Origin of the sequence: Kitasatospora sp. NPDC001261, from assembly GCF_042896795.1 — a bacterium.
GTDB lineage: Bacteria > Actinomycetota > Actinomycetes > Streptomycetales > Streptomycetaceae > Kitasatospora.
Genome location: NZ_JBIAXP010000027.1, coordinates 1 through 115343, shown reverse-complemented (window position 1 = coordinate 115343; position 115343 = coordinate 1). Strand labels below are relative to the sequence as shown.

Genomic DNA, 115343 nt, shown 5'->3' with positions numbered 1-115343 from the left:
CCCGCCCCCGGGCCGGACGCGCCCCGGACACTGCCCGAGGCGCTGCTGCGCGCCGCCGAACTGCACCCCGACCGCGGACTGCACCTGATCCGGGCGGGCGGCGAGGCCACCAGGATCACGTACCGTCAACTCCTCGGCCGCTCCCGCGAGATCCTCGCCGTGCTGGCCGCCGCCGGGCTGCGGGCCGGGGACCGGGTGATCCTCCAGGTCCCGGAGCCCGAGTACTACTTCCCCACCCTGTGGGCCTGCTTCCTGGGCGGGATGCAGCCGGTGACGGTCGCCCGCCCGCCGGACTACCACGAGCGCAACCCCGTGCTGGAGAAGCTCTGGCACGCCTGGCAGACCCTGGAGGAGCCGCCGGTGCTCGTCTGCGGGCCCGCGGTGGCGGGCCTGGAGCGGCTCGGGGAGCTGTACCCGGCGCCGGGCCTGCGGGTGATCGCGGTCGACCGGCCCGCCGAGGGCGGGCTGCCGGACGGCCCCGCCCCCGAGCACGCCCCCGTCCCCGCCGACGTCGCGATGCTCCAGCTCTCCTCCGGCAGCACCGGACGCTCCAAGGCGGTGCAGATCACCCACCGCGGCATCCTGGAGTACGTGGCGGGGGCCGTCGCCCAGGGCACCGAGCCGGGCGACGGCACGGTCAACTGGCTGCCCCTGGACCACGTCGCCGGACTGCTGATGTTCCATCTGCGCGACGTGGTACTGGCCGCCGACCAGGTGCAGATCCCCACCGAACTCGTGCTCGCCGACCCGCTGGTCTGGCTGGACGCGCTGGAGCGCTACCGGGCGGCGCACTCCTGGTCGCCCAACTTCGGCTTCCGGCTGGTCGCCGAGGCCGTCCGGGCCGCCGGGCCGGACCGCCGCTGGGACCTGTCCTCGGTCAAGTCGCTGATCAACGCCGGGGAGCAGTGCACCGAGGCGGTGATCGACGAGTTCCTGGCCGCCACCGCCCCGTTCGGCATCCGCCCCGGCCACGTGCTGCTGGCCTGGGGCATGGCCGAGACCTGCACGGCGATCACCTACAAGCGCTACGACGAGGACGGCGCCCGCCGCCTGGTGCGCACCGACTCGCTGACCGGCCGGCTGGAGCCCGCGGACCCGGCCTCGGCGGAGCGCGGCACCGCCTTCCTCAGCATGGGCCGGCCCGCACCCGGCACCCGGATGCGGGTGGCCGACGACGCCGGACGGGCGCTGCCCGAGCTCCGCGTCGGCCGGCTCCAGGTCCACTCCGGCCGGGTGACGCCGGGGTACCTGAACAACCCGCCGGCCAACCAGGAGGCCTTCGTCGGCGACGACTGGTTCGACACCGGGGACCTGGCCTTCCTGGTCGACGGCGAGGTGGTGCTCACCGGCCGTCGCAAGGAGATCATCATCGTCAACGGCGTGCACTACTTCTGCCACGAGCTGGAGGACGTGGTGGCCTCCGTGGCGGGGGTGCGCTCCGGGCACGTCGCGGCCTTCGGGGTGCCGGACGAACGCACCGGCACCGAGCAACTGGTGATCGCCTACGTCCAGAGCGACCCGGACGCGCCCTCGGCGCCGGTCGCCGCCGAGGTGCGGCAGCTGCTGGCGGCCCGCCGGCAGCCGGCCCCCGCCCTGGTGCTGCCCGTCCCGGCGGCCGACTTCCCGCGCACCACCAGCGGCAAGATCCAGCGCACCGCGCTGCGCGGGAGGCTGCTGGACGGCGAACTCGACGACCACATCGTCGCGTTGGACCTGGCGGAGGCCAACTCCCGGACGCTGCCGGACTGCGTGCGGCGGCTCGGCTGGGAGGCCCGCCCGGTGGCGGCGGCCCCGGCCTCTTCGCCGGCCTCGTTGGCCGAGGAAACGATCCTGCTGCTCGGCCCGTCCGGCCCCGGCACCCTCACCGAGGCCCTGGCCGCCGCCCTGCCGAACGCCCTGGTGGTGGACCGCCCGCCGACCGCCGACCCCGAGGACTGGCTGCGGGCCCTCGGCGACCGGCCGGCCGACCGGCTGGTCTACCTGTGGAGCGCGACGGCCGACACCTCCGACCAGGCGCCGGACGAGGCGCTGCTCGCCCTGCTGCGGGCGCTGCCGACGCGGGCCCCGGTCCGCGAGCTGGTCTCCGTCAGCGCCGGGCTGCACGCCGTGCTCCCCGGTGAACTCCCCAGCCCCCGGGCGGCGTTGACCGCCGCACTGACCGCCGGCGCACGGGCCGAGCAGCTGGTGCCCGCCGCCCGGCACCTCGACCTTCCGGGCGAGGCGCCGGTCGCGGAGCAGGCCGCCGCGCTGCTCGCCCTGCTCGCCGACCCCCGCCCCGAGCCCGAGTCCGCCTGGCGCGCCGGCCGCCCCTGGGTCCCCCGGCTGGCACCGGCCGAGGCCGCCCCCGAACCGGCCGGGGAAGGCTGCTCACTGCTCACCCCCGGCGCCCGCTACCTCGTCACCGGCGGCCTCGGCGGGATCGCCGCCGAGCTGCTGCCCGGACTGCTGCGCGAGTACGGCTCCCGGCTGCTGATCGTCGGCCGCAGTGACCTGGACGCCCCGACCGCCGAAGCGGCCGAGCGCCGGGCCGCGCTGCGCCGACTGGCCGCCCAGGGTGGTCAGGTCACCTACCGCCAGGCTGATGTGACGAACCATCAGCAGCTGGCGGAGGTACTCGCCGAGGCCGAGCGGGAGTGGCAGGCACCGCTGGACGGCGTGCTCCACCTGGCCGGCGGCTACCGGCTCACGCTCCTCGCCGACACCGGTACCGAGGACTGGCTCGAAGCCGTCCGGACCAAGGCCGAGGGCACCGACCACCTCATCGAGCTGGTCCGGCAGCGCCCCGGCGCCCAGTTCGTCGCCTTCTCCTCGATGATCGGCCTCCAGGAGGCGGTCGGCTCCACCGGGTACGCCGCCGCCAACCGCTACCTGGAGAGCACCGTCGAGCGGCTGCGCCGGGAGACCGGCACCCCGGCCTGGACGATCTCCTGGGGCCTGTGGAGCGGGGTCGGCATGAACCGCGACACCGAGAACGAGCAGGCCGCCGCCGGCCGGGGCATCGCCGTGCTGAGCGCCGCGCACGGCCGCCGGCTGGCCGCCCTGCTGCTGGCGGGCGCCCCGGGCCACCGGTACGCCGGTCCGGACCCGAGCTCCCCCGCCGCCCGGCGCCGCCTGCTCGCCACCGCGCCCCGCCCGGTGGCCGCCGCAGCGCCGACGCCGGCCACCGCCGAGCCGGCCGCCCGGCCCGCCGCGGCACCCGGCCCCGGGCACACCGCCCCGTCCGGGCTGCGCCGGCTGGTCCTGGACGCCTTCGAGTCCGTCCTCGACACCCCACTGGACCCGGGCCGCCCGCTCGCCGAACTCGGCATCGGCTCCCTCCAGTTGATGCGGGTGCACGGCGCGCTCAGCGCCGCGCTGCCCACGCCGCCGGCGCCCACCGAGCTGTTCCGGCACCCCACCGTGGACGCCCTGATCGCCCACCTGGCCGCCGAGCCGGCCGCGCCCACCGCCGCGGCCGCCGCCCCCGTCGCCGGGCCGGGCGACGACCGCCGGGTGGCGATCGTCGGCCTGGCGCTGCGCCTGCCGGGCGCCGACACCCCCGAGCAGTACTGGCGGAACATCGTCGAGGGCGTCCGGAGCACCACCCGCTTCACCGAGGAGGAGCTGGCCGCGGCCGGACTGCGCCCGGAGGAGTACCGCCACCCCGACTTCGTCCCGGTCACCGGGGCACTCACCGGCACCGACGAGTTCGACGCCGAGGCCTTCGGCATCAGCGGCGCCGAGGCGGCCCTGATGGACCCGCAGCAGCGCCTGCTGCTGGAGATCTGCCGGCAGGCCCTGGAGGACGGCGGCTACGACGCGCCGGACCCGGAGCGCCGGGTCGGGGTCTTCGCCGGCACCGGGATGACCCTCTACGCGCTGCGCACCTACTACCAGCACACCCTGGCCACCACCGCCGACCCGTCCGAGCCGGTCGCCGCCCTGCAGACCGCGATCGGCAACCAGGCCGACTTCGCCGCCACCCGGGTCGCCTACCGGCTGGGCCTCACCGGCCCGGCGATCGGCGTGCAGACGGCCTGCTCCACCTCGCTGGTCGCGGTGCACCTGGCCGTCCAGTCGCTGCTCGCGGGCGACTGCGAACTGGCCCTGGCCGGGGCCGCCGCCCTGCACATCCCGCAGGCCGCAGGCTACCGCTACGAGGAGGGGTCGATCCTCTCCCCCGACGGCGCCTGCCGGGCCTTCGACGCCGACGCGGGCGGCACCGTCGGCGGCAACGGCGTCGCCGCCGTGCTGCTCAAGCGCCTCGACCGGGCGCTGGCCGACGGCGACACCGTGCACGGGGTGATCCTCGGCTCCGCCGTCAACAACGACGGCGGCCGGAAGGTCGGCTACACCGCGCCCAGCGTCGACGGGCAGGCGGCCGTGGTCGGCCGGGCCCTGGACCTGGCGGGCGTGCCGGCCGACAGCATCGGCTACATCGAGGCCCACGGCACCGGCACCCCGCTCGGCGACCCGATCGAGTTCCGGGCACTGGCCCAGGCGTTCCGCGCCCGCACCGAGGCCGCCGGATTCTGCTCGCTCGGCTCGGTCAAACCCAACATCGGCCACCTGGACACCTGCGCCGGGATGGCGGGCCTGATCAAGGCGCTGCTGGTGCTGCGGCACGGCACCATCCCCCCGCTGGTGAACTTCACCAGCCCCAACCCCGCGCTGGAACTGGCCGACAGCCCGTTCCGGCTCGCCGCCGAGCGCCGGGACTGGCCGGACGGCCCCACCCCGCGCCGGGCCGGGGTCAGCGCGCTGGGCGTCGGCGGCACCAACGCCCACCTGGTGCTGGAGCAGGCGCCCGCGGCCCCGGCCGTCGAACCGCGACCGGCGCCGACCGTCCTGCCGCTGTCCGCCCGCACCGCCCAGGGGCTGACCGAACTGGCCGGCCTGCTCCGCGACCGGCTGGACGCCGAACCCGCCCTCGCGCCCGGCGACCTGCCGCTCACCCTCGGCGCCGGCCGCCGCGCGCTGCGCCACCGGCTGGCCGTCACCGGCCCCGACCCGGCCGCCCTGCGCAAGGGCCTGGACGCCTTCCTGGCGGGCCGGACCACCACCGGCGCGGCCCACCGCGAGGTGGGGCGCGGCGAGGTCCTGCCGGTGCTGCTCTTCACCGGCCAGGGCGCCCAGTACCGGGGCATGGCCGCCGAGCTGTACCGGGCCTTCCCTGCCTTCCGCGCCGTCCTGGACGAGTGCGACCGGCTGCACCGCGAGAACTGGGGCGAGCCGCTGCTGCCGCTGCTGCTCGACCCCGCGCCGCAGGGCACCGAGGACGGCTGGACCACCGAGGCGGCGCAGCCCGCGCTGTTCGCCCTCCAGGCGGCCTACCTGCGGCTCTGGCAGGAGCTCGGGCTCCGTCCCGCCGCCGTCGCCGGGCACAGCGCCGGGGAGTACGCGGCCTTCCACGCGGCCGGCGCGCTCGACCTGGCCGACGGGATGTTCCTGACCGCGCTGCGCGGCCGGCTGATGCACCGGCTGACCGAACCGGGCGCCATGACGGTGGTCTCGGCCGGCCTGGACCGGCTGGCCGGGCTCGGCGACTGGCTGCCCGGCGTGGACCTGGCCGTGGTCAACGGCCGGGGCCAGTGCGTGCTGGCCGGACCGCCCCGCGAGATCGCCGCCGCCGAGGCCGTGCTGGCCGCCGACGGGGTGACCACCGAACGGCTGGCCAGCGACCGGGCGTTCCACTCCCGCCTGCTCGACCCGATGCTCGACCCCTTCCGCGACCAGCTGGCCCGGCTGCGGCTGCGGCCGCTGGCCGTCCCGCTGGTCAGCAACCTCGGCGGCGAGGTGCTGGCCCCCGGGACCGTCCCGACGCCCGAGTACTTCCTCCGGCAGACCCGGGAGACCGCCCGGTTCGACCAGGTCCTCGCCGCACTGGACGGGCAGGGCCACGAGCTCTTCCTGGAGATCGGCCCGCACCCGACGCTGACCGGCATGGGCCGCCGGGAGCTGCCGGAGCGCCACTTCGTCGCCGGCGGCCGGCGCGGCGCCTCCCCGGAGCAGCAGTTCGACGCCGCCGCGGCCGCGCTCTGGTCGTACGGCGTCCCGCTCGACTGGGCCGGCTTCGCCGCCGCCCGGGACTGGCCGGACGGACCGGCCCGCCGCGTCCCGCTGCCGACCACCGTCTTCCAACGCCGCCGCCACTGGTTCACCGCCCCCGACCGGCCGACCACCGAGGACCCCGCCATGCGCCAGGACCCACCCCAGCAGACCGCTCCGGCCGCTGAACCGGCCGCCGCACCGACCCTGAGCCCCGAGGAGCTGGCCGGGCAGGCCGTGCTGCGGGAGGTCGTCGAGCAGACGGCCCGCCAGCTCGGCTACGACGAGGCCTCGGTCGGCACGGACGAGCCCTTCTTCGACCTGGGCGCCGACTCGCTGTCGATGATCAACATGATCCGGGACCTGGAGCGCGCGTTCCGGGTCCGGGTGTCGATGCGCGAGCTGTTCGAGGACGCCGACACCCCGGCCCGGCTGGCCGGGCTGATCGCCTCCCGGCTGGAGCCGGCCGTGCTGGCCACGCTGCTGCCGGCCGCCGAGCCGGAGCCCGTGGCGGTGCCCGAGCCGGTGGCAGCGCCGGTGGCGGCTCCGGCCCCGGTCGTCCAGGCCCCGGTTGTACAAGCACCGGCCGCCCAGGCGCCGCTCGTCCAGGCCCCGGCTCCGCAGCCCGTACCCGCCGCGCCCGCACCCATGCCCGCCGCCCCGCAGGCCCCCGCCGCGCTGCCCCCGGTCACCGACGGCACCGGCCTGATCGAGCGCCAGCTCGCGCTGCTCGGCCAGTTCTCCGACCTGATGCGCGACCAGCTCGGCCTGCTGGCCGGCGGCGCACCCGCGCTCCCCCCGGCGCCCGTGCCCGCGGCCCTGCCCCCGGCCGCCGTACCGGCCGCCGTGCCGCTCCCGACGCCCGCCGCCGCACCCACTGCCGTCGCTCCCGCCGCCGAGGCACCCGCCACCGAGAGCCCGGCCCCGGCCGCCCCGCAGGTGCACGGCCCCCGGGTGACGGTCTCCCGCGAGTCCGGCATGGCCGCCGGCGGCCTGACCGACCAGCAGCGCGCCCACGTGGACGACCTGGTCGCCCGCTTCACCGCCCGCACCACCGCCTCCAAGGCGATCACCCGCCGCCACCGCCGCACCCTGGCGGACAGCCGCGCCGTGGTCGGCTTCCGCTCCGGCACCAAGGAGATGCTCTACCCGCTGGCCGCCCGCCGGGCCCGGGGCTCCCGGCTGGAGGACGTCGACGGCAACCCGTACGTCGACATCACCATGGGCTTCGGCGTCCTGCTCTTCGGCCACGACCCGGAGTTCGTCTCCGAGGCCGTCCGCGAGCACCTGTCCTCGGGCCTGCGGCTGGGCCCGCGCGGCCCGGAGACCGGCGAGGCCGCCGAGCTGCTGGCCGAGCTGACCGGCACCGAGCGGGTCGCCTTCGCCAACTCCGGGACCGAGGCGAACGCCGGGGCGATCCGGCTGGCCCGCGCGCACACCGGCCGGGACAAGATCGTCATGTTCGAGGGCTCCTACCACGGCCACTCCGACCAGACCCTGGGCCGGACGCTGGGCCGCGGCGCCGACCGGGAGACCGTCCCGGTGTCCATCGGCATCCCGGGCAGCGCGGTCGCCGACCTGCTGGTGCTGCGGTACGGCGACCCGGAGAGCCTCAAGGTCATCGAGGAGCACGGCGACCGGATCGCCGCCGTCCTGGTCGAGCCGGTGCAGAGCCGCCACCCCGGCCGCCAGCCCGTCGACTTCGTCCGCTCGCTGCGCGAACTGACCACCCGGCTCGGCATCGTGCTGGTCTTCGACCAGATGCTCACCGGCTTCCGCCCGCACCTGCGCGGCGCCGAGGGCTTCTGGGGCGTCACCCCGGACATGTCCACCTACGGCAAGGTGCTGGGCGGCGGCTACCCGATCGGCGCGATCGCCGGACGGGCCGACATCATGGACGGGATCGACGGCGGCCACTGGGACTACGGGGACGACAGCTACCCGCCCAAGGACACCACCTTCTTCGGCGGCACCTACATCCAGCACCCGCTGGCGATGACCGCCGCGGGCGCGGTGCTGCGCCACCTCAAGGCGGCCGGCCCCGGCCTCCAGGAGCGGCTGAACGCCCGCACCGACGAGCTGGCCACCACCCTGAACACCTTCTTCGAGGAGGAGGAGTTCCCGCTGCGGCTGGCCCACTTCGGCTCGCTCTTCCGGTTCGAGCCCCGGGCCGACATGGAGCTGCTCTTCCCGCACCTGCTGACCCGCGGGGTCTACGTGTGGGAGTGGCGCAACTTCTTCCTCTCCACCGCCCACACCGACGGCGACCTGGAGTTCGTGGCCGACGCGGTCCGCGAGTCGCTGCGCGACCTGCGGCGCGGCGGCTTCTTCCCGGCCTCGCCCGGCGTCCGCCTGCCGGCCCCGCGGCCGGCCCCGCGGCCGGCCGCCGAACTCCCGGCGCCCGCCGCGACCGTACCCGCCGAGACGGTGGGCGGCGCCCCCGCCCCGGCCCTCCCGTACGAGCCGGTCAGCGACCCGCAGCGGCCGGTGGACTTCAGCCTCTACTTCTTCGGCGACTACCCGCTGGACTCCCCGGACGACGAGAAGTACCGCATCGTCCTGGAGAGCGCCCGCTTCGCCGACCGGCACGACTTCCACTCCGTCTGGCTGCCGGAGCGCCACTTCCACTCCTTCGGCGGCATCTTCCCCAACCCCTCGGTGCTGGCCGCCGCGCTGGCCCGGGAGACCAGCCGGATCCGGCTGAACGCGGGCTGCGCCGTGCTGCCGCTGCACCACCCGGTGCGGGTGGCCGAGGAGTGGTCGGTGGTCGACAACCTGTCCGGCGGCCGGGTCGGCCTGGGGTGCGCGAGCGGCTGGCACCCCAACGACTTCCTGTTCTTCCCCGAGCGCTACGGCAGCCACAAGGAGCTGATGCACCGGCAGATCGACACCGTCCGGTCGCTGTGGCGCGGCGAGCCGTACCAGGGCCGCAACGGCAACGGTGAGCCGATCGAGGTGACCCTCCACCCGCGCCCGCTGCAGGACCTGCCGCCGATGTTCACCGCGATCGTCGGCAACCCGGACAGCTTCCGCGAGGCGGCCCGGCACGACCTCGGCGTCATCACCAACCTGATGACCCAGGACGTCGCCCAGCTGGCCGAGAACATCGCCGTCTACCGGCGCACCCGCGCCGAGCACGGCCTCGACCCCGAGGCCGGCCGGGTGGTCGTGCTGGTGCACACCTACCTGGGCACCGACCTGGCCACCGCCCGCGAGCAGGCCTACCGGCCGTTCTGCCACTACCTGCGCTCCTCGCTCTCGCTGTTCGGGCAGATGGCCAACAGCCTGGGCCTGACCCTGGACTTCGCGAACGCCCGCGAGGAGGACCTGGAGTACGTGCTGGAGCGCGCGTACGAGCGGTACTGCGCCTCCCGCGCGCTGATCGGCACGCCGGAGAGCGTCCAGGGGGTGCTGTCCGAGCTGCGGGCGGCCGGCGCCGACGAGATCGCCGCCTTCGTGGACTTCGGCCTCTCCCCCGAACTGGTGGCGACCGGGCTGCCGCAGCTCGACGTCCTGCGCCGGGACACCCTGCGCGGCGCCCGACTGTCGTACGCCCAGCAGCGGATGTGGTTCCTGCACCGGATGCTGCCCGACGGCGGCCAGTACAACGAGGTCAAGGCGATCGCCCTGGACGGCCCGCTCGACCCCCAGGCGCTGGACACCGCGCTGCGCCGGCTGGTCGAACGCCACGTGGCGCTGCGCACCGTCTTCCGGGAGCAGGACGGCGAACCGTTCCAGCAGGTGCTGGCGCCGCCCGCCGGCCCGGTCCTTCAGCGGATCACGGCCGACCCGGCCGCCGAGGACGCCGTCGCCGACCTGGTCGCCGCCGAGGGCGCGCACCGCTTCGACCTGGCCGAGGGCCCGCTGTTCCGGGCCCTGCTGCTGGAGCAGGCGGCCGAGCGGCACGTGCTGGTCCTGTCGATGCACCACATCGTGATCGACACCCTGTCCACCGTGGTGATCACCCGCGAGCTGGGCGAGCTGTACCTGGCCGCCCAGGAGGGCCGGGCCGCCCACCTGCCGGTGCTGACCACCGGCCCGGCGGCCGAGGCCGCCCGGGAGCGGGCCCGGGTCGCCGAGGGCGAGTACGACGAGAGCCTGGCCCACTGGCGCAAGGTGTTCGGCGGCGGCGACCTGCCGGTGCTGGCCCTGCCCACCGACCGGCCGCGCCCCGCGGTGCCGGACGGCCGCGGCCGCTCCTTCGTCCACCACCTGCCCGCCGAACTCTCCGACGGCCTGAGGGAGTTGGCCCGGTCCAAGCGCTCGACCCTGTTCATGGTGCTGCTGACCGGCTTCGCCGGCGTCCTGCAGCGCTACGCCGGCCAGGACGAGATCGTGCTGGGCACCCCGGTGGCCAACCGGGCCGAGGGCACCGAGGACCTGGTCGGGTTCTTCGTCAACACGCTGGCGCTGCGCCTGGACCTGTCCGGCGAGCCGGCCTTCGCCGAGGCGCTGGGCCGGGTCCGGTCCACCGCGCTGGACGCCTACGAGCACCAGCAGCTGCCCTTCGAGGTGCTGGTGCAGGAGCTGAACCCGCAGCGCGACACCAGCCGCAACCCGCTGTTCCAGGTCATGGTCGAGTTCGAGAACCACATGGTCTTCGAGCTGGACCTGCCCGGGGTGACGGCCCGACCGCTGGACCACGTCGCCGACCGCGCCGCCTTCGACCTGACGCTCTTCCTGACCAGCCTGCCCGACGGCATCCGCTGCCACGTGGAGTACGCCGACACCCTGTTCGACCGGGCCACCGTCGACCGGCTGCTCGGCGCCTTCGAGCGGCTGCTCACGGCCGCGGTAGCCGACCCGGAGCGGCCGCTCGCCGAACTGGCCGTGGCGCCCGCCGACACCGCCCTGGAGTGCGGACCGGCCGCCGCCCAGGACCCCGAGCACCCGCTGGCCACCATCGCCGCGACCGCGGCCGAGCGGCCCGAACAGACCGCGGTGGTCGCCGCCGACGGCAGCGAGACGGACTACCGGACGCTGCTGGCCCGCTCCGAGGACCTGGCCGGCCGGCTGCTCGCGGCCGGCGTCCGCGAGGGCAGTCGGGTGGGCGTGCTACTCCCCCGCTCGCTGGACCTGGTGGCCGGGCTGCTCGCCATCCTGCGCCTCGGCGCCGTCCACGTCCCGGTCGACGTCCTCCAGGGCCCCGAGCGCTGCCGGCTGATCGTCCAGGACAGCGCGCCGGTCGTGCTGCTCACCACCACGGACGACGCCCCGAAGGAGCTCGGCCTGACCGTGCCGACGGTGCTCACCGGCACCGCCCCGGCCGACGCCGACCCCGCCGCGCTGCCCCCGCTGCCGGCCCCCTCGGCACAGGCGCCCGCGTACCTGCTGTACACCTCCGGGTCCACCGGCCGCCCCAAGGGCGTGCTGATGCACTCGCTGGCCCTGGCCCACTTCGTGGCCTGGAACGTCGCCGACCACCCCGCGGCCCGCACCCTCCAGTACGCCTCCTGCGGGTTCGACGTCAGCGTCCAGGAGATCCTCACCACGCTGGCCGGCGGCGGCACCCTGCTGCTGATCGAGGAGGAGACCCGCTACGACGTGACGGCGCTGGCCGCCGTCGTCCGGGCCACCCGGGCCGAACGGGTCCACCTGCCGTACACCCCGCTGGCCGCACTGGCCGACGCGCTCGGCGAGGAGCCGGTGCCGCACCTGCGGGAGCTGATCTCGGGCGGCGAGCAGGTGCTGCTCACCCCCGGGCTGCGGGCCTTCCTGGGCCGCAACCCCGGCTGCCGGCTGGTCAACCACTACGGCCCGACCGAGACCCACGCGCTGACGGCCGGTGAGATCGAACCGGACGGCCCGGAGTACGCGTCGATCGGCCGCCCGACCCCGGGCAGCCGGATCGTGCTGCTCGACGCCTCCGGACGCCGGGTGCCGCCCGGCGCGGTCGGCGAGATCCACGCCCTCGGCGTCCAGGTCGGCATCGGCTACATCGGCCGCGACGAGGAGAGCGCCGCCGTCTTCACCGACACCCCCGACGGCCGAAGCTACCGCACCGGCGACCTCGGCCGCTGGCGCCCGGACGGCCGGCTGGAGTACCTCGGCCGGGCCGACCGCCAGGTCAAGGTGCGCGGCTACCGGGTCGAGCCGGGCGAGATCGAGACCGTGCTGCTGGGCCTGCCCGGCGTGCACGCCGCCGCCGTGACGGCGCGCCGCACCCCGGCGGGCACCGTTCTCGCCGGGTACGTCGGATGCGCGGCCGCCGACCTGCCCGGGATCGCCGACCGCCTGGCCGACCTGCTGCCCGACTACATGGTCCCGAGCCTCTGGGCCACCGTCGACACTCTGCCGTTCACCCCGCACGGCAAGCTGGACACCGCCGCCCTGCCCGAGCCGCGCCCGCTCGGCGCGGACGAGCCGCAGGCCGCCCCGGCCACCGGGCTGGAGCGCACCCTGCAACAGCTCTGGGAGGAGGAGCTCGGCCGCCCCGCCGGGGTGGAGACCTCCTTCTTCGACCTCGGCGGGCACTCCCTGGCCGCCACCCGGCTGCTGAACCGGGTCCGCGAGGAGACCGGCGTACGGATCGGCGTGCTGGACTTCTTCCGCCGCCCGACCATCCGCGCGATGGCCGCCCACCAGCCGGCCGCCGAGCAGGCCCCGGCCCCGGCCTTCGAGGAGGGCACCCTGTGAGCACGGCGGAGGAGAACGAGGAGGGGTGGGCGCGGCTCCTCAAGCTGCTCGACGAGCGCGAGATCGTGCTGCGCACCACCGGTGAGAAGCTCGGCTACCTGGCCCCCGCGGGGGCGATGGACGAGGAGGTCACCGGCCTCGTCCGGGCCCACCGCGACCGGCTGCTGACCACCCTCACCGGCGACGGGGCGGCGCTGTCCGCCGCCCCCGCCGGGGTGACCCAGTGGCGGCTGCGCAAGGCCCACCGCGCGGCGGCCGATCCGGCGGTGTGGAACATCACCCACCGGATCACCCTGCGCGGGCCGCTGGAGCCCGAGCGGCTGGCCGCCGCGCTGACGGCGGTGACCGAGCGGCACGAGAGCCTGCGGACCCGGTTCCTGGAGACCGAGCTCGGGGGGCTCCAGCAGGTGCTCCCGAACACCCCGCTGGACGTCCCGGTCGACGACCTGCGCGGGCTCGCGCCCGCCGAACGGGACGCGGCCCTCGCCGCGGCCCTGGAGGCCGAGGTCGCCCGCCCGTTCGACCTGACCGCACCCCCGCTGCTGCGTGCCCGGCTGCTGCGCCCGGCGGCGGAGGAGTGGGTGCTGCTGCTGACCATCCACCACATCGCGGTGGACGGCTGGTCGCTGGCCACCGTGCTGGCCGACCTGAGCGCGCTCTACCGTACGGGCGGGCCGCTGCCCGGCGAGGCCGGCCGGATGACCGACCACGCCTGCTGGGAGCGGACGGTGGTCAACCGGGCCTCCATGGCGGCGGCCGCCGACCACTGGGCCGAGGTCCTCGGCGGCGCCTCGCTCGCGGCGGACCTGCCCACCGACCGGCCGCGTCCCGAGCAGCGCTCCGGGCTCGGCGAGACGGCCGAGTTCCGGGTCCCGGCGGCGGTGGCCGAGGCGGTCGGGCGCTACGCCGCCGCCCGGTCCACCACCGCCTCGGCCGTCGTCGTCGCCGCGTTCGCCCGGCTGCTCGGCTCGCTCAGCGGCGCGTCGGAGACGCTGATCCTGCTCTCCAACGCCAACCGCAGGCGGCCGGCCGACGAACGGGTGGTCGGCCTGCTCACCAGCAGCATGCCGATCCTGGTGCCCACCCGGAGCGAGAGCGGCTTCGGGGCCCTGGTGGACCACGCCGCCGAGGCGATCGCCTCCGCCCTCGACCACTCCCTGATGCCGTTCGGCCTGCTGGTCGAACCGCTGCGGGAGCGCGGCGTCCCCATGCCCGTCGGCTACCCGCAGGTCGTACTCGCCGTCCAGAGCACCCCGCCGATCGGCCTCGACCTCCCCGGCCTGACCGCCGAGATCGAGGACATCCCCGGCCACTCCGCCCGCGCCGACTGCGCGTTCTCGCTCACCCCGGACGCCGACGGCTACCTCGGGCAGGTCGAGTACGACGCCGACCTGTTCGACCCGGGCACCGTCCGGGGCTGGCTGGACGCCCTGGTCGAGGACCTGGCCCGGCAGTTGGAGGTCCCGCTCGGGTGACCGGACAAACCCGGAGGCCCCGGTGGGCGGTACGCCGCCCACCGGGGCCTCCGGGCATTCGGGGGACGCCAGTCAGCACCCCGGGTTCAGCGGCCAGTACGGTCCGTCGGGCCGGTCGAGCCACACCCGCTGCCCGCTGCTGGTGATGCTGAACCCGTAACGCTCGCGGGTCGGGCGGCCGTTCGCGGCGTACAGGCGGTGGGCTGCTTCGAGCTCGGACCATAGGAGGCGCGGCCCGGCCTCGGCCACGGAGCCGTCGGGCCGCAGCTCTGCGATCGATCCCGCGCCGTCCCACAGGCAGGCGCCGACCGGCCGCCCGTCGTCCAGGTCGTAGTTCCATCCGAGCGGGCCGAGGGCGATGCTCACCAGGAACCGGAAGTGCTCGTCCACGACGACGTCGGGGCCGAGTTCCGACGGGCGTGCGCCGACAGTGGGCAGGGCCGGGCGGCGGATGACGCCGCGGCCCCCGACCGTGCGCAACGGAATGAAGTAGGCGCCGGTCGGCAGGAACCGGCCGCCGGCCTCGGTGGCACCGGTCTTCTCCGCGCGGACGACGCCCGCGCCGAGCGGAGCGACGATCACACCGCCCCCCGCGAGCGCCTGCAGCCACGTCGTCGGAATGTGGTCGAGCCCGCAGGTGGCGATGATCGCGCCGAACGGGCCACCCGCATCGGTGAGGGTGGCCCCGTCGGCGGTGACCACGGTCGGCCGATAGGGCGTCGAGTCGAGCCGGCGCCGGGCCTCGGCCGTCACGTCCGGGTCGACGTCGACTGTCACGACCCGATCGGAGCCGTAGCGGTGGGCGAGCAGTGCGGCGTTGTAACCGGTGCCGGTACCGATCTCCTTCACCGGGCCGTCGACATCGTCGCCGAGCGCCTGCAGCATCGCGGCCATCAGCGACGGTTGTGTGGACGACGACGCGGCGTTCCCGCCGATCAGGTGGGTGACGAGGGGCCGGTTCGCGTAGACGGCCCGCAGCCACCCGGCGGCGTGGTCGGGGTCGTCGCCGGCAATCCGCTGCTGCCGGCCGTCAGGGCCCTGCCGGTAGAAGTACGGCACGAACAAGTGGCGGGGGACGTCGCGGAACGCGCGCTGCCACGCGGGGTCGGCCAGGGAGCCGTCGGCGGTGAGCGCGTCGACCAGTGCGGCACGCAGGGCGTCGGCAGTCGGCTCGGCGGTGGTGGTCACAAGGTGCCCTTCTGGAGCAGGTCGGCCAAGGCGGTGGTGATGGCATCGCGGGTGCAGTCGATCCACGCCCACTGCCCACCCGGATTCACGTCGACCAGCCAGTGCGTTCCGACCTGGTCCACGATCAGGTCGACGGCGGCATAGACGAGTCCGAGGCGCCACAGCATGTCCAGGATGCCCGTCCGGATGGGCGCGGGGAGGCAGATCGGGGAGTATGCGAGGCGCTTGGAGTCGGTGCGCCAGTCGAGCCGCCCGGGGCCGTCCGGGGCGTCGATCCTGACGGGGAACAGTCGGCCGGCCACGCAGGTCACGCGGACTTCGTAGGCCTTGTCGGTGATCTCCTGCTGGTACAGGTGCGCGGTGAGGGCCACCCGCGGGTCGTCCCACCGGTCGGCGGGAACGCGGGTGGTGTAGATCTGCCCGCGCTGCCCGTTCTCGGTGTGGACGATCCCGCCGAGCACCTTCGTGACGATCCTGCCCCGGCACCGGTCCGCGAAGTCCCGCACCGCGGCGGGGTCGTTGGTCACCAAGGTCGCCGGGACCTGCAGGCCGGACTCCGCGGCGGCGGTGAGCTGTGCGGGCTTCGTACAGTCGGCGTTGCGCTCGGGACGGTTGACCCACAACACCTGCGGCAGGGAGCCGAGGACGCCGGCGAACCCGCGCTTCGCCTGCCCTGCGGCGAACCGCTGTTCCGGGCCGGACATGCTGTCGGGAAATCGGAACGTGGTGGGCTTGCGCCACCACACGGAGGTGAGCTCGGACAGGTCGATCCCTCGCAGGGGCCCGACGACGGTGCCGCCCCACGCACCGTCGGGCCCCAGCTCGGCACGCATGGTGATGCGCTGCGGGAAGTCCGCCACATCGGTGCGCCAGAACGGAACGCCTCGGGCGTTGAGCTCACGCAGGACGTAGTCGGCGGTGGGGTCGAGATCCTGGGTGATGACGAGCACGCGGGGCGGGACGCCCCGCGTACTCCCGGTGCCGTGGGTCATCAGTCGTCGTTCTGGTCGAAGTCGACGCTGATCACGGTCTGGCCGTCGCTCTCGGTCTGGCACCCCGACCCTTCCATGGTCGGCATGTCCAGGGCCACGCGGCCGTCGATCAGGGACAGCTGCGTGTGCGGGTCGACGGTGACGGGGGGCAGCGGCATGACGGTCACGGGGTTGGTGACGGCGTCGAGCCCGAACGGTCGGGTGGCGAGCGGGCCGGACGGCTCGGTGTCGATGCCCATGCTCAGGGTGGGCAGTCGGTCGGTCAGGACGGACATGGTGGCGCTCCCTCGTTCTCGTTCGGACCGGTCCTCCCAGGGGGCGAGGATCGGTGGTGGTGCCGACGGCCGCACACGGGACGCCAGTCCGTGGACCGGGCTCCCCTCCCTGCGGACAACACCCGCACCACTCTGAGTGACGCAACGAAATCGTACGGTGACGACTCCTGGGTGAGGGGGACACCCTGTCCCCCTCACCCACCGTGTACCGGCGTTCACCCGCAGCGGAGCCTGGTGCCCCAACTGCCCGCCGCCCTACCGTGGAACGGCTGTCGCCACCGGCTGTTCGTCCGGTTGAGGCACTTTCCCGGTGGCGGCGCCCAGCCGAGGAGATGCACATGTCCGATCTGCCCGAGGAACTCACCCCCGGTGAGCGCATCCGCATCATGCGCGAGCGTCGCGGGATGACGCGCCCCGTGCTCGCCGGCCTGGTCGGCCGCAGCACTGATTGGCTCAAGAAGATCGAGAGCGGAGAACGCGCGATCAGCAGTCACGCGATACTGCTCAAACTTGCGTTCGCACTCGACGTGACCGATCTGTCAGTGCTGACCGGACCGGCCGGAGCCGCGCAGCCGGTCAGCACCGGCCGACTGTTCCACCCCGCGTCGACAGCCATCTGGTCGACCCTCCTCGAACGCGGAACCCGGCCGCCGGCACCGGTCCCGGCGGGGATGACCTCCGCGACCTACGCCGCCGATGTCGACGCCGGGTGGCGCCTGTGGCACCAGGCGGCGAACAACCGGACCGCCGTCGGGAACATCGCCCCGGACCTGATCCGGCACGGGGAGTCGCTGGCCCGCTCGGCCGGCGGCGACGACCGCCGCACCGCACTGGTGGGGCTCGCCTCGGCGTACCGGCTCGCGCAGCAGGTGATTGCGTACATCGGCCCGGCAGAGGCCGTGTGGATGCTCGGCGATCGTGCCATGGCAGCCGCCGCCGACGCCGACGACCCGGCCGCCATGGGCGCCGCCGCATGGAACCTCGCGAACACCATGCGCGCCGTCGGTGAGCACGAAGGCGCCATGCTGATGGTGACCACGGCAGCCGACCGGCTGCGCCCGCACCTCGCCGACGGACCGCAGCACTGGCGGGGCCTGTACGGGGCGCTGCACCTGCACGCGGCGATCACCGAGGCGCGGGACGGCCGGGACGGGATGGCGTGGAACCATTGGGACACGGCCGACAAGGTCGCGAAGTCACTGCCGGCCGGGTACACCGAGCTGTCGACGGTGTTCGGGCGGGCGAACGTCGACCTTCACGCGGTCAGCATCTCCACCGAGCTGCGGAGCTCAGGCAAGGCACTGTCGCTGGCGGACGAGATCGACCCTGACTCGATCCCGTCGACGGAGCGCCGAACCAGGCTGTGGGTGGATGCGGCCCGGTCGCACATGCATCGGGGCGACCGGACCGCCGCGCTGCACGTGATGGGGATCGCGCTGCGGATCAGCCCGGAGACGGTCCGGTTCACACCCCAGGCTCGTTCGGTCGCGGCCGAGTTGTGGCGGAAGTCGCCGCGCGCGATGCGAGCGGAGACCTTGGAGCTCGCCGAGGCGGTGGGGATCACGACCGGCGTGTGACCCGAGGCGCAGCCCCAACCCCGGAAGGTGACAACCGACCCCATCGCGCAGGGAGATCAGATAGCCAACTGGAAGAGATCTGGAACTTCCGGTTCGACGAGCAGACTTGAGCAAGGAGATCCAGTCGCGATGATCGAGGCGAACACGCGACGAGGCCACAGGCGTCGGACCCGCGGCGAGCCGGTCGCGCGCACCGGGGCGCCGGAGGAGGCCGTCGCCCTTTCGGAGGGCCTCGGCCCGACGATCTGAGGCGACGGACGCGGAGGACCGCTATCAGCACAACGGGCTTCCGCTGCATGGGAAGTCGGACCGGCCGACTTCCCATGCAGCGGGTGGGCTCCGTGGGCCACCCCGGCCTCAGGAGCGTCGGCGGCCGTTCCGGCGGGCGAGACGGAACACGGCGACACCGACGCCCACGCAGAGCAGGGCGCTCATCAGCAGGGCCGGTGTGCTGCTCCCGGTCTCGGGGAGTTGGCCCCCACCGTGGCCGGGCGCCGGACCGGGCGAGTGGTGGTGGCTCGGGCCGCCCGTGGGCGACGGGCCGTGGGACGCCGTGTGGCTCGGACCGGTCGTCGGGGACGCCGAGTGGGTGGGAGAGGTAGTCGGGGACGGCGAGTGGGTGGGAGAGGTAGTCGGGGACGGCGAGTGGGTGGGAGAGGTAGTCGGGGACGGCGAGGAGGACGGGGACGGCGAGGGGGAGGGCGAGGAGGACGGGGACGGGGACGGCGAGGGGGAGGCGCAGGCGACCTCCTCGATCACGACCTCCCCGTTGCCGCTGCGCGCTCCGGTGGTGAAGGTCGCGGCGGCCGGGCCGAGGCTGGAGCCGCCGCCTCCCCCGCCGCCGTCGAGCGTGGTCGCCGTGGAGGAGCCGCCGGCGCCGCCCCCGTGGGCCCCGCCGCCGCCTCCGCCGCCGGTGCCCATGTGGGGGTCGCCGATGTTGACGGCCGCGTCGCCGCCCTTGGTGCCGGTGGCGCTGCCGCCCGCGAAGCCGTCGTGGTCGAACTCGGTGGTGGCGGTTCCACCCGCGCCACCCGCTCCCCCGTTGCCGCCGGACTTGCCGCCCTTGCCCGCCGCGCTCTGCCCGGTGTCGGCCCCGTCGGTTCCGGCCTGCCCGCCGGCGCCGCCGGACGCGGTTCCGTCGTTGGTGAAACTGCCGGCACCTCCGCCGCCGCCACCCGCGATGATCAGCGCGCTGCCACCCGTCGTCACGGTGGTGGCGCCGCCGCCGCCGGCACCGATGGCGCCGTTGCCGGGCCGGTGCTCCGTGTTGAAGGAGCCGCCCTGGCCGCCACCGCCGTACCCGCCGTAGGCCAGGCTGCCGGGGACGGAGAGGTCGCCTCCGCTGCCCGCCTGCCCCACGTCGACGGTCAGCACCTGACCGCTCGTGACCTGGACCGTGGCCCGGACCTGACCGCCCTTCCCGCCGGGCGACCCGTAGACGGCGTTCCCTCCCGCACCGCCGGAGGCTTGCACCACCAGCTCGCAGATCCCTTCGGGGACCACGTACTGCTCGGGCGCGCCCTTGTAGTCGAACGTGTGGATTCCGGGGGCCGCAGACGCCTGGTGCGGGGCGCAGACGAGAAGGGCCGCCAGGGCGGCCGAGGCGGCGATTCCACCGGTTCCGTAGTGGATGTTTCTCATACAAACCTTGTAATCGAGCCGCGTTCCTCTCGAGGGGCAACACACGGCGCCGTCCGGGTGAACCGTGCGGGGCGGGAGCACGCCACCGTCGAGTGGGAATCATCAACCCTCCCCGAGAGCACGGGAGTTGGTGGCCTCCGTCGCTCGGGCCACCTGACCGGCCGTCGGCCCGGCATCGCGATCCCGGAGGGGGCTTCCGGCCCCGGAAAGCCGGTCGGCACCGGAAAACCCGTTGGATGCGACAGTCCCGCCGATGGTAAACATGTGACATGTTACAAGGCACCCTCATCACCCTCCGGGCCCGTCACGACGCCGACCTCCCGGTCCTCCTGGCCGAGTTGTACGACGACGTGGCGACCCGCGCCCGGGCCGACACCCGGCCCTGGCGTCCCATCCCGCCCGGCTCGGCGGACTCCCCGTACGTCGTTCCCGGGCCGTCCGACGAGGCCGCCTGCTTCTCCGTGGTCGAGACGGCCTCCGGGCAGCTGGCCGGCGAGGCCCTGCTGTGGGGCATCGACGCCCACAACCGCAGCGCCCACCTGGGCCTCGCCCTCCTGCCGGGTCACCGGGGGCGCGGGCTCGCCCCGGACGTCCTGCGGGTGCTCTGCCACTACGCCTTCCCGGTGCTCGGCCTGCGCCGCCTCCAACTGGAGACCCTGGCGGACAACACCCCGATGCTCCGGGCCGCCGCCACGGCCGGCTTCACCGTCGAGGGGCGGCTGCGCCAAGCCGCCTGGGCGTACGGGGAGTTCGTGGACCAGCTGGTACTCGGGCTGCTGGCCGAGGAGTGGCAGGGGTGAGCGACGGCCCGTCCGGGCTGCGGCCCCTCCCCCACGGCTACACCAACCGCACCGCGGGCGACGGCACAGTCGTCGTGAAACGGTACGAGGGGCCGGACGCCGAGGAGCGGCGCCGGCGCGAGCACCGGCTGCTGTCCCTGCTGCACGGGCTGCTGCCGGTTCCCCCGGTGCTCGGCACCGAGCCGGGCGCCATCACGCTCGGCCACCTGCCCGGAGTGCCCGCGCAGGACCTGCTGGACGCCGGGCACGGCGCGCAGGTCCTGGCCGCCTGCGGGCGGGTGCTGCGACGGCTCCAGGCTGTCGACCCCGGCGTGGCCGGCGACGGTCCGGCGCCCCCGGGTTCGGTGCTGGCGCACGGGGACTTCGGGCCCAACAACCTGCTGCTGGACCCGGCGACCTTCGCCGTCACCGGCCTGCTGGACTGGGAGTTCGCCCATCTCGGCGAGCCGGTGGAGGACCTGGCCTGGTGCGAGTGGATCGTCCGCATGCACCACCCGGCCCGGGCGGGCGCCCTGCACCACCTCTTCGACGCGTACGGGCAGCCGGTGCCGCCCTGGCCGCGGCGCCGGACCGCCATGCTCGCCCGGTGCGCCCGGCTGGAGGAGTTCTGCCGCCGGGGCGACCTGGGCGGGCCGGGGGTACGGCAGTGGCAGGAGCGCGGGCGCCTGACGGCGGGCTGGCCGGAGCAGCCGGGGCCGCCCTCCTGACCCAGGCGGGGCGGGCGCTCCGGGCGCTCGCACAGCGGGTCGTGACGATCTGTGAGACGGATCTGGCGCACGCCTCGACCAGTCCGATACGGTCTGGACCAATCAGCGGGCGATCTTCCTGTGGCATCGTTCCGCCACGCTCCGAACGCCTCCGGGAGTCGTCATCAGCGCCCGACCCGCCTCCGTTCCGCTCACCCTCCCGGCGCTCCTGGACCACCGGGCGGCGCTCCATCCCGAACGCACCGCGCTGCTGGTACCCGGCGGCGGGAGTCTCACCTACGGCCGGTGGCGCGAGCGGGCGGTGCGGGCCGCGCACGGGCTGGCCGGGGCGGGCGTGCGGCCCGGGGACACGGTGGCGCTGCTGTTCACCAACCGGGAGTGGGACGCGTACGCCGTGGCGTTCCTGGCCGCCCACTACGCGGGTGCGGCCGGGCTGGTGATCCGCGAGGACTTGGCCCCGGCCGATGTGGAGCGGCTGGTCGAGGCGGCCGGGGCGCGCTGGGCGGTCGCCGGGAACGGCCCGCGCACCGCGCTGCCCACCTTCGCGCTCGAAGGACTCGACGGCCTCGGCGGTCTCGACACGCCGGACACGCCGACCCCGGACGAGCCGCCGCACCGGGTCGCCCCCGGGGACCTGGCCCAGGTCATCGGGACCTCCGGCACGACCGGCACCCCGAAGGGCGTCCGGGCCGCGCACGCGAGCCTGACCGCCGGTCTGGTCCTCGACCCCCGCCCCCGCCCGTACGCGCACTCGCGGCACGCGGTGCACGCCTTCCCGATCGGCACCAACGCCGCCCAGGCGGTGCTGGTGAACGCGCTGACCGCGCAGCCCACGACGATCTGCCTGCCGCGCTTCGACGCCGAGGAGTTCGGGCGGGTGGTCGAGGAGTCCGGCGCGGGCACGGTCTTCCTGGTGCCGTCGATGGCGGTGGAACTGCTGAACTCCGGGGTCGCCGACCGCCGGGACCTCGGCAGCGTCCGGCTGGTCGGGTCCACCGCCGCCGCACTCCCGCCCGCCGTCGCCGCCGGGCTGTCCGCCGCCCTGCCGAAGGCGACGGTCGTCAACACCTACACCTCGGCCGAGGCCGCCCCCGCGCAGATCTCCGCGGTGGTGGACCCGGGCCGTCCGGGTTCGCTGGGCCGCCCGACCGACCCGGCCGACCTGCGGATCCTGGACGAGGCCGGGGAGCCGGTGCCGCCCGGCGGGACCGGCGAGATCTGGCTGCGCCAGCCCGGCCCGCCGCGCGGGTACGCCGGGGCGGCCTCCGACGCCGTCTTCCGCGACGGCTGGGTGCGGATGGGCGACCTCGGCCGACTGGACGGGGACGGCTACCTCCACCTCGTCGACCGGGAGAGCGACATCGTCAAGTCCGGTGCGCTGAAGGTCTCCACACTGCGGATCGAGGCCGTGCTGCACGAGCACCCGCAGGTCGCCGACGCGGCCGCGCTCGGCCTGCCGCACCCGGTGATGGGACAGGTGCCGGTCGCCGCCGTGGTCCCGCGACCGGACGGAATCGACCTCGACGGCCTGCGGCTGTTCCTGAGCGAGCGGCTCGCCAGGCCCGAACTGCCGGTACGCGTCCTGGTGTTGGACTCCCTGCCGCGCAACCCGAGCGGCAAGGTGCTCAAGCACGAGCTGCGGACCGCGTTCGAGGAGCCCGCCCCGACGACCGGACGGGCCCCGGAGACGGATCGGGAGCTCGCCCTGGCCGGCCTGTGGCGGGCCGTGCTGGGACGGCCGGTCCGGGCGGTGGAGGAGGAGTTCTTCGCCCTCGGCGGGGACTCGTTCCGCGCCGTCCAGCTGGCCGCCGCGATCTCCGCCGAGTTCGGTGTGGCAGCCCGTACGGCGCTGGTCTTCGAGCGCCCCTCGCTCCGCGCCCAGGCGGCCTGGCTGGAACGGGCCGAGACGTCGGCGGCCGGGACGGTGGAGCGGTCCGGGGCCGAGGTATCGGACTTCCTCCGCTCGCTGCGCGCACAGCGGCACGACCTGCCGCTCACCTCCCAGCAGGAGAACTTCCTGCGCTGGATGGCCGAGGCCCCGGGCCGCAACGTCGGCGCGGTGGCGGTGATGTTCCGGGTGACGGAGGGCCTGCGGACGGACGTCCTGGCCGACGCCCTCCACGAGGCGATCCGCCGCCATCCCGCGCTGCGGACCAGGTTCGTCCCGGTGCCCGGCGCCGAACCGGGGGTGCTGCGGGCCGTCCTGGACGACGAACCGCACGCGGACGTGGTGCTGGTGGAGGCGCCCGGCGCGAGCGACGACGAGGTGTCGGCGCGGCTGGTCGCCGTGCGCGACCGGCTGACGGACGTCGCCGCGGGGCCGATGACCAGGCTGGCCGTGGTGAGCCGCGGGCCGGCGGACCACGTCGTCCTGCTGGCCGTCCACCACCTCGTCAGCGACGGCTGGTCGCTGGGGGTTCTCCTGCGCGAGCTGGGGGTGGCGTACTCGGCGCTGTGCCACGGGCGCCGGGTGCCGGCCGCCCGGCCCGGCCCGGAGTACGGCGAGCTGGTGGAGTGGTCGAACGCCCACTGGCCGGCGTCCCGGACGCACTTCGGGACGGCGCTCGCGCACGCGCCCGCCGCGGTCGACCCCTTCCCGGGGCGCCGGCACACCGAGGTGGTGCTGAGCGCCGCCCACGCGTTCACGGTGCCCCCGGCGGCGGCGGACGCGCTACGGGCCAGGGCGGCGGAGCTGGGGGCCACGCCGTTCCTCGCGGTGGCGGCGGTCTGGAGCGGCCTGCTGGCCGCCCGCAGCGGACAGCCGGACCTCGTCCTCATGACGCCGGTGCCCGGGCGGACCCGGCCGGAGGCGGAGCGGGCGGTCGGCTGTTTCGTGCAGTCGCTGCTGGTGCGGGTGGACGTGTCGGGCGCGCCGGGGTTCGCCGAACTGCTCGACCGCGTCCGGTCCGCCGCCACCACGGCGCTCGACCACCAGCTGTACCCGTTCGCGGAGTTCAGCCCGCTGGTGCCGTTCGCGGCCTGGCTGCGGTACGAGAACTGGAGCGCGCCGGCCCAGCTGCCGGGGGTGGCCTGCGCGGCCTGGGAGCTGCCCCGCAACGCCACCGTGCCGTACCCGCTGCCGGGCGGTGACCGGCACGTCCCCGAACTGGCGGTCACCGAGCAGCCGGACGGCGCGCTGCGGTGCTGGCTGCGGTACAACGAGCACGCCTTCGAGGCGGCGACGGTGTCGGCGCTGGCCGACGACCTCGCCGCGGCGCTGGCCGGGGCGGCCGGCATCTGACAGGAGGCAAGCGGGGGTGCGGCCGTCACCGGCCGCACCCCCGGACCATTCGGCCGCCCGCTCAGCCGGAGAGGCGCCCGGCCGCCTCCTCCTCGCTGAGCGCGTCGATCTCGGCGATCAGCAGCGCCTCGATCCGGGCCGCGAGGGCGGCCGGTGTGCTGCTCTCGAACACCTCGCGGATGGGGATGTCGAGTCCGATCCCGGCCCGGATCCGCGCGGCGACCCGGGTGACCAGGAGCGAGTCCCCGCCGAGCGCGAGGAAGTCGTCGAACACCCCGACCCGCGGCACGCCGAGGACCTCCTGCCACAGCTCGGTGACCAGCTGCTCGGCGTCGGTGCGCGGCGCGACGTAGCCCGACCCGGCGGCCGGCCCGGGGTCGGGCAGGGCCGCGAGGTCGGGCTTGCCGTTCGGGGTCAGCGGCAGCCGGGCCAGGGTGACGACGGCGTCCGGGACCATGTAGGCGGGAAGCCGTACGGCGAGGTGCTCGCGCAGCTCGGCCGCTCCGGGCTCGGCCCCCGGGCGCGGGACGGCGTACGCCAGCAGCCGACGGCCGTCGCGGACCAGCACGGCGGCCTGCGCGACGCCCGGGTGCGCGGTCAGCGCGGACTCGATCTCGGCGGGCTCGATCCGGTAGCCGCGGAGCTTCAGCTGCGCGTCGCCGCGCCCCAGGAACTCCAGCCGGCCGTCCGCCCGCCACCGGGCCCGGTCTCCGGTGCGGTACATCACGCCGCCGGCGAAGGGGTCGGGCACGAAGGCCGTCGCGGTCAGGTCGGGACGGCCCAGGTAGCCCCGGGCCAGGCCGCTGCCGCCGATGTACAGCTCGCCCTCGGAGCCCCGGGGCAGCAGTCCGCCGTGCTCGTCCAGCACGTGGAGCCTGACGCCGGGCAGCGGGCGGCCCAGCGAGGGCCGGCGGTCGGTGTCGGCGGCCGTCAGCTCGGCCGCGGTGACGATCACGGTGGCCTCGGTGGGGCCGTAGGTGTTGACGAGCCGGACCGCGTCCCCGTGCCGCCGGCGCCAGCGGGCGACCGTACCGGCGCGCGCCTCGGAACCGCCGATGACGACCAGGCGCAGCGCGTCCGGCCAGCTGGTCCCGTCGTCCAGGCCGACGAGTTCCTCCCAGTACGCGGTCGGCAGGTCGAGCACGGTGACGGTCCGGCCGGCCGGACCGGCCAGCAGGTCGGGCAGGGTCCGGCCGCCGCCGGGCAGGAGCACCACGCACGCCCCGGCCGCGAGGGCCGGCCAGAGCTCCTCCACGTGGGTGTCGAAGCCGAGGGAGGCGAACTGGACGATCCGGTCGTCGGGGCCCAGCGCGTAGCCGTCCGGGCCCGCCATCCAGTCGACCCGGGCGGAGACCGCCGGGTGGTCGACCGCGACGGCCTTCGGCGCCCCGGTGGACCCGGAGGTGTAGAGGACGTAGGCGAGGGCCCGCGGGTCGGGCGGGGCGAGGTCGGCGGTCCCCGCCCCCGGCAGGTCCGTGCCGGTGAGGGTGAGGACGGCGTCGGCCTCCCGGACCATCAGGGCGCGGCGCTCCTCGGGGTGGGCCGGGTCGAGCGGGAGGTAGGCGGCACCGGCCTTCCAGACCGCCGTCAGGGCCACCACCAGGTCGAAGGAGGGCGCCATCGACACCGCGACCACCTGGCCGGCCACCGGGCCGAGCCGGCGGGCCAGTTCGGTGGACCGCCGGTCGAGTTCGGCGTAGGACAGCGTCCGTCCGTCGCACTCGAGGGCCGGCGCGTCCGGTCGGGCGGCGGCCTGCTCGGCGAACCGCTCCAGCACCGTCCGTGCGGCGGCCGGAGCGGCCGGGCCCGCCCCCAGGGCGAGCAGCGCCGCCCGCTCCTCTGCGCCGACGAACCAGTCGCCGTGCAGGGGGAGTTCCGGGTCCTCGACGATCCGCGCGTACAGCTCGCGGCACCGGTCGCCGAGCGCCTCGACGGTCCCCCGGTCGAACAGCTCGCGGTCGTAGCAGAAGGAGAGTGTGATCCCGCCGTCGGGGGTGCGCCAGCTGTCGAGCAGCAGGTCCGTCTTGGCCTGGTCGAAGCCGGAGTCCATGCCGGTCGTCCGGACGCCCTCGGGCAGGGCCGGCTCGCCGGAGCCGACCGCCAGGTCGTTCTGGCTCTGGTGGACGAAGACGGCCTGGTAGAGCGGTCCGGCTCCGGTGTCCGCGGGCAGGCCGAGGTGGGCGGCGAGCCGCTCGGCCGGGGCGTCGGGACGGCTCAGCGCGGCCAGTGCGGCGGACCTGGTCCGCTTCAGCACGGTGCGGAAGCCGGGCTCGCCGGTGAGGTCCGACCTGATCACCGCGGTGCGGTTGAAGTAGCCGAGCAGCGCCTCGTGCGCCGCCTCGGTACGGCCCGCCAGCGGGGTGCCGACCACGAAGTCCCGGCAGCCGGTCCAGCGCGCGAGCACGCTCTGGTAGCCGGCCAGCAGCACCATGAAGGGGGTGCACCGCTCCTGCCGGGCCGTCCGGTCGAGGGCGGCGGTCAGCTCGGGGCCGAGGTCGACGGTGACGAACCCGGCGGGTCTGGTGGGGCTGGAGGGTCTCGGCCGGTCGAACGGGAGGCGCAGCGCTCCGGTGCCGGCGAGGCGGTCCGCCCAGAACCGGAAGGCCTCCTCGCCCGCCTCCCCGCCCGTCCTGGCGCGTTCGGCGCGGGCGAAGTCGCCGTACTGCAGGGCGAGTTCCGGAAGCTCGGCGGGTGCCTCGCCGATCGCCTCGCGGTAGAGGGCGAGCAGTTCGCGCCACATCGTGCGGAAGGACCAGCCGTCGGCGACGATGTGGTGGACCACGACGCTGACCGCGTGTTCCCGCTCGCCCGCGCTGATCAGGGTCGCGCGCAGCGGCGGCGCGGCGGCGAGGTCGAACGGCGCGTTGACGTACGGGCGGCAGGCGTCGGTGAAGTCCTGCTCGGTCGCGCCCTCGGGCAGGCGGATCGTGACCAGGTCGGTCGCGGCCGGGGGCTGGACCAGTTGGACGGGCTCCGCCTCGTCGGGTCCTTCGGGCGCGAAGCGGGTGCGCAGGATCTCGTGCCGGGCGGTCAGCCGGTCCAGCGCGGTGCGCAGGGCCCGGGGGTCGATCGGCCCGGTCCAGCGCCGGTTGAGGTACATGTTGAAGCCGGCGTCGTCCGGGTGGACCTGCTGGAGGAACCAGAGCCGGCGCTGTTCGGCGGTCAGCGGGTGGATGGCGGTGGCGGTGGTGGTCACCGGACGGTCACCTCGGTCTCGGAGCGGTGCGGGAGGGTGGGCGCGGCGGCGTCGGCGGCCCGGTCCTGGATGGTCTGGAGGCCGACCAGGTCGTCGGGCTCGGCGTCGGGGACGTCCCGGTCGAAGTGGCGCAGCACGGGCACGGCCAGGCAGACCAGCGCGAGGGCCGCCATGGCGAGGCCGAACAGCAGGTAGAGCAGTCCGATGCCGCGGCCGTCGCCGGTGCCGATGAGCCGCCCGACGCTGCCGGCGAGGGCGCCGTCGTGGTCCATCAGCGGCTGGAGGAGTCCGGGGCCGAACGGGGCGACCACGGCGAAGCCGACCGGCAGGGTCGACCAGGCGACCATGGTGTTCACGGCGATCACCCGGCCGTGGAAGCGCAGCGGCACCTTGGTCTGCACGATGGTCGCGTAGGCGCCGTTGAGCAGGGCGAGCGCGAAGGTCATGCCGAACGCGCCGAGGGCGACCGTCCAGATCGACGGGCGCAGCCCGGTGAGCAGGCAGGCCGCGGCGACCACCAGGGTGGCGAGCAGCACCCCGCGCAGCTTCCGGCGGCGCGGTCCGCCCCAGGCCACCAGCGTGATCCCGCCGAGCACGGCGCCGAGGCCGGCGGCCGTCGACACCCAGCCGGCCGCCGAGAGCGGGGCGAAGGAGAGCACGAGCGGGGTGGTGAGCAGGAACAGCGGGGAGAGGAAGACGTTCAGGACGGCGAAGTACAGCAGCATCGCGCGGAAGTGCCTGCTGCCCAGGGCCCGGCGGAAGCCTTCGCGGATCTCCGCGGCGATGCTCTCCCGGCGGGTGGAGCCCATCAGGTCGGGGAACCGGACGGCCAGGGTGACGGTGACCGCGACGGCGTAGCCGGCCACGTCGAGGGCGAGGATGCCGCCGAGTCCGATCGCGGCGAGCAGCCCGACGGCGAACAGCGGGACGAGGAACTGGGCGAGGCCGAAGGCCATCTGGACCACGCCGTTGGCGCGGCCGAGGTAGCGCTTGGGGACGAGCTGCGGCACCGCCGCGTTCCAGGCGAGCCGTTGGAAGGAGAGGGCGGCGGACAGCACGGCGATGAGCGCGTAGGCGTGCCAGACCTGGAGGCCGCCGGTGGCGTACAGCAGGAGCAGGAGGGCCTGGGTGAGTCCGGCGGCGAGGTCACCGAGGAGCATGGTCCGGCGCCGGTCCCCCCGGTCGACGACCGCGCCGGCGAGCGGGGCGGCGAGGATGCCGGGCACCAGGCCGCAGGCGGCCAGCAGTCCGAACTGGGCCAGGGAGCCGGTGCGCAGGTAGATCCAGACCGGGAGGGCGAACTCGGTGAGCGCCGATCCGATCATCGACACCTGCTGCCCGGAGGCGACGGTGAGGAAGCGGCGCATGGTGGGGCGGACGGATGCCGGGCCCCCGTCCGCGGCCGGTCGTTCGGCGTCCCGGGAGAGCCCGGCCAGCCACCAGGTCGCGCTGTCCGTGCGGCGGTGTCGGTCCTCCTCCCCCGCGGCGATCGACCGGTGGACGCCGGTGACGACGGCAGCGAGTTCGGCGGCCCGGTACTTGAGGTAGAAGTGGCCGGCCTCGTCGAGGACGACGACCGCGGTGGTGTCGGCGATCCGGTGCCACTCGCGGAAGCGCTCCTGGTAGAACTCGGTGGCCGGGTCGCGGTCGCCGCAGACCGCGATCACCGGGGCCTTGATCCGGCCGCCCTCGGTCGCGAACATCCGGGTGAAGTACCGTTCGACGTCCTTGGTGCCGGTACGGCGGTTGCGGACGATGAGCCGCAGCTGCTCCGGGTCCAGTTCGTCGGTGTCCAGGCCGGCGGCGGCCAGCCCGTTGATCATGTCCTGGTCGCTGCGCAGCCGGTCGAGGAGTTCGGCCCAGCGCTCCCCGACCGCCGCGCCGCGGCCCTTGGGCCGGGCGAAGGGGAAGATGCCGCCGAGGTGGACGGCGTCGATGTCGCGGCCGGCGGCCTCGACCCGCCGGGCGATCTCGACGGCGAGGCGCATGCCGACCCCGCAGTGCCCGTACAGCACGATCCGGCCCTCGACGTTCTCGAGGATCTCGCGGGCGCAGCGGTCGGCGACCTCGTCGACGTCCATCGGCTCCTCGCCGAGTTCGTGTCCGGGGACGGCGACGGAGTGCAGTGCCCAGTCCTCGGGCAGGGCGTCGGCGAGCGGTTTGTAGATGAGGGCGCTGCCGCCGCCGTAGGGCGTGCAGACGACGCTTCCGGTGGTGCGGCGCCGCTCGGGGGTGAGGCGGTGCAGCAGGCCCCGCGGCCCCCGGTCGGCGGCCGGGTCGGCGACGAGCGCGGCGAGTTGGCGGACGGTCGGGAAGCGGAAGAGGTCCATCACGCCGACGGGTGTCGGCAGGTCGGGGAAGGCGCGGCGCAGCCGGGCGACGACCTGGGTGGCGAGCAGCGAGTGCCCGCCGATCTCGAAGAAGTCGTCCAGGGCGCCGACCGTCGCGACGTCGAGCACCTCGGCCCAGATCGCGGCGATCAGCGTCTCGGTCTCGCCCTCGGGCTCCACCCGGCCGGCGGCCGGGGCGGCGTCCTCGGGTTCGGGCAGGGCCTTGCGGTCGACCTTGCCGTGGGCCAGCAGCGGCAGCCGGTCGAGGACGACGAACCGGGCGGGGACCATGTAGTCCGGCAGGACGGCGCCGAGCTCCGCGCGCAGTTCGGCGGGGGCGGGGGCGGTTCCGCCGCCCGGGCGTTCGAGGTAGGCGACGAGGTTCTGCCTGATCCCCTCGCCGCGGACGGTCACGAAGGCCTGGGTGACGCCGGGCAGCGCGGTGAGGGCGGCCTCGATCTCGCCGGGCTCGACCCGGTAGCCGCGGACCTTGATCTGGTCGTCGGCGCGTCCGAGGTATTCCAGCGTGCCGTCCGTCCGCCAGCGGGCCAGGTCGCCGGTGCGGTACATCCGGCCGCCGGTCGCGGTGAACGGGTCGTCGAGGAAGCGTTCCGCGGTCAGGTCGGGGCGGCCCAGGTAGCCGCGGGCGAGCCGGTGCCCCCCGAGGTGGAGCTCCCCGGTCACGCCGGGCGGTACCGGCCGCCGGGCGGCGTCCAGTACGTAGCAGCGAGCGCCCGCGAGCGGGGTGCCGATCGGCGTGTTCCCCGGGCCGTGGTCCTCCGGGTGGACCTCGTGGACGGTGACGCCGACCGTCGCCTCGGTGGGGCCGTAGTGGTTGAACACCGCGCACCGGCCGAGGCCGGCCAGGTCGGCGGCCCAGGCCCGGGACGAGGCCTCGCCGCCGAGCACCAGGGCCCGGTGCGGCAGCAGGCGCTCGAGCGGGGCGTCGGCGGACAGCGCGGCCAGGTGGGAGGGCGTCATCTTGAGGTAGTCGAGCCGCGACGCCTCGATGTGCCCGGCGAGTTCGGCGCCGGCGATGCGGCGGGGCAGCAGGTGGACCTGGCCGCCGGTGGTCAGCGCCAGGTAGAGCATCGTGATGCTGAAGTCGAAGGACAGGGACTGCAGCAGGCCGTAGCGGGCGCCGGGCTCGATCCGCAGCCGGTCCCGCACGCCGGCCAGGTAGTTGAGGATCTCGCGGTGCTGCACCGCGACGCCCTTGGGCTGCCCGGTGGATCCGGAGGTGTAGATGACGTACGCGAGGTGGTCGGGGCCGGAGGCCTCCGGGAGCGGGGCGTCGTCCGGGGCGTCGTCCGGCGCCGGTGCGGCGCGGTCCACGAGCAGCTCCGCGCCCTCGTACGCGGGGAAGCGTTCCCGCAGCGCCGAGTCCGTCACCAGGACGCGCGCGTCGGCGTCCGCCACCAGGTGGGACAGCCGGGCGGGCGGCTGCTCCGGGTCCAGTGGCAGGTAGCAGCCGCCGGCCTTCAGGACGGCGACCAGCGCGACCGCCAGGTCCGGCGACTGCTCCAGGCACACCGCCACCCGGTCGTCCGGCCGGACGCCCAGCGCCCGCAGCCGCCGGGCCAGGGCCGTCGCCCTGGTGTCGAGTTCGCGGTGGGTGACGGTGGCGTCCTCGAAGACCAGGGCCGGGCGGTCGCCCGCCTGCCGGGCCGCGGCGGCGAGCAGCGCGGTCAGCGTCCGGGGCCCGCCGTCGGGGAGGTCCGGGCCGGCCGCCCAGTGGTCGAGCACGTCGGCGCGCTCGGTCGCGGTCAGCAGCGGCAGGTCCTCGACGGGCCGGTCCGGATCGGCCGCGGCCGCGGTGAGCAGGACCTCGAAGCGCTCGGTGAGCCGGCGCACGGTGTCGGCGTCGAAGAGGTCGGTGCGGTAGGTGATCAGGCCGAAGAGCCCGCCGTCCTTCTTCTCCCGGAGGTAGAACGCGAGGTCGGCGTGGCTGGTGGTGGCCGCGTGCCCGAATCCCTCCGCGGTGGCGGCGGGTGCGGCGGAGGCCGCGCGGTCGCCGTAGTTCTGGAAGGCGAAGGTCACCTGGAACACCGCCGAGCGGCTGACGTCCCGCTCGATGTCCAGGTCCGCGACCATCTGCTCGAACGGCACCTCCTGGTGGGTGTAGGCGTTCAGCGTCGTCTCCCGCACCCGGCCGACGAGCTGCCCGAAGGTGAGCCCCTCCTCCAGTCGCGCCCGGATCGGCAGCATGTTGACGAACGCGCCGACCACGCCCTCCAGTTCGCGGTGGAGCCGGCCGGCCACGGCCGAGCCGACCGCGAAGTCCCGCTGTCCGGCGTGCCGGCCGAGCAGCGCCTGGAGCCCGGCCATCAGCACCATGTACGTCGACGCCCCACGGGCGCGGGCGCACTCCGCGAGGGCGTGCACGAGCTCCGGACTCCAGTGCAGTTCGACGGCCGCGCCGTCGTAGCCGAGCAGCGGCGGCCGGGGGCGGTCGGCGGGCAGCTCCAGGGCGGGGACGTCGGCGAGTTCGGTGCGCCAGTAGGCGCGGGAGTCGGCCAGGGCGCCGCTGTCCAGCCGGTCGCGCTGCCAGCGCGCGTAGTCCCCGAACTGCACCGGGAGCGGCGGGAGTCCGGCGTCGGTGCCGTGGGCGTACCGGGCGTAGAGCGCGTCCAGTTCGCGGTTGAGGATGTCGATCGACCAGCCGTCGCCGACGATGTGGTGCATGACCAGGGCGAGGACGTGGTCCTCGTCGGCGAGCCTGACCAGCAGGGCCCGCAGCAGGGGGCCGCTCGCGAGGTCGAAGGGTCTGGCGGTGAGCGCGCCGATCTCGTCCGCGGCTCTTCGTCCCGGGTCGGGGTCGTGGGAGGCGTCCACGAACTCGGCGGGGAACGGGCCCGGTTCGGCGACCAGGACCTCGGCCCTGCCGTCCTCCGTGACCGGGAAGGTCATCCGCAGCCCCTCGTGGCGCTCCACCAGGGCGGCCAGGGCGGCGTCCAGCGCCGGGCGGTCCAGCGGCCCGCGCAGCCGCCGGGCCGGGGCGAGCGTGTACGCGGTCGCGCCGGGCGTGAACTGGTCCATGAACCAGAGCCGTTCCTGTCCGCTGGACAGTGGCGGCGCGCTGTCCGCCGGGCGGGGCTCGACCACCCGCACCGGGGCCGCGGCGCCCCGCAGACGCTGGGCGAGGAGGGATCGTTTGGCGGCGGACCAGTCTGCGGGCAGGTCCCGGGTGTCGGTCATCGGCAGTCCATTCGGGCGTGGAGCGGGGCGGTCGCGGAAGGGCGGTCGGCGGCGGTCAACGCCGCTCTCGCACGACGGCGGCCAGGGCGGCCGGGGTGGAGGCGTCGAAGAACAGGTCGAAGTCGAGTTCGACCCCGAACGCGGCGCGGATCCTGGCGGTGATCTGGATGATCGTCAGCGAGTGTCCGCCGAGGTCGAAGAGGTCGTCCTCCGGGCCGATGCCGGAAGCGCCCAGGACCTCCTCCCAGATCGCCAGGACGCCCGCCGTGACCTCGTCGGCCTCCACCGGACCGGCCGCGGCGGTGCGCGGCGGCGCGGGCAGGGCGCGCCGGTCGAGCTTGCCGCTCGCCGTGAGCGGCAGGCGGTCGAGGGCCACGAACTGCCGGGGCACCATGACCGCGGGGAGGGTGCGCAGCAGGTGGTCCCGCAGGTCCGCGTCGGACGGCGGTTCGCCGCCGGGTGCGGCCACCCGGTAGCCGACGAGCGCGGGGTCCCCCTCGGCCTGCCCGCAGACGGCGACGGCGGCCGCGGCGACCGCCCGGTGGTCGAGCAGCGCGGCCTCGATCTCGCCCAGTTCGATCCGGTGGCCGCGGATCTTCACCTGGTCGTCGATCCGGCCGTGGAACTCCAGTTCGCCGTCCGGCGTCCACGCCGCGAGGTCACCGGTGCGGTACATCCGGCCGCCGGTTCCGGCGAACGGGTCCTCGACGAAACGTTCCGCCGTCAGTTCGGGGCGGCCCCGGTAGCCGTCCGCGACGCCGTCGCCGCCCAGGTGGAGCTCGCCGGGGATCCCGATCGGCAGCGGCCCGCCGTCCGCGTCCAGGACGTACGCCCGGGTGTTGGCGACCGGCCCGCCGATCACCACGGCCTCCGGTCCGGCCGGGACGTCGGCGCAGGTCGCGTAGATCGTCGCCTCGGTCGGGCCGTACCCGTTGATCAACCGCCCGAGGGAGCCGCGGAGTTCGCGGGCCAGCGGCAGCGGCAGGGCCTCCCCGCCGACGATCCCGGTCAGCCCGGCCGGCAGCGGCCCGGCGCTGAGCAGCACGCGCCAGCCCGCGGGGGTCGCCTGGAGGTGGGTCACGCCTTCGCGCCGGACCAGCCCGACCGTGCCGGGCGCGTCCAGGGCGGCGCCCTCCGGTGCGAGGACCAGCCGGCCGCCGGTGACCAGTGGCAACAGGATCTCCAGCCCGGATATGTCGAAGGAGAGCGAGGTCAGGCCGAGCCAGACGTCCCCGGGCCCCGAGCCCAGCCGTTCGGCGAAGGAGGTCAGCAGGTTCACCAGCGCCCGGTGCCCGATCTCCACCCCCTTGGGCCGCCCGGTCGAGCCGGAGGTGTACAGCACGTAGGCGAGGTCGCCGGGCGGGGTCGGCGCCGCCGCGGACCCCGGCTCGGCGCGGACGCTCCCGAGCCGGAGGACGGCCGGTGCCGCCGCCACCACGTCGGGGGCGGGCTCCCGGTCGGCGACCAGCAGGGCAGCGCCGGAGTCGGCGAGCACGAAGGCGAGCCGCTCGGCGGGGTGCCCGGGGTCGAGCGGCAGGTAGGCGGCCCCGGCGGCGTGCACCGCGAGCAGGACGGCGGGCAGGTCGGCGGAGCGCTCCAGGTGCAGGGCGACGACGTCGCCCCGGCCGACCCCAGCCCCGCGCAGGACGGCGGCCAGTTCCTCGGTCCGCGCCACCAGCGCCCGGTAGGTCAGCCTCGCGGCGCCCGCGCTGACGGCGGGGGCGTCCGGCGTCTCGGCGGCCCGCTCCCGCACCAGGTCCAGCACGGTGCGCTCGCGCGGGTAGGAGCGGGCGGTGGCGTTCCACCCGTCCGTCACCAGGTACCGCTCCTCCGCGCCCAGCACCGGCAGGGCGCTCAGCGGCGCCTCGGGCGTGGCCGTCGCGGCCTCCAGCAGCGCCGTGTAGTGCCCGGCGACGCGGTCCGCGGCGTCCGGCGACAGGACCGCCGGGGCGTACTGGAGCGAGAACGCGAGCCCGTCGGCGGTGTCGACCGCCTGGAGGTGCAGGGTGTTGCGGGCGGCGCCGTTGAACACCGTGCGGTCCACCCGGACGGTGCTCCCCGGGAACACCGGGTCCACGGCGCGGGCGCGTCGGTAGCCGAACGACACGGGGGCCAGCCCGGCGCGCGGCGTGAGGCCGCCGACGGCCGCGCCGAAGGGCACGGGGCGGAACGGGTACCCGCCGCGGGCCTCGGCGCGCACGGCCCGGGCGTACTCGGCGAAGGACGTCCCGGTGCCCACCCCGGCCGGGGCGTGCACCGGCAGCTCGTTGACGAACAGCCCGATCTCCCCGGCCTGTTCGGGCGTCCGGACGGACAGCGGCACGGAGACCGGGACGGCCTCGCCGCCGTAGCGCAGCAGCAGTGCGTGCAGTGCGGCGAGCAGGAACTCGAAGACGGTGACGCCGCAGCGCTCCGCGGCCTCGGCCACGGCGGCCCGGCCGCGCGCGTCCGTCCGCCACGTGTCGCAGGCTCCGGAGGCCGGGGCGGTGACGGCGTGCGGCAGCCCCGGGAGGACGGGCTCGGTCGCCGCGGCCCACCGCGGGCCGTACCGGTCCGCCGCCCGGCGGACGAGGTCGGGGTCGAGCGGGGCCGGGGGCGTGGACGGGCTCCGGTCGGCGGCCGGGGCGGGCCCGCCCAGGGCCTGCGCGTAGGCCGCCGCGAGGTCCGCCACCAGGACGTCCTTCGACTCCCCGTCGAAGACCGCGTGGTGCACGACGGCGAGCAGCTCCGCCGCCTCACCGCGGCCGCGGTAGAGGGTGAACCGCGCCAACGGGCCCGCCTGGAGGTCCAACGGGCGTGCCGCGTCCTCGGCCAGCCGCTTCTCCCGGCTCTGCGCGCAGTCCTCGGAGGCGTCGACCACGTCGAGGACCGGGGCGGTGCCGGGCTCCGCGACGAGGCTCCCGCCGCGCTCCACGAACACCTGGGACAGGACGGGGTGCCGTGCCGTCACCGTCGAGACGGCACGGGCGAGGGCGTCGGCGTCGACCCGGTCGAAGGAGAGCAGGACGGGCATGTGGAACACCCCGTGGTGGCCGCCGAGGCGCTCGGTGACCCAGATGCCCCGCTGGAAGGGCGAGGCGTGCGGGGGGAGGGAGTGTGGCATGTGCGGCTCGATTCGGCAGTCGGTGAATGGTGCGTTCCCCGTGGCCGGGCGCCGACGTGGCCGACGCCGCGGATGCTCTGGCGACGCGGCCGACGGGCCGCCCCCCGGCCTAGACCTGCCCGGCCCGCAGATCCCCCCTGCGCACCGCCGGAGCGCCGTCGGTCCTCTCCCCGTCGAAGAGGCCGATCATGGTCCAGACCTGCCGAGAGGTTGGCAGAGAAGCCCTGCGCCGTCAAGGGTCGTTCCGACCCGTAGGAAAGACGTCATGAACGCGTCCAACCTGCGGGAATGCGACCACGGGGGCGGGCTTCTGATCGTTCGTCATCGTCTCAACGGGCGGCCGCTCCCGCCGTCGGCCCCCGGACCCCCGGAGCCGTCGCCGAATCGGGTCCGGGCCCTCGCCGCATCAGCTGAGCGCCCGCCGCCGGAGCGGCACAGCAGCCACCGCCGGATCAGCCCCGGGCCCCGCCGATTCGGCCCCGGGGCGCCGCCGGATCAGCCGAGCGGGCGGCAGAGCAGCGCGGCCGGGGCCCCGTACTGGAGGCGCTGCCAGGTGGACGCGACGCCGGCCAGGTACTCGCCGTCCGCGCACTGGCCCTTGTAGCGGCCCGGCGCCCAGTCGCTCGCCACCGAGCCGCCGGTGGCGGGCCGGTTGTCGCCCCGGTCGAACCAGACCGTGCGGCCGGTCAGCGGCAGCGGGCCGGCCGCCGGGGCGCAGAGCAGGGCGGCCACGGCGTTGGCGCGCACGCTGTAGCCGACCGCGAAGCTGCGGTCGGGGCACTGGAGCTTGTCGTAGCCGGACGCCCAGTCCCCCGCGGTGACGTAGCGCCCGTCGGTGACGGTGGTCCAGTCGCCGCCGCCCACGGCCGGCTCGCCCGCGTCGGTGCACAGGGCCCGGCTGTCGCCGCGGGCGAGGGCGGTCAGCCGCAGGCCGTCCGGGCAGTCGCCCTTGCGGTTGCCGGGGCTCCAGTCCGGGCGGGCCAGCATCCGCCGGGAGAGGACCTGGTCGGCGTGGTCGAGGGCGAGCATGCTCCAGTGGTCGACGGCGGGCACCGGGCCGCTCGCGGCCGGCGCGCCGACCAGCCGGGTCCAGTCGGCGGCCCGCCAGTCGCCGGGGTCGGTGAGGCCGGTCCGGGTGCCGTCCGGGCCGTAGGAGAGCAGCGCCCAGCTGTCCTGCGGCCGCCCGGCGGCGTCGGCCCAGCCGACCAGCGGCCAGACGGCGAAGTCGGTGTCGCCGCGCACCAGGATGTCGGTGAACGCGTGCAGCCAGGCCTGCTCCTTGGCGTCGGTCGAGCCCCGGCCGCCCGCGCCGAACTCGCTGATCCACACCGGGGCGGTGAAGTGCTGCCCGGCCCGGGTGACGAACAGGGCCTGGTCGTCCACCACCTGGGCGAGCTGCTCGGGGGTGAAGTCCTGGTAGCGCGGGTCGCTGGTGGATCCCGGGCCACTGCCGGCGCCGGTGTTGGCCGGGCCGGTGTAGCCGTAGAAGTGCGCGGCGTAGACCAGCTTGCCGGAGTCGATCAGGGTGTGGGAGAGGTTGCGCACCGGGGTGAGCATCGGGCGGCCGTGGCTGAACCCCGCGGCGGGGATGCCGTACCAGTTGATGCCCTCCATGACGACCAGCAGGTCCGGGTCGGCCCGCAGGACGCGGTTGCCGGCCTCCTCGAAGGCGGCGTACTCGTCGTGGGCGTCGCCGAGGCCCCAGTTGGGGTCGTCCCAGGTGTCCCGGCGGACCTCGTTGCGCAGGTCGACGCCGACCACCCGCTTGTCGGCCTTGTAGCGGTTCACCATGAACAGCCAGTCGTCCTCCCACTGCGCGGTGGACTGGCCGCTGTTCCAGCGCTCGTTGCCGTCCAGGCCGCAGCAGAAGCGGTAGCTGGTGGTGTGGTTGTTGAGGATCACCGCGAAGCCGTCGGCGGTCAGCGCGGCCACCACGGCGTCGAACACCTGGAGCGGGGTCCGGCCGCGCAGCTGCGGGTTGGCGGCGACGGCGGAGTCCGGCACGGGGGCGGTGTCGTGGATCATCGCGTTGGCGAACGGCAGCCGGACGCTGTTGAGGCCCAGCCCGTGGAAGTCGGCCAGCAGCCGGGCCACCGGCACCCGGTCCAGGCCCAGCGGGAGGTTGTGCGACACCTGGCCGGCCTGGTTGTTCGCCGGGTCGTCGGCACTCCCGCTGCCCTGCCAAGTGCCCTGGGCTCCGGCCCAGTTGGCGGCCTTCAGCTTGAAGCGGTCGCCGTCGGCGTCGACGATGTAGCGCCCCCGGGTGCTCAGCGGGCCGGTCCAGGACGCGGCGAGCCGGGCCCCGGCTCCGCCGTCCGGCGCCGCGATGCCGGGGCCCGCCGCCAGTACGGCGAGCACCGGCAGGGCCGCGACCAGGGCGAGCAGGCGCGCCGCGAGACTCTTCATCGTCATCCCCGCTGTGGTGAGGTGGCTCGGGCCGTCACCCGGCGCTCGGGCGCGCCGTCGGCGAGAACGACAATATGACGGAACCTCATGTTCCGGGAGGGTGCGTACGGCGGCGCTTCCCCAGCGGCCCCGGCCTCGGTCCTCGGCGTCCTCTCCCGGGCGGCCCCGGCGGCCCCGACCTCAGTCCTCGCCGTCCTCCCCCGGGCCGTCCTCGGCTCGCTGGTCCTCGGTGCGCCCGGCCCGCCAGTAGCCCATGAAGCAGACCGCGCGCCGGTCCATCCCCCGCTCGCCAACCAGGTGGCGGCGCAGCTCGCGCACCGAGGCCGCCTCACCCGCGATCCAGGCGTACGGCCGCCCGGCCGGCAGGTCGGCGGCGCGCACCGCCCCGGTGAGGCCCGACGCGCCGGAGCGGCGGTGAAGCCAGACGGTCTCGACCCCGGCGCGCTGGGCCGGGAGGTAGGCCTCCTCGGCCGGCCCGTCCACCTCGGCGAAGACCCGGACCGGCAGGTGCGCGGGCAATTCCTCCAGGATGGCGGCGATGGCGGGCAGCGCCGACTCGTCCCCGGCCAGCAGGACCCAGCCGGGATCGGCGGGCAGCCGGAACTCCACGCCGCCCGCCTCCTCGACGGCCGGTCCGCAGACCACCACCCGGTCGCCGGGCGCGGCCGTGGCGGCCCACCGGGAGCCCGGGCCGAGGTCCCCGTGCACGGCGATGTCGATGTCGATCTCGTCGGGGTCGCGGCGCTGGCCGCGGACGGTGTAGGTGCGCAGCACCGGGCGCACCCGCGGGTCGGCCTCCCGCCAGCTCTGGTACCAGCCGAAGTCGCCGTCGCCGGGCGGGATCAGCGGCTCGGACTGTCCGGGGAGCGGCAGCAGCAGCTTGATCCGCTGGTCGAGGCCGCCGTTGACGAACCCGGCGAGGCTCTCACCGGTGAGCGTGACGCGGACCAGGTGCGGGGTGAGCGTGGCGGTGCGGGCGACGCGCAGGGGGAAGAGCGCGAAACGGGCGGGAGCGGTGACGGTGGACAGGGCGGGCTCCTTCCAGCGAACGGGCGGACGCCGCGGCCGTGCCGGTCCGTACGTCCTCGACGCGCACCGCAGCTTAGGTGAGGCTAACCTAAACTCCGCGTCGTGGACAGCCGCCCTGGCTCACCGCCCTGGTCCGCCGTCAGTCGCCGCTCCCGTCAGTCGCCGCTCCCGGCCGCCACCGGGTCGGTGATGCCGCCGGGCGAGGCCTCGCCCCGGACGTCCCAGCCGGCCAGGCGGGCCGCGGGCTCGTAGACGGACTCGTAGAAGTCCAGCACCACGGCACGCGCGTCCTCCCGGCCGCGGACCTCGTCGTACGGCAGGACCGCCAGGTGGCTGCCGCTGCGCTCGACCCAGCGGGCGGCACCGGGCCGGAGCGGGCTGTCGGCCAGGCCGGCGGGCTCGGGGGCCGCGTAGGAGTAGAAGGCCGGGTTCGGGAAGGAGTCGTCGCCGAACCAGAAACCGGAGCTCACGACCTCGCGGGAGTAGGCCTCGCGGGTCACCGGGTCGACGGTCCGCGGCTGTTCGATCACCCGCCCGGAGAACCGGGTGACGGCGATGTCGAAGGTGTGCCAGAAGTGGTGCACCGGGCTGATCTTCCCGCAGAAGCCGGCGGCGAACTCCTCCAGGAGCAGGTTGACCTGGCTCAGCACCTGCCAGTAGCGGTTGACCCAGAACGGGTCGTAGGCGGCGTGCTCGGTGTCCTCGGTGAACGGCCGGCCGGCGTCGGGCAGGTCGAACGGGAACGGGTGCGAGACCGTGACCGGCACGCCGACCGCCGCGAGGGAGTCGAGCGTACGGCGGTAGAACGACGCCACGGACTGCCCGGTGAGCGGGAACGAGGCCGTGCGGCCGTCCGAGGAGGAGACCACCAGCCGGTGGTCGACGAAGTCGAAGTCGACGCAGAAGGTCCCGCCCCCGTCCAGCACCGCCATCGGGCGGGTGGTGATGCCGCGCCCGGTGAGGTGGTAGGGGACGTTCCACCAGTGGTTGCGCCGCACGCTGCACGCCAGGCGGATCTTGCCGACGACCTGGGCGAAGCGGTGGACCGTCGCCTTGGAGTCCTGCCACTGGGCCAGCGGGATCGGGGGGAACAGCTCCATGGGGGCCACGCTAGGCCGGTGGGGGCCGCCCCGCATCCGCACCCGGGCGTCGCACGGCCTCGGCCGGCGCGCCCCGCCGAGGGACGCGCCGGCCTCGGTCCGACCTTGTTCCGGACCCGTCAGAGGGCGCGCGCCCTCGTCCAGGCGGCCTCGCGCAGCAGCCGCAGCCCGTTGAGGCCGACGATGACGGTCGAGCCCTCGTGGCCGAGCACGCCCAGCGGCAGCGGGAGGGTGGCGACCAGGTCCCAAACCACCAGGGCGGTGATGAACACCGAGGCGATCACCAGGTTCTGCACCACGAAGGACCGGGCCCGCCGGGAGAGCGCCACCACGGCCGGGACGGTGGCCAGTTCGTCACGGACGATCACCGCGTCGGCGGTCTCCAGCGCCAGGTCGGAGCCGGCCCGGCCCATCGCGATGCCGGTGTGGGCGGCGGCCAGCGCGGGCGCGTCGTTGACGCCGTCGCCGATCACCAGCACCTTGCGTCCGGCCGCCTCCCGCTCGCGGACGGCGGCGACCTTGTCCTGCGGCAGCAGCCCGGCCCGGACGTCGGTGATGCCGACCTCGGCGCCCAGGTGGGCGGCCGCGCGGGGGTTGTCGCCGGTGAGCAGCATCGGCGCGGTACCCGTGAGGGCCGTCAGCGCGGCGACGGTATCGGCGGCGTCCGGGCGCAGCCGGTCGGCGATGCCGAGCACGCCGACCGGGACGCCGTCCGCCTCGACCAGCACGGCGGTGCGGCCGGCCTCCTCCAACTCGGCCGCCAGCGCGGCGGCTTCGGCGCACGCGGCGTCGGTACGGCCGTTGATCAGCCGCGCGGGCGCGCCGACCGCGACCACCCGGCCGTCGACGGTGGCGGTGACGCCGACGCCGGGGGTGGAGCCGAAGTCCTCGGCGGCGGCCGGGGTCAGGCCGCGGTCGCGGGCGGCGTCGACGACGGCGCGGGCGAGCGGGTGCTCGCTGGGGTGCTCGGCCGCGGCCGCCAGCGCCAGCAGCTCCGCCTCGGCGAGGCCGGAGCCGGTGAGCGGCCGGAGGTCGGTGACGCGCGGGGTGCCCTCGGTGAGGGTGCCGGTCTTGTCGAGGGCGACGGCGTCGACCTGGCCCAGACGCTCCATCACGACGGCGGACTTGACCAGGACGCCGTGCCGTCCGGCGTTGGCGATGGCGGAGAGCAGCGGCGGCATGGTGGCCAGCACCACCGCGCACGGGGAGGCGACGATCATGAAGGTCATCGCCCGCAGCAGCGAGCCGGTGAAGGCCGCGCCGAAGGCCAGCGGGACGGCGAAGACGGCCAGGGTGGCGGCCACCATGCCGAGCGAGTAGCGCTGTTCGACCTTCTCGATGAACAGCTGGGTGGGCGCCTTGGTCTCGGAGGCCTCCTCGACCAGCTGCACGATCCGGGCGATCACCGTGTCGGAGGCGTCCCGCTCGACCCGCAGCCGCAGCGCCCCGGTGCCGTTGAGGGTGCCGGCGAACACCTCGTCACCGGGCTGCTTGGCGACCGGCAGCGGCTCGCCGGTGATGGTGGCCTGGTCGACCTCGCTCGCGCCGTCGAGCACCCGCCCGTCGGCACCGATCCGCTCGCCGGGCCGGACCAGCACGGTGTCCCCGACGGCCAGCCGCTCGGTGGGCACGGTCTCCTCGCCGCCGTCGGGCAGCAGCCGGGTCGCGGTGGCCGGGGCGAGGTCGAGCAGTCCGCGCACCGAGTCGGCGGTACGGGCGGTGGCCAGCGCCTCCAGGGCGCCGGAGGTGGCGAAGATGACGATCAGCAGCGCGCCGTCCATGACCTGCCCGACGGCGGCGGCGCCGAGCGCGGCCACGATCATCAGCAGGTCGACGTCGAGGGTCTTCTCCCGCAGCGCCTGGAGCCCGGCCCAGCCGGGTTCCCAGCCGCCGGTGGCGTAGGCGAGGGCGTACAGCGGGCCCCAGGTCCAGGCGGGGGCACCGGTCAGCTGGAGCGGCAGCGCGACCAGGAAGAGCACCGTCGCGGCGGCGGCCCAGCGGGCCTCGGGCAGCGACAGCACCCGGGTGCGCCGCCGGGGCGCGGTGTCCGGACGCGGCGCGCCCGGGGACGCGGGGCGCTCGGTCAGGGTGGTGGAGGACATGGCGGACGGGACCCTTCGGGGCAGGCCTGGGCAGGGCGGGGCCGGTGACTCACTCACGATACATGAACATATGAAGGCCCCTTCATCTATCAGTTGTAGTATTGCCCGCATGGGTCATGGAGCCACCCCCGCCACCGCCGTCCCGCACACGCGCCTGGACGCCACCAGCGCTGCCCGGGTGGCCACCACCCTGCAAGCCCTGGCCACACCCTCCCGGCTGCTGATCCTCTCCCGGCTGCGCGAGGGCCCCTGCGCCGCCACCGAGCTCGCCGCCGAGGTCGGCCTGGAGCAGTCCGCCTGCTCCCACCAGCTGCGCCTGCTGCGCAACCTCGGCCTGGTCATCGGCCGGCGCAACGGCCGCCAGGTCGTCTACGCGCTCTACGACAACCACGTCGCCGCACTGCTCGACCAGGCCGTCTACCACATCGAGCACCTGCGCCTGGGACTCAGCGACGCCGACGACCCCCAGGACCCGGACGAGCCGGTCGGCACCGCCACCCGCTGAGCACCACGGGCCCGCCCGCGTCGTCCGCTCGCAGCCGTCCTCGGCCGCCCCCAACCGTTCTCAGCCGGACGCGTCGGGAACCGGCCTCCGGGACACCTCGGGACCGATCCGCACCCGCCGGGCCAGCAGGTCCGCGAAGGCCACGGTGAGCGGGTCGGGACGGGTACGGGTGTACGCCGTGAGGGTGCGCAGGACCGGGGGGTCCGGGCGCAGCAGCGCGCCCTCGAAGTGGGCTGGCACGATGTCGGCCGGCACCAGGGCGGGCCCGAGCCCCGCCGCGGCCAACAGCGGTGCGGCAGAGGTCTGTTCGGCGCGGATCGCCGCCCTGGGATGGAAACCCGCCCGGGCGCAGACCTGGTCGAGCAGGTCGGCGAGCCCGTTGTCCGGGGCGTAGTGGACCCAGTCGCGGTCGGCGAGTTCGGCCAGGCCGACCGTACCGGCGGGACGGTCGGCCAGCGGGTCCTCGGCGGGCAGCACCACGGTGAACTCCTCGACGCCGAGTTCCCTGATCGGCCCCTCCCAGCCGGTGGGCGCCGGGCCGATGGCGAGATCGGCGCGCCCCTCGGCCATGGCCTCCCGGAGCCGGTCGGCGTGGGCGTACTCGCGCAGCCGGATCCGCACGCCGGGGTGCAGGCGGCGCCAGTCCCGCAGCACGGGCGGCAGGACGCCGAGGCTCACCGAGTAGACGACGGCGACCTCCAGCTCGCCCTCCTCCAGGCCGGCCGTCCGGCGGGCCGCCGCGTGCAGGCGTTCGGCCTCGGCCAGCGCGGCGCGGGCGTGCGGCAGGACCGCCCGGCCCGTCGGGGTGAGCCGCACGGCGCGCGGCAGGCGCTCCAGCAGCGGGCCGCCGAGGGCGACCTCCAGGGCGCGGATCTGGTGGGAGAGGGCGGGCTGGGTGACGTGCAGCTGTTCGGCCGCCCGGGTGAAGGATCCGGTGTCGACCACGGTGGCCAGATATTCGAGCTGTCTGAGCGTCGGCATTGCCATGAACAGATTTTATCGCTGCGGTAGAGAACAAGCCTTGGACTCATCACCGCTGGTCGGGAGAGGGTCGTGGTGCGGCCGCCGATGGGAAGCAGCGGGCGGCCGATCCCCCGATGATTCGAAGGAGTTCCGCCATGTCCGACACCACCTCCCTCCAGGGTCAGCGACTCGTCGTGGTCGGTGCGGGTTCACGCACCGGCCAGGCCCTCGCCAAGGCCGCCTCGGCGGACGGCGCCACCCTCGTACTGGCCGGCCCGGACCCGCGCAAGCTGGAGTGGACGGCCGGGGAACTGTCCGGGCCGTCCGAGGTGATCGCCCTGGACATCGCCGACGAGCGGTCCATCGCCGACTTCGCCGCCCGGGCCGGCCGCTTCGACCACCTCGTCTCGACCGCCGCGATGCCGGCCAACGGCCCGCTGCGGGAGCTCGAAGCGGCCGACGTCCAGCGGGCGTTCGCGGCGAAGGTGATCGGCCCGCTGCTGCTGGCCAAGCACCTGGCCGGGCAGGTCTCCGCGAGCGGCTCGTTCACCTTCTTCTCCGGCGTGGCCGCGTGGCGTCCGGCGCCCGCGCGCACCGTGATGGCCACCACCAACGGCGCACTGGCCTTCCTGGTGCAGGCGCTGGCGGTGGAGATCGCGCCGGTCCGGGTCAACGCGGTCTCCCCCGGCATCGTCGACACCGGCTCCTGGGACGGCCTGGGCGCCGACAAGGAGGCGTTCCTGCGCGGGGTCGCCGAGCGCAACCCGGCCCGACGCGTCGGCACCCCGGAGGACCTGGTCAAGGCCGTCCGCTACGCCATCGACAACCCGTACGTCACCGGCACGGTGCTCCACGTCGACGGTGGCGGCCGGCTCGCCTGACCTCCGGCCCGCCGCGGCCGACGCGGTGTCACCCCGCCCCCCGGGGGGGGGGCCCCCCCCGCGGGGGGCCCCCCCCCCCGCCCCCGCCCCCCCCGGGGGGCCCGCCCCCCCCCCCCGATCCGAGGAACCGGTCCCATGAACTCGCGCACCCTGATCCGCACCACCGCCGTCCTCGCGACGGTGATCGGCTTGGCGGCCGGCACCGTGGCGGCCGCCCCCGCCCGCGACACCGGCCGCCACGACTCCGCACACGACTGGCCACAGCGCCTGATCGACCGTTCGCCTGACCTCGTCCAGCCGAAGGCCCTCACCGTGGACCACTCGATCGGCGCCTGGCGCGCCGCCCAGGAGGTCCACCTGGCACAGCAGTTGTACACGTTCTGGAACACCGGGCAGCAGCGCTACCTGGACGCGGCGATCAGCCCGCACTTCCGGGACAACACCCTGCCGCCCGGCCGTCCGCAGGGCCCCGCCGGGCCGCTCCTCGCCTCGGAGAGCTTCCGCGCCGCGGTGCCGGACCTGACCTGCGAACTCTCCGACCTCCTGGTCACCGGCGACAGGATCACCGCCCGCCTGGTCTTCCGCGGCCACTTCACCGGCACCTTCGACGGCGTGCGGGGCCAGGGCCAGAGCGTCGACTTCAACGCCATCGACATCCAGCACGTCGGCACCGACCGGATCACCGAGGACTGGCACATCGAGGACAACACCGCCCTGCTGGCCCAACTGGGCGTTCGTGCCTGACGCCGCCCGGTCCCTGACGGCCCGCCGGCGCCCGGCGGCTCCTCGGCGAGGAGCCGCCGGGCGCCGGCGGGCCGCGGACGCTGTTCGTGAAGGACACCCCGGGGCTGAGGTCCACCATCGCTCGCGGCCCTGCCGCCCCGTCCGTCCGGTCCGTCGCAAGGTCACGGACGCTGCTCAACGTCCGGAGCAGGTGGCGTGGTTCGGCCGTCACGGTGCGACCGGACGGCTCCGGGTGACAGCTGAGATGAATGACTCGGGCATTGCCGTTCACACCACTTGACGGGCCGCCGCAAGCCGAGCAGACTCGCATCGCGGCACCAGCTGACATGAATCCTTGAAAGACGGCCATTCATACCAGCTGCCAATGCCTGCCCGTTCCCGGCAGCGTCCGCCTGCCCGCCTCCGGATCGCCCGTCCTCCGCGCCCCAGGAGTCCAGCATGCCCTCGAACACCCCGCCCGATGCCGCGGCCGCCGCCCCGCCCTGGTCACGCGTCGACCGCGCACCCCTGACCGGGAGTTGGTGGGCCCGCGGCCTGTGGCTGGCCGAACGCCTGAGCGGCGAGGGCGACCCGCCCGCCCCGGTCGCCGACAACCCGGCGGAGGGCAGCCTCGGCTGGCGCGCCGACCGCCGACTGGCCCGCTGGCGCTCGGCGTTCACCGACCACGCGCCGGACACCGCCGAAGCCCAGGCCCGCGCGCTCGGCATCGACCCGCCCCTGCTGCGCCGGCTGCTCGCCGAACACCCCGACAGCCTCGCCGCGCGCACCGCCAAACCGGCCTGGGCCCGGTTCGTCGAGGACGTCGTCGCCCGCGCACCACGGCTTCCCCCGGCGCCCGACGGGGAGGACACCACGGAACACGACGAGGAGCACGACGGAACGCACCGGCACGGCTTCGCCGACTTCGCGGCCGTCGTCGAACCCTTCCTCGCCGAGGCCCTCCGCCTGCTGGAGGCACCCGCTCGCACCGCGGACGCCACCGAGCCCTCTGCCGCCGTCCTCGCGGCCGTCCGGCGCTCGCTCACCGCCGGCCTGCGGGACCAGCTGGTGTCCGTCCTCGGCCGCACCCTCGTCCTCGAACTCCATGTGGCCCGGCTGTCCGGCCAGTTGAGCGGTGACACCCCGCAGGAGCGCTTCCACGCCTTCATCGCCTGGCAGCGGGAGCCGGAGCGGCTGGCCGCGCTGCTGGACGAGTACGCCGTCCTGGCCCGGCTGCTGGCGTGCGCCACCCGGAACGCCGTCCACGCGCACCGGGAGTTCCTCGACCGCTTCACCGCCGACCGGCCCGCACTGGTCGAGCGGCTCTTCGCCGGACGCGACCCCGGCGAACTGACCGAGGTGCGCACGGGCCGCGGCGACGGCCACGAGGCGGGCCGCTCGGTCGCCCTGCTGACCTTCTCCTCCGGCGCCCGGCTGGTGTACAAACCCCGGCCACTGGCCGTCCACGAACACTTCAACGCCCTGGTCGACTGGTACGACACCGTCCTGCCGGGCCCCGGCCCGGGCACCGTGGCGGTGTGGGACCGGGGCGGGTACGGCTGGATCGAGTACGTGGAACCGGCGCCGTGCGCCGACCACGCGGCCGCCGAGCGGTTCTACCACCGCCTCGGGGCGCTGCTGGCCCTGCTCTACGCGACCGCTGCCACCGACTTCCACTTCGAGAACGTGATCGCCGTCGGGGAGCACCCGGTCGCGGTCGACCTGGAGTCCCTGTTCCACGTCGGCGTGCCCCACCTGACCGGCAGCCCGCTGATCGACGACGACCCGGCGCAGCACCTGCTCGCCCACTCGGTGCAGCGGGTGGGCCTGCTGCCCTCGGTACTGGTCGGCGACGGCGGCGCGGTGCTGGACGTCGGCGGGATGGGCGCCGACAAGGGCGCCGTGATGCCCTTCAAGTCGCCCACCTGGGAGGGCGACGGCACCGACGAGATGCGCCTGACCCGGGTGCAGCGCGCCTTCGAGGGCAGCGCGAACCGGCCGCGACTGGACGGCCGGGACGTCGACCCGGCCGACCACCTGGCGTCCCTGCGGGCGGGGTTCGAGGCCGGCTACCGCGCCATCGCCGCCCACCGCGAGGCGCTGCTCGCACCGGACGGCCCGCTGGAGCGCTTCCGGGAGGACACCTGCCGCACCATCGTCCGCGCCACCCGGGTCTACGCCCACCTGCTGGGCGAGAGCACCCACCCGGACGTCACCCGTGACGCGCTCGACCGCGACCGGGTGCTCGGGCTGATCTTCGCCCAGTCCGCCGGGAACCCCGCGCAGCGGCCGCTGCTGCGGCTCGAAGCCGAGGACCTCTGGAGCGGCGACGTCCCGCTGTTCCGCTCCGTCGTCGGCTCCCGCGACCTGCGCACCCACCGCGGCCGGTCGCTGCCGCGGGCACTGCCCGAGTCGGGGCTCGACCGGGCCCGGCGGATCGTCGCCGCCATGGACGAGCACGACCTGGCCACCCAGGACTGGATCATCCGGGCCGCCTTCGCCGCCCGCGCCACCACCGGGGGAGCCGACGGTGCCGCACCCGCGGGCAGCGGCCCGCGCCCGGCCGGGCCCGCCACCGGCCCGGACCGCTCCCCCGGCGAACGCGCCCTGCGCCTCGCCCGGTCCGTCGCCGACCGGCTGCTGGCCGACGCGCGCCGCGACGGCGGGCGGGCCGGCTGGCTCGGCCTCGACCTGAGCCGGGACCAGTGGCGGGTCACCGCCCTGCGGGACGACCTGTACGGCGGCTACCCCGGGACGGCGCTGTTCTTCGCCCAGCTCGCCGCCGTCACCGGGGAGGAGCGCTACGCGCGGTGGGCGCGGCGGATCCTGGCACCGTTCCCGGAGCACCTGGCCCACGTGCTGCGCCACACCCCGAACCGCTCCTGGGGGGCGTTCGGCGGCCTCGCGGGCACCGCGTACGCGCTCGACTGCGCCGCCGTGCTGCTCGGCGACCCCGCCCTGGCGGAGCCCGTAGCGGGCCTGTTCACCGCGGCGGCCGGCGCCCTGGACGACGACCGGCAGCTCGACCTGATCGGCGGGGCGGCCGGCTGCCTCGCCGTGGCCGAGGCCCTGGCGCACCGGTACGGCGCCGCCGCGCACGACTGCGCCCGGCGCTGCGCGCGGCTGCTGGTGGAGAAGGCCGAGGCGCACCCCGGCGGCACCGTCGCCTGGCGCACCGCGATGCCCGCCGCACGGCCGCTGCTCGGCATGTCCCACGGCGCCGGCGGGATCGGCTGGGCACTGCTGCGGCACGCCGCCCGCACCGGGGACGCGGCCGCGCTGCGCACCGGCCGGGCCGCGCTCGCCTACGAGGAGGCCGGCTACGACCCCGAGGTCGACAACTGGCCGGACTACCGGGAGCAGGCCCCCCGGCCCTGGCGGGCCACGCCTCCCCCGGGCACCTTCGCGGCCGTGCACGCCTGGTGCCACGGCGCCCCCGGCATCGGACTGCTCCGGGCCGACCTGCCCGCCGGGACCCGCACCCCGTCGAGCGACCGGGCGCTGCTGCGCGCCGTGCGGTCCACCGCCGACGCCGGCCAGATCGGCGACGACAGCCTCTGCCACGGCACCCTGGGCAACCTGGAGCTGTTCGCCGCGGCGGCCCGCGCCGGGGTCGCCCGGGCCCGCGACGACCACTCCCGGACCCGCGACGCCCTGCTGGCCGCGATCGAGGAGCGCGGACCGGTCTGCGGCACCCCGGGCGGCATCGTCACGCCCGGCCTGATGACCGGCCTGGCCGGCATCGGCCACGGACTGCTGCGGATCGCCGCGCCCGAGCGCGTCGCCCCCGTGCTGCTGCTCGCCCCGCAGGAGGCCCCGTGAGCGCCGCGACCGACCCCGCCCGGCCGGCCGCCCCCGCCCGGGAGCGCTCCCGGCGGCGCGCCCACCGGGTGCCCCAGCGGCTGCAGTTCACCCGGACCGAGTGCGCCGCCGCCTGCCTGGCCATGGTACTCAGCCACTACGGACGGGACTCCACGGTGGCCGACTGCCGCCCGCTGCTCGGCGCGGGACGCGACGGCGCCTCGGCGGCCGTGCTCGTCGACGCGGCGCGGCAGGCCGGGCTGACGGTCCGCGTCGACCGCGGCCCCGCCGCACTGGAGCAGCCGCTGCGCGGCCCGGTCATCGCCTACCTGCGGACCCACCACTTCGTCGTCCTGGAGCGGGTCGACCGCCGGTCGGTCCGCCTGGTCGACCCGGCCGGCGGGCGCCGCCAGATCTCCCGGCAGGACTTCGACGGCCTGTACGGCGGCGTGACGGTCGCCCTGGAGCCGGGCGAGTCCTTCGAGGAGCGGCACACCCCGCTGCGCGACCGCCCGATGGTCCGCTACCTGCGGCGCTTCCTGGCCGCCCCGGGCGGCCGCTCCCTGCTCGCCCTGACCGCCCTGGTCACCGGACTGCTGCAACTGCTGGGCCTGGCCGTCCCGTTGCTCACCCGCACCGTGGTGGACTCGCTCCTCCCGCAGCACCGCACCGACCTGCCCGTCCTGCTGGCCCTGTCCGCCGTCGGCATCGCCCTGCTGACCGGACTGCTGACCGCCCTGCGCGCACTGGCGCTGCTCGCCCTGCGCCGGCGCGGCGACCTGGTGCTCACCCGCTCCTTCGTCGAACACCTCTTCCGGCTGCCGCTGCGGTTCTTCCTCGAACGGGGCCGCGGCGACCTGCTGATGCGCACCTCCAGCGTCTCCAGCACCCGGGAGACCCTGACCCAGCAGCTGATGACCGTGGCCCTGGACGGCGTCCTGCTGGTCGGCTACCTGGTCGCCGTCGTGCTGCTGCAGCCCCTCTACCTGCTGGCCGTCGCCCCGCTGTTCCTGCTCCAGCTGCTCCTGGTGGTCCACGCCCACCGCCGGCTGCGCAACCTCGCCCAGCTGGAGCTGGTCGCCAAGGCGGAGGAGCAGAGCTACCTGGTCGAGGCGCTGGAGGCGATCCTGCCGCTCAAGGCCAACGGCGTGGAGAGCCGCGCCGTGGAGCACTGGCAGGGGCTGTTCACCCGCTACCAGGGCGCGATGCTGCGGCGCGGACGCGCCACCGCCGGGCTCTCCGGGGCGCAGCGGGCGATGACCTCGCTCGGGCCGCTGCTCATGCTCGGCGTCGGCGCCTGGATGGTCATGACCGGCCGCTCCACCCTGGGCACCATGCTGGCCGCGAACAGCCTGGTGCTGTCCGTCCTGGCGCCGCTGGAGACCCTGTCGACCACCGGTCAGCTCTACCTCACCGTCAACGCCCAGGTGGAACGCCTCTTCGACGTCCTGGACGCCCCGGCGGAGACCGGCGGCCGGCTGCGGCTCACCACCCGGAAGGCGACCTCCGTGGACGTCCGCGCGCTGACCTTCCGCTACCAGGCGTCCGGGCCGCCGGCCCTCAGCGGGATCGACCTGTCCGTCCCCGCCGGCGGCAAGCTCGGCATCGTCGGCCGCACCGGGTCCGGCAAGAGCACCCTGGCCCTGCTGCTGCTCGGGCTGCTCCCGCCCGACGAGGGGACGGTGCGCCACGACGGCGTGCCGATCGACCGGCTCGACCTCGCCGACCTGCGCGCCCACTGCGGCGCCGTCCTCCAGGAGCTGAGCCTGTTCGGCGGCAGCATCCGGGACAACCTGACCCTCGGACGGCCCGACGCCGAGGACGCCGAGGTGGTCCGGGCCGCGCGGATCGCCGGGCTGCACGAGGACGTGCTGGCCCTGCCGATGGGGTACGACACGCCCGTCGGCGAGAGCGGCTCGGCGCTCTCGGCCGGCCAGCGCCAACGGGTCGCCCTGGCCCGGGCCCTGGTGCACCGGCCGCGGCTGCTGCTGCTCGACGAGGCGACCAGCCACCTCGACCCGCAGACCGAACGCCATGTCGACGGCGCGCTCGCGGAGCTGGCCGTCACCCGGATCGTCGTCTCCCACCGGCTGAACGCCGTGCGCAACGCCGACCAGATCCTCGTCCTCGAACACGGCCGGATCGTCCAACGCGGCCGCCACGACGAGCTGATCGAGCAGGAGGGCGCGTACCGCCTGCTGTTCGGCGCGGCCGACACCGACGTGCGCCCCGCCGCGAGCCACTGAAGCCGACGGGCCACCGTTCCGACGGACCACCCCTCCGACGGGCCGCTCGACGCCCGTCCCCACGAACCCCGGTCGGCCGCCCGGCCGTCCGGTCGAGGAACCACCACCGAGAGGCAGGAACGCCATGAGCGACAACAGCACCGCCCGTGCCTGGAAGGACCCCGAGGACGCGGCCCGCGCCGTCGCCCCCGCCCACCCGTCCGGCGAGGTCGACCTCGGCCTGTTCGTCGGCGGCCTGTCCGACGAGGAGGGCGGCAGCGAGGCCCTCGGCACCGGCGGCTGCTGCCCCACCTGGGCCACCGGCACCCACTGCTGACGGCCCGTACCCCCCCCCGCCCCGGAGCGGAAGGAGCCGAACCATGAGCGACGAGGAGACCGTCCGGTCCTGGAAGGACCCCGAGACGGCCCGCACCACGCCCGGCCACCCGCTGGGCGAGCCCGACCTCACCGCCCTCAGCGGCGGCGAGGAGCCGGTGACCGTCTTCGAGATGTGCACCGGCCAGACCGCCTGCGGCACCTGCGGCGGCTTCACCTTCGGCTGCTGCTGAACACCCCTGCCGAACGACCCTGCCGAACGACCCCGAAGGAGTCGAACCATGAGCAACGAGGACATCGTCCGGTCCTGGAAGGACCCCGAGACGGCCCGCACCGCCCCCGGCCACCCGGTCGGCGAGCCCGACCTCACCGCCCTCAGCGGCGGCGAGGAGCAGATCACCGTCTACGACATCTGCACCACCAACCAGACCGGGTGCGGCACCTGCGGCAGCTTCACCTTCGGCTGCTGCTGAGCGGCCCGGAGGGAGTCGGACCATGAGCGACGAGGAGACCGTCCGGTCCTGGAAGGACCCCGAGACGGCCCGCACCGCCCCCGGCCACCCGCTGGGCGAGCCGGACCTGACCGCCCTCAGCGGCGGTGAGGAGGCCTTCACCAACAACGATTTCTGCAGCAGCACCGACCAGAGCTGGTGCGGCACCTGCGGCAGCTTCAGCTACGGCTGCTGCTGACCCGCGCGCACCGCCTCGCACCACCCTGCACCATCCCTCACCGGGCGTCGGGTCCGGCCCTCCCCCGAGGGCCGGACCCGCGTTCGTCCCCCGGGGACGGCACCGCCCGACGCCGGGGCGACGCCCGAAGCTACGATGGTTACCCGGTGGCCGGCCCCGCGTTCCAGTGCCGCCGGGACCGGCAGTGGCGGCGCAGGAGGCGGAGATGGCGGAACCCGGGGCGAGCACGCTCGCCGAGAAGATCGAGACACTGTTTCGCACGGTCCGGCGCCCCAACCGGGAGCAGTACAGCAACGAGGACGTGGCGCGCGCCTGTCGCGAGGCCACCGGCGAGACCTTCTCGGCCACCTACCTGTGGCAGCTGCGCACCGGCAAGCGCGACAACCCGACCAAGCGCCATCTGGAGGCGCTGGCCGGGTTCTTCCACGTCTCCCCCGCCTACTTCTTCGACGACCGCTCCGAGGAGATCGTCGCCGAACTCGCCCTGCTGGAGGCGCTGCGGGACGCCGGCGTACGGAACATGGCGCTGCGGGCGGTGGAACTCTCGCCCGAAGCCCTGGACACCGTCTCCGATGTGATCGAGACTATCGCTCGCCGGGAGGCTGCCAGGGGGAAGCCCTCCCCGTGAGCACGACGTGGTGCCGCCGAGGGGACACCCGCAACGGCTGACCGGCCACGTCGGCCCCGGCGGACTGGGGAGGCGCGCGTTGCGATGGATCCGACGCCACGGCGGACTGATGCGGCGATGTCGCGCGATCAGCGAATCACTGGACCTGCCCGACCCGTTCGACGCCGCCGAGCTCGTCGCCCGCCTCGCCCGCGCCCGCGGCCGTCCGATCGACCTGATCGCCGTGCCCGCACGGCCCGGGGCGCCCTGCGGGCTGCTGGTGACGACCGGTCAGGCCGACTACATCGTGTACGCCGAGGACACCAGCGAGGTGCACCGCCAGCACATCCTGGTGCACGAGTACGCCCACCTCCTGCTGGGCCACGCCGACGGCCCCTCGCCCGACCCCGGGCTCACCCGCGGCCTGCTGCCGCACCTGTCCCCGACCCTGGTCGGGAAGGTCCTGGGCCGCACCGTCTACCTCGAACCCCAGGAGCGGGAGGCCGAGTTGCTCGCCTCCCTGATCCTCAAACGCGCCCTGCTGCCCGGCGGCCGGGCGGCCAACGCCCAGTCCCGCGACGCCGAGTGGGCGCAGCGGCTCTCCCCGCTGCTGGGCCGGCGCCGCCCGACGGGCCCGCATGACTGACCCCGTCCTCGCCTGCGCCGCGGTCTTCCTGCTCGGGCTGAGCACGTACCGGTTCTTCGCCGGCCGGCACCGCGGCACCACGCCGGCCCTGCGCTACACCTGCTGCTTCGCCTGGTGCTTCGGCGCCTCCCTGGCGCTGATGGCCGGCCGGACCGGGGCGGACATCGACCACGGGACGGGCCTGGCGGGCCTGTCCTGGATGCTCACCGACCACCTCAAGATGGGCTCCGCCGGGTTCCTCGCCCTGGCCGCCGTCTCGCTGCGCCGCCCCGCCGCCGACGCCCGGGCCCTGCGCCGCCGCCAGGCCGGCGTCGCCCTCGCGGTCCTCGTGGCGACGGTCCTGTTCCTGCTCGCCCGGATCACGGAGGTCGACGGCCAGTTGGTGGCCACCGGCGGCGCCGGCCCGGTAGCGCTGGCCGGCTACGACCTGGTCAGCGTCGGCTACGTGGTCGGCTGCCTGGTCACCCTGCTGCGCCAGACGCTGTCCTGGACGCGCCAGGCCGACACCGCGGCCCTGCGCACGGCCCTCGTCCTGATCACGCTCACCGCGGCCGTCGGACTGCTCTGGACGGCGTGGGGGGTGGACGACGTCCTGGGCGCGCTGCGCTCGGGCCGCCAGCAGAGCACCGAGGACCCCGTCTCGCTGGCGCTCGGGCGGCTGTGCGCGGTGCTGCTGCTGGCCGGTGCGACCACCCTGCTGTGGGCGCGCGCCGGTCGCGCCGCCCGGCGCTGGCGGGCCGCGTACCGCAGCTACCGGTCGCTCGGCCCGCTGTGGCGGGCCCTGCACGCGGTCTTCCCGCAGATCGCCCTCGCCGCCGGCCCGCTGCCCTTCGCCGACGCCGAGCTCGCGCTCTACCGCCGGGTCATCGAGATCCGGGACGGGCTGCTGATCCTCCGCCGCTACCGCACCGGCGAGACGCCCCCGGCGGGGCCGGAGCAGCCGCGGGGCGACGGTGCCCGGGCCACCGACGCCGCCGCGCGGGCCGAGGCCGCCCGGATCGCCGCCGCCCTGGTCCGCGCCCGCGCGCGGGCGGACACGCCCGCCGACCCCGCCGAGGCCGCCGACCCGCCGCAGGCCGAGCCGTCCCTGCCGCCCAGCGCCGGCATCGAGGCCGAGACCCGCTGGCTGACCCAGGTCGCCCAGGCCCTGCGGACCACGCCGCCGCTGCCCGTCGCCCGCACGGCCGGCTGACCGGAGCGGGGCCGGCCGCACTGGCCATGATCCCGTCAAGGAACCGACAGGGCCCCGTCAAGATCGCGGCGGCGGGCCCGCGGGGCTGCGCGTCGGCGTCGCGGACCCGATAGGGTGGACCGCTTCCCCGTCCGCGTCCCGTCCCAGGAGCACAGCGCCGTGTCCGACAGCTTCGCGCACCTGCACGTCCACACCGAGTACTCGATGCTGGACGGCGCCGCCAAGAACGGCAAGCTGTTCGCCGAGGCGGAGAGACAGGGCATGCCCGCCATCGCGATGAGCGACCACGGCAACATGTTCGGCGCGTACGAGTTCTTCCACGCGGCCGCCAAGACCGGGGTGAAGCCGATCATCGGCATCGAGGCGTACGTCGCGCCGGCCTCGCGCTTCCTGAAGAAGCAGGTGTTCTGGTCCCCCGGCGGCCAGCGCCCGACCGGCTCCGACGGCGAGGGCGGCAAGGACGTCTCCGGCGGCGGCCGCTACACCCACATGACCATGTGGGCGCAGAACGCCACCGGCCTGCGGAACCTCTTCAAGCTCTCCTCGCTCGCGTCGATGGAGGGCTACTACATGAAGCCCCGCATGGACCGCGAGCTGATCGCCGCCAACGCGACCGGCATCATCGCCACCACCGGCTGCCCCTCCGGCGAGGTCCAGACCCGGCTGCGCCTCGGCCAGTACGAGGAGGCCGTCAAGGCGGCCGGCGCCTACCAGGACATCTTCGGCAAGGAGAACTACTTCCTGGAGCTGATGGACCACGGGCTCTCCATCGAGCAGGACGTCCGCGAGGACCTGCTGCGCCTGGCCAAGCAGCTGAACATCCCGCTGCTGGCCACCAACGACTCGCACTACGTCACCGCCGACCAGGCCGACGCCCACGACAGCCTGCTCTGCGTCGGCGTGGGCAAGAACAAGGACGACCCGAACCGCTTCAAGTTCAACGGCAGCGGCTACTACGTCAAGACCGCCGAGGAGATGCGCGAGCTCTTCCGCGAGCTGCCGGAGGCCTGCGACAACACCCTGGCGATCGCCGAGCGGGTGGAGTCGTACGAGGAGGTCTTCACCTACGTCGACCGGATGCCGCAGTTCGACGTCCCCGAGGGCGAGACCCAGGCCTCCTTCCTGCGCCAGAAGATCGCCGCCGGCCTCCAGCACCGCTACGGCGACAACCCCAGCCAGGAGGTGCTGGACCGGGTCGAGCTGGAGATGGGCGTGATCACCCCGATGGGGTTCGACGCCTACTTCCTCGTGGTCGCCGACATCTGCCAGTACGGCCGGGACAACGGCATCCCGGTCGGCCCGGGCCGTGGTTCGGCGGCCGGCTCGATGGTCGCCTACCTGACCGGCATCACCCAGCTGGACCCGCTGGAGCACGACCTGCTGTTCGAGCGGTTCCTCAACCCCGAGCGCATCAACCCCCCGGACGTCGACATCGACTTCGACGACCGCCAGCGCGACCAGATGGTGCGCTACGTCACCGACAAGTACGGCTCCGCCTACACCGCCCAGGTCAACACCTTCGGCACGATCAAGGCCAAGGCCGCCGTCAAGGACGCCAACCGCATCCTGGGCTACCCCTTCGCCATGGGCGACCGGATCACCAAGGCGATGCCGCCGGACGTCATGGGCAAGGGCGTGCCGCTGGCCGACCTGTTCAACGACAAGCACCCGCGCTACAACGAGGGCACCGAGATCCGGGCGCTCTACGACAACGAGCCCGACGTCAAGAAGATCATCGACACCGGGCGGGGCATCGAGGGCCTGATCCGCGGCACCGGCGTGCACGCCGCCGCCGTCATCCTCTCCTCCACCCCGCTGCTCGAACTGATCCCGCTGCACATGCGGGACAAGGACGGCGTGATCATCACCGGCTTCGACTACCCGTCGTGCGAAGCCATGGGCCTGATCAAGATGGACTTCCTGGGTCTGCGGAACCTGGGCATCATCGACCACTGCATCAAGATCGTGAAGGCCAACCGGGGCGTCGACGTCGACATCGAGAAGATCCCGATCGACGACCCCACCACGTACCAGCTGCTGGCCCGAGGCGACACCCTCGGCGTGTTCCAGCTCGACGGCGGCCCCATGCGCGCCCTGCTCAAGCTGATGAAGCCCACCGAGTTCGCCGACATCTCCGCCGTCTCCGCGCTGTACCGGCCCGGCCCGATGGGCATGAACTCGCACACCAACTACGCCCTGCGCAAGAACGCCCAGCAGGAGATCATCCCGATCCACCCCGAGCTGGAGGAACCGCTCAAGGACGTCCTCGGCCCCACCTACGGCCTGATCGTCTACCAGGAGCAGGTCCAGCGAGCCGCCCAGGTGCTGGCCGGCTACTCGCTCGGACAGGCAGACCTGCTCCGCCGCGCGATGGGCAAGAAGAAGAAGGAGGTCCTGGAGAAGGAGTTCGTCCCCTTCCACGCCGGCTGCAAGGAGCGCGGCTACTCCGACGAGGCCATCCAGGCGGTCTGGGACGTCCTGGTCCCGTTCGCCGGCTACGCGTTCAACAAATCGCACTCCGCCGCGTACGGGCTGGTCTCCTACCAGACCGCCTACCTCAAGGCCAACTACCCCGCCGAGTACATGGCCGCCCTGCTCACCTCCGTCGCCGACGACAAGGACAAGATGGCGATCTACCTGGCCGAGTGCCGGCAGATGGGCATCAAGATCCTCTCCCCCGACGTCAACGAGTCGGTGGTCGACTTCACCGCCGTCGGCAGCGACGTCCGGTTCGGCCTCAAGGCGGTGCGCAACGTCGGCGTGCCCGTCATCGAGTCCCTGGTCGGCACCCGCGAGGAGAAGGGCAAGTACACCTCCTTCGCCGACTTCCTGGACAAGGTCGAACTGGTGGTGTGCAACAAGCGCACCGTCGACTCCCTGGTCAAGGCGGGCGCCTTCGACTCGCTCGGCCACACCCGGCTCTCGCTCAGCAGCGTGCACGAGAACGCGATCGACGCCGTCACCGGGCTGAAGAAGCAGCAGGCCATCGGACAGGACGACCTGTTCGGCGCCCTCGACGCCGGCGACGGCGGCGGGCCCGGCATCGGACTCGACTTCCAGCTCACCGAGAACGAGTGGCCGCGACGCCAACTCCTCGCCCTGGAACGCGAGATGCTCGGCCTCTACGTCTCCAGCCACCCGCTGGACGGCGCCGAGCACATCCTCTCCCAGAACCGCGACAGCTCGATCGCCCAGCTCCTCGACTCCGGCCGCTCCGAGGGCGAGGTCCGGCTCTCCGGGCTGATCACCGGCGTCGACCGGCGGATCAACAAGGCCGGCAACGCGTGGGCGATCATCACCCTCGCCGACCGCGACGGCTCGGTCGAGGTGCTGTTCTTCCCGGCGACCTACAACCTCATGGCCGAGCAGATGATCGAGGACAACGTGATCTCGATCCGCGGCCGGCTCAACGAGCGCGACGGGTCACTGAGCGTCTTCGGCCAGGAGATCACCACCCTCGACGTCTCCTCCGCCGAACTCGGCACCAAGCCGCCCGTCCAGATCACCGTCCCGGCCGCCCGGATCAACCCCCAGGTGGTCGCCGAGCTCAAGCTCGCCCTCCAGAACCACCCCGGCGACGTCCCGGTCCGGCTGCGCACCACCAACTGGGACAAGGACACCCTCTACGAGCTCGGGTTCCGGGTGAACCCGGACAACGGGCTCGCCTCGGACGTCAAGACCCTCCTCGGCAACCGCTCCTGGGCGGGGGCGGTCGTCCGCTCCTGACCGGCGCCGGCCGGCCCGGTCCGTTCCGTTCCTCGGAGCGGGCCGGGCCGGTCGGCTGTCCGGCCCCTGCCGGGGACCGGGTTCGGTGGTGCCATGGAGGTGGGCGGACGGCCGGGCCGACTCGTCGGCCTCCCGCCCGCCCCGCCCCAGCCGCTCCACCCCGCCCGCTCCACGCCCGAGGAGTACGCCGATGCCCGACCACACCCGCACCCACTTGCTCGCGGCCATCGAACTCGCGGCCTCCGCCCGCGCCCACGGCAACCACCCCTTCGGCGCACTGCTGACCGACGCGTCCGGCGGCGTCCTGCTCACGGCCGAGAACACCGTGCTGACCGACCACGACGTCACCGCCCACGCGGAGACCAACCTGGTCCGGGCCGCCTGCCGCGCCCTCGCCCCGCACCAGCTCACCGAGACCGTCCTGTACACCAGCACCGAGCCGTGCGCGATGTGCGCCGGCGCGATCTACTGGAGCGGCATCCGGCGGGTGGTCTACGCGCTCGCCGCCACCGAACTGAACGCCATCGCGGGAGCGGACCCGGACGAACCGGTGCTCGACCTGCCCTGCCGCCTGGTCTTCGCGGCCGGCGGCAACACCGTGGAGGCCTCCGGCCCGCACCTGTTCGACGAGGCCTCCGCCGTCCACACGGGGTACTGGGGCTGACCGGCCACGCCGTACGCGGCCTGGCGGGGCGGGGCGGGGCGTGGGGCACCGTGGGTACATACGGAGCGTGACGCCGGGCGGTCCGCGTGCCCGGCGGACCGGCAGGAGGCCGCGATGACCACGAGGGAACCCCTACCGACGGAGACCGGGGCCTGGGTGGTGGACCGCCCCGGGCCGGTCGGCGGGCCGGGACCGGGCCCGCTGGTGTGGGAGCGCCGACCGCTCGACCCGCCCGGGCCGCAGGAGATCCTGGTCGAGGTGGAGGCCTGCGGGGTGTGCCGCACCGACCTCCACCTCGCGGAGGGGGACCTCTCCCCCAGGACGGCGAGGCGCACGCCCGGGCACGAGGTGGTCGGGCACGTGCTGGCGGCCGGGTCCGAGGTCGAGGAGTTCACCGTCGGGGACCGGGCCGGGGTGGCCTGGCTGGCCCGGACCTGCGGCGGCTGCGGGTACTGCCGCAGCGGGCGCGAGAACCTCTGCCCCGACTCCCGGTACACCGGCTGGGACCGGCACGGCGGCTACGCCGGGCACGTCACCGCGGACGCCCGCTACGCCTACCGGCTGCCCGAGGGCCCGCCCGCCGAGGAACTCGCCCCGCTGCTGTGCGCCGGGATCATCGGCTACCGGGCCCTGGAACGGGCCGAACTGCCGACGGGCGGGCTGCTCGGCATCTACGGCTTCGGCGCGTCCGCGCACCTGACCGCCCAGATCGCCCTCGCCCGGGGCGCCCGGGTGGCCGTGTTCACCCGCTCCGAGGCGGCCCGACGGCTGGCACTGGAACTCGGCGCCGCCTTCGCCGGCGACTCCTACGACCCGCCCCCGCAGCCGCTGGACGCGGCCGTCCTCTTCGCCCCGGTCGGCGGCCTCGTACCCGCCGCCCTCACCGCGCTGGACCGCGGCGGCACGCTCGCCGTGGCCGGCATCCACCTCACCGACATCCCGTCGCTGAACTACCAGCGGCACCTCTTCCAGGAGCGCACGCTGCGCAGCGTCACCGCCAACACCCGGGCCGACGGCCTGGCCTTCCTGGCGGAGGCGGCCCGCGCCCGCCCGGTGGTCCACGTCAGCCGCTACCCCCTGCGCCGGGCGGACGCGGCGCTCGCCGACCTCGCCGCGGACCGGGTGACGGGCGTCGCGGTGCTCGTACCCGAGTAGCGCGCCACCCGGAGCGGCACGGCGGTGACCCGCCCCTTCGGAGTGACAGGAGGGGCCGTTTGACTGCGCTCGGTGGCCGACCGGTTGCATCATGTGCGCATGGTGAACTTCCCTGACGATGTCCCCGGTTACCTCTCCATCAGGATGGCCGCCCCCACCGAGCCCGTGGCGGGGATGGCGGACGTCGAGGCGTGGACGGCCCGCGACAGCTATCCGCAGATCCTGTCGGCCGGGAGCAGGGCCTTCGGCGTCGCCCGTGAACTGCCCACGGGCGGCTGGGCCCTGCGCACTTCGATGGCCGAGGTCTACCCGCAGTCGGCCCGCGACGACCTGGGCATGGTCTGCCGCGAGCAGGCCGGCCGGGCGGAGCGGGCCGGCGACACCGCGGCGCAGCAGCGCTACCTGGCCGCGGCCGGGCGGCTGGAGTGGGAGAAGCTCGACGAGGTCGAACTGGACGTCCGCTACCGCGTGGTGCGGGCCGAACGGTACATCCGCAGCGGTCCGGACGGCCCGGAGCCGCCGCGCTCCACCGACCCCGACGACCACCGCAAGCGCCCGCTCGCCGAAGCCCTGGACCCGGCCGCCGGCTTCGTCATGGACCCCGCCCTGCCGACCGGGCTCTCCACCGGCATCCTCAAGACCGACCTCATCCAACTGGTGCCCACCGCACGCGACTTCCCGCCCGAGGTCCGCCGGGACGCGCTGCGTTCCAGCACCACCCACCCGGGTGTGGTGCTGCTGCCGGCCGCGTTCGGCGTCGCGGAACGGGTCGACGGCCGGTGGCGTCCGGTCGGCGTCATGGACGCCCCCACCCCCTTCCGCGCCCGGGACATCCTGTCGATGCGGCTGCGCGTGACCGAGCCGGTCGAACGCCGGCTGAGCGACCGGCAACGGGCCCGCTACGCCGAGGCGGCGGACCGGCTCGAAGCCGAGCAGGGCTTCGAACTCACCGTCGAGGACCGGCTCCTGCGGATCATCCGGGTGGAGCGCGCCGTCCGCTTCGGCCCGGACGGACCCGAGGGGCCCCGCCCTTCCGACCACGACCCCGAGGACCCGATCCTGGTGATGGACCAGAAGCTGCGAGCGCAGGGCATCGTCCCCGACGAGGACGATGACGAGCCGATCGTCCTCGACGAGTCCGCGCGGGAGTTCCAGCGCCTCTTCGAGGCCGAGATGGCCCGGCGCGGCACCCCGCTCCCGCGCTTCGAGGACGACGGGGCGTAGGGGCGGGCCCACCCCGTCGAACACCCCTCCACCACCGTGGTCCGTGACGGGTGACCGGCACCGGCCCCGCTCGTTGCACACCGGGGGGTCATCCCAACCGCTCGGGGTGACCAAGGAGCCGGAGGTGCGCGCAGCATGGGGTTGGCCGAGGGTTCACAGGACGGTTCGCACGAGGACGCGGTGAGCGGGCGGACCCGACGCCAGTTCCTCACCCGCGCCGCCGCGTTGGGCGGGGCGCTGGCGGTCGGTCCCGCTGCGGGCGCCGCCGCGCTCCCGCGTGGCGCGGGCACCGCCGCCCGCGGCGGCTCCGGCTCCGGCTCCGGGCGGACCGTGGCGGTCCTCGGCGGCGGGGTGTCCGGGCTGAGCGCGGCGCACGAACTGGCCGAGCGCGGCTACCGGGTGACGGTGTACGAGTACTACGCCGCGCTCGGCGGCAAGGCCCGGAGCATGGACGTGCCGGGCGGCGCGCGCGGTGGACGCCGAGCGCTGCCGGGCGAGCACGGCTTCCGGTTCTTCCCCGGCTTCTACCGCAACCTGCCGGACACCCTGCGCCGCATCCCCTACCCGGGCAACCCCGGCGGCGTCCACGACAACCTGCGCGACGCCACCCAGGCGCTGCTGGCCTTCGACGCCCCGCGCCCGGGCCTGCTGCTCCCGTTCCGGACCCTCACCCGCCGCCCGCTCGACCTGGGCGACCTCGCCCCGGACGCCCTGCGGCGGACCCTGACCGGCGCGCTGGACGAGGTGCTGCACCTGCCCGCCGACGAGCTGGCCTACTTCGTGGACCGGGTCCTGGTCCACCTGACCAGCTGCGACCTGCGCCGCGAGCAGCAGTGGGAACTGGTGCCGTGGTGGGACTTCATCAGGGCCGGGCGGATGTCCCACGACTACCAGCGCCTCCTCGGGGTCGGCGTGTCCCGGGACCTGGTGGCGACCCGGGCCGAGCAGGCCAGCACCCGTACGGTGGCCCGCACCATCATCGAGGCCTTCCTGCTGAACGGCCTGCTCGGGCGCGGCGTCGACGGACAGCTCGACCGGGTGCTCAACGGCCCCACCAGTGAGGCCTGGATCGACCCGTGGGCGGCCCACCTCTCCGCACTGGGCGTCGAGTTCCGGACCGGCACCGAGGTCCGGGAGGTCCTGTACGACGAGGGCCGGATCACCGGGGTCCTGGTGGCGCCGGCCGGCGGCGGCGCCCCGGAGACGGTGCGGGCCGACTACTACCTCAGCGCGCTGCCGGTCGAGCACGCCCGCACCACCTGGGGTCCGCGCCTGCGCGCCGCCGATCCCCAACTGGCGCGCTGCGACGCGATCGGCACCGACTGGATGACGGGCATCCAGTTCTACCTGCGCCGCCCGCTGCGGCTGGTACACGGCCACGCCATCTGCCTGGACTCCCCCTGGTCGCTCACCACGGTCAACCAGGCGCAGTTCTGGGACCGCGACTTCGCGGCCGCCTACGGCGACGGCACGGTGCGCGACTGCCTCTCGGTCTGCGTCTCGGAGTGGGACCGTCCCGGCATCCTCTACGGCAGGACGGCCAAGGAGTGCACCCGCGAGGAGGTGGCCCGCGAGGTCTGGGCGCAGTGCCGGCGGGCCCTCGACCGGCCGGGCGCCGGTTGGCCGGCGGACGCGGACGTGCACTCGTGGTTCCTCGACCCGGCCGTCACCGGCCTGGGCGGGCCGGCCCCGGCCAACCGCGAGCAACTCCTGGTCCACCCCGCTGGCACGCTCTACCACCGGCCCTCCGCCGCCACCGCCGTCGGCAACTTCTTCCTGGCCGGCGACTACGTCCGCACCGACGTCGACCTGGCCACCATGGAGGGCGCCAACGAGTCCGCGCGCCGCGCCGTCAACGCCCTCCTGGACGCCGACGGTTCGCCCGCCGAACGCTGCCGGATCCAGCTGCTCTTCCGTCCCCCGGAGCTGGAGCCCCTCAAGCTGGTCGACGAGGCCCGCTACCGCCTCGGCCTGCCGAACACCTTCGACCTCGGCTGACCCGGCCCGCCCAGGAGGGCCGGGAGGGCCGGGAGTACATCACATCCGGCGTGGTCAGGCGCAGTCGGACGGGCTGTCACGGCCGGTCGTTCAACGGCCGGTCGTTCACCGGTCGGTCGTTCACCGGTCGGCCGTGATCGCCGCCCTGGCCTGGTCGGCGCCGACCACCTCGCCGTCGAGGCCGGACTGGTGCAGGTCCCCGCCGGGGGCCTCGATGCGTCCGGCGTCGGCCAGGCCGCCGGCCTTCACCGGGTCGAATCCGGCCGTGCGGATCAGCCGCTCGGCGGCCGCCGCGGCGTGCTCGTCGTCGGTGGCGTAGAGCAGCGCGGCCCGCTGCGGGGTGCGGTTCGCGCTCGCGGCGAGCGCCTCGGCGGCGAGGGTGCCGAACGCCTTGACGTAGTGGGCGCCCCCGGGCAGGAGCGCGGCGACGACGGATCCGGCCGACTGCCCGTCGGGCAGGGACCGCACCATCCGGCCCTGGCCGTCGAAGGCGATCGGGTTCGACGGGTCGACCACGACCTTGCCCACGAGCAGCGGCGAAACCTGCGGGATCAGCTCCTTGATGGTGTCGAGCCAGACGGCGAACACGACGGTGTCGGCCTCGGCGGCGGCGTCCCGGACGGTGGCGGTGTGCGCGAGCGGTCCGAGCTCGTCCGCCAGCTCCTGGGCCCGCGACGCGCTCTTCCCCGTCAGGACGACGTGCTCTCCTCCGGCGACCAGGTGCCGGGCGACCGCGCCGCCGATGTTGCCCACGCCCACGATTGCGGTGGTCATGTTCCTCAGCCTTCCTCTCCGCGAATGTAGGGGTCAGATGTTCCTCGGATGCCCCCGAGGTTGTCGGGCAGTAGCCCGAATGCCTGAGACGCCACCCGGTCGAGGGTGGTGGGGTTCCCGGCGGCGACGCGGGTCCGGTGGCTCCTACGCGCGGCCGCTGTGCGGCCAGCCCTGGGCGTCGAACACGGCGGTGGGGTCGAGGTAGTCGCGCCAGTGCGCCACCTTGCGGTCCTTGACGGTCACGACGGAGACGAAGCGGTTGTCGTAGGGCCGCCCGGTGTGGACCGAGGTGCCGTGGACCTCGTACTCCAGGACGACCACCGAGGTCTCGGGGTCGCGGTGGACGCGGAGGTTGTCCGCGCCGTGCAGCGTCACGTAGTCGCCGTAGTCGCTGTACAGGTCGACGATCGCCTGGCGTCCCTCGACGCGCCTGGGGTATCCCGGCACGGTGATCACGAACTCGAAGACCACGTCCTCGGCCAACAGGTCGTAGTAGTCCTCCCCGTCGACCAGGCCGTCCAGCCCCTCCTTGACGATGCGGAAGAACGGGCTGTTCGCCCCGACCAGAGGGGTGTCGTCGTCGACGGTCCTGCTCACTTCTCCTCCAGGGCCCACGTACGGGCGTGGCGCTCGGCGAATTCGCGGACGGTCGTGGCCGGCCCGCCGGTGACCTTCTCGGTGTCGCCGGGGAGCCGGCGCAGCACCAGAGCGTAGTCGGCGGGGATACCGGCGGCGACCGCGCCGTCGACCACGTCTCCTGGTCGGTGTCCTCGTGGCGGACGGGGCGCGGTTGAGGAGCCCGGCCTCCGGTGCTCTGATTCAGGTGTCGCACCCGTCCGGAGGGAGTCACCGTGTCGTCCCACGATCCGATCCCGCCCCAGGAGGCCGCGGACCGGCTGGCCATCCGGGAGCTCGTCGACGCCTACGCGCACTGCGCCGACCGCCGTGACGCCGAGGGGCAGATGGCCCTGTTCACGGAGGACGCCCGCTTCCTGGTCTTCATGGACGCCACCGCGGCCGAGCCGACCCAGGAACTGCGCGGCCGCGACGCCCTGGCCCCGGTCTTCGACAACCTGAACACCTACCGGGCCACCACCCACTTCAACGGGCAGAGCACCGTGGTCCTGGACGGCGACCGGGCGAGCGGTGAGAGCTACTGCCTGGCCCACCACCTCTCCTACGGCACGGACGCCGAGCGGTCGATCATGATCGCCTCGATCCGCTACCTGGACCGGTTCGTCAAGCGCGACGGGGAGTGGTTCTTCGCCGAACGACGGCTGATGGTGGACTGGACCGAGACCCGCCCCAGCACCCCCTGAAGCAGGCAGTCCGGGGCGCGGCGGGCCTCGTCCCGTCAGGCGAGGAATCCGCCGTCGACGGCGAGGTGGCTGCCGTTGACGTAGGCGGCGTCGTCCGACAGCAGGAACGCGATGGCGGTGGCGATCTCGCGCCCGGTGCCGACCCGGCCCATGGGGATGCCCGTCTCAGCGACCCGCCTGGTGCCCTCGGGGTTGGCCCGGGTCATCTCGGTGTCGATGACGCCGGGTTGGAGTTCGTTGACGCGCACCCCCTGGCCGCCGAACTGGATCGCGGCGGTGCGGGTCAGGCCGCGGATACCGTGCTTGGCGCTGGAGTACTCGGCGGTGGGGCCGCCGCGGTCGGCGAACACGCTGGAGACGTTGACGATGGCGCCGCCGCCCGAGGCGAGGATCGCCGGGATCTCGTACTTGATGCCGTAGAAGAGGCTGTTGAGGTCGATGTCGACGGTGCGCCGCCACTGCTCGGGGGTCATGTCGGGCAGCGGGGTGAAGTCGCCGGAGACCCCGGCGTTGTTGACGGCGTAGTGCAGCGCGCCGAACGCCTCGACCGTACGGGCGACCGCCCGCTCGTTGTCCTCGGGGCGGCTGACGTCGCCGGGGACGGCGAGGGCCCGCCCGCCCGCGGCGGTGATCTCGGCGACCACCTCGGCGAGCCGGTGCTCGCGGCGGCCGACGACGGTGACGGCGGCGCCGCGCCGCGCCAGCAGGATCGCGGTGGCGCGGCCCATGCCCGAGCCGGCGCCGGTGACCAGTGCGGCCTTGCCGTGGAACGGTCGCATGTCCGGGTTCTCCCTTCGGGACCTTGGGACTTCGGGACTTCGCGGCGGGCGTCTCAGCCGCCGGCCGGCAGGTCGACGGGGTAGGCGGCGCCGGTGTCGGCGGACGCGGAGACGGCCTGCCAGGCGGTGGCCTCGGCGAGCTGGCCGCGGGAGTAGTCCAGCGCCATGTCCGCGGCGCCGGCGCCCAGGAGCAGGTGGGTGGGCAGCCGGTCGGCGTGGACGATCCGGACGAGGATCTGCGCCGCGCGGTCGGGGTCGCCCACGGCCGCCCCGCCGCCGCGCAGGAGGTCGGCGAGGGCGCCGACGGTGGCGCGGTAGTCGGCGGGTACGTCGTCGACCTCCATCGAGGCCCCGGCCCAGTCGGTGGCGAACCCGCCGGGCTCGACGACGAGGTAGCGGATGCCCAGCGGCGCGGTCTCGGCCGCCAGGACGCGGGTGAAGCCGTCCACGGCGAACTTCGCCGCCTGGTAGGAGCCGAGCCCCGGGGTGGCGCCGACGCGCCCGCCGACGGAGGAGAACTGGATCACGATGCCGCCGCCCTGTTCCTTCAGCAGCGGGATCGCGGCCTTGGAGACGTGGTAGACGCCCCAGAAGTTGGTGTCGAACTGGCGGCGGAAGTCCTCCTCGTCGGCGGTCTCGACCGGGGCGAGGTTGGCGTACCCGGCGTTGTTGACCACGACGTCGACGGAGCCGAAGGCCGTACGGGCTGCGGCGAAGGCGGCCTGGACCGCGTCCGGGTCGGTGACGTCCAGGGCGACGGGCAGGACGCGGTCGCCGTGGCGGGCGACCAGGTCGTCGAGTTGCTCGGGCTTGCGGGCGGTGGCGACGACCCGGTCACCGGCCGCCAGGGCGGCCGAGGCCAGGGAGCGGCCGAAGCCGCGCGAGGAGCCGGTGATGAACCAGGTGCGGGTGTCGGTGTGGGTGCTCATGGATTTAGTGAAACACCGTTGCGCTAATAACGCAACGCCGGATCGTTATTACCGCAACCACGTTTCGCTAGACTCGACGGCGTGACCGACTCCGACTTCCAGCGCGCCCGCACCCCCGAGGCCAAGCGCGCCCGCGAGGACGCGATCCTCGCCGCCGCCGCACGCCTGGCCGCCGCCAACGGCGTCCGCGAGGTGACCGTGACCGCCATCGCCGACGAGGTCGGCATGCACAAGTCCGCGATGCTGCGCTACTTCGAGACGCGGGAGGACATCTTCCTGCGGCTCGCCGCCGAGGCCTGGCAGGACTGGTCGGCCGAGGTCCGCGACCGCCTCGCCGCCCTCACCCCGTGCGAGACCGCCTCGGACCCCGAATGGGCCCACGGAGCCCACTCGATCGCGGGCGTCCTGGCGCAGTCGCTGGCGACCCGCCCGCTCTTCTGCGACCTGCTCGCGCACACCCCGTTGAACCTGGAGCGCAACGTCTCCCTCGACACGGTCCGCGCGTTCAAGGTCCGCGCCATCGCCGAGGTGGACGCGGTCGGCGCGGCCCTCGGCCCCATCGCCCCGCTCGGCGCCGACCAGGCCCGCAGCGTCGTCACCACCGCCACCTCGATGGCCGGCGCCCTGTGGCAGATGGCCGCCCCCGGCACCCGCCTGCGCGCCTTCTACGAGACCGACCCCGAGCTCTCCCACTCCGTCGTCGACGTCGAGCCCCGCCTCACCGACATCCTGGCCGCCCTGCTCACCGGCTACGCCGTCGCCGCCACCCGGCACGCGGGCGACGGATGGCCCCACGACACGCCCTGACCCCCGCGCCGCTCCACCCCGGCCTCCGCTCCACCCCGGCCTCCGCTCCACCCCGGCCTCCACCGCGGCCCGACTTCGCACCGGTGCACGGAGCGACCGGGAAGCAGGTGCCTGTCCGTAATGAACGATTGTGTTCCCTATGCCCCGGGGATACCGTCGGTAGTGGTGAACGAATCCGTCCCCTTCCCGTCGTTCACCCCCGAACCCTTTGGGGGACCGCCATGGCCACCTCGCGCGCCCTGGCCGAGGCTTCGCCCGCGACCGCACGTCGGGGCCAGCACCCGGGGATTGCACTCACCGTCATCGCGGCGACACAGCTGATGGTCGTCCTGGACATCACGATCGTGAACATCGCGCTGCCGCACATCCAGCAGGCGCTGAAGTTCAGCACCACCGACCTGTCCTGGGTCATCAACGCCTACACCCTGACCTTCGGCGGGCTGCTGCTGCTCGGCGGACGGGCGGGCGACATCCTCGGGCGGCGGCGGGTGTTCGTCGTCGGCGTGCTGGTGTTCAGCCTGGCCTCGCTGCTCGGCGGCGTCGCGCAGTCCTCCGCCTGGCTGCTGGCGGCGCGGGCCCTGCAGGGCGTGGGCGGGGCCATCGCCTCGCCCACGGCGCTGGCGCTGATCGCCACCAACTTCAAGGAGGGCCAGGAACGCAACCGGGCCTTCGGGGTCTACTCCGCCGTCGCCGGGGCCGGTGGCGCGATCGGACTGCTGCTCGGCGGCATGCTCACCTCCTGGCTGTCCTGGCGCTGGGTGCTCTTCGTCAATGTGCCGATCGGCATCGCGATCGCGCTGCTGGCGCCGCTCTACATCAACGAGTCCGAGCGCCACCCCGGCCGCTTCGACCTGCCCGGCGCCCTCACCGCCACCGCGGGCATGGTCTCCCTGGTCTACGGCTTCATCCGCGCCTCCGACCACGGCTGGACGGACCCGGTGACGCTCACCGCCTTCGGCCTCGCCGTGGTCCTGGTCGCGGTGTTCGTGGCGAACGAGCGACGCGCACGCCAGCCGATCATGCCCCTGCGCCTCCTACGGGACCGCAACCGCTCGGGCGCGTACGGACTGCTGCTCTGCGTGGCCGCGACGATGTTCAGCATCTTCTTCTTCATCACCCTGTTCGTCCAGGAGATCCTCGGCTTCAGCCCGCTGCGGGCCGGCTTCGCGTTCCTGCCGATCAGCGTGGCCATCGTCGGCGCCGCCCAGTTCGCCGCCCGCAACCAGCTGCGCTTCGGCCCCAAGCCCTTCCTCGTCGCCGGCTCGCTCCTGGTGCTGGGCGGGGTCGCCTGGGCGACGCAGATCGACATCGACAGCAGCTACGTCGGCGGCATCCTCGGACCGACCATGATGTTCGGCTTCGGCATGGGCTCGATCTTCGTCCCCGCCACCCTCACCGTCGTCTCCCACGTCGCCCCGCACGAGACCGGCGCCGCCACCGGCATGCTCAACACCACCCAGCAGGTCGGCGGCTCGCTCGGCCTGTCGATCCTGGTCACGGTGTACGGCACGGCCAGCCGCGCCGAGGCCCGGCAGCAGGCCGGGGCCTTCCTCCGGCAGGCCACCCCGCAGCAGGCCGCCCAGTTCCGGGCCACCGGCCGGCTCCCGGAGCCCTACTCCTCGCAGGTGCTGGTGCACGGTATCGCCAGCGCCTTCCAGCTGGGCCTGGTGTTCGCCGCGCTGGCGGTGGCGATCGCGGTGTTCGTCATCAAGGTCAGCCGGGTGCCGGTGCCGCCGGCCGTCAGCCCTTCGGGGGGAGGTGCTTGACAGGGCGTCAGGGTGAACGGGAGAGTCTTCCCCGTAATGGTTTTCATCTTCGATAACCGTTTGCGGGTGACCTCTGCCCGCCACGGGTCGAAGCCCGACCCGTTCCCGAAACCTCGACGCACCCCCCGAAAGAGGACACCCATGTCGCTCGACGTCTCCCCCGCCCTCCTCGCCCAGGCCCAGCAGGGCCGCGTCGACGAGGCCGAGTTCCTCGACACCGTGCGCGCCTCGCTCCCGTACGCCTACCAGGTCGTCGCCGGGCTCAGCACCGAACTCGCGGCCGGTGAAGCGGAGTTCAGCACCGACAACACCACGCCCAGCGACGAGCAGCGCGCCCAGCTGCTGCGCGCCCTCGCCAGCAACGCGATCCGCGGCAGCCTGGAGAACCACTTCGGGGTGAAGCTCGCCTTCGTCAACTGCCACCGGGTCGGCGCCTTCCGCCCCGGCACCGAGGACGGCGCGGCGTACCGCGAGTTCACCTCGCTGCACAACCAGATCCGCAACCAGAGCCCGGAGCTGCGCAGCTGCTGACGGCGCCCCGGTGCGGCGGCTCCCACCCGGCCCGACGGGGCGGGAGCCGCCGCCGTACGTGTCGCCGTGTTGCGCACCGTTGCGGGCCGTTGCGGGCCGGTGTCCGGATCGCGCGTCGATCTTGTCGGGCGGCGCGGCGGCTGCGTACGTTCGAAACGCACCACCCGACCGGCCCGCCCCGGGCCGCCCCTCACCCCGCGGAGCCCACCATGTCGCCGAACCCCCGACCGCTGCGGAAACTCGGCTTCCTGACCATCGGGCTCTTCGACGAGGCGGACCCGCGCCGCGGCCACGAGTCCACCCTCGACCTCATCACCCTCGGCGAGCGGCTCGGCTTCGACAGCGCCTGGCTGCGCCACCGCCACCTCCAGTACGGCATCTCCTCCCCGGTCGCCGTGCTCGCCGCCGCCACCCAGCGCACCAGCCGCATCCAGCTCGGCACCGCCGTCACCCCGCTCGGCTGGGAGAACCCGCTGCGGCTCGCCGAGGACCTGGCCACCGTGGACGTGCTCTCCGGCGGGCGGCTCAACCCCGGCTTCAGCGTCGGCCCGCCCACCCACTACGCGCACCTGCGCGACGCGCTCTACCCCGACACCGGCGACCAGGAGGACTTCAGCCCCCGGCGCGCCGAGCGGCTGCTCGCCCTGGTCCGCGGCGAGGATGCCTCCGACTTCGCCGGCACCGAGGGCATCGAGGTGTACTCCCGCCGTGTCCAGCCGCACTCCCCCGGGCTGGCCTCCCGGCTCTGGTACGGCGCCGGCAGCCTGCGCTCGGCCCGCTGGGCCGGCGAGCAGGGGCTCAACCTGCTCACCAGCAGCGTCGTGAAGGCGGAGGGCGACGACGCGGAGCCGCTCGACTTCGCCGCCATCCAGGCCGCCCAGATCCGCGCCTTCCGCGAGCGCCACCCCGACGGCGACCGCGCCCGGGTCTCCCAGGGCCTGGTGGTCATCCCCACCGACAGCGCCACCCCCGAGCAGCGCGCCAAGTACCAGGCCTACGCCCTCGCCCGCGCCCCGCGCACCCTCGCCCCGCAGGGCCCGGCCCGGCTGCTGTTCGCCCCCGACCTGGTCGGCACGACCGAGGAACTCGTCGAGCGGCTGCACGCCCACGCCGGCTACCGCGAGGTCGACGAGGTCGCCTTCGCGCTGCCGTTCACCTTCGAGCACGAGGACTACACGCAGATCCTCACCGACCTGGCCACCCGCCTCGGCCCCGCCCTCGGCTGGACCCCCGGCCGGGACTGACCGACCGCACGACTCCCGGGGGAGCACCATGGACGTCGACACCCTCGACACGGCCGGCGGCTACGGCCACCTCGTGAACCGCCGACGGCTCAGAACTCGCTGGTGTCCACGTCCAGTTCGAACGGCTCGGGCAGCCGCACCGGCACCCCGAACGGGTGCGGCCCCTCCACCCTGGTGTAACCGAGCGCACCCGGCTGGGAGAACAGCGTGCACGCCCGCTCCTGCCGGTCCACCAGGAGGTAGAGCGGCGCACCGAACTGGGCGTAGCGGCGGCGCTTCACCGTCCGGTCGGTGTCGGCGTTCGACGGGGACGTGACCTCGACCACGAGGACGGTCTGATCGGGAAGCAACGCACCGGGGTTGTTCACCGCCAGTTTCACCGGCACAAGGGCCAGGTCCGGGATGTAGTAGTTCTCGGTACCGGGCAGGTCGAGGTTGCCCGAACCTGAACGCAATCCGAGTTCGCGCTGGCGGGGTCCGATCTGCAAGCGGATCAGATCGACGGTGTTCTCATGCTCCCAGGACGGCGACACGGGAGTGATGACTCCCTCAACGATCTCAACGCGTTCACCCGCGATGTGCTGAATCGCATACTTGAGGGCTTGCTCCGGGTTCGGCACGTGGCTGTAGTCGCCCGGGCCGATGTGCGCTGTGCTCACGTAGTGCTCTCCTGTCCGGCGCTGGTCTCAACGCTCAGGGGCTGCCCGGCGGAAAGACTACCGGGGTAACACCGCCGCATATGCACGCGCCACCAGACCTACCCGCCAAAACCGGACAACCTCGGGAAGCCGCCGCCCCGAGCCGGATCACCGTCACCAGGCATCAAGTCGCCGGTCAGAGCAGGCGCTTGATCTCGCCGCGTGCCCGGTAGAAGCCGCCCGAGGCGGACTCCCGGACCTCGGCGACCAGGTAGCGGGCGCCGGGGATGCGGATGTCCTTGGGGAACTGCACGCGCCAGGACGGGTCGTAGCCCTGCGAGAGCACCCGCACGCGCAGCCGGGTGCCGTCCTGGACGCACTCGACCTCGACCTCGCCGCCGGTCCGGGCGGTGGCCACCGCGACCGTCTCCAGCCCGGCGCCGGCCCGCACCGGCTCCCAGCCCGCGCCCTTGACCTCGGCGGTCTTCGGCAGCGTGCCGTCCTCGGCCGCCCGCACCGCCTGCTCGCCGGCGTCCAGGCAGGCCAGCGAACCGTCCGTCGTCACCAGGTAGAGCCGCCCCTCCCGGTACTGCATGCTGTACGCCGAGCCGCAGCCGGTGGCGAGCTTCCACAGCCGCGTGCCGTCGGCGGCGAAGCAGTACACCGAGGAGTGGTTGTCCCCCGCGAAGACGTACTCGCCGTCCGGGGAGGCCGCGCAGGAGAACACGCCGGCGTCGCAGCGGTAGGCGGCCACCTCGGCGCCGTCCGACTTGCGCAGCCGGTGCACCCAGCCCTGCCCGGTGCCGGCGAACACCTCGTCGGCCTCCTGCCAGCCGAACAGCACCCCTCCCCGGGTGGGGGTGTACCAGCGCTGGTCGCCGCTGCGGTTGTCGTAGCGGGCGACCCCGCGCGAGTGGCCGTGGTAGACGCCGTCGGCGTCGCAGCGCACCATCCAGCCGGACCGGCCGTCGGCCTGGCGGCGCCACTGGAACTCGTCCTCGTGGTCCACCGTGGTCAGCCCGCCGCGCTCGTCGGCGACGCCCAGCACGCCGTCGTGGATGTCGAGCCAGAAGATGTCCACGTCCTGGGCTATCTCGTACGCCACCCGCGGGATCTTGCCGCCCAGGTCGTACACCTTGCCGTCGTCGCAGCCGGCGTAGATCCACCAGTCGTCCGCGACGATGCACTTCACGCCGTCCGGCAGGCCGTAGCGGGCCGTCACCTCGCCGTCGTGGGTGAGGGTGTAGACGTCGCCGCGCTCGTTGCCGACCCAGGCGTGCTCCTCGCCGACGAAGATCCCGAAGGCGGGCGAGCCGGAGCGGAAGCGCCACAGCAGCGGCGCCTGGCGGGCGGTCGAGCGGCTGCTGACGATCTGCCGCCTGGTCACCTCCCGGCGCTGGCGCACGCCCCGGACGGCCGGGGCGTAGCCCTTGCGGACCTTCTCGCCGATCTTCTTCGCCGCCGCCGAGGCCGCCTTCTCCGGGCTCGGGTACGTCGTCGCCTTGCTCTGCCCGGGCTCGCCGATCCGCCCGTACCGTACCGTCACCACCTGGCCGGCGAGCCGCACCTCGTAGAACTTGTGCGCACTCCCCTCGTCCTCGGACAGTTCGAGGTACGTGACCTGCTCTTCCACGGCGACGGACACGGCGCGGTCCCCTTTCGGGCGACGGAGATTTCGGGCAAGGGAAGCGGGGGCCGGCGGGACCCGCCCGCCGACACCCCACAAGCTACGACCGGGCACTGACAATCGGCTCCGGTCACGGGCGGGACCCATGAGGTCAGCCCGGGTCGGCCAGGAGGGCGCAGTCTCCAAGATCCCCGACCTCGTCGCCCTCGATCAGCTCTGCGTCTCCTCGCGGCGTCCGGCAGCGGCCGCATCGGGTACGACGAGCAGCTTGCCGGTGGTACGCCGAGCCTCCAGATCGCTGTGGGCCTGGGCGGCCTCGGACAATGCGTAACGGCCCGTCACGGTGACCTCGAGCGCCTTGGAGCGCACCCACTCGAACACATCGGCGGCCCGTCGGAGCAGTTCGGACCGATCGGCGATGTAGTGCCCGAGGCTGGGCCGGATCAGGGTCAGCGAACCGCCGTGGGCGAGCCGAATCGGATCGAACGGCGGCACGGCACCACTTGCCGCGCCGAAGAGCACGAGATGGCCGCGGGTCCGCAGGCTGGCGAGGCTCGCATCGAAGGTGTCCGCGCCGACGCCGTCGAAGACGACCGGCAGTCCCTGACCGCCGTTGAGCCGCCTCACCTCGGCTGCGAGATCGTCGACCGCGGAGGAGAGGATCACCTCGGCGGCCCCGGCACGCTTCGCCAGCTCGGCCTTCGCCGTGGTCGACGTCGTGCCGATCACCCTGCCGCCGAGATGGGTGATGAGCTGGGTCAGAAGCAGCCCCATGCCACCGGCAGCCGCATGCACCAGCACCGTGTCGCCCCCCTGAACCGGGTAGGCGTCCTTGACGAGATAGTGCGCGGTCATGCCTTGGAGGAGCACGGCGGCGGCTGTCTCGAAGCCGATGTCGTCGGGCAGCGGCACCAGCCGGGAGGAGTCCACGACGGCCCGCTCGGCGTACGCGCCGGGAATCTCCACCCAACCGACCCGGTCCCCGACTGCGACGTCAGCGACGCCGGGTCCGACTTCGACGACCGTTCCGGCGCCCTCGGCGCCCGGGGTGAAGGGCAGCGGGACGCTGTACCGGCCTTCGCGGTGGTAGACGTCGAGGAAGTTGACCCCGGATGCGGCGACCTCCACGACCGCTTGGCCCGGGCCCGGCGTCGGTTGATCGATATCGACCAGTCGCAGCACCTCGGGACCGCCCACTTCGGACATCTGAATCGCTCGCATGACCCCTCCTGAAACGGCAGACTTCCCTCACCGAACTCCACTCGTGGCGATCTTATTTCCGCTCGCGGTGAGGTGCCGTAGCCGTCACGTCCAGGTCAGCGGCATGAAGCCGGCCGTACCGCGGCGACTGCCCTGGAGCCCGCGGCTGCGGCCGAGCATCGTTCAGCGTGCCGGCTCAGGAGGTTCGGTGGGCCTGTCGAAGAGGGTGTTCCCACTCGGAGCGGCTGGTGGTCTGCTCCGCGGCCGCGCGACAGTGCGCGACTGCGGCCTCGTGGTCACCGGCCAGGTCGAGCGGTTGGGCCCGCACCGCCCCGCCCTCCCCGGTCCGGCCGACGGCCCAGGCGGCGGCGTCGCGGGCCACCGCCATGCCGTAGAGGGTGGCCTTGTGCCGTTCCTGACTGCGGCTGGGCACCTTCAGGCCGGCGGTGCCGACCAGCGCGCCTCTGCCGCGTGCGGCAGCGGTGTTGTCGAAGGCGCCCGATCAGGGCGCCTGGCCCGTCCTGGGCCTCGGCGAGGCGGCGCAGCGTCGCGACCAGGGGCTTGCCGGCCTCCTCGGTGTGGCTGGAGGTGAAGGCGCTCGGTGTCTCGCGCAGCGCGGCCAGCCGGAAGCGCCGGTACGGTTCGGCGTCGGCGACGCCCAGCGGGCGGAGGGTGATCAGGTCAGCCGAGGCGGACACGGGTGCACCTCGTCACGTACGGGAGGGCGATCTCCTCGCGGCCGGCCAGGTCCGGGTGGGTGGCGAGCAGCTGCTCGACGTCGGCCAGCAGGCGGACCCGCTCGTCCTCGGGCAGCGCGATCACATAGCTGCGCGAGGCGACCATGTCGACGATCCCGGCCCGGGTGGTGACATGCTCCCAGCGGATCTCCAACCGCTCGGGCGCTCCGAACGGCGCCGGGAGGGCCGGCCGGGTGTCGATCCGCTGCGGCGTCGAACGGTGCATCAGCACGCCCAGGGCGGCCGCCCACGGCTCGGACTCGTCCCGGACGTTCCACACCAGCGCGAGCGTCCCGCCGGGGGCGAGCACCCGGGCGATCTCCGGCACGGCGGCCGCCTGGTCGAACCAGTGCCAGGCCTGGGCCACCACCACGGCGTCCACGCTGCCGTCCGGCAGCGGGATGCGCTCGGCCGAGCCCGCCCGGACGGCCGCCCTCGGCACGGCCGCGGCCAGCCGGGCCCGCATCCCCTCGTCGGGCTCGACCGCCACCACGTCCAGGCCCGCCTCGACCAGCAGTCCGGTCAACTTGCCCGTCCCGGCGCCCAGGTCGAGCACCCGGCGGGCCTCCCGGGGGACCGCCGAGCCGACCAGCGCCCGGGGGTAGCCCGGTCGACCGTGCTGGTACGCGTCCGCCGCCACGCCGAACGACCGCGCCCGCAGCCTGCCGGCCCACCGCCTGGTCGCCCCCTGCCGCGTCATCCCGCAGGCCCGCCCGATCTCCTCCCAGGTCGCCTCCCGCCCGCGCCGCAGCTCCTCCACCAGCTCCGTCCGCCGCTCCTCCAGCGCCTCGATCACCCCCGACAGCTGCCGCAGCCCCTCCACGCCGCCGACGGCGGCCACGTCCTCCGCCACCCGCCGACCAAGATCACCTGTCTCCATGGCCCGGCACTGTACGGAGCTTCGGCAGAGATCGTCAACAGCTATTGCCTGGTGGCGCAACACCTGTTGCCTCCGGTCGCGCCACCGGCCCCGGCCGTGGTGCGGCCGGGGCCCGTCAGCTGCCCGCCGTCACAGCGGCCGGAGGGTGAGCGCGAACTGCGGAAGCGTCAGCAGGAGCAGGGCGGTGCCGGCCTCGATCCAGCGGTACTTCGCGCGGATGATCGCACTGGTACCGGCCAGCGCCGACAACAGCGGCCCCGCCGGGTCGTGCCCGGCCCGCTCGAAGGCACGGCGCAGCCGCTCGGGGCCCGCCCCCGGCGCGATGTGCTCGAAGTACCCCGGACCGTCCGCACCACCATGCCGCCCCTTGCGGTGGCGCGGCACCAGCGCGGAGGCGAAGCAGCCGACGGCTAGCAGGGCGCTGGCCGTGGCGCTCCACCGCAGGAACGGGACCAGCCAGGCCAGGGAGCCGGCGCCGGTACCGCCGTCCAAGGGGATGAACGTGGCGAGCACCGCACCGGTGAACGCCAGGAACACGGCGGCCTTGGTGTCGGCCCGGACGAGTTCCGCGCTGTTGGCCGCCATCAGGCGCTCCATCGCCGACACCGAGGGCGGGCTGGACGCCGCCGTCGGCGCGGTCGGCCGGCGGCTCCTGCCCCTGGAGCGCCCGCGAGGCCCGGCGACCGTGCGCCGCCGCGACGGCGGCCGGCGCACACGTATCCGCGCACGCGCCGCCCCGGTCACCGCGGGCTCCCGTTCGGCACACCGCCGGACCAGCCGTTGACGTGCGTGGGGAGCTTGACGAAGTCCGGCCCCGGCCCCGGGGGCTGCGGGGGTTGCGAGGGGTACGAGGCGGGCCCGGGGACCTGCCGTCCGAGGGCGACCAGGCGGTCGCGCAGCATCTTGGACAGCTCCTGCTGCTCCTGCCCCGTCAACTTGCCCAGCATGAGCGCCATCTGGTCCTCCCAGGTGGTCTCGCCCCGGAGCAGGTCGCCGTTCTTGACCACCCAGTCCAGGACGTCGCGCACCTCGTCGGGCTTCCTGGCCAGCCAGAGGGCCGCGAGGGCGACCGGTCCCTCCTGCACCTGGCGCCGGCAGAACGCGTACTCCTCCTCGCTCTTGACCGTCCAGTCGAAGGGCACGTCCGTCACGTCCGGTTCCCCGAGGCGCAGTTCATTGCCATGCTCGGAGGCGGAGACGTCCGTGACGCGGTAGCCGAGGCCGTAGTGGGGCAGCACGTACGGAGCCGCGAGGTACTGCACCAACTCGTCGGGGCCCAACCTGGTGCCCGAGGCGGCGAACTGCTCTCTGAGCTGGCGCAGTCGGACGTCGAGGTCCTTGCGGACCGGCAGCCCGCCCCGGTTGGTCCGGGTCTGCACGACCCGCGCGGCATCGTGGACCCACCACAGGAAGTGGACCTCCAGCGGTTCCGTGCCGTACGAGGTGCGGAGACGGACCGTTCGCACGCCCGGCCGCTCGTTGAGGTCCACCAGGTACGCCTGGTCGAAACCGCGCAACCCCAGCCGCGCGGCGACCCCGTCCTCCGCCCCCATGCCCGACGGTCGCGGGCGGCCCTTCCCCAGCTGCTGGTAGAGCCCGTGGCGGTCCCCCAGCACCAGGGCGCAGTCGCGCCGACCGGACCAGCGGTGCCGGAGGATCTCCCGCCAGGGGGCACGGGTGGCCTGGGTGTAGACGGGCGGGTCGGTGTCGACGGTCATCGGGGGCCTCCGAAGGCAGGGGCGGAGCGGAACGGCTGCGGCTCGCCGCGCCGCCAGGCCTCCAGGGCGCGGTGGGCGATGTCGCGGCCGACGAGGTCGGGGTTGTCGCTGCTGTCGATCTCGACCATCAGCCTCAGCTCGCCGGGGCGCATCTCCCGGGCGAGCGCCGCGAGCAGCGTCTCCACCCCGGTGCGGAGGGGTTCGTCCCAGACCGCCCGACGGCACCAAGCGAGCAGCCTCGTGCACGAACGCTGGAAGAGGGCCTCGTCATTGAGGCAGTGCCGGACGAAGGCGATCACCCGTTCACTGAACTCGCCTTGCACGGGAAGCTGTTGCTGAAACCACAACGGGTCTCGAAGCAGATCGAGGAAGGCCGTGTACGCGAGCGCGGCGTCATTCTTCGACTGGTCCGCCCACTCCATGAGCTTGCGGAAAACGGCCGCCTGGTTTCCTCCCGCGAAGAGGCTCCCCAGTGCCCAGCGAACGTTCACGGCGACGGTGCGCTCGGCCTCCTCTTCCCCTCGATAGCAGCGCCGGAGCAGTGAGAGCGCGAATTCCGGTCGGGCCGCTCCGAAGTCTCCTCCACAGGCAGCGGCCGTGGTCGACCGGAGCTGCCAGCCGCCGTTGAAGCTCCAGCGGTCGAGGCGGTGCTTCACCTCGCTGACGAGAATCGGGTCCTGGGCCGCGATCCCCAACGCGTAGGCGGCGATGCTCTGGCTCTGCGTGTGCTCGGACCTGGCCAACCTGCGAATGTGAAGCAGTGCCTGACGGCCGCCGCTCCACCCCGTGGCGAGCCCCACCACTCGGCCCATGGGCTCGGCCAGGTCGGACTCGGTACCGGGAACCGTGTTGATCCACTCGGTCAGGAGTCCCGAGACCTCCCCGTACTGCCGCCACACGTGCCGCAGAACCGTCTCCGCCTGCCGGTGCCGTTTGAAGCGGATCGGCTCCACCGTGTAGGAGTAGCTCGATGTCCTCCGCGTCCCACCCGGCGCGTACTCGGCCCGGATGATCGCCAACAACTCGTCCAGAGACCGCCGGAAGACGAATCGGGGATTAGGCCGCGGGGGCTCGCCCCGCGTCGGCCGGCTCTGCTCGCCCTCCCCCTCCGCACCGGACCTCAGCACCGCGTCCAGGCGGCCGTCGGCCAGCTTGAGCAACCGGTCGGTCTCGTTCCGGACGATCCGGTGGTCGAGGCCCTCCAGGACACTCGTCACCAGCAGCAACGCCAGCGCGTCCGGGTCCTCGCGGATCTCCTTCAGGAGGTCGGGGACCTCCGTCTCCGCGAGGAAGCTGAGCCGCTGGCCGAGGTCGGCCGGGTCGGGGCCGTCGTCTCCGGACCGGCTCACCTCGTCGACGAGTTCGGCGACCTGGGCCGGCATCAGCTCGGGCGCCAGCAGTTCGTCCAGGTCCGCTTCCAGCCGTTGGAGCAGCGCCCGGCGTCGTCCCTCGTGGGGCACCACGGCCTCCAGGCGCGCGTCGAAGACCGCACGCGGCGACGGAGGCTTGTAGCGCACCGGGCTCAGGTCCAGATCGCGGGCCACGCCGCGCAGCCGGTCGGCGTCGTCCGGCAGCATGACCACCATGAAGGCGTCGGCGTCCTCCAGCCTCTGGCGCAGCTTGGCGATCGAGGCCGGTCCGAGCCGGACCGTGGGCGAGAGGCCGTGTACCAGGTAGCCGCGTGCCTCGGCGTGCGTCGGCCGCCAGGACGACAGGTCCGAGTCGCTGTCGAGCGCGCGCAGGGCCAGGCTGTTCCCGCTGCTCTCGACCAGCAGGTTGAGGGCGGTGGTCCGGCGCCCGGTGCCGGGTTCACCGGCAAGGAAGAGCAGGCGGGTGCCGAGCGTGCGCAGCGCCTCGGGGAAGCAGTCCGGCTTCGCGAATCCCGTCCGGGCGGCGAGGACCTCCATCCCGGAGATGGGGCCGTCCTGCGCCTCTACCCGCTCGCCGCCACCGGGGGCGGCCCCGGCGGCGCCGTTCTCGACGCGCTGGTCCCCGTGCACGGAGCCGGTGTTGATGTTGCCACCCGGCGCGTAGATGAACGGGCGGTCCGATCCCCACGCGGCGAACCGGTCCGTGAAATCGCCTTCGAGGTCGTCGGGGTCGAGGTCGGGGTCGAGGCCTCGGTCGTAGTCCCGGTCACGGTCACCCGGTGCGCCGGACGGCCCCTCGATGGCCGGGCGCTCGTCGGGGTTCACCGGCGGTGCTCGTTCTTGTCGCCGTGGACGATGTCGCCCAGGTTGCCGTTGACCGTCCCCACCTTGTGCCCCTCCACGCGGTCGCCGCCGTAGGAGTCACCGCGCACGTTGGTGACGGTCTGGCTGCCGTGCACCGTGCCGGCGTTCAGGTTGCTGCCGTTGCCCCGCTGGTTCACCGCCGTGCGCGGCGCGCGGCGCTGCTCCGTGCTCCCGTCCGCTGTCCGCTTCGCCCGTCCTTCCTGCTCCTCCACCACCGCGTCGCCGAGGATCCTGCGGTCGTACAGGTTCCCGGACGGTGTGGGCACGTACAGCCACGCCCGCTGGTCGAAGCGCTTGCCCTCGACGGTGGCCGGCACCTCGATGAAGTGGTCGGGGTGGCGCCCGGTGAAGCCGCCGGCCACCGCGTCCTGGTAGCAGCGGTCGGACAGGATGGCGGCGACCTGGGTGATGCTCTCGTTGGAGGCGGCCAGCATGGCCTTCACCGGACGGGAGTCGAGCAGCCGGTGGGTGTCGTTGCGCGGGGTGCCGTTACCGTCGAACTCGCCGCCGTCGTCCGGGAGCGGGCCGATGTTGAGGCTGACCCGCAGCCGGATGCGCACCGTCCCGACCGAGTGCACGTTGAACTCGGTGAGCACCTCCTGGAGGGTGTTCAGCCAGGGGTGGATCAGGAAGGGCATCCAGGCCGGGTCGAAGCCGAACACGTACCCGTCGCCGGTCGAGTTGGGGAAGCGCCGGTCCTTCCAGACCTCGCCCAGTCCGGCCCGCTCGAAGGAGAGTCGGAGCAACTGCGGCACGTTCGCGCTGATGGTGCCGTGCTCGATCGCCGGGTACCCGGTGAAGTCCTTGGCGTCGACGGCGACGATGCCCCGGTACGGCGGGAGGTGCCGGCTGCGGCTGTACGGCAGGGCGCTGGCCTCGGGCATCGGCTGGTCGAACTCCGTCATTCTCTGCTCCTTGTCGTTCCGTGCTGACCTTGCGCCACCAAGCTTCGCGATCCGGCGTCGCGCGGTGTGCTCGCTCGGTGCGGTACGCGAGTGACGGATGTCACATCCGAGGCCGCACGGGTCAGAAGGGTGCTGGGACGGAGCGTCAGTCGCGTGGAACGTCAGCCGCGCGCCGGAGTGCGGGGAGGTCGTCGAGGGCGATGGACTTGCGGCCGGCCTCGACGCGGTGGGCGGCCAGGGCGGTGAGGCCGGCGGTGACGGTGTTCCGGGAGACGCCGAGGTGCTGGGCCAGTTCGTCCCGGGTCAGGGCGAGTTCGATCCGGCGGCCGGACGTCTGCGCGGGGCCCGTGGAGAGGTCGGCCAGGGCGACCAGGGCGGCCGCCAGCCGGGGGACGACGTCGCCGCCGATCCGGGCCAGGTCGGATTCCCGCAGCCGGCCCATGGCGTAGCGGACCATCACGGGGAACAGCCCCCGCTCGGCGACGAAGCGCAGGAAGGCCTCCTTGGTGAGGACCGCGACCGTGCAGTCCGAGATCGCCTGGACGCTCGCGGAGCGGACGCCGTCGTCCAGGACGGCCACCTCGCCGAGGAGTTCGCCCGGGCCGCGGAAGGCCAGCAGCCGGACGTCCCCGTTGCGTTCCCGCCGGCTGACCTTGGCCACGCCGGTCCGCAGGGCGAGGACGTGGGTGCCCGGTTCGCCCTGGCGCAGCAGGGTGGCGCCGATCGGGTGCCGGCGTTCGAAGGCCTCCTCCAGCATGCCCGCCCACACCGCGTCGCCCATGAGGTGGCGCAGGGTCCGGCCCAGCGCGGCCGGTGTGCGGCTGTCGTGATCGTTCATGCGACGACCCTAGGAGGCCCGGCGCACCGCACACAGCCGAATCGGGCCTGGCCGCGGTTCCCCTTCCGGGTGATTGCCGCGCCTCCGGTTGACCGGAGTCACCGCGCTTAGCACGAACTCGGCGCGATACGCGGGGACTTGGCGCGGAAACCCTTCGCATGAGCGAATCCGGCGCGGGTCGGCGGCGCGCGGGCGGCGCGACGAGAAGCCTGGTGGGAGGGCGGTGGCCGCTCCGGTTGCGACTGGCGTGCGAAATGTCGGGACTGTCCGGCAGATTGCCACAAGTCGGTTGCGGGACGGTATTTTTGACTTTCGGTCAGGATGTCCTGAACTTGGCTATGCTGCACCACCACGCCTCCGGAGCCGCTCCCCCCGCTTTTGTCCGTACTGTTCCGATCGTTTGAGGATGCTGAATGCTTCGAGCTGGATCGTCACCCGCCAGACGGCGCCGAGCGCCCCTGCTCGGCTGGTTGTTGCCGACGGCCGTGATGGCGGCGGCCGTGGCGGTCGCCGCGGTGGCGGTGTCCGCCGGGGCCCGGGCCGGGGTGCTGTGGTGCGGGGCGACGGGCACCGTGCTGGTGGCCGTGGTGGCCGCCGAGTCGGCCCGCCGGGGGCGGGCCCTGAGCGAGTCCCGTGACCTGCACGCCCGGCAGGTCGAGGAGTGGCAACGCAGGTTGGCCGGGCAGGAGGACGAGCTGGACCGGCTCGCCCGGGTGGAGATGCGCAGGGTGGTCGCCGGGGCCCGGTACGGGTACTCCTTCGACGTCCTGACCCGCCCGTTCGAGGAGAGCGAGGCTCCCGTCTCGCCACGGTTCCGCCGCTCCCTGGTGGCCGTCACCGAGGCCGTCGCCAAGGCCGTCGACGACGAGGTCAGCCGGCGCGACTCGGCCGAGCGGGCCTTCGTCAACATCGCCCGCCGGGTCCAGGCCATCATCCACCGGCAGGCCAAGGACCTGCGGGAGATGGAGGACCGGCACGGCAACGACCCGGCGGTCTTCGACGACCTGCTGCGCCTGGACCACGGCAACGCGCTGAGCGGCCGCCTGGCCGACAGCATCGCCGTCCTGTCCGGCGCCCGCCCCGGCCGCCAGTGGACCCGTCCGATCGCGCTCTACAGCGTGCTGCGTGGCGGCATGTCCCGGATCCTGGAGTACCAGCGGGTGGACCTGCACCCGGTGGCCCAGATCTCCGTCACCGGGCCGGCCGTCGAGCCGCTGATCCACGCCGTCGCCGAGCTGCTCGACAACGCCACCCGCTACTCCCCGCCGCACACCCACGTGCACCTGAGCGCCTCCGAGGTGCAGAGCGGGATGGCGATCGAGATCGAGGACGGCGGCCTCGGCCTCACCGACGAGGCCCGGTTCCGCGCCGAGCGCTCGATCCGCGAGGCGATGGTCTCCAAGGATTTCGACGACCTCACCGAGTCCCCCCGGCTGGGCTTCGCCATCGTCGGCCGGCTCTGCCAGGCGTACGGCTTCCAGATCTCGCTGCGCCGCTCCGCGTACGGCGGCGTGCGGGCGGTGCTGGTCGTGCCGCAGGAGCTGCTCACCACCGCGCCGCCGACCGGGCGGGCGCACGGCATCGGCGCCTTCTCCGGTCCCCGCCCGCTGCCCGCGAACCCGCCCCGGCACGCGGCCGCGGGCCGCCCCTGGGGCACCCGGACGACCTCGGCCGGCGTCGGGCCGTCCTACGGCTCGACCAACCCGTGGGGGCCCTCCGGCCCGGGCGCCGGGGACGACGAGGTGATCGTGACCGAGTGGACGCCCAACGGCCTGCCGCAGCGCCGGCGGAGCCGTCCGATGATGCCCCGGGGCGGCTTCGGCGGCGCCGCGCGGCCCGCCCAGCGCGGCACCGCGCAGCCCGGCGGGCCGACGGCGCAGCCGCCCGGTCCGCTGGCCGGCCCGCCGGCCCAGGCGTCGCGCCCCGCCAAGGAGCCGAAGCAGCCGGGCCTGTGGCTGGAGGCGTTCATGGACGGCATCAAGGGGACCGGGCCGAGCCCGTCCGGTCCGGCGGGCGCCGGGCGCGCCACGGACGCCGAACAGACCGGTGCCGGACGAACGGCCACCGGGCAGACGGACGCCGGGCAGTCGGGTGCCGGACGCACCAGCGCCGCACACACCAGTGAAGAGACGGCAGGGAAAGGCGAGCAGTGATTCCGCACCGCAGCAACATGGACTGGATCCTCAACGACCTCGCGCACAGCGTCCCGTGCGTGCGCCACGTCATCGTGCTGTCCGCCGACGGCCTGCGGATCGCCCAGTACGGCACCGACCCGGACACCGCCGACCGCCTCGCCGCCGCCTGTGCCGGGCTGCAGAGCCTGGCCGGCGCGATCGGCCACGAGTTCCCGCACGGCGACGGCTCGATGCGGCTGGTGGTGATCGAGGTGGACGGCGGCTACTTCTACCTGATGGCCGCCGGTGACCGCGCCTACCTCGCGGTGCTCGCCGACGAGGGCGTGGACGCCGGGCTGGTGAGCCACCAGATGCGCGACCTGGTCGCCCGGATCGGCGAGCACCTGTCCACGCCGCCGCGCAACCCCGAGGCGGTCGCGTGAACCGCCACCCGTCCCGCCCTGCCGCGCCGAGCTCCGGCGGCGGGACGGGCACATGAACGAGCACAGTGAGGCGGTGGCATGACGGCCGCGCAGGGCGGCTGGGACGGCCCCGAGCCCGACCGGCTGTACGTCATCACCCGGGGCCGCAGCGGCCCCTCGGGGCCGGGGGTCTTCGACCTGGTCACCCTGATCGTCTCCCGCGCGGAGCCGACCCCCGCCCACCAGCCGGAGCACGCCGCGATCCTGCGGCTGTGCCGCTCCCCGCTCTCGGTCGCGGAGGTCTCGGCCTACCTGGAGCTCCCCGTCAGCGTGGTCACCGTGCTGCTGGCGGACCTGCTCGACGACGGGCTGATCGAGGCCCGCAGCGCCGCCGTGCCCGCGGCGGAACTCCCCGACCGTGCCCTGTTGGAGGCGGTGATCCATGGACTTCAGCGGCTCTGACACGGTGGTCGGGCCGGCCGGGGCGGACCTGCTGCCGGACTCCGTCACCACGGCGGTCAAGGTGGTGGTGGTCGGCGGCTTCGGCGTCGGCAAGACGACGCTGGTCAGCGCGGTCAGCGAGATCCGCCCGCTGACCACCGAGGAGACCATGACCCAGGCCGGGGTCGGGGTGGACGACCCGACCGGCGTCGAGCAGAAGACCTCCACCACCGTCGCCATGGACTTCGGCCGGATCAGCATCAGCGACCGGCTCGTGCTGTACGTCTTCGGCACCCCCGGCCAGGAGCGGTTCTGGTTCCTCTGGAACGGCCTGTTCGAGGGCGCCCTGGGCGCGGTGGTCCTGGTGGACACCCGGCGGCTGGAGGTCAGCTTCGAGGTGATCGGGCGGCTGGAGGAGCGCGGTGTGCCCTTCGTGGTGGCCGTCAACAGCTTCCCGGAGGCCCCGGCCGTTCCGCTCGACGAGCTGCGGAGCGCGCTGGACCTGCCGTCCGAGGTGCCGATCGTCAGCTGCGACGCGCGCAGCCGGGAGTCCAGCCGGGACACCCTGATGACCCTGATGCACTACCTGTACGAGCTGGCCGTCCCGGCCACCGGCTGAGCAGGCACCCATGCCCGCTCGCCGGCCACCCACCGTCCGCCCGAGCCCGTCCGCTCGTCACCGAACCCCACCCGCGACCGGAGACCCCGTGACCACCCCGATCCCCGAACCCGCCGGCCCCGAATCCGTCGGCTCCGCGCCGGCCACCGCCCCACCGCCCGGCTGCCCGGCCCACGCGGGCGGCGGCATCGCCCCGACCGGCCCCGGCGGCCTGCGCCGCCTGTACGGCCCGGAGGCCGAGGCCGACCCGACGGTCCTGTACGACAAGCTGCGCGCCGAGCACGGCGAGGTGGCCCCGGTGCTGCTGCACGGCGACCACCCGGCCTGGCTGGTGCTCGGCCACGGCACCAACATCACCGTGATGCGCACCCCCACGCTGTTCTCCCGGGACTCGCGCCTGTGGAACGCCTTCCGCAACAACGAGGTCCCGCCCGACTCCCCGCTGCTGCCGGTGGTCGCCTGGCAGCCGATCTGCGTGTTCGCCGACGGCGACGAGCACCGCCGGCTGCGCGGGGCCCTGCTGGACGGCCTGAACGGCTTCGACCGGCGCGGCATCCGCCGCCACGTCCGCCGCTTCACCACCGACCTGGTCCAGGTGGTCGGGCCGACCGGCCAGGCCGAGCTGATCTCCCAGTTCGCCGAGCACCTGCCGATGCTGGTGATGACCAAGCTGCTCGGCATGCCGGACGAGTACGGACCGCAGCTGGTGACCGCCGCCCGGGACCTGATGAAGGGCACCGAGACGGCGATCGCCAGCAACGAGTACGTGGTCGCCGGTCTGCGCCGGACCATCGCCCTCAAGCGCGAGCACCCCGGCGACGACCTGACCAGCCGTCTGCTGGCGCACCCGGCCGGGCTGACCGAGGACGAGGTGATGGAGCACCTGCGGGTGGTGCTGCTCGCCGCGAACGAGACGACCGTCAACCTGATCGCCGACTCGCTGAAGATGGTGCTCACCGACCCGCGCTTCCGGGCCCACCTCTCCGGCGGCCAGATGACCCTGGGCGAGGCGCTGGACCAGGTGCTCTGGGACTCCCCGCCGATGTCCCTGGTGGCCGGCCGCTGGGCGACCGGCGACACCGAGCTGGGCGGTCAGCAGGTCCGGGCCGGGGACCTGCTGCTGCTCGGGCTCGCGGCGGCCAACGTCGACCCGGTGGTCCGCCCCGACCTGGCGGCCCCGCTGTACGGCAACCGCTCCCACCTGTCCTTCGGCGCCGGGCCGCACGAGTGCCCCGGCCAGGACATCGGGCGGCACGTCGCCGAGGCCGGGATCGACATCCTGCTCACCCTGCTGCCGGACGTCCGGCTCGCGGTGCCCGAGGAGGAGCTGGTCTGGAGCTCGGCCTGGATCTCCCGGCACCTGACGGCGCTGCCGGTGGAGTTCACCGCCCGCGACATCGAGCCGGACCCGCTCTCGGTGGCGGAGGCGGAGCTGGCGGAGGCCGACGCGAAGGCGGAGGCGGAGGCAGGGGTGGAGGCAGGGGCGGAACAGGCGAAGGCGGCGCCGGAGCGGGGCGTCCCTGCGGCCCCGACGATCCCGGCGCAGCGCCGCGGCTGGTGGGACGTGCTCACCGGCCTGTTCCGGCGCTGACCGTCACCGCCACTGACCGACACCGGCGCCGGTGTCGGTCAGTGGCGGTGACGGTGGCGGTCAGCCGTCGCGCCCGTCCGTCCGGCGCCGGTACAGGGTGAAGGTGTCCACCGGGGTGAGGTCCCCGTGCGGTCCGTCGAAGGTGTAGTAGGTGACCTTCATGGTGGTGGTGCCGCCGCGCCGGTCGCCCGGGTCGACCTCGAAGGCCGCGAAGCCGTGGGCGTGTTCGCGGTCCTGGACGGCGGCCCAGGGCGCGTCCTCGGTGAGCCAGACCGACTCCCGGTAGGGCGCGCCCGGTTTCGGGTCCTCCAGCCCGATGACCACCCGGCCCTTGGGCTGCTCGAAGAGGTCGTCCTGGGTGGTGGCGGCGTTGCCGCCGGCGCCGATGACCATGTGGACGGTGCCCCGGCCGGTGTCGACCATGTCGGTGCGGGTGCTGGTCGGCACCGGGGTGCGGGCGTCGTTCGGCAGGGTGCCGCGGACGGGGTGGGAGCGCTCGTAGTAGTGCTCGTGGCCGCACACCACCAGGTCGACCCCGTAGGCGTCGAACAGCGGGCCCCAGGTCTCGCGCAGGCCGAGGTCGCTGCCGGAGCCGTGCTTCGAGCTGGAGATCATCGGGTGGTGCATGCAGACCACGATCCAGTCGATCGCCCGGTTGTTCCGCGTTGTCCGCAACTCCCGCTCCAGCCAGCGCCGTTGGGCTCCGCCGGAGAAGCCGCGCAGGTAGACGTCGCCGGAGTTCTGGATGGCCTCGTCGTCGTTGGCGAGGCTGATGAAGCGCACCGAGCCGACGGTGAAGGCGTACCACAGGCCCCGGGTCTCCTCGTCGGAGGAGGCCGAGGAGTCGGGGAGGGAGAAGTACGCCTGGTAGCCGAGCGCGCCGATCGGGCCGTTGCCGCCCTCGTTCTCGTGGTTGCCGACGCAGGGCATCCAGGGCCGCAGCCGGGTGGAGCGGCTGTTGCTGATGAACCAGTCGGCCCAGGTCGCGGTGCGGCTCTGGCCGTGGCGGCCGGCGTAGGAGGAGTAGCAGAGGTCGCCGTTGATGAGGTTGAACAGCGGGCCGACGCGTTCGACCGCGGCGACGATGTCGGCGGAGGCCGCGGTGCCGACCTGGCTGCTCATGAACACCGGGTACTTGCCGAGCGGGGAGGGCATGCCGTCGGGGAAGGTGATCCGGCGGCGGAGGTTGGGCGCGGCCTGGTCGCCGAAGCTGGTGAAGGTGAACGGGGCGCGGCCGCGCGGGGCGGTGGTGAAGGTGCCGGTCTCGGGGGTGGCCCCGTCATGGCCGGCGCTGTAGAGGTAGGTGCTGCCCGGGCGCAGGCCGGTGAGCCGCGCGTGGTGGACGTACACCTCGACCTTGTCGATCGAGTCCCGGTAGGTGCGGGTCTCGGCCTGGACGACCCGGCCGAGGCCGCCGTCCGGTGAGCCGTACCGCACCTGCGGGCGGCGCACGGACTGCGGGGTGAGCCAGGAGACGGTCATCTCCGTGCCGGCGTCGGTGCCGAACTGGAGGTGCAGCCCGGACACCGCGGCCGTTCCGGAGCGGTGCGGGGTGGTCTGCAGGAGCGGGCTGGTGGGCGCGTCGTCGGCCGGTTGGGCGGCCGCGGGTTGCGCGCCCGCCGTCGAGGCCGCGGCCACCAGGGCGGCTCCGGCCGCCGAGGTGCCCTTGAGGATGGACCTGCGTGCAATGGTCATGAGGACTCCGCCTGCCGAGTGGGGGTTCGACAGGCAGTCACTTTAATGACATGTGCACGTAAAGACGATCGTTTTCGCAGCTTCCGTTCGCACGCTTCGTTCTCAGGCCTCGTTCTCAGGCCTCGTTCTCAGGCCTCGTTCTCAGGGCCCGTTCGCAGGGCCCGTTCGCAGGGCTGGGCGCCTACGCCTTGCGGCCGACTCCCCCGTACACCCCGACCTTCCCCTCGCCCGGCGCCGGGCCCCCGGCGGGCTCCGGGTGCCAGCGGTCGACCAGGACGACGCCCGGGTCGTCCAGCTCCAGCCCGCTGAAGAAGCGTTCGACGCGCTCGCGCGAGCGGAGGTGGAGGTCGATCCCGGCCTCCGCGTAGCGGCGGGTGGCGATCCCGGCGCGCTCCGGCGCGATGTCGGCGGTCCCGGCCGAGAGGGCGAGGAAGCTGCCGGCCGGCAGGGCGTCCAGGAGCTTGCGGACGGGCGGGTGCGCGACCTCGTCGGAGAGGAAGTGGACGATGTTGATGAGCGTCAGGGCGACCGGCTCGCGGAGGTCCAGGGTGGCGGCCACCCCCGGGTCGGCGAGGAACTGCTCCGGCTCGCGCAGGTCCCCCTGGACGTAGGCGGTACGGCCCTCGGGGGTGCTGGTGAGCAGGGCCCGCGAGTGGGCGAGCACGATCGGGTCGTTGTCGACGTAGACCACGCGGCAGGCCGGGTCGACGGCCTGGACGATCTCGTGCAGGTTGGGCGTGGTGGGGATGCCGGTGCCCACGTCCAGGAACTGGCGGACGCCGTGCACCCCGGCGAGCCGGCGGACCATCCGCCGCATCACGGCGCGGGCGGCGGTGGCGTCCTCGCGCACGCCGGGCAGTTCGGCGAGGACGCGGTCGCCGACCTCGCGGTCGGCGGGGAAGTTGGTCTTGCCGCCGAGCAGGTAGTCGTAGACCCGGGCGGAGTGCGCCCGGTCGGTGCGCAGGTCCACCGGCGGCGGCTCCTCGAACCCGGCCTCGGTCAGCCAGCTCTCCGACACGCGGCCCCCCGGCGCGCAGTCGTCCGAGCCGCAGCCGTCGAGCCCGCAGTCCTCCGGCAGGCCGCCGTCCTGTGTGTTGGTGTCCGGTATGTCGGTACCCGGTGCGTCGATGCCCACGCCAGCCCTCCCCGTTCAGCAGTGGTCCGGACCACTCAACCACAGCCGATGACTGTCCGTCAGGCGGTTCCGGGTGTCCGCTGAACCGCTCCTTCCGTCTCGCGGACGGCCTCGGCGAAGGAGGGCACCTTCATCGCCGTCAGCAGCGCGAGGGCCGGGCCGGCCGTGCAGACGGTGACGTACGCGGGGATCACGCCCGGCCAGTGCCGGCCGCTCAGCCACTCGGCGAGCAGCGGGAAGGTGCCGCCGAACGCCGCGATGGTGGCCGCGTTGACCACGCCGAGGCCGACCGCCCGCACCTCGGTCGGGAACAGCAACCCGGTGAAGACGTTGAGCGTGCCGAGCACCGTGGCCACCAGCATCCCCAGCAGCACGGCGACGACCTGGAACGGCAGCCAGCCCTGGCGCAGCCCGGCGAGCAGCACCCCGACCAGCGGGATCGGCAGGCCGAAGCCGATCCGGGCGACGGGCAGCAGGCCGAAGCGGTCGGCGGCGGCGCCGGTGAGCAGCATGGTGGCCAGCACCACGCCGAGCACCACGGTCATGAAGGAGGCCGCCTCCTCCTTGCCGATCACGTGGTAGGCGGCGGCGTACTGCGGCAGGTACACCAGCGCGAAGTAGTAACCGACCGTCCCGCCCAGGGTGTTGAGGAAGACGGTGAGCACCGCCCAGCGGTGCTCGCGCAGCGTCCGGAGGAACGGCGGGCGGGCGGTGCGGCCCGCCCGCTCCCGGGCACGGTGGAACTCCGCGCTCTCCGGCGCCCACCGCCGCACCCAGACGGCGGCCAGCCCGAGCAGCGCGGCGACCACGAATCCCCAGCGCCAACCGCCGTTCTCCAGGCCGGACTTGCCGAGGGTGTGGATCAGCAGGGTGAGCACGCCGAAGGAGAGCAGCGAGCCGAGGATGATCCCGCCGTAGGAGACCGAGCTGAACGCGAAGCGGTGCCGCCGCGGGGCGGTCTCGGTGACGTACGCGGCCACGCTCGGCGCCTCCCCGCCGAAGGCGAGCCCCTGCACCACCCGGGCGAGCACGGCCAGCACGGCCGCCCAGACCCCGATGCTCCGCTGGCCCGGGACGGCGGCGATGCCCAGGCTGGCAACGGCGATCACCGCCATGCCGAGGCTGAGCGCGAAGCGCCGTCCCCGGGTGTCGCTGAGCCGCCCGATCAGGTACGAGCCGACCGGCCGGGCGACGAAGCCCACCGCGAAGGTGACGTACGCGCCGAGCACGCCGCTGACGCCGTGTTTGCCGTGCCCGAAGAGGTCCGCCGCGAAGTAGGGCGCGAGGACGGCGTAGATGTTCCAGTCGAAGGACTCGACCACCGATCCGACCGTCGCCGCGGCCAACTCCCGCCGCCGCCCACCGGTTTCCGCCTGGTGACGGAGCGGTGCCACCGCACTGCTTTCTGTCATGGCCTCAGCATGGCACCGTTCGGACCGCCGCGGAATCACTTCTCGCGGCCCGTGGGCGGCGTGCTCCGGCCCGTTGACGCAGAGCACTCTGAGAATCCCATGTGACTGATGTGACAGGCAGGTGATATTCCTGTGCCGTGCATTCCATGATCACCCGGACCCCGCGGCGCGCCCTGCCCGCCGCCGTCGCAGCCCTCGCCACCGCCGCCCTGCTGGCCGGCTGCACCAGCGGAGGCGGCACCGCCGCCGCGCCCTCGGCCTCCCCGGACGCCGCCGCCGTCGCGACGCCGAGCGCCGCCCCGACCCCGACGCCCAAGCCCACCGGCGCCGCCGACCCCGCCCTCAAGGCCTTCTACGGCCAGCAACTCGCCTGGGGCCCCTGCCAGAAGGACCCGCAGAACGAGGAGGACATCTCCGCGCTCCAGTGCGCCACCCTCAAGGTGCCGCTGAACTACGCCGCACCGGAGGTCGGCACCCTGGACGTCGCCGTGGTCCGCAACCCGGCGACCAAGCCCGACCAGCGGATCGGCTCGCTGCTGATCAACCCCGGCGGCCCGGGCGGCTCCGGCGTCGGGATGGTCACCTACGACCCCAAGGGCTTCGACGGCCCGGTGCACGACCGCTACGACATCGTCGGCTTCGACCCGCGCGGCACCGCCGGCACCAGCCCGCTCAACTGCCTGGACGACCGCACCCGGGACGACTGGCTGACCACCGACCAGCCTGCGGCCGACCACGGCAAGCAGCTGGCCGACGCCTGCCAGGCCAAGTACGCCCAGCTCCTGCCCTTCGTCAGCACCCGCAACAGCGCCCGGGACATGGACGTGCTGCGCGGCGCCCTCGGCGACCAGAAGCTCAGCTACCTCGGCCTGTCCTACGGCACCTACCTCGGCTCGCTGTACGCCGAGGAGTTCCCGGACAAGGTCGGCCGGCTCGTCCTGGACGGCGCCACCTCGGCCTCCACCTCGCTGGTCCAGCACAACATCGAGCAGCAGGGCGGCTTCGAGCGGGCCCTGAAGGCCTTCGCCGCGGACTGCGTCACCAAGGACGCCTGCTCGCTCGGCAAGGACCCCGAGCAGGCGGCGCAGAAGCTCGCCGCGTTCCTCGACGGGCTCAAGGACAAGCCGCTCAAGACGGAGAAGGGCCGCACCCTGACGTCCAGTGCGGCCTGGACGGGCGTGCTCAGCCGGCTCTACGGCGGCGAGAAGGCCTGGACCGGGCTGCGCAACTCCATCGGCTGGGCGATGGTGCGCGGCAAGGGCGACTACCTGCTGGACCTCGCCGACGGCTACAACGGCCGCGACAAGGACGGCAAGTACCGCCCCTCGGCGGACGCCTACACGGCCATCCACTGCGCCGACGGCGCCACCGACGCCCCGGCCGGCGAGCAGTTGCAGGCCGCGCTGACCGACCTCGCCGCCAAGGCCCCGCTGGTCAGCAAGCACGACCCGATGGCCGCGCTGTTCGACCCGGACTGCCGGATCTGGCCGGCCGCCTCGACGGAGAGGCCGCACGCGGTCAAGAACACGGCCGCCGCCCCGATCGTGGTGGTCGGCACCACCGGCGACCCGGCCACCCCGTACGCCTGGGCGGAGAAGCTGACCGCCGAGCTCGGCAACGCCGTCCTGGTCACCCGCGAGGGCGAGGGCCACACCGGGTACGGCGCCAGCAAGTGCGTGCGCGCCTCGGTGGACGCCTTCCTGCTGGACGGGACCGTCCCGGCCGCGGGCATCCGCTGCCCGACGGACTGATCCGTCCCGCACGATGACGGCGCCGGGCCCGCGGGCCCGGCGCCGTCGCCGCTTTCCGGGTCAGTGCCCGGGGTGGTGGACGAACCGGTAGGTGTCCCGGTCGAGTTCGGTGACCTGGACGCCGATGGCGGCGGGCCCGGCGATCCGGGCGCGCAGGGCGGCGAGCACCCGGGCGGTCAGTTCGGCGCGCTGCTCGGCGCTGCGGCCGGCCAGGATCTTCACCTCGACCAGCACCACGGCCTCGCCGCTCGTCCCGTCGCCGACCCGGTGGCCGCCGGCGGGGCGGAAGAGCGTCTTGCAGTCCGCCACCGTGGTGTCGATCACCTCGGTGATCGCCTGGTGGACCTCGGCGGCCAGCGCCGTCCGGTCGAAGTCGAGTTCGGCCGAGTGGTCGACCAGGATCTGCGGCACGGGAACCTCCGGGAGTCGTTGCCGGGACGCCGCCGACGCTACCGGACGGGCCCCGAGCGCAAACCCCGGGCCCCGGCGCGGGGTGCGGCGCCGGGGCCCGGGGCTGTCCGGTGGAGCGGTGGCCGGGTCAGCAGCCGAAGTCGACCTTGCGGAAGGTCACGTAGTGGTCGGCGGTGTAGTAGTCCTCGTGGTACTGCTTGCCGGTGACGATGCGACGGGTGCCGCGGGTCGGCGAGCCCGGGGTGACCACGGTGTACTCGTGGTAGTAGCCGGTCGCCTGCGCGGGCAGCACGCGCTCCTTGTTCTGGAAGACGACGCCGTCCTGGCTGTACGGGAAGGGACCGCCGGAGGCGATCAGGTTGAGGGTGGTGTGGGCCTGGGAGGGCAGGGCCGACAGGCACACCGAGCCGCTGACCGCGGCGTGCGCCTCGGTGGCGACGGCGATCGGCGCGAGGGTGACCAGGGCGACGGTGGCGGTGGCGGCGACGCGGGACTTCCACGCGCGTAGAGTTCGGGTCATGACAACCAGGATGGCGATCCTCCGGGCCCTCCGGAAGCCCCGTTCCAACTCTTCACCTCCGGTCAACTTCGCCGCCCCTCACAGGACTTGACCAGGTCAGCCGCGCGACAGAACCAGCGACTGGACCGACGCCAGCCGGCGCCAGTCACTGGAGACGATGCTCGCGTGCGCCTTCGCCAGCTGCTCGGTGCGGGCCCTCGCCTGGTCGGCCGTCGGGTCGGTGGCACTGATCTCCGGGGCGACCAGGTGGGAGTCCGTCATCACCAGCAGGTAGTGGGCGTTGTCGTACCAGGCGGTGTCGATGCTCCTGACGAAGGTGGAGGCGTCGCCGTCGAAGACCACGAACCAGGGCCGGATCGAGGTGTCCGCGCCGGTGTACTGGCTCCGCGGGTCGCCGGTGGCGGCGCCGAGCACGGACGGGAAGACCTGCGCCTGGCCGATCCGGCCCGCCGCCGCCAGGTCGCGCAGGTGCCGGCCCTGCTCCACGTCGGTGTGCAGGGTGTCGAAGGGGTTGCCCAGCTCGACGGTGCCCGGGATCGCGTACAGCAGCACCTTCCCGGCCAGCGCCGAGCGGCGCGGCCAGTTGCCCGCCCGCACCGCCTCGTCGACGCTCGCGTACGAGCCGCCGCCGGGCTTGGCCAGCAGGTCGGCCGGGCGCAGCACGGCGGAGCCCAGGTGGTCGGCGATCAGCGCGTCCAGCTGGTCCGGGCCCATCCCGAGGTCGGCCGAGTAGCCCGGCTTGAGCTCCAGCTTGATCACCAGCGGCCCGGCGCCCGGGTGCGCGGCGAGCCAGACCCGGACGTCGTCCAGGCAGTTCTCCAGGTACTGGTCGGTGCTGCCGCCGTACAGCTGGGCGGGGGTGCTCGCGGCGGTGCAGTTGTTGGAGTTGCCGAACGGGTTGGAGTGGCTGACCTGCCACCGCTTGGTGAAGATGTTCGGCCACAGGTCCAGCTCGATCATCCCGGTGCCGGTGTCCAGGCCCTGGGCGAGGTACGGGAAGGCCGCCGGGTCGTAGGTGTTGTGGAGGCCGACGGTGGTCGCGGAGCCGAACGGCAGGTCGCCCGGCCCGGCCGTGGTGGCGTCCGCCGGGGCGGTCGGGATCAGCGCGGCCGCGGCGGCGATCAGGCCGGCGGCCAGGAGTCCGGTCAGGGTGCGGCGTACGGTCATCGGAACGGTCCCCCAAGTCGTGGGATGCCGGCCGCCCTGCTCCCGGGCAGCCTGACGAAGCATCGCCCGCCCGGGCGTGCTCAGGATGAAGAAGGCACGACAATAGCGTGACGGCTGCACCGCTTCTCCCCCGCTCCCCTCCCCTTCCTCCACGCGCTCCGCACCCGTCCCACCCGCCACGCCCGGGACGGTGACGGAACGTCATGGCGTCGGAGCCGCGGGTTAGCGTGGCCCGCGAAACGGGGCGCGGCCGACCGGTGCGCGCCGAGGCGCCGAGCGGCGGAGGCTGCGATGTCCCTGGTCCGGGTCCACAACTTCTCGATCTCCCTGGACGGCTACGGCACGGGCGAGGGCCAGAGCCTCGACGCGCCGTTCGGCCACGCCGGCGGCCGGCTGCACAGCTGGTTCTTCGGCACCCGGACGTTCCGGCGGATGCAGGGCGAGGAGGGCGGCAGCACCGGCGTGGACGACGCGATCGCCCGCACCTGGGCCGACGGCATCGGCGCGGAGATCATGGGCCGCAACAAGTTCGGCCCGCAGCGCGGCCCCTGGCAGGACGAGGACTGGCGGGGCTGGTGGGGGCCGAACCCGCCGTTCCACACCCTGGTCTTCGTGCTCACCCACCATCCGCGCCCCTCGGTGGAGATGGACGGCGGGACGGTCTTCCACTTCCTGGACGCCTCCCCCGAGGAGGCGCTGCGCCGGGCCAGGGAGGCGGCCGGCGGCCTGGACGTGCGGATCGGCGGCGGCCCGAGCAGCGTCCGCGCCTTCCTGGCCGCCGATCTGGTCGACCACCTGCACGTGGTCGTGGTGCCGGTGCTGCTCGGCCGGGGCGAGCGGCTCTGGGACGGGCTCGAAGGGCTGGAGCAGCGCTTCCGCACCGAGGCGGTGAGCAGCCCGAGCGGCGTCACCCACCTCACCTTCACCCGGCCGTAGCCGGCCCCCGTGCGCACGACGGCGGCCTCCCCGCGGGTACGGGGAGGCCGCCGTCGTGCGGTGCTACCGGATCAGACCCGGTCGGCCGCGATCAGCACGTACTGGAAGGAGCCGTCCTTGTAGGACTCGATGAACGCCTCCTCGATGCCGGTCACCAGCGAGGTGGTGTTCCGCAGCTCCCAGTAGGGCAGGGTGTCCGGCGTCAGGTCGATGACGGCCTGCGGCACCAGGCGGTTGTCGGCCATCGCCCGCAGGTACTCGCGGCGGGAGTGGATGTTGCACTCGAAGTGGGCGTTGATCTGCGAGACCCACTTCGAGGGCTGGCCGTAGCGCGGGTTCCAGCAGCCGGTGATGGTCACGTACCGGCCGCCGACGCTCAGCACCCGGGAGTGCTCGGCGAACAGGTCGTGCAGGTCGACGTACATGCTGGACTCGTTGTTCCAGGAGCCCGCGACCGAGCCGGTCTCGATGGGCATGTTCAGCATGTTGGCGACCTGGGAGCGGACGAACCCGCCGATGCCCAGCTCGGCGGCGCGCTTGTTGCCGAAGTCGGCCTGCTGGGTGGAGAGGGTCAGGCCCTCGACCCGGCAGCCGAAGCGCTGGTGGGCCATCACCATCGAACCGCCGCGGCCGCAGCCGGCGTCGACCAGGGTGTGGTCGGCGCGGATGTCGCCGAGGTGGCCGAGCAGCACGTCGGCCTGGGCGGACTCCAGCCGGTGCAGCTCGGCGATCACCTTCTTCTCGCGCTCGGCGTCGGCCGGGTCCCCGATCGCGGCCTGGTCGATGGCGCCGATGCCGTAGTGGTGGTGGTAGAGGCCGTCGACGTCACCCAGGCGGAGGTTGACCGGACGGGCCTCGTGGTCCCAGTAGCGCGCGATGTCGCCCTGGTACGGAGTCGCCGGGCCGGGGATGGTGTTGCCGGGGGTGGTGATGTCGTCGGTCACGGACATGGGTCAGCTCCTAGCGGATGGTCAAGGGGTCGGTCATCAAGGGAAATGCGCTAACGGCGGGAGGTGGTGCCCCCGGAGGGGCCGGTGTCACCAGAAGTCGGGCAGGGTGTAGCGGTAGGTGTTGGTCTGGTGCCAGTAGTGGTTGCCGTCGACCCACGCGGACACACCGCGCAGGAACCGTACGAGTGTCGGCACCGGGCAGGACACGGCCAGGGCGGCCGCCTCGGCCTCGAAGGCCAGCATCAGCTCGTTGTGGACCTCGACCGCCTTCAGGTAGCCCTCCTTGCGGGAGACGCCCTCGCGCTCGGAGATCACCACCGGCAGGTTCAGGTGCAGTCCGGGGCTGGCCAGCTCCTTCATGTACGAGTACAGGTCGTTGACGATGGTGGTGGCGTTGCCGGCCAGTGCGATCACCCGCTGCATGGCGGGCAGCGCGTGCAGCTCGGCGGGCAGCTCGTAGCCGCCGACGGTGTCCGTGATCGTCGGGCAGGGGCGGAAGTTGTTGAACTGGCGCATGGCCAGGTACTCCCACACCTCCGGGACGTGGTCCGCCTGGTCCCAGGAGGCCTCGGCCAGGTACCCCAGGTGCAGCCGCGCCATGTCGTGCCGGAACCGGTCCGACTGGGAGGGCGTGGCGGCCCGGGTGAAGTACTCCATCGCCGAGTGGTAGGCGCGCCGGGGCGCGTCCGAGCTCAGCGAGGCCTCCCAGCCCGGGTGGTACTCCGTCGTGGTGTGCAGCGGGTCCAGCGCGGTGTGCGCGAGCAGCAGGCGGCTGCCCAGGCCGATCGGCGAACCGCCGAGGTCCTCGCAGTAGCAGTCGTCCACCGCGTTCTCGGCCACCATCAGGCGGGCCGCGAGCATCAGGTGGTCGACGCTCGGCGCGTCCGGGTGGCAGGCCACCATGTAGCGCCCGGTGGAGAAGCCGTTGAAGTCCTTCTCCCACTCCGGCGGGTAGAGCTCGATCTCCTCCATCGCCCAGACCTTGAGCTTCGCGCTCAGCGCCTCCACCCGCACCGGGTCGGGCTCGGCGACCGGGTGGTGGTAGAGGCCGGGGATCGGGTCGCCGCTCCGGGGCTTGCCGCCGCTCGGCGCCTCGGCGGCCGACCCGGCGGCGGCCGGGGTCGGGGTCGCGGCGGTCGGGACGGGCAGGACGTGGGCGGACGGCACCCGGAACCCGGGCGTCGCCGCCGCGGTCTCGGTCACCGTCGTGGTCTCGGTCACGGTCGCGGTCGCCTCGGGCGCCGGGACCACCTCGACCGGGACCTCGGGCGTCGGAGCCTGGGGCGCCGAGGCCTCGTCCGCCGGGGCCTGCGGCCTGAACTGCAGCCCGGAGGTACCCAGTCCGCTGGGCCCGCGCAGGATCCGTTCGATCGCGGGGGAGCTCATGGGCCCACCACCGGGGCGGTGACGGGCCCGGATGGTGTGTCCGGCCAGGCGCACAGGGGCATGGAGCCTCCTCTGAAGGGGGTCGCACAATATGACGGGTCGTCATCCCACCCGCCTCGAACGGGATCTCCGGTCTCCGGCCCCGTCTCGCTCGGTTCACCACCGTAGGCGCGAAGGCGCGTTCCGCATCGCACCAGACGATCTTCATCACCCGATAGGGTGAACGTTCCCCATGCGGGTGTTTGGGCGCGCCCCCGTCGTGCATCACCCCGCCCCGCACCTGGGCACTCCTGTCACGAACCCGCCCGCCGAGCCGCCCGTCCGCGCGTCAACTTGCCGCCACTCGCGCGTGTCCCGCTCCCGCCGGCCGCGTCGTCCCGCTCGTGGCGCGGGCTGTTCGAACGCGAAACGAAATCACCCACGGCCGCCCGCCGGGGGCCGGTCGATCGTCCCGGGCCGGGCCCGGTGCGGGGCCGGGCGCGTAAGGCGGGACAGAATGGGCACGGCGCCGTCGAGGAGGCGGGGCCAGGAAGGAAGACCAGCGCATGGAGAGCCAGGCCCGCAGCCGCACCGCACTCGTGGAGCAGCTCATGGAGCGCTATCCCGACGTGCCCCGGGAGGCGGTGATCAAGGAGGACCTGCTGCGCGGCGGCATGGCCTTCGACGAGTCCGCGCTGAGCGGCAGCGCGGGCGCCGACGGGGGCGGCGAGGTCAAGCCGAAGTCGTACTTCATCTTCTCCTTCGACCACCGCACGCTGCCCGAGCTGGGCGCGGCCGCGCTCAACCGGCCACCGGAGGAGGTCGTGCTGACCGGCGGGCCGTACGGGCTGCGCCGCACGGTGGTGTCGGTGCGGGTGAACCCGGACTCGCCGTACCGGGTCGGCGCCGGGGACGACGGCACGCTCGGCCTCTACCTGGACGGTGCGCGGATCGCCGACGTCGGCCTGCCGCCGATGCCGGACTACTACCGGCACACGCTGGCCAACGGGAAGTCGGTGATGGAGGTCGCCCCGACCATCCAGTGGGGCTACCTGATCTACCTCACGGTGTTCCGGGTCTGCCAGTACTTCGGCGCCAAGGAGGAGTGCCAGTACTGCGACATCAACCACAACTGGCGCCAGCACAAGGCGGCCGGCCGCCCGTACACCGGGGTCAAGCCGGTCGAGGAGGTACTGGAGGCGCTGGCGATCATCGACCGGCACGACACCGCCCGGGCCTCCCAGGCGTACACCCTCACCGGCGGCGCGATCACCTCGCACGTCGGCGGCCGGGACGAGGCCGACTTCTACGGGCAGTACGCCAAGGCCATCGAGGAGCGCTTCCCCGGCCGCTGGATCGGCAAGGTGGTGGCCCAGGCGCTGCCGCGCGAGGACGTCCAGCGCTTCCACGACTACGGCGTGCGGATCTACCACCCCAACTTCGAGGTGTGGGACAAGCGGCTGTTCGAGCTCTACTGCCCCGGCAAGGAGCGCTACGTCGGCCGGGACGAGTGGCACCGCCGGATCCTCGACTCCACCGAGGTGTTCGGCCCGGAGAACGTGATCCCCAACTTCGTCGCGGGCGTGGAGATGGCCGAGCCCTTCGGCTTCACCACGGTGGACGAGGCGATCGCCTCCACCGAGGAGGGCCTGCGCTTCTTCATGTCCCGCGGCGTGGTGCCGCGCTTCACCACCTGGTGCCCCGAGCCCACCACCCCGCTCGGCAAGGCCAACCCGCAGGGCGCGCCGCTGGAGTACCACATCCGGCTGCTGCAGACCTACCGGGGCACCCTGGAGGAGTTCGGCCTCTCCTCCCCGCCCGGGTACGGCCCGGCGGGCCCCGGCAAGGCCGTGTTCTCGGTGAGCTCCTTCATGGACTCGCTGACCGGCTGAGGACCCGCCCCGGTGGTGCGGGCCGCGACGCCCGCACCACCGGCCGCCGTCAGCCCGCGTGCTGCGGGCGGACGGTGAGGATCTGCTCGGCCCGGCCCAGCGGCCCGCGGACGTCGTGCAGCACGGTGCTGGTGACGCCGTGCCCGGCCGGGCCGAAGCTGACGCTGGTGTCCAGGCCGGTCCAGCCGCCCTCGGGGCGGCGGTGGAAGTGGATCGTCAGGTCGGTGTTGGGGAACATCCACTCGGTGGGGCTCTGCCGCACGGCGATGCCGTTGGCGGTGTCCACCAGCATGACGAAGGAGGCGTGCGGGCCGCTGGGCTCCCCGGCGACCAGCTCGACCGGGGTGGAGAGCCAGGCGGCGGCGCGGCCCGGGGCGCTCTCCCGGCGGCGGACGTCGATCGAGGCGATGTAGCCGCCGCCCCAGACCCCGCGCATCGTCCAGGGCTCGAACTCCTCGGGCGCGGGCAGCGGCTCGTCGTGGGTGCCGGCGACGGCGGTGGTGTCCAGCTCGGCGAGGAACCAGGCGCGGGCCCGGACCACGGCGCGCCCGCCGATCGTCACGGTGGCCTCGACCAGCTCGATGGTGCGGCCGGGGCGGACGGTCTCCACCGTGATCTCGCACTCGTCGAGGGCGATCAGGCCGAGTATGTCGTAGCTGATCCGGGCCAGCGCCAGGCTGTCGGCGGGGCGGCCGGTCCCCTGCTGGTCGGCCCTTCGCTGGTCGGCCCGGTACCGGTCGATGGCGTGCACGATCAGGCCGCCGAGCGGGCTGAAGTGCTGCTCGTCGGGGTGCCAGGCGCCCTGCGCCTGCACGGTGGGCTTGTAGGTGTGGTCGCCGGTGCGCTGGTAGTAGCTGTCGGGCGCGGCGTTGGGGGTGGTCACGTGCGCTTCTCCTCGGGCCGGATCGCTGGCTGCCGGGCGGGCGCCGCCGGGGTACGACGGCGCCCGACCTCGGCGTTCAGGATCGTAAGGGGCCGAACCGCCCGCGCGGCGTCACGGGTGACGCATCCCACACCCCCGGGGGATCCGGCCGGTCAGTGCGCGGCGAGCGGGTAGTGGTCGGAGAGGTCGGTGTAGGTGTAGCTCTTGCCCCAACTGCTGACCGTCCAGGGCGCGCTGTGCACCCGGACCACCTCGTTGACGTACTGCTGCGGGCGGGCGTGGTCGGCCCGGTAGAGGACGTAGTCGAGGTCCTCCTTGGGCTCGCCCGGGTAGCGGTAGGCGGCGATGGAGTTGTCGACGGTGTCGAAGGAGTTCGGCCAGCCGGTGCGGGCGGAGGCCGGGGCGAGGTTGCCGTTGCTCAGCAGCGCCTGGTACTCGGAGCCGTGCGAGTCGATGTTGAGGTCGCCCGCGACCAGGACCGGCTCGTCGGCCGGGATCCGCTTGGCGTCCAGGAAGGCGCGCATCGCGGTGAGCTGCTTGGCCCGGATGTCCGCGGCCTGGCCGCTCGCGCAGCCGGAGTCGGTGGACTGGAGGTGGGTGCCGACCACGTGGGTGCGGCGGCCGTTGACGTCCAGCACCGCGTAGGCGAAGCCCTTGTTGGAGAACCAGTCCGAGCCGCAGGCGTCCTTGAAGACGTACTGCTCCTTGCGCAGGATCGGCCACTTGCTGAGCAGGGTGACGCCGCCGTCCTCGGGGGTGGTGGAGCTGTAGCTGCCGGAGGTGGCGTCCCAGCCGCTGGTGGAGCGGCCGACCACCGGCGTGTGGTACGGGTAGGCGGCCGAGGCCTTGGCGGTGAGCGCGTCGGAGGCCGCGTTGTCGAAGGCCTCCTCCAGCACGACCACGTCGTGGCCCTGGAAGAAGTCCGCCGAGGCGATGGCCTGCGCCCGGTACTGCTGGCCCCAGTTGGGGTAGAGCGAGGTGCTCATCAGGAAGGTGTTGTAGGTCAGCACGTCGAGCCGGGGCGCGGTCGTCGGGGCGGTCTCGGCCGAGGCCGGGGCGGCGCCGAGCACGGCGAGGACGGTGGCGGCGGCACCGGCGGCGAGGGTGCGGCGGACGGACGACAGGGGCATCGGGCCTCCAGGAGGGCATCGCGGGTGTTGTCGTGGACCCGTCGGGTCAAGGGATGTTGTGTATCCAACTCGGCTCCCCGCACGGCCCGCAAGACAGCGGGCGAGCATGTGATGAACTCGTCGGTAACACCCGCGTCGAGGGCCTGACGGGCGGTCACCGCCCCGCCCCTCCGTACCGCGTGCCGGGAGCGGCGGTCAGACTGTCCCCAGCACCACGGAAGAACGGACGGGGGAAGGCATGGCCCGCAGGAAGAAGCAGAAGAGGCCGCTCGCGGAGGGGGTGGTCCGGCCGCCGAAGCGGGTCCGCAGGCGCCCGGAGCCGCAGCTGTCGCCGAAGGCGGTCCGCCGGACGGCCTGGCTGGTCGGGGTGCTCACCCCGGTGCTGATGGTCGGCCTGGCCGCGCTCGGCAGCAACCCGGACTACGAACTCCCCTGCGGCATCCTGGCGTTCGTGGTGCTCTCGGCGGGCGTCATCGGGCTCGGCTTCGTCCGGCCCCGCGGCCTGGTCATCTGGCCGGCCGTCCTGTTCGGCGTGCTGCTGCTGGCGCTGCCGGCGGGGAGCATCCGGGCGCAGATCCTCGCCGACCGCGGGGTGGAGACCGCGGTGGTGGTCACCGCGGCCCACAGCGCCAAGGACAAGAACGGCACCGTCAGCTGGACCTGCGACCTCCGCCGCGCCGACGGCCGGCCGCTGCCGCACGGCCGGGTCGGCGGCTTCGGCTGCTCGGCGTACGCCGTCGGCGACACCGAGAACGTCCTGGTCGACCCGGCGGGCTGGGCCCCGCCGGTCTCCCTGGACGAGGACCTCCCGTTCCGCCGCGGCGGCGTCTACGTCACCGCGGCGCTGGCCGTCCTGTGGGGCCTGCTCACCCTGGTCGCGGCGCGCCGCACCCTGCGGGATCCGGGCGCCGCGGCCGGTCAGCGGGGCGGCAGGTAGCGCACCAGGACGTCGGAGCCGGTGCCGTTCAGGGCGCCGAACAGCAGGGTGGTGCCGAACGCGTCCACCGCGGGCGCGAAGGACGGGCCGACGCCCTCGGCGACCCGCTCGACCAGGCCGCTCCGCAGGTCCCGCCGGAAGAGGTCCGGGGCGCCGTTGGTGTCGCCGGGCACCAGGCCGGCGTCGTCCGAGACGAAGTAGACCCAGCGGTCGTCCGCCGTCATGACGCCCGGCTGGGTGCCGGCGGGGGCCACCTCGGTGACCGCCCCGGTGCGCAGGTCGCGGGCGAGGAGCGCGACGCGGGTGGCGCCCTGGCCGCGCTCGAACACCCGGAACAGCGCGAACCGGCCGTCGGGGCTCAGCCGGCTCTGCCGCACGGCGTCGCGCAGGGTGCCGCTCGCGTCGACGCTCGCGCCCTCGATCCGGCCGGTGCGGGTGTCGTGGACGTAGAGCGGGAAGAGCTGGCGGGCGGGCGGCGGCTTCAGGGCGGGCCGGGCGGTCGGGCCGGTCGCGGCGGCCGGCAGCAGGTTGGCCGCCTTCGACCGGAACGCGACGGTCCGGCCGTCCGCGCTGAGCGAGGGCTCCACCGAGCCGCCGTCGGCGGGGGCGCCGCCCTGCCCGGTGCTGACCAGCCGGGTGCCGCCGGACCGGCGGTCCGTCAGGTAGACGTTGGCGGTGCCGGCCGCCGCCCCGGGGGCGAGGTCGGCGCGGTCCGAGGAGTAGGCGACGAAGCGGCCGTCGGCGCTGATCGCGGGGCTGACGGAGTTTCCGGCGCCGGTGCCGGCGGTGACCAGCTCGGTGCGGCCGGTCAGGCGGTCGCGGACGTAGACGTCGGTGCGGCCGCTGCCGTTCCCGGGGACGGCGTTGGCGGCGTCGCTGCTGAAGGCGACGTAGCGGCCGTCGGCACTGATCGCCGCCTGGCTGGTGGAGCCGTCCAGCTGGGCGCCGTCGTCGGCGAGGCTGACCCGCTCGGTGTGCCGCGTCCACAGGTCGCGGACGAAGACGTCGTAGAGGCGGTTGGTATCCCCGGGCACCAGGTTCGAGGCCAGCGAGGTGAACAGGGCGTACCGGCCGTCGGCGCTCAGCCCGAGCGGCTCGGACCAGTCGTCGGCGGGCGCGCCGTCGGGGCTCACGTTCACCCGGACCGGGTCACCGCTCGCGGACGCGGATGTGAGCGTGAGCGTGGCCGCGGGCTCGGGCCGCGCGTGGGCCGCCGGTGCCGCGGTGCCTGCCAGCAGCGCGGCCGCCAGGACACAGACCACCCGGAGCGTCGTCGTCTTCATGGGCTCCCCTCCCCTTGGATTCATCGTGGATTCCCCCGCACTCCCCCGTCCCCCCAGGAGGAAGCCAACCCTCCGGTCGTGGCCACGGTCAACCCGGTCACCCCCGAGACGGGTACGATCTCGCCAACTCCCCTCCACATCAGGCGTGTTCCCGCTCTTCCTTGCCGGTTCGGCAAAAACCCCTTGGCCGCGCGCGGCCACCGGTGCGAGGGTCCGGGAATGACCGTTGACGAACCCTTTGCCCTGCCGACGGCCCTGCCCGGCGGCCTGCTCCTGCGCGAGTCCCGGCCGGAGGACGAGGAGCGGATCGGCGCGCTGCTCACGGAGCGCGGCGCCCCGGGGGACGCGCTCGACCACCGCCTGGTGGTCGAGGACCCGGACGCCGGCCGGTCGGCCAGCGCCGTGGTGGTCGACGGCGACCGGGTCGTCTCCACCGCCACCCTGCTGGACGAGGAGCTGCGCCTCGGCGGTGTCCGGCTGCCCGCCGGGCAGGTCGACATGGTCGCCACCGACGGGGAGTACGAGGGCCGCGGCCTGGTCCGGGCCCTGCTGCGGTGGGCGCACGCACGCTCCGCCGCGCGCGGGCACGTGGTCCAGGTGATGATCGGAATCCCGTACTTCTACCGGCTGTTCGGCTACGAGTACGCGATCGACATCCCGGTCTCGCGGCCGCTGCTCACCGCCCCGCCCAGCACCGGCGCCGGGGACGCCCCCGCGCTGCGCACCGCCCGAGCGGCGGACCTGCCCGCGCTGGCCGCGCTCCAGGAGCAGGCGCAGCGCGGCTTCGACCTCGCGATGGGCCACGCCCCCGCCCGCTGGCGCTGGCTGCTGGCGCACGAGGCGAGCACGCTGCGGGTGGTCGAGCGCGCGGGCGAGGTGGTGGCGGTGGGCCGCACCACCCCGGTGGACGACGGCGAGTTCCACCTGGTCGAGGCGGCCGCCGCGGACGAGCGGGCGGCGCGCGAACTGCTGGCCGGTGTGGCGGCGTTGGCGCCCGAGGCACGGCTCCAGGTGGTGCACCGGCCCGGCACCCTGCCGGCCACCGTCTGGCACGGGCTGCTGGACGACACCCCGCGCCCCGAGGCGGAGCAGTACTACGTCCGCATCCCCGATCCGGCCGTGCTGCTCGACCGGCTGCGCCCCCTGTTCCGCCAACGCCTCGCCGCCGCCGGCCTGGACCGCGCCGACGGCGAACTGCTGCTCTCCACCTACCGTGCGCACTACCGGATCCCGCTCGGCGCGCAGGAGTCGGGCGCGGTGGTCACGGGCGGCACGATGCAGGGCACGGGCCCGGGCGGCGGCGTGGGCGTGGCGCCGGACGCGCTGGCGGCGCTGCTCTTCGGGCCGTACGGGCTGGAGGGGTTGAGCCGCATCCGGCCGGACGTGTACGGGCGTGGGGACGAGGAGCTGCACCGGGCGCTGTTCCCGCCGCTGACGTCCGATCTGCTGACGTACTACCTGCCGTGACGTCCCGTCCGCCGGGCCCCGTCACGGGGACCCCGCCCTGTCGGGGCCCGGCGGCCGGGGCGTAGGGTGCGCCCTGTGAACGAACTGATCTTCCGGGGGAAAGACAAGTTCCGCCCGTCCTGGTCCGATTTCGGTCTGCTCGCGGTCATCCTCGCGGCCCAACTGGTCATCGGCTACGAGAGGCTCGGCCTCGTCCCGACGCTCCTGATCGTCGCCGGGACCCTGGTGATCGCCGTCCCGAGCCGCTTCGCCACCATGCGGTGCTGGAGCCGGGTCGGCGCCGACGGGATCACCCTCTGCTGGGGGCTCGGCCGTGGCCGCACCTACTCCTGGCAGCAGATCGCCTGGATCGACGTGCGGGAGACCAAGGGCTTCGGCATGAGCGAGGGCACGCGCGCGGCCCGGATCCACACCGTCGACGGCCGGCGCCGCTCGCTTCCGGCCCTCCAGAGCAGCACCTTCTACCCGTCGGCCGACTTCGACACGGACTTCCGCCGGGTCGTCAACTGGTGGGAGCTCAGCACCGAGCCGGGCGAGCGCGTCCGGCCGGGCGCCCAGGTGCGGGACCGGCTGACGCCGGTGAAGGTCGGGCTCCTGGCCTCCGTCGTCCTCGGTGCCGTCATCCTCGTCGACGTCCTGCGGTAACCACCGGAACTCCCGGTTCGGCTCCGGTTCCCGGGTGGGAGCCGGAGCCGACCTGTGTTCCGCGCGACCGAAGCGCCATCGGCGCACCGCGGTGCCGCCGGTCAGTCGACCACGGTGACCGTGAAGCCCTCGGGCGCCCGCAGCCGGACCGCGCCGGTGTGGTCGGTGGTCACCTCGATCGGCAGTCCGGCCACCGTCAGCCCGTCGATCCGCAGCGACTCGTACCCGGCGGGCACCCGCGCCCGGACCGTCAGCCGGTGGCCCGGTGCGTCGGCCTCCAGGCCGAGCAGCGACTGGAGGACCGTCACGGCGGAGGCGGCGGCCCAGGCCTGCGGGCGGCAGGACGCCGGGTACGGGACGGGACGGGCGTAGCGCTCGCGCGGGTGGCCGCCGAAGAGCTCGGGCAGCCGGTGGTCGAAGCCCGCGGCGGCGCGCACCAGTCCGGCGGCCAGCGGCTCGGCGGCCTCGTGCAGTCCGGCCTTGGCGAGGCCGTGGACGGCGATGGCGCTGTCGTGCGGCCAGACCGAACCGGTGTGGTAGCCGAGCGGGTTGAAGCCGGCCGCGGCGGCGTCCAGGGTGCGCAGCCCGTAGCCGCTGTCCATGCCCGGGGCGGTGAGCCGGGCGGCGACCAGGGCGCTCTCCTCGGCGTCGAGCAGGCCGGTGCCGAGCAGGTGGCCCATGTTGGAGGCGATCGAGTCGACCCGGCGCTTGTCCCCGTCGAGGGCGACCACCGGGTAGCGGCCGTTTCCGTCCTCGGTCCAGAAGGCGTCGCGGAAGCGTTCCCGCAGCCGCTCGGCCCACTGCCGCCAGTGCTCGGCACCGGGGCGGCCGAAGGCCTCCAGCAGGTCGGCCGCCTTGACCGCCGCCTCGTGGGCGTAGGCCTGGACCTCGCTGAGCGCGATCGGGGCGTCGGCGATCCGGCCGTCGCGGAAGCGGATGCTGTCGGAGGAGTCCTTCCAGCCCTGGTTGGACAGGCCGCTGCCGGTGCTGTCCACGTACTCCAGGAAGCCGTCGCCGTCCGCGTCGGCGTACCGCTCCAGCCAGTCGAGGGCGGCCTCGGCGTGCGGGAGGAGGTCCTCGACCTGGTCGGTGGGCAGGCCCCAGCGCCAGGCGTCGTGCAGCAGGACGAGCCAGAGCGGGGTGGCGTCGGCGGTGCCGAAGTAGCAGGGCGGCAGGTGGGCGCCGGTGTCGAGGTGCTGCTCGGCGCGGCGGACCTCGTGCAGGATCTTGCCGGGCTGCTCCTCGGTGGCCGGGTCGACGGCGCGGCCCTGGCGCCGGGCCAGGGTGCGCAGTGTGCCGGCGGCGAGTTCGGTGCCGAGCGGGAGGAGCATCCGGGCGGCCCAGAGCGAGTCGCGGCCGAACAGGGTGAGGAACCAGGGCGCGCCGGCGCCGAGGAAGGTGTCGGCGGGGCTCAGCGGGTCGGTGAGCAGCAGGCCGCGCAGGTCCTGGTGGGAGCGGGCGAGCCAGTGGCCGAGGTCGTGTTCGCGGCCGGTGACCTCGGGGGTGCGCCAGGGGGCGGCGTCGGCGGGCGGGGCGGGGAAGAGGTCGCCCTCGGCGTGTTCGGCGGTGCACTCCAGGACGGCGTGCCAGGACTGGCCGGGGGCGAGTTCGATGTCGTAGCCGGCGGTGCCGGTGGCGGGGTCGAGGTGGTCGGGGGCCGGGGTGAGGGCGAGGACGGCGGTGAGCGGGCCCCGGCTCCAGCGCAGTGCGTCGTCGCCGTCGGCGCCGGGGGTCAGCGGGGTGTCGGCGCGGCCGGCCTTGACGGTGTCCATCGCGGCGAAGTCGCTCTCGGCGCGCAGGTCCAGGCGCAGCCGGGCGGTGAGGTCGCCGCCGTTGTGGACGGTGTAGCGCTCGGTGAGGCGTCCGGGGGCCAGCTCGCGGCGGCGTTCCAGGGTGGTGGCCGGGTCGGCGGTCCGCTCGGCGAGGCCGCGCAGCACGGTGACGAAGGTGGTGCTGCCGTCCGGGCCCTCGGCGGTGGCGACGGGTGCGTTGGGGACGCCGGGGACGGTGGCCTCCAGGCGGGAGAGGATCCGGCGGTCCCCGTGGAAGAAGCCGTCCGCTCCCCCGGCGAACCGGCCGTCGGGGCGGGAGGCGCAGAAGCTCGGGGCGGCCACGGAGAGCCGGGCGTCGTGCAGGAACGGCTGCAGGTCAATCGCTTCCATCGCTGACATGGTCTCTTCATCCTCTGCTGGGGGCTTGACAGTTGCTTCCACCCGGGCGCAACCTTTCTGCCGTTGGAGCGTTCCAAGACATTAACCCCCCTGGTGGGGATGATGGAACCCCGGATTGGAACGCTCCAACATTCATGTCGATGGAGACAGAACCTAGGATCGCCGTCATGCATGCACACTCATCGCCCCGGCCCAGGACAGGGTCCGCCGTGACCCTCGAAATGGTCGCCGCCCGGGCCGGCGTGGGCCGCCAGACGGTCTCCAACGCGATCAACTCGCCCGAGCTGCTGCGCCCGCAGACGCTGGAGCGGGTCCGGCGCGCCATCGACGAGCTCGGCTACCGGCCGCACCGGGCCGCGCAGGCCCTGAAGACCAGGGCCAGCCGGCTGATCGGCTACGGCATCCGCTCCAGCAGCACCGGCGTCGCGACCCCCGTCCTGGACCGGTTCCTGCACTCGCTCTCCGAGGCCGCCGACCGGGCCGGCTATCGGGTGGTGCTGTTCGCCGTCGCCCCCGGGGACGACGAGCTCACCAGCTACCGGCAGCTGCTGGACGAGCACGGCGCGGACGGCTTCGTGCTCAGCGGCACCGACCGCGGCGACCGCCGCCAGGGCTGGCTGCACGAACAGGGCGTCCCGTACGTCGCCTTCGGCCGCACCTGGAGCGGCCGGGACGTCGGCGACTGGGTCGACGTGGACGGCGCCGCCGGGACCTCGGCCGCCGTCCGGCACCTGGCCGGGCTCGGCCACCGCAGGATCGGCTTCCTCGGCTGGCCCAAGGGCTCCGGCGTCGGCGACGACCGCGCCCGCGGCTGGCAGAGCGCGATGCGCGAACTCGGCCTGCCCACCCGGGGCCGCCGGGCCGAGAGCCCGGACGATCCGGAGCGCGCCACCGAGGCCGCCGAGCGGCTGCTCGCGGCCGGCGCGACCGCGGTCGTGGCCGCCAGCGACACCCTGGCCCTCGGCTGGTACCAGGCGCTGCGGCACGACGGCCGCACCCCCGGCCCGGAGGCGGCCGTCATCGGCTTCGACGACTCGCCGATCGCCCCCCTGCTCTTCCCCTCGCTGTCCAGCCTCGCCCAGCCGCTCGACGCGGTCGGCCGCGAGTGCATGCGGCTCCTGCTCGACCGGCTCGGCGACCGGCAACGGCCGACCGAACACGTCCTGCTGGAACCGGAACTGGTGCTCCGCGAAAGCGTGTGACACCGCTCCCCCGAGCCGTCTCCGACCCATCCCCCCACCCTCGCAAGGAGATCACGCATGGCCACCTCCCGCACCCTCGCCGCGGCCGCCGTCTGCGCGGCCGTCGCCCTCGGCGCCGTCACCGGCTGCTCCTCCTCCGGCGGCTTCGGCGACTCGACGGCCAAGCAGTCCTCCGGCGGCAAGCAGGACCTGACGGTGCTGATCGCCACCTCCGGCGAGGCCGAGACCGCCGCGGTCAAGGCGGCCACCGCCGCCTGGGCACAGCAGACCGGCAACACCGTCACGGTGCAGATCGCCAGCAACATCAACCAGCAGCTCGGCCAGGCCCTCGCCGGCGGCACCCCGCCGGACCTCTTCTACGTCAACTCCGACCAGTTCGCGAACTACGCCAAGGGCGGCTCGCTCTACGCCTACGGCGACCAGATACCCGACGCCGCGGACTTCTCCGAGCAGCTGCGCAAGGCCTTCAGCAGCGACGGCAAGCTCACCTGCCTGCCCAAGGACAGCTCCACCCTGGGCCTGGCGATCAACACCGACCTCTGGAAGCAGGCCGGCCTGACCGAGGCCGACTACCCCACCACCTGGCAGCAGCTGTCCGACGACGCCGCCAAGCTCACCAAGGACGGCGTCAGCGGCCTGGTCACCGCCCCCGACTACCAGCGGGTCGGCGCCCTGCTGAAGGAGGCCGGCGGCTGGATCACCGACCCCGAGCAGAAGACGATGACCGCCGACAGCCCGGCCAACAAGCAGGCGCTGGAGTACCTCCAGTCCATGATGAAGGCCGGCTCCGCCAAGTACGTCGCCGAGGTGGACGCCGGCTGGGGCGGCGAGGCGCTCGGCAAGGGCAAGGCCGCGATGACCATCGAGGGCAACTGGCTGAAGGGGGCGATGGCCAAGGACTTCCCGAACGTCCCGTACAAGGTGCTCCCGCTGCCCGCCGGCCCGGCCGGCCCCGGCACCCTCGCCTTCAGCAACTGCTGGGGCATCGCCGCCAAGAGCACCCACCAGGCCGCCGGCGTCGACCTGGTCAAGCACCTGACCAGCGCCGACCAGCAGCTGGAGTTCTCCAAGGCCTTCGGCGTGATGCCCTCGCGCACCAGCGCACTGGCCACCTACGCCCAGCAGTACCCGGAGTCCAAGGCCTGGGTCGACGGCGTCGCCACCTCCCAGCCGCCGGTCACCATCGCCGGGTTCAACCAGGTGCTCACCCAGTTCAACACCGACCTCCAGTCGCTGAAGACCGGTGACCCGGCGGCCGTCCTGGGCAGCCTCCAGCGCAACGGCGAGCAGGCGCTCAAGAATGCCAAGTAAGAGCGCCGCCCGTACCGACCGCACCGCCCGTACGGCCCGCACCGCCGGGACGAAGGCCGGGCGCGGCCTGCGCGAGGGAGCGTGGGGCTGGCTGTTCACCGGCCCCATGGTCCTCGTCCTCGGGCTCTTCATGGTCCTGCCCATCGCGATGGCCCTGTGGGTCAGCCTGCTGCACTGGGACGGCCAGTCCAATCCCTTCAGCGGCAGCGCGGACTTCGTCGGCCTGGACAACTACCGGCGGCTGTTCACCCAGGACGGCCTGGACCGCACCCTGTTCGCCACCTCGCTGCGCAACACCCTGTACTACGTGGTGCTGACCGTGCCGCTCCAGACGGTGCTGGCGCTCTTCCTCGCCATCGCCGTCAACCAGCGGATGCTGCGCGGCCGGGGCGCCCTGCGCACGGTGTTCTACTTCCCGTCCGTCACCAGCTCGATCGCCGTCTCGACGGTCTTCCTCTTCCTCTTCCAGGGCAGCGGCGCCGTCAACCGGATGCTCGGCTGGCTCGGCGTCCAGGGGCCGAACTGGTTCGCCGACCCGCGCGGACTGGTCTGGCTGGTGCTCGGCTGGTTCGGCGTCGACCAGCCCGCGCCGACCGCCGGCGGGCCGCTCGGACTCCCCTGGTCCGAGTGGTTCGCCGGGCCCTCGGTCGCGATGTCCACCCTGATCCTGATGGCGGTCTGGACCACCTCCGGCACCTTCATGCTGATCTTCCTCGCCGCCCTCCAGGACATCCCGCGCGAACTGGAGGAGGCCGCCGCCCTGGACGGCGTCAACCGCCGCCAACTGCTGCGCCACGTCACCCTGCCCGCGCTGCGGCCCGTCCTGTTCCTCGTCCTGACCCTCGGCCTGATCTCCACCTGGCAGGTCTTCGACCAGGTCTACGTGATGGGCAAGGGCGCCCCCGGCAACACCACCCTCACCCCCGCCTACCTGTCCTACTCCTCCGGCTTCGACAACGCCGACTACGGGCAGGGCGCCGCCATCGCGTTCGTCCTGCTCGGCCTGATCCTGCTGCTCACCGCCGTCCAGCGGTGGGTGCTGCGGGAACGGGACGGCAAGCCGGGGCGGAAGGGAGCCCGACGTGCCGCGCACTGACGCCCCGCGGGCCGAGGACCGGCCGGTCCTCGGCCGCTTCCCCCGACCGCTGCGCCTCCTCGGCTACGCGGCCCTGGCCGGCTTCGCGCTGATCTACCTGCTGCCGTTCCTGCTGCAGCTGGTGAACAGCTTCAAGACCGACCCGGACGCGGCCGCCCACCCGATGTCGCTGCTCCCCGACGGCGGCACCCTCGCCTCCTACCGGCGGCTGCTCGGGCTGGCGGACGGCGTGGAGAACGTCCCGTTCCTGCGCTGGCTGGGCAACAGCGTGGTGGTGACCGTCCTGGTCACGGCCGGCCGGGTGCTGTTCGACTCGATGGCGGGCTACGCGCTGGCCCGGATCAGGTTCCCCGGCCGGCGGCTGCTCTTCGGCTTCGTGCTCGCCGTGATGGCGGTGCCGGGCGTGGTGCTGCTGATCCCCAAGTTCCTGGTGCTGAAGAGCTTCGGCATGTTCGACACCTACAGCGGGATGGTCCTGCCCCTGCTGGTCGACGCCGCCGGGATCTTCATCATGAAGCAGTTCTTCGAGTCGGTGCCGCGCGAGATCGAGGAGGCGGCACGGATCGACGGCGCCGGGACCTTCCGGATCTTCTGGTCGGTCGTGCTGCCGATGTCCCGGCCCTCCCTGATCACCCTCACCGTGCTCTCCTTCCAGGGCTCCTGGAACGAGTTCACCCACTTCCTGGTCTCCACCCAGTCCAGCGACCACGACACCCTGACCACCGGACTCGCCCACTTCGTCGCCGGCGGCCTCGGCTCCGGCACCCAGTACCCGCTCAAACTGGCGGCCGCGCTCGTCTCCACCCTCCCGGTGGCGCTGCTGTTCTTCTGCTTCCAGCGGCACTTCGTGCGCGACGCCAACTCGGGCTCGTCCAAGGGCTAGCCCCCGCTTCTTCCCCTCTCCCATCCCTTCCGCACCACTCTGGAGAACGCCCGTGCCCGCCCGCATCGAGGACTACGCGCTGATCGGCGACATGCAGACCGCCGCCCTGGTCGGCCGGGACGGCTCCGTCGACTGGCTCTGCCTGCCCCGCTTCGACTCCCCGGCGGTCTTCGCCGGCCTGCTGGGGACCGACGAGCACGGCTTCTGGCGGCTCGGCCCGGGCGGCGACACCGCCGCCCCGGCCGTGCCCGCCGACCGCCGCCGCTACCGGGGCGACTCGCTGATCCTGGCGCAGGAGTGGGACACCGACGGCGGCACCGTGCGGGTGGTGGACTTCATGCCCCCGCGCGGTACCGCCGCCCCGCAGCTGATCCGGATCGTCGAGGGCGTCTCCGGCACCGTACGGATGCGCTCCGCACTGCGGATGCGCTTCTCCTACGGCCGGGTGGTGCCCTGGGTCCGCCGCGTCGAGGAGGGCGGGCAGTCGCGCACGGTGGCCGTGGCCGGCCCCGACTCCGTCTGGCTGGACGGCGAGGCCGAGACCTACGGCCGCGACCTCACCACCTACGCCGACTTCACCGTCACCGCCGGGGAGCGGATCGCCTTCGCCCTCACCTGGCAGGCCTCCC

83 protein-coding genes (1 of these 83 running past the window's edge) are annotated in these 115343 nt (G+C 74.1%); 44 read left to right on the top strand and 39 right to left on the bottom strand.

The window, feature by feature from the left end; all coding sequences use genetic code 11:
- Window positions 1-12663: the 3' portion of a MupA/Atu3671 family FMN-dependent luciferase-like monooxygenase gene (locus tag ACFY4B_RS31540; RefSeq protein WP_387973729.1), read on the top strand. The gene continues 480 nt to the left of window position 1, outside the view; only the last 12663 of its 13143 coding nucleotides appear in the window; the start codon falls outside the window, past its left edge; the stop codon is at window positions 12661-12663.
- On the top strand, window positions 12660-14138 hold the full coding sequence (locus ACFY4B_RS31535) for a condensation domain-containing protein (RefSeq protein ID WP_387973726.1): 1479 nt from the start codon (window positions 12660-12662) through the stop codon (window positions 14136-14138). The genes ACFY4B_RS31540 and ACFY4B_RS31535 overlap by 4 nt, the downstream gene beginning before the upstream one ends.
- A 72-nt stretch (window positions 14139-14210) precedes the next feature.
- Here ACFY4B_RS31535 and ACFY4B_RS31530 read toward each other — a convergent pair whose 3' ends face one another.
- Genes ACFY4B_RS31530 through tgmA form a run of 3 tightly spaced genes read right to left on the bottom strand, consistent with a single transcriptional unit; the run spans window position 14211 to window position 16593 of the window.
- Complete coding sequence (locus ACFY4B_RS31530; RefSeq protein ID WP_387973723.1) at window positions 14211-15326, bottom strand: methyltransferase domain-containing protein; 1116 nt, start codon at window positions 15324-15326, stop codon at window positions 14211-14213.
- Window positions 15323-16318 carry an MvdC/MvdD family ATP grasp protein gene (locus ACFY4B_RS31525; protein ID WP_063780089.1) on the bottom strand — a complete coding sequence of 332 codons (996 nt, stop codon included), beginning with the start codon at window positions 16316-16318 and terminating at the stop codon, window positions 15323-15325. Before ACFY4B_RS31525 ends, ACFY4B_RS31530 begins: the two co-directional genes overlap by 4 nt.
- Window positions 16318-16593 (bottom strand): putative ATP-grasp-modified RiPP, encoded by a 276-nt coding sequence (gene tgmA / locus ACFY4B_RS31520; protein WP_049650348.1) that lies wholly within the window; start codon window positions 16591-16593, stop codon window positions 16318-16320. The genes ACFY4B_RS31525 and tgmA overlap by 1 nt, the downstream gene beginning before the upstream one ends.
- 338 nt (window positions 16594-16931) lie before the next feature.
- On the opposite strand from tgmA, the gene ACFY4B_RS31515 reads away from it, so the two are divergent.
- Complete coding sequence (locus ACFY4B_RS31515) at window positions 16932-18170, top strand: helix-turn-helix domain-containing protein (RefSeq protein WP_234348265.1); 1239 nt, start codon at window positions 16932-16934, stop codon at window positions 18168-18170.
- A 357-nt stretch (window positions 18171-18527) separates the two neighbouring features.
- On the opposite strand, the gene ACFY4B_RS31510 is transcribed toward ACFY4B_RS31515, so the two are convergent.
- Window positions 18528-19811: a hypothetical protein gene (locus tag ACFY4B_RS31510; RefSeq protein WP_387973719.1), complete on the bottom strand. Its 1284-nt coding sequence runs from the start codon at window positions 19809-19811 to the stop codon at window positions 18528-18530.
- Window positions 19812-20080: 269 nt separating this feature from the next.
- Here ACFY4B_RS31510 and ACFY4B_RS31505 point away from each other — a divergent pair, with 269 nt between their 5' ends.
- The 3 genes from ACFY4B_RS31505 to ACFY4B_RS31495 all read left to right on the top strand — a co-directional run bounded on the left by ACFY4B_RS31505 (window position 20081) and on the right by ACFY4B_RS31495 (window position 24559).
- A complete protein-coding gene (locus ACFY4B_RS31505; RefSeq protein ID WP_387973716.1) occupies window positions 20081-20611 on the top strand; it encodes a GNAT family N-acetyltransferase in 531 nt (176 codons plus the stop codon).
- A complete protein-coding gene (locus ACFY4B_RS31500) occupies window positions 20608-21318 on the top strand; it encodes a phosphotransferase family protein (RefSeq protein ID WP_387973713.1) in 711 nt (236 codons plus the stop codon). The genes ACFY4B_RS31505 and ACFY4B_RS31500 overlap by 4 nt, the downstream gene beginning before the upstream one ends.
- A 163-nt stretch (window positions 21319-21481) precedes the next feature.
- On the top strand, window positions 21482-24559 hold the full coding sequence (locus tag ACFY4B_RS31495; protein ID WP_387973802.1) for an AMP-binding protein: 3078 nt from the start codon (window positions 21482-21484) through the stop codon (window positions 24557-24559).
- A gap of 61 nt (window positions 24560-24620) precedes the next feature.
- Here ACFY4B_RS31495 and ACFY4B_RS31490 read toward each other — a convergent pair whose 3' ends face one another.
- The 7 genes from ACFY4B_RS31490 to ACFY4B_RS31460 form a co-directional block, all read right to left on the bottom strand.
- Window positions 24621-27755 (bottom strand): amino acid adenylation domain-containing protein, encoded by a 3135-nt coding sequence (locus tag ACFY4B_RS31490; RefSeq protein ID WP_387973710.1) that lies wholly within the window; start codon window positions 27753-27755, stop codon window positions 24621-24623.
- Window positions 27752-33283, bottom strand: coding sequence for an amino acid adenylation domain-containing protein (locus ACFY4B_RS31485; protein WP_387973707.1), 5532 nt, complete (start codon window positions 33281-33283; stop codon window positions 27752-27754). Before ACFY4B_RS31485 ends, ACFY4B_RS31490 begins: the two co-directional genes overlap by 4 nt.
- A 55-nt stretch (window positions 33284-33338) precedes the next feature.
- Window positions 33339-36386 (bottom strand): amino acid adenylation domain-containing protein, encoded by a 3048-nt coding sequence (locus ACFY4B_RS31480; RefSeq protein WP_387973705.1) that lies wholly within the window; start codon window positions 36384-36386, stop codon window positions 33339-33341.
- Between the two features lie 495 nt (window positions 36387-36881).
- A complete protein-coding gene (locus ACFY4B_RS31475) occupies window positions 36882-38798 on the bottom strand; it encodes a glycoside hydrolase family 5 protein (RefSeq protein ID WP_387973702.1) in 1917 nt (638 codons plus the stop codon).
- 174 nt (window positions 38799-38972) lie between these two features.
- Window positions 38973-39779 carry a siderophore-interacting protein gene (locus ACFY4B_RS31470; protein WP_387973799.1) on the bottom strand — a complete coding sequence of 269 codons (807 nt, stop codon included), beginning with the start codon at window positions 39777-39779 and terminating at the stop codon, window positions 38973-38975.
- Between the two features lie 197 nt (window positions 39780-39976).
- The gene (locus tag ACFY4B_RS31465) at window positions 39977-40921 is read right to left on the bottom strand and encodes a DUF5996 family protein (RefSeq protein WP_375877539.1); all 945 of its coding nucleotides are present in this window, start codon (window positions 40919-40921) and stop codon (window positions 39977-39979) included.
- Between the two features lie 119 nt (window positions 40922-41040).
- Window positions 41041-43023, bottom strand: a complete 1983-nt coding sequence (locus tag ACFY4B_RS31460; RefSeq protein WP_387973699.1) for a heavy metal translocating P-type ATPase — start codon at window positions 43021-43023, stop codon at window positions 41041-41043.
- A 109-nt stretch (window positions 43024-43132) separates the two neighbouring features.
- On the opposite strand from ACFY4B_RS31460, the gene ACFY4B_RS31455 reads away from it, so the two are divergent.
- Entirely contained in the window at window positions 43133-43528 is a 396-nt protein-coding gene (locus tag ACFY4B_RS31455; RefSeq protein ID WP_375877537.1) for an ArsR/SmtB family transcription factor, read from the top strand.
- Between the two features lie 60 nt (window positions 43529-43588).
- Here ACFY4B_RS31455 and ACFY4B_RS31450 read toward each other — a convergent pair whose 3' ends face one another.
- Entirely contained in the window at window positions 43589-44509 is a 921-nt protein-coding gene (locus ACFY4B_RS31450) for a LysR substrate-binding domain-containing protein (protein ID WP_387973796.1), read from the bottom strand.
- A 137-nt stretch (window positions 44510-44646) separates the two neighbouring features.
- Here ACFY4B_RS31450 and ACFY4B_RS31445 point away from each other — a divergent pair, with 137 nt between their 5' ends.
- The 16 genes from ACFY4B_RS31445 to ACFY4B_RS31370 all read left to right on the top strand — a co-directional run bounded on the left by ACFY4B_RS31445 (window position 44647) and on the right by ACFY4B_RS31370 (window position 64359).
- On the top strand, window positions 44647-45372 hold the full coding sequence (locus ACFY4B_RS31445; protein WP_380665847.1) for an SDR family oxidoreductase: 726 nt from the start codon (window positions 44647-44649) through the stop codon (window positions 45370-45372).
- Window positions 45373-45507: 135 nt separating this feature from the next.
- Window positions 45508-46116 carry an ester cyclase gene (locus ACFY4B_RS31440; protein WP_387973695.1) on the top strand — a complete coding sequence of 203 codons (609 nt, stop codon included), beginning with the start codon at window positions 45508-45510 and terminating at the stop codon, window positions 46114-46116.
- A gap of 438 nt (window positions 46117-46554) precedes the next feature.
- Entirely contained in the window at window positions 46555-49917 is a 3363-nt protein-coding gene (locus ACFY4B_RS31435) for a type 2 lanthipeptide synthetase LanM family protein (RefSeq protein WP_387973692.1), read from the top strand.
- Window positions 49914-52142, top strand: coding sequence for a peptidase domain-containing ABC transporter (locus ACFY4B_RS31430; protein WP_387973689.1), 2229 nt, complete (start codon window positions 49914-49916; stop codon window positions 52140-52142). Before ACFY4B_RS31435 ends, ACFY4B_RS31430 begins: the two co-directional genes overlap by 4 nt.
- Window positions 52143-52266: 124 nt before the next feature.
- Complete coding sequence (locus ACFY4B_RS31425; protein WP_049659012.1) at window positions 52267-52458, top strand: hypothetical protein; 192 nt, start codon at window positions 52267-52269, stop codon at window positions 52456-52458.
- A 43-nt stretch (window positions 52459-52501) separates the two neighbouring features.
- The gene (locus ACFY4B_RS31420) at window positions 52502-52690 is read left to right on the top strand and encodes a hypothetical protein (RefSeq protein ID WP_074003145.1); all 189 of its coding nucleotides are present in this window, start codon (window positions 52502-52504) and stop codon (window positions 52688-52690) included.
- A 48-nt stretch (window positions 52691-52738) separates the two neighbouring features.
- Window positions 52739-52930 (top strand): hypothetical protein, encoded by a 192-nt coding sequence (locus tag ACFY4B_RS31415; protein WP_380669824.1) that lies wholly within the window; start codon window positions 52739-52741, stop codon window positions 52928-52930.
- Between the two features lie 22 nt (window positions 52931-52952).
- Window positions 52953-53147, top strand: coding sequence for a hypothetical protein (locus tag ACFY4B_RS31410; protein ID WP_074003148.1), 195 nt, complete (start codon window positions 52953-52955; stop codon window positions 53145-53147).
- A 205-nt stretch (window positions 53148-53352) separates the two neighbouring features.
- Window positions 53353-53775, top strand: coding sequence for a hypothetical protein (locus ACFY4B_RS31405; RefSeq protein WP_049659008.1), 423 nt, complete (start codon window positions 53353-53355; stop codon window positions 53773-53775).
- Window positions 53776-53854: 79 nt separating this feature from the next.
- Window positions 53855-54400: a hypothetical protein gene (locus ACFY4B_RS31400; RefSeq protein ID WP_181970381.1), complete on the top strand. Its 546-nt coding sequence runs from the start codon at window positions 53855-53857 to the stop codon at window positions 54398-54400.
- On the top strand, window positions 54393-55592 hold the full coding sequence (locus tag ACFY4B_RS31395; protein WP_387973685.1) for an MAB_1171c family putative transporter: 1200 nt from the start codon (window positions 54393-54395) through the stop codon (window positions 55590-55592). Before ACFY4B_RS31400 ends, ACFY4B_RS31395 begins: the two co-directional genes overlap by 8 nt.
- Before the next feature lie 159 nt (window positions 55593-55751).
- The gene (gene dnaE / locus ACFY4B_RS31390) at window positions 55752-59318 is read left to right on the top strand and encodes a DNA polymerase III subunit alpha (RefSeq protein ID WP_387973682.1); all 3567 of its coding nucleotides are present in this window, start codon (window positions 55752-55754) and stop codon (window positions 59316-59318) included.
- A 190-nt stretch (window positions 59319-59508) separates the two neighbouring features.
- Entirely contained in the window at window positions 59509-59982 is a 474-nt protein-coding gene (locus tag ACFY4B_RS31385; RefSeq protein ID WP_049650233.1) for a nucleoside deaminase, read from the top strand.
- Between the two features lie 114 nt (window positions 59983-60096).
- On the top strand, window positions 60097-61137 hold the full coding sequence (locus ACFY4B_RS31380; RefSeq protein WP_387973679.1) for a zinc-binding alcohol dehydrogenase family protein: 1041 nt from the start codon (window positions 60097-60099) through the stop codon (window positions 61135-61137).
- A gap of 99 nt (window positions 61138-61236) precedes the next feature.
- Window positions 61237-62361 carry a DUF5954 family protein gene (locus tag ACFY4B_RS31375; protein ID WP_387973676.1) on the top strand — a complete coding sequence of 375 codons (1125 nt, stop codon included), beginning with the start codon at window positions 61237-61239 and terminating at the stop codon, window positions 62359-62361.
- 135 nt (window positions 62362-62496) lie between these two features.
- The gene (locus tag ACFY4B_RS31370) at window positions 62497-64359 is read left to right on the top strand and encodes an FAD-dependent oxidoreductase (RefSeq protein ID WP_387973672.1); all 1863 of its coding nucleotides are present in this window, start codon (window positions 62497-62499) and stop codon (window positions 64357-64359) included.
- A 120-nt stretch (window positions 64360-64479) separates the two neighbouring features.
- Here ACFY4B_RS31370 and ACFY4B_RS31365 read toward each other — a convergent pair whose 3' ends face one another.
- The 3 genes from ACFY4B_RS31365 to ACFY4B_RS31355 form a co-directional block, all read right to left on the bottom strand.
- Window positions 64480-65142 (bottom strand): NADPH-dependent F420 reductase, encoded by a 663-nt coding sequence (locus tag ACFY4B_RS31365; RefSeq protein ID WP_387973793.1) that lies wholly within the window; start codon window positions 65140-65142, stop codon window positions 64480-64482.
- A 135-nt stretch (window positions 65143-65277) separates the two neighbouring features.
- Window positions 65278-65730, bottom strand: coding sequence for a nuclear transport factor 2 family protein (locus ACFY4B_RS31360; protein ID WP_387973669.1), 453 nt, complete (start codon window positions 65728-65730; stop codon window positions 65278-65280).
- A complete protein-coding gene (locus tag ACFY4B_RS31355; protein ID WP_387973666.1) occupies window positions 65727-65885 on the bottom strand; it encodes a hypothetical protein in 159 nt (52 codons plus the stop codon). The genes ACFY4B_RS31360 and ACFY4B_RS31355 overlap by 4 nt, the downstream gene beginning before the upstream one ends.
- A 99-nt stretch (window positions 65886-65984) precedes the next feature.
- Between ACFY4B_RS31355 and ACFY4B_RS31350 the strand changes: the two genes are divergently transcribed.
- On the top strand, window positions 65985-66452 hold the full coding sequence (locus ACFY4B_RS31350; protein ID WP_387973663.1) for a nuclear transport factor 2 family protein: 468 nt from the start codon (window positions 65985-65987) through the stop codon (window positions 66450-66452).
- Between the two features lie 35 nt (window positions 66453-66487).
- Here the strand turns inward: ACFY4B_RS31350 and ACFY4B_RS31345 are convergent, their stop codons facing one another.
- Together ACFY4B_RS31345 and ACFY4B_RS31340 are read right to left on the bottom strand one after the other, a co-directional pair.
- Window positions 66488-67231 (bottom strand): SDR family NAD(P)-dependent oxidoreductase, encoded by a 744-nt coding sequence (locus ACFY4B_RS31345; RefSeq protein ID WP_387973660.1) that lies wholly within the window; start codon window positions 67229-67231, stop codon window positions 66488-66490.
- A gap of 53 nt (window positions 67232-67284) precedes the next feature.
- Window positions 67285-68160, bottom strand: coding sequence for an SDR family NAD(P)-dependent oxidoreductase (locus ACFY4B_RS31340; protein ID WP_387973657.1), 876 nt, complete (start codon window positions 68158-68160; stop codon window positions 67285-67287).
- Between the two features lie 81 nt (window positions 68161-68241).
- Between ACFY4B_RS31340 and ACFY4B_RS31335 the strand changes: the two genes are divergently transcribed.
- The 4 genes from ACFY4B_RS31335 to ACFY4B_RS31320 all read left to right on the top strand — a co-directional run bounded on the left by ACFY4B_RS31335 (window position 68242) and on the right by ACFY4B_RS31320 (window position 72508).
- On the top strand, window positions 68242-68967 hold the full coding sequence (locus ACFY4B_RS31335) for a TetR/AcrR family transcriptional regulator (protein WP_387973654.1): 726 nt from the start codon (window positions 68242-68244) through the stop codon (window positions 68965-68967).
- Window positions 68968-69188: 221 nt separating this feature from the next.
- On the top strand, window positions 69189-70733 hold the full coding sequence (locus ACFY4B_RS31330) for an MFS transporter (protein WP_387973651.1): 1545 nt from the start codon (window positions 69189-69191) through the stop codon (window positions 70731-70733).
- Window positions 70734-70874: 141 nt separating this feature from the next.
- A complete protein-coding gene (locus ACFY4B_RS31325) occupies window positions 70875-71264 on the top strand; it encodes an SCO5389 family protein (protein ID WP_387973648.1) in 390 nt (129 codons plus the stop codon).
- A 209-nt stretch (window positions 71265-71473) separates the two neighbouring features.
- Window positions 71474-72508, top strand: coding sequence for an LLM class flavin-dependent oxidoreductase (locus ACFY4B_RS31320; RefSeq protein WP_387973646.1), 1035 nt, complete (start codon window positions 71474-71476; stop codon window positions 72506-72508).
- Between the two features lie 89 nt (window positions 72509-72597).
- Here the strand turns inward: ACFY4B_RS31320 and ACFY4B_RS31315 are convergent, their stop codons facing one another.
- The 10 genes from ACFY4B_RS31315 to ACFY4B_RS31270 all read right to left on the bottom strand — a co-directional run bounded on the left by ACFY4B_RS31315 (window position 72598) and on the right by ACFY4B_RS31270 (window position 83285).
- Window positions 72598-73167: a Uma2 family endonuclease gene (locus ACFY4B_RS31315; protein ID WP_079272261.1), complete on the bottom strand. Its 570-nt coding sequence runs from the start codon at window positions 73165-73167 to the stop codon at window positions 72598-72600.
- Window positions 73168-73342: 175 nt separating this feature from the next.
- Window positions 73343-74791 carry a WGR domain-containing protein gene (locus tag ACFY4B_RS31310; RefSeq protein ID WP_375877298.1) on the bottom strand — a complete coding sequence of 483 codons (1449 nt, stop codon included), beginning with the start codon at window positions 74789-74791 and terminating at the stop codon, window positions 73343-73345.
- Window positions 74792-74983: 192 nt separating this feature from the next.
- Complete coding sequence (locus ACFY4B_RS31305; protein WP_387973643.1) at window positions 74984-75994, bottom strand: quinone oxidoreductase family protein; 1011 nt, start codon at window positions 75992-75994, stop codon at window positions 74984-74986.
- Between the two features lie 175 nt (window positions 75995-76169).
- Window positions 76170-76406, bottom strand: a complete 237-nt coding sequence (locus ACFY4B_RS31300) for a hypothetical protein (protein ID WP_387973640.1) — start codon at window positions 76404-76406, stop codon at window positions 76170-76172.
- 248 nt (window positions 76407-76654) lie between these two features.
- On the bottom strand, window positions 76655-77590 hold the full coding sequence (locus tag ACFY4B_RS31295) for a class I SAM-dependent methyltransferase (RefSeq protein WP_387973637.1): 936 nt from the start codon (window positions 77588-77590) through the stop codon (window positions 76655-76657).
- 129 nt (window positions 77591-77719) lie between these two features.
- Window positions 77720-78175 (bottom strand): Pycsar system effector family protein, encoded by a 456-nt coding sequence (locus ACFY4B_RS31290; RefSeq protein WP_387973634.1) that lies wholly within the window; start codon window positions 78173-78175, stop codon window positions 77720-77722.
- 155 nt (window positions 78176-78330) lie between these two features.
- Window positions 78331-79308: a hypothetical protein gene (locus tag ACFY4B_RS31285; protein WP_387973631.1), complete on the bottom strand. Its 978-nt coding sequence runs from the start codon at window positions 79306-79308 to the stop codon at window positions 78331-78333.
- Window positions 79305-81503 (bottom strand): hypothetical protein, encoded by a 2199-nt coding sequence (locus ACFY4B_RS31280; RefSeq protein ID WP_387973628.1) that lies wholly within the window; start codon window positions 81501-81503, stop codon window positions 79305-79307. Before ACFY4B_RS31280 ends, ACFY4B_RS31285 begins: the two co-directional genes overlap by 4 nt.
- Window positions 81500-82447 carry a hypothetical protein gene (locus ACFY4B_RS31275; protein WP_375877292.1) on the bottom strand — a complete coding sequence of 316 codons (948 nt, stop codon included), beginning with the start codon at window positions 82445-82447 and terminating at the stop codon, window positions 81500-81502. Before ACFY4B_RS31275 ends, ACFY4B_RS31280 begins: the two co-directional genes overlap by 4 nt.
- A 145-nt stretch (window positions 82448-82592) precedes the next feature.
- On the bottom strand, window positions 82593-83285 hold the full coding sequence (locus ACFY4B_RS31270; RefSeq protein ID WP_387973625.1) for a Crp/Fnr family transcriptional regulator: 693 nt from the start codon (window positions 83283-83285) through the stop codon (window positions 82593-82595).
- A 470-nt stretch (window positions 83286-83755) separates the two neighbouring features.
- Between ACFY4B_RS31270 and ACFY4B_RS31265 the strand changes: the two genes are divergently transcribed.
- From ACFY4B_RS31265 to ACFY4B_RS31245, 5 genes are all read left to right on the top strand, one after another.
- Window positions 83756-85438 carry an ATP-binding protein gene (locus ACFY4B_RS31265; protein WP_387973622.1) on the top strand — a complete coding sequence of 561 codons (1683 nt, stop codon included), beginning with the start codon at window positions 83756-83758 and terminating at the stop codon, window positions 85436-85438.
- Between the two features lie 17 nt (window positions 85439-85455).
- Entirely contained in the window at window positions 85456-85842 is a 387-nt protein-coding gene (locus ACFY4B_RS31260) for a roadblock/LC7 domain-containing protein (RefSeq protein ID WP_181970384.1), read from the top strand.
- Between the two features lie 78 nt (window positions 85843-85920).
- Complete coding sequence (locus ACFY4B_RS31255; RefSeq protein ID WP_049660856.1) at window positions 85921-86283, top strand: DUF742 domain-containing protein; 363 nt, start codon at window positions 85921-85923, stop codon at window positions 86281-86283.
- A complete protein-coding gene (locus ACFY4B_RS31250; RefSeq protein ID WP_375877289.1) occupies window positions 86264-86881 on the top strand; it encodes an ATP/GTP-binding protein in 618 nt (205 codons plus the stop codon). Before ACFY4B_RS31255 ends, ACFY4B_RS31250 begins: the two co-directional genes overlap by 20 nt.
- A gap of 88 nt (window positions 86882-86969) precedes the next feature.
- Window positions 86970-88472: a cytochrome P450 gene (locus ACFY4B_RS31245; protein ID WP_387973619.1), complete on the top strand. Its 1503-nt coding sequence runs from the start codon at window positions 86970-86972 to the stop codon at window positions 88470-88472.
- Between the two features lie 60 nt (window positions 88473-88532).
- Here ACFY4B_RS31245 and ACFY4B_RS31240 read toward each other — a convergent pair whose 3' ends face one another.
- From ACFY4B_RS31240 to ACFY4B_RS31230, 3 genes are all read right to left on the bottom strand, one after another.
- Window positions 88533-90167: a purple acid phosphatase family protein gene (locus tag ACFY4B_RS31240; protein ID WP_387973616.1), complete on the bottom strand. Its 1635-nt coding sequence runs from the start codon at window positions 90165-90167 to the stop codon at window positions 88533-88535.
- Between the two features lie 181 nt (window positions 90168-90348).
- Window positions 90349-91170 (bottom strand): SAM-dependent methyltransferase, encoded by an 822-nt coding sequence (locus tag ACFY4B_RS31235; protein WP_387973790.1) that lies wholly within the window; start codon window positions 91168-91170, stop codon window positions 90349-90351.
- A gap of 191 nt (window positions 91171-91361) precedes the next feature.
- The gene (locus tag ACFY4B_RS31230) at window positions 91362-92714 is read right to left on the bottom strand and encodes an MFS transporter (protein WP_387973613.1); all 1353 of its coding nucleotides are present in this window, start codon (window positions 92712-92714) and stop codon (window positions 91362-91364) included.
- A gap of 146 nt (window positions 92715-92860) precedes the next feature.
- Between ACFY4B_RS31230 and ACFY4B_RS31225 the strand changes: the two genes are divergently transcribed.
- Complete coding sequence (locus tag ACFY4B_RS31225; protein WP_074003172.1) at window positions 92861-94465, top strand: alpha/beta hydrolase; 1605 nt, start codon at window positions 92861-92863, stop codon at window positions 94463-94465.
- 60 nt (window positions 94466-94525) lie between these two features.
- On the opposite strand, the gene ACFY4B_RS31220 is transcribed toward ACFY4B_RS31225, so the two are convergent.
- The 3 genes from ACFY4B_RS31220 to ACFY4B_RS31210 form a co-directional block, all read right to left on the bottom strand.
- Window positions 94526-94876, bottom strand: coding sequence for a 5-carboxymethyl-2-hydroxymuconate Delta-isomerase (locus tag ACFY4B_RS31220; RefSeq protein WP_375877678.1), 351 nt, complete (start codon window positions 94874-94876; stop codon window positions 94526-94528).
- A 127-nt stretch (window positions 94877-95003) separates the two neighbouring features.
- Window positions 95004-95396 carry a ribonuclease gene (locus tag ACFY4B_RS31215; protein WP_387973610.1) on the bottom strand — a complete coding sequence of 131 codons (393 nt, stop codon included), beginning with the start codon at window positions 95394-95396 and terminating at the stop codon, window positions 95004-95006.
- 96 nt (window positions 95397-95492) lie between these two features.
- Window positions 95493-96563: a phosphatidylinositol-specific phospholipase C domain-containing protein gene (locus ACFY4B_RS31210; protein WP_387973607.1), complete on the bottom strand. Its 1071-nt coding sequence runs from the start codon at window positions 96561-96563 to the stop codon at window positions 95493-95495.
- Window positions 96564-96854: 291 nt separating this feature from the next.
- On the opposite strand from ACFY4B_RS31210, the gene ACFY4B_RS31205 reads away from it, so the two are divergent.
- Window positions 96855-97499, top strand: a complete 645-nt coding sequence (locus ACFY4B_RS31205) for a dihydrofolate reductase family protein (RefSeq protein ID WP_387973604.1) — start codon at window positions 96855-96857, stop codon at window positions 97497-97499.
- A 71-nt stretch (window positions 97500-97570) separates the two neighbouring features.
- Here the strand turns inward: ACFY4B_RS31205 and ACFY4B_RS31200 are convergent, their stop codons facing one another.
- A complete protein-coding gene (locus ACFY4B_RS31200; RefSeq protein ID WP_074003176.1) occupies window positions 97571-98449 on the bottom strand; it encodes a geranyl diphosphate 2-C-methyltransferase in 879 nt (292 codons plus the stop codon).
- A gap of 87 nt (window positions 98450-98536) precedes the next feature.
- Window positions 98537-99835, bottom strand: a complete 1299-nt coding sequence (locus tag ACFY4B_RS31195) for a family 2 encapsulin nanocompartment cargo protein terpene cyclase (protein WP_387973601.1) — start codon at window positions 99833-99835, stop codon at window positions 98537-98539.
- Window positions 99836-100380: 545 nt separating this feature from the next.
- Here ACFY4B_RS31195 and ACFY4B_RS31190 point away from each other — a divergent pair.
- The gene (locus ACFY4B_RS31190) at window positions 100381-101706 is read left to right on the top strand and encodes a radical SAM protein (protein ID WP_049651571.1); all 1326 of its coding nucleotides are present in this window, start codon (window positions 100381-100383) and stop codon (window positions 101704-101706) included.
- Between the two features lie 49 nt (window positions 101707-101755).
- Here the strand turns inward: ACFY4B_RS31190 and ACFY4B_RS31185 are convergent, their stop codons facing one another.
- Both ACFY4B_RS31185 and sph read right to left on the bottom strand, forming a co-directional pair.
- A complete protein-coding gene (locus tag ACFY4B_RS31185; protein ID WP_387973598.1) occupies window positions 101756-102589 on the bottom strand; it encodes a thioesterase family protein in 834 nt (277 codons plus the stop codon).
- A 152-nt stretch (window positions 102590-102741) separates the two neighbouring features.
- Entirely contained in the window at window positions 102742-103719 is a 978-nt protein-coding gene (gene sph, locus ACFY4B_RS31180; RefSeq protein ID WP_387973595.1) for a sphingomyelin phosphodiesterase, read from the bottom strand.
- Between the two features lie 238 nt (window positions 103720-103957).
- On the opposite strand from sph, the gene ACFY4B_RS31175 reads away from it, so the two are divergent.
- Complete coding sequence (locus ACFY4B_RS31175) at window positions 103958-104656, top strand: hypothetical protein (RefSeq protein ID WP_387973592.1); 699 nt, start codon at window positions 103958-103960, stop codon at window positions 104654-104656.
- Here ACFY4B_RS31175 and ACFY4B_RS31170 read toward each other — a convergent pair.
- Window positions 104638-105939 (bottom strand): hypothetical protein, encoded by a 1302-nt coding sequence (locus tag ACFY4B_RS31170; protein ID WP_387973589.1) that lies wholly within the window; start codon window positions 105937-105939, stop codon window positions 104638-104640. The genes ACFY4B_RS31175 and ACFY4B_RS31170 overlap by 19 nt on opposite strands.
- A gap of 219 nt (window positions 105940-106158) precedes the next feature.
- Between ACFY4B_RS31170 and ACFY4B_RS31165 the strand changes: the two genes are divergently transcribed.
- Together ACFY4B_RS31165 and ACFY4B_RS31160 are read left to right on the top strand one after the other, a co-directional pair.
- Window positions 106159-107406: a GNAT family N-acetyltransferase gene (locus tag ACFY4B_RS31165; RefSeq protein ID WP_387973586.1), complete on the top strand. Its 1248-nt coding sequence runs from the start codon at window positions 106159-106161 to the stop codon at window positions 107404-107406.
- A 75-nt stretch (window positions 107407-107481) separates the two neighbouring features.
- Window positions 107482-108051, top strand: a complete 570-nt coding sequence (locus tag ACFY4B_RS31160; RefSeq protein WP_380745284.1) for a PH domain-containing protein — start codon at window positions 107482-107484, stop codon at window positions 108049-108051.
- A gap of 101 nt (window positions 108052-108152) precedes the next feature.
- Here the strand turns inward: ACFY4B_RS31160 and ACFY4B_RS31155 are convergent, their stop codons facing one another.
- Entirely contained in the window at window positions 108153-110213 is a 2061-nt protein-coding gene (locus ACFY4B_RS31155) for a glycogen debranching N-terminal domain-containing protein (RefSeq protein WP_387973583.1), read from the bottom strand.
- A gap of 218 nt (window positions 110214-110431) precedes the next feature.
- Between ACFY4B_RS31155 and ACFY4B_RS31150 the strand changes: the two genes are divergently transcribed.
- The 5 genes from ACFY4B_RS31150 to ACFY4B_RS31130 form a co-directional block, all read left to right on the top strand.
- The gene (locus ACFY4B_RS31150; RefSeq protein ID WP_387973580.1) at window positions 110432-111424 is read left to right on the top strand and encodes a LacI family DNA-binding transcriptional regulator; all 993 of its coding nucleotides are present in this window, start codon (window positions 110432-110434) and stop codon (window positions 111422-111424) included.
- Between the two features lie 57 nt (window positions 111425-111481).
- Complete coding sequence (locus ACFY4B_RS31145) at window positions 111482-112735, top strand: extracellular solute-binding protein (protein WP_387973577.1); 1254 nt, start codon at window positions 111482-111484, stop codon at window positions 112733-112735.
- On the top strand, window positions 112725-113831 hold the full coding sequence (locus tag ACFY4B_RS31140) for a carbohydrate ABC transporter permease (protein ID WP_387973574.1): 1107 nt from the start codon (window positions 112725-112727) through the stop codon (window positions 113829-113831). The genes ACFY4B_RS31145 and ACFY4B_RS31140 overlap by 11 nt, the downstream gene beginning before the upstream one ends.
- Window positions 113818-114714: a carbohydrate ABC transporter permease gene (locus tag ACFY4B_RS31135; RefSeq protein WP_079272266.1), complete on the top strand. Its 897-nt coding sequence runs from the start codon at window positions 113818-113820 to the stop codon at window positions 114712-114714. The genes ACFY4B_RS31140 and ACFY4B_RS31135 overlap by 14 nt, the downstream gene beginning before the upstream one ends.
- A gap of 52 nt (window positions 114715-114766) precedes the next feature.
- Window positions 114767-115343: trehalase-like domain-containing protein (locus ACFY4B_RS31130; protein ID WP_387973571.1), on the top strand; the 577-nt coding region annotated here is incomplete at its 3' end.

What these genes read in the sequence shown, in the direction of transcription:
- ACFY4B_RS31525 (WP_063780089.1), bottom strand. Translation starts at nt 16,318, where the DNA reads ATGACCCACGGCACCGGGAGTACGCGGGGCGTCCCGCCCCGCGTGCTC.
- tgmA (WP_049650348.1), bottom strand. Translation starts at nt 16,593, where the DNA reads ATGTCCGTCCTGACCGACCGACTGCCCACCCTGAGCATGGGCATCGAC.
- ACFY4B_RS31515 (WP_234348265.1), top strand. Translation starts at nt 16,932, where the DNA reads ATGTCCGATCTGCCCGAGGAACTCACCCCCGGTGAGCGCATCCGCATC.
- ACFY4B_RS31510 (WP_387973719.1), bottom strand. Translation starts at nt 19,811, where the DNA reads ATGAGAAACATCCACTACGGAACCGGTGGAATCGCCGCCTCGGCCGCC.
- ACFY4B_RS31505 (WP_387973716.1), top strand. Translation starts at nt 20,081, where the DNA reads ATGTTACAAGGCACCCTCATCACCCTCCGGGCCCGTCACGACGCCGAC.
- ACFY4B_RS31485 (WP_387973707.1), bottom strand. Translation starts at nt 33,283, where the DNA reads ATGACCGACACCCGGGACCTGCCCGCAGACTGGTCCGCCGCCAAACGA.
- ACFY4B_RS31480 (WP_387973705.1), bottom strand. Translation starts at nt 36,386, where the DNA reads ATGCCACACTCCCTCCCCCCGCACGCCTCGCCCTTCCAGCGGGGCATC.
- ACFY4B_RS31475 (WP_387973702.1), bottom strand. Translation starts at nt 38,798, where the DNA reads ATGACGATGAAGAGTCTCGCGGCGCGCCTGCTCGCCCTGGTCGCGGCC.
- ACFY4B_RS31465 (WP_375877539.1), bottom strand. Translation starts at nt 40,921, where the DNA reads ATGGAGCTGTTCCCCCCGATCCCGCTGGCCCAGTGGCAGGACTCCAAG.
- ACFY4B_RS31460 (WP_387973699.1), bottom strand. Translation starts at nt 43,023, where the DNA reads ATGTCCTCCACCACCCTGACCGAGCGCCCCGCGTCCCCGGGCGCGCCG.
- ACFY4B_RS31455 (WP_375877537.1), top strand. Translation starts at nt 43,133, where the DNA reads ATGGGTCATGGAGCCACCCCCGCCACCGCCGTCCCGCACACGCGCCTG.
- ACFY4B_RS31450 (WP_387973796.1), bottom strand. Translation starts at nt 44,509, where the DNA reads ATGCCGACGCTCAGACAGCTCGAATATCTGGCCACCGTGGTCGACACC.
- ACFY4B_RS31445 (WP_380665847.1), top strand. Translation starts at nt 44,647, where the DNA reads ATGTCCGACACCACCTCCCTCCAGGGTCAGCGACTCGTCGTGGTCGGT.
- ACFY4B_RS31440 (WP_387973695.1), top strand. Translation starts at nt 45,508, where the DNA reads ATGAACTCGCGCACCCTGATCCGCACCACCGCCGTCCTCGCGACGGTG.
- ACFY4B_RS31435 (WP_387973692.1), top strand. Translation starts at nt 46,555, where the DNA reads ATGCCCTCGAACACCCCGCCCGATGCCGCGGCCGCCGCCCCGCCCTGG.
- ACFY4B_RS31425 (WP_049659012.1), top strand. Translation starts at nt 52,267, where the DNA reads ATGAGCGACAACAGCACCGCCCGTGCCTGGAAGGACCCCGAGGACGCG.
- ACFY4B_RS31420 (WP_074003145.1), top strand. Translation starts at nt 52,502, where the DNA reads ATGAGCGACGAGGAGACCGTCCGGTCCTGGAAGGACCCCGAGACGGCC.
- ACFY4B_RS31415 (WP_380669824.1), top strand. Translation starts at nt 52,739, where the DNA reads ATGAGCAACGAGGACATCGTCCGGTCCTGGAAGGACCCCGAGACGGCC.
- ACFY4B_RS31410 (WP_074003148.1), top strand. Translation starts at nt 52,953, where the DNA reads ATGAGCGACGAGGAGACCGTCCGGTCCTGGAAGGACCCCGAGACGGCC.
- ACFY4B_RS31405 (WP_049659008.1), top strand. Translation starts at nt 53,353, where the DNA reads ATGGCGGAACCCGGGGCGAGCACGCTCGCCGAGAAGATCGAGACACTG.
- ACFY4B_RS31395 (WP_387973685.1), top strand. Translation starts at nt 54,393, where the DNA reads ATGACTGACCCCGTCCTCGCCTGCGCCGCGGTCTTCCTGCTCGGGCTG.
- ACFY4B_RS31385 (WP_049650233.1), top strand. Translation starts at nt 59,509, where the DNA reads ATGCCCGACCACACCCGCACCCACTTGCTCGCGGCCATCGAACTCGCG.
- ACFY4B_RS31380 (WP_387973679.1), top strand. Translation starts at nt 60,097, where the DNA reads ATGACCACGAGGGAACCCCTACCGACGGAGACCGGGGCCTGGGTGGTG.
- ACFY4B_RS31375 (WP_387973676.1), top strand. Translation starts at nt 61,237, where the DNA reads ATGGTGAACTTCCCTGACGATGTCCCCGGTTACCTCTCCATCAGGATG.
- ACFY4B_RS31370 (WP_387973672.1), top strand. Translation starts at nt 62,497, where the DNA reads ATGGGGTTGGCCGAGGGTTCACAGGACGGTTCGCACGAGGACGCGGTG.
- ACFY4B_RS31345 (WP_387973660.1), bottom strand. Translation starts at nt 67,231, where the DNA reads ATGCGACCGTTCCACGGCAAGGCCGCACTGGTCACCGGCGCCGGCTCG.
- ACFY4B_RS31340 (WP_387973657.1), bottom strand. Translation starts at nt 68,160, where the DNA reads ATGAGCACCCACACCGACACCCGCACCTGGTTCATCACCGGCTCCTCG.
- ACFY4B_RS31330 (WP_387973651.1), top strand. Translation starts at nt 69,189, where the DNA reads ATGGCCACCTCGCGCGCCCTGGCCGAGGCTTCGCCCGCGACCGCACGT.
- ACFY4B_RS31325 (WP_387973648.1), top strand. Translation starts at nt 70,875, where the DNA reads ATGTCGCTCGACGTCTCCCCCGCCCTCCTCGCCCAGGCCCAGCAGGGC.
- ACFY4B_RS31320 (WP_387973646.1), top strand. Translation starts at nt 71,474, where the DNA reads ATGTCGCCGAACCCCCGACCGCTGCGGAAACTCGGCTTCCTGACCATC.
- ACFY4B_RS31305 (WP_387973643.1), bottom strand. Translation starts at nt 75,994, where the DNA reads ATGCGAGCGATTCAGATGTCCGAAGTGGGCGGTCCCGAGGTGCTGCGA.
- ACFY4B_RS31295 (WP_387973637.1), bottom strand. Translation starts at nt 77,590, where the DNA reads ATGGAGACAGGTGATCTTGGTCGGCGGGTGGCGGAGGACGTGGCCGCC.
- ACFY4B_RS31290 (WP_387973634.1), bottom strand. Translation starts at nt 78,175, where the DNA reads ATGGCGGCCAACAGCGCGGAACTCGTCCGGGCCGACACCAAGGCCGCC.
- ACFY4B_RS31285 (WP_387973631.1), bottom strand. Translation starts at nt 79,308, where the DNA reads ATGACCGTCGACACCGACCCGCCCGTCTACACCCAGGCCACCCGTGCC.
- ACFY4B_RS31275 (WP_375877292.1), bottom strand. Translation starts at nt 82,447, where the DNA reads ATGACGGAGTTCGACCAGCCGATGCCCGAGGCCAGCGCCCTGCCGTAC.
- ACFY4B_RS31270 (WP_387973625.1), bottom strand. Translation starts at nt 83,285, where the DNA reads ATGAACGATCACGACAGCCGCACACCGGCCGCGCTGGGCCGGACCCTG.
- ACFY4B_RS31260 (WP_181970384.1), top strand. Translation starts at nt 85,456, where the DNA reads ATGGACTGGATCCTCAACGACCTCGCGCACAGCGTCCCGTGCGTGCGC.
- ACFY4B_RS31255 (WP_049660856.1), top strand. Translation starts at nt 85,921, where the DNA reads ATGACGGCCGCGCAGGGCGGCTGGGACGGCCCCGAGCCCGACCGGCTG.
- ACFY4B_RS31250 (WP_375877289.1), top strand. Translation starts at nt 86,264, where the DNA reads ATGGACTTCAGCGGCTCTGACACGGTGGTCGGGCCGGCCGGGGCGGAC.
- ACFY4B_RS31240 (WP_387973616.1), bottom strand. Translation starts at nt 90,167, where the DNA reads ATGACCATTGCACGCAGGTCCATCCTCAAGGGCACCTCGGCGGCCGGA.
- ACFY4B_RS31230 (WP_387973613.1), bottom strand. Translation starts at nt 92,714, where the DNA reads ATGACAGAAAGCAGTGCGGTGGCACCGCTCCGTCACCAGGCGGAAACC.
- ACFY4B_RS31225 (WP_074003172.1), top strand. Translation starts at nt 92,861, where the DNA reads ATGATCACCCGGACCCCGCGGCGCGCCCTGCCCGCCGCCGTCGCAGCC.
- ACFY4B_RS31215 (WP_387973610.1), bottom strand. Translation starts at nt 95,396, where the DNA reads ATGACCCGAACTCTACGCGCGTGGAAGTCCCGCGTCGCCGCCACCGCC.
- ACFY4B_RS31210 (WP_387973607.1), bottom strand. Translation starts at nt 96,563, where the DNA reads ATGACCGTACGCCGCACCCTGACCGGACTCCTGGCCGCCGGCCTGATC.
- ACFY4B_RS31205 (WP_387973604.1), top strand. Translation starts at nt 96,855, where the DNA reads ATGTCCCTGGTCCGGGTCCACAACTTCTCGATCTCCCTGGACGGCTAC.
- ACFY4B_RS31200 (WP_074003176.1), bottom strand. Translation starts at nt 98,449, where the DNA reads ATGTCCGTGACCGACGACATCACCACCCCCGGCAACACCATCCCCGGC.
- ACFY4B_RS31195 (WP_387973601.1), bottom strand. Translation starts at nt 99,835, where the DNA reads ATGAGCTCCCCCGCGATCGAACGGATCCTGCGCGGGCCCAGCGGACTG.
- ACFY4B_RS31190 (WP_049651571.1), top strand. Translation starts at nt 100,381, where the DNA reads ATGGAGAGCCAGGCCCGCAGCCGCACCGCACTCGTGGAGCAGCTCATG.
- sph (WP_387973595.1), bottom strand. Translation starts at nt 103,719, where the DNA reads ATGCCCCTGTCGTCCGTCCGCCGCACCCTCGCCGCCGGTGCCGCCGCC.
- ACFY4B_RS31175 (WP_387973592.1), top strand. Translation starts at nt 103,958, where the DNA reads ATGGCCCGCAGGAAGAAGCAGAAGAGGCCGCTCGCGGAGGGGGTGGTC.
- ACFY4B_RS31170 (WP_387973589.1), bottom strand. Translation starts at nt 105,939, where the DNA reads ATGAAGACGACGACGCTCCGGGTGGTCTGTGTCCTGGCGGCCGCGCTG.
- ACFY4B_RS31165 (WP_387973586.1), top strand. Translation starts at nt 106,159, where the DNA reads ATGACCGTTGACGAACCCTTTGCCCTGCCGACGGCCCTGCCCGGCGGC.
- ACFY4B_RS31155 (WP_387973583.1), bottom strand. Translation starts at nt 110,213, where the DNA reads ATGGAAGCGATTGACCTGCAGCCGTTCCTGCACGACGCCCGGCTCTCC.
- ACFY4B_RS31145 (WP_387973577.1), top strand. Translation starts at nt 111,482, where the DNA reads ATGGCCACCTCCCGCACCCTCGCCGCGGCCGCCGTCTGCGCGGCCGTC.
- ACFY4B_RS31140 (WP_387973574.1), top strand. Translation starts at nt 112,725, where the DNA reads ATGCCAAGTAAGAGCGCCGCCCGTACCGACCGCACCGCCCGTACGGCC.